110 protein-coding genes and 6 pseudogenes (1 of these 116 cut by a window edge) are annotated in these 115,343 nt (G+C 36.2%); 32 read left to right on the plus strand and 84 right to left on the minus strand.

All coding sequences use genetic code 11. The features are described 5' to 3' along the window. Positions 1 to 135 precede the first annotated feature (135 nt). From hemQ to B2C77_RS19005, 4 genes are all read left to right on the plus strand, one after another. A complete protein-coding gene (gene hemQ / locus B2C77_RS18990; protein ID WP_077706478.1) occupies positions 136 to 882 on the plus strand; it encodes a hydrogen peroxide-dependent heme synthase in 747 nt (248 codons plus the stop codon). Positions 883 to 1,083: 201 nt separating this feature from the next. Further along, entirely contained in the window at positions 1,084 to 1,509 is a 426-nt protein-coding gene (locus B2C77_RS18995) for a cell wall hydrolase (RefSeq protein WP_077706479.1), read from the plus strand. Positions 1,510 to 1,605: 96 nt separating this feature from the next. After that, the gene (gene gerQ, locus B2C77_RS19000; protein WP_077706481.1) at positions 1,606 to 2,070 is read left to right on the plus strand and encodes a spore coat protein GerQ; all 465 of its coding nucleotides are present in this window, start codon (positions 1,606 to 1,608) and stop codon (positions 2,068 to 2,070) included. 371 nt (positions 2,071 to 2,441) lie between these two features. Next, entirely contained in the window at positions 2,442 to 2,699 is a 258-nt protein-coding gene (locus B2C77_RS19005; protein WP_077706483.1) for a hypothetical protein, read from the plus strand. Between the two features lie 17 nt (positions 2,700 to 2,716). On the opposite strand, the gene B2C77_RS19010 is transcribed toward B2C77_RS19005, so the two are convergent. The 3 genes from B2C77_RS19010 to B2C77_RS21800 form a co-directional block, all read right to left on the minus strand. Next, positions 2,717 to 3,085: a DUF423 domain-containing protein gene (locus tag B2C77_RS19010; protein WP_077706485.1), complete on the minus strand. Its 369-nt coding sequence runs from the start codon at positions 3,083 to 3,085 to the stop codon at positions 2,717 to 2,719. Positions 3,086 to 3,130: 45 nt separating this feature from the next. After that, positions 3,131 to 3,439 carry a YwdI family protein gene (locus B2C77_RS19015; protein WP_077706487.1) on the minus strand — a complete coding sequence of 103 codons (309 nt, stop codon included), beginning with the start codon at positions 3,437 to 3,439 and terminating at the stop codon, positions 3,131 to 3,133. A 560-nt stretch (positions 3,440 to 3,999) separates the two neighbouring features. Then, the gene (locus B2C77_RS21800; protein ID WP_162985956.1) at positions 4,000 to 4,137 is read right to left on the minus strand and encodes a hypothetical protein; all 138 of its coding nucleotides are present in this window, start codon (positions 4,135 to 4,137) and stop codon (positions 4,000 to 4,002) included. 327 nt (positions 4,138 to 4,464) lie between these two features. Between B2C77_RS21800 and B2C77_RS19020 the strand changes: the two genes are divergently transcribed. After that, positions 4,465 to 5,825, plus strand: a protein-coding gene (locus tag B2C77_RS19020; protein ID WP_101933566.1) for an IS3 family transposase whose coding sequence is annotated in 2 segments (ribosomal slippage) — positions 4,465 to 4,921 and positions 4,921 to 5,825 — 1,362 coding nt in all. Because the reading frame shifts where the segments join, the coding sequence is not laid out codon by codon here. Positions 5,826 to 5,975: 150 nt separating this feature from the next. On the opposite strand, the pseudogene tnpA reads toward B2C77_RS19020, so the two are convergent. The 3 genes and pseudogenes from tnpA to B2C77_RS19035 all read right to left on the minus strand — a co-directional run bounded on the left by tnpA (position 5,976) and on the right by B2C77_RS19035 (position 8,621). Then, positions 5,976 to 6,446 (minus strand): annotated as a pseudogene (tnpA, locus tag B2C77_RS19025) (IS200/IS605 family transposase). 214 nt (positions 6,447 to 6,660) lie between these two features. After that, on the minus strand, positions 6,661 to 6,960 hold the full coding sequence (locus B2C77_RS19030; RefSeq protein ID WP_077706488.1) for a phasin family protein: 300 nt from the start codon (positions 6,958 to 6,960) through the stop codon (positions 6,661 to 6,663). Between the two features lie 14 nt (positions 6,961 to 6,974). Next, the gene (locus B2C77_RS19035; RefSeq protein WP_077706489.1) at positions 6,975 to 8,621 is read right to left on the minus strand and encodes an ABC1 kinase family protein; all 1,647 of its coding nucleotides are present in this window, start codon (positions 8,619 to 8,621) and stop codon (positions 6,975 to 6,977) included. Positions 8,622 to 8,887: 266 nt separating this feature from the next. Between B2C77_RS19035 and B2C77_RS19040 the strand changes: the two genes are divergently transcribed. After that, a complete protein-coding gene (locus tag B2C77_RS19040; RefSeq protein WP_077706490.1) occupies positions 8,888 to 10,237 on the plus strand; it encodes a YjiH family protein in 1,350 nt (449 codons plus the stop codon). Positions 10,238 to 10,742: 505 nt separating this feature from the next. Here B2C77_RS19040 and B2C77_RS19045 read toward each other — a convergent pair. Beyond that, positions 10,743 to 11,744 carry an acyltransferase family protein gene (locus B2C77_RS19045; protein ID WP_077706491.1) on the minus strand — a complete coding sequence of 334 codons (1,002 nt, stop codon included), beginning with the start codon at positions 11,742 to 11,744 and terminating at the stop codon, positions 10,743 to 10,745. 180 nt (positions 11,745 to 11,924) lie between these two features. Here B2C77_RS19045 and B2C77_RS19050 point away from each other — a divergent pair, with 180 nt between their 5' ends. Beyond that, the gene (locus tag B2C77_RS19050) at positions 11,925 to 13,040 is read left to right on the plus strand and encodes an IS4 family transposase (RefSeq protein ID WP_077703069.1); all 1,116 of its coding nucleotides are present in this window, start codon (positions 11,925 to 11,927) and stop codon (positions 13,038 to 13,040) included. Between the two features lie 820 nt (positions 13,041 to 13,860). Here B2C77_RS19050 and B2C77_RS19055 read toward each other — a convergent pair. Then, positions 13,861 to 17,196 (minus strand): GH36-type glycosyl hydrolase domain-containing protein, encoded by a 3,336-nt coding sequence (locus B2C77_RS19055; RefSeq protein ID WP_438272969.1) that lies wholly within the window; start codon positions 17,194 to 17,196, stop codon positions 13,861 to 13,863. Between the two features lie 3 nt (positions 17,197 to 17,199). Then, on the minus strand, positions 17,200 to 19,380 hold the full coding sequence (gene bglX / locus B2C77_RS19060) for a beta-glucosidase BglX (protein WP_077706492.1): 2,181 nt from the start codon (positions 19,378 to 19,380) through the stop codon (positions 17,200 to 17,202). Positions 19,381 to 19,733: 353 nt separating this feature from the next. Between bglX and B2C77_RS19065 the strand changes: the two genes are divergently transcribed. From B2C77_RS19065 to B2C77_RS19080, 4 genes are all read left to right on the plus strand, one after another. Beyond that, positions 19,734 to 20,972, plus strand: coding sequence for a sugar ABC transporter substrate-binding protein (locus tag B2C77_RS19065; RefSeq protein WP_176087370.1), 1,239 nt, complete (start codon positions 19,734 to 19,736; stop codon positions 20,970 to 20,972). Between the two features lie 203 nt (positions 20,973 to 21,175). Continuing rightward, positions 21,176 to 22,066: a carbohydrate ABC transporter permease gene (locus B2C77_RS19070; RefSeq protein ID WP_141130768.1), complete on the plus strand. Its 891-nt coding sequence runs from the start codon at positions 21,176 to 21,178 to the stop codon at positions 22,064 to 22,066. Positions 22,067 to 22,146: 80 nt separating this feature from the next. Next, positions 22,147 to 22,923, plus strand: a complete 777-nt coding sequence (locus B2C77_RS19075; RefSeq protein ID WP_077706978.1) for a carbohydrate ABC transporter permease — start codon at positions 22,147 to 22,149, stop codon at positions 22,921 to 22,923. Between the two features lie 234 nt (positions 22,924 to 23,157). Then, complete coding sequence (locus tag B2C77_RS19080) at positions 23,158 to 24,156, plus strand: LacI family DNA-binding transcriptional regulator (protein WP_077706494.1); 999 nt, start codon at positions 23,158 to 23,160, stop codon at positions 24,154 to 24,156. A gap of 354 nt (positions 24,157 to 24,510) precedes the next feature. On the opposite strand, the gene B2C77_RS19085 is transcribed toward B2C77_RS19080, so the two are convergent. Further along, a complete protein-coding gene (locus B2C77_RS19085; protein WP_077706495.1) occupies positions 24,511 to 25,029 on the minus strand; it encodes a hypothetical protein in 519 nt (172 codons plus the stop codon). 226 nt (positions 25,030 to 25,255) lie between these two features. Between B2C77_RS19085 and B2C77_RS19090 the strand changes: the two genes are divergently transcribed. Continuing rightward, entirely contained in the window at positions 25,256 to 25,687 is a 432-nt protein-coding gene (locus tag B2C77_RS19090; RefSeq protein ID WP_176087371.1) for a PaaI family thioesterase, read from the plus strand. Positions 25,688 to 25,716: 29 nt separating this feature from the next. Next, the gene (locus tag B2C77_RS19095) at positions 25,717 to 26,157 is read left to right on the plus strand and encodes a GNAT family N-acetyltransferase (protein WP_077706496.1); all 441 of its coding nucleotides are present in this window, start codon (positions 25,717 to 25,719) and stop codon (positions 26,155 to 26,157) included. A 228-nt stretch (positions 26,158 to 26,385) separates the two neighbouring features. Here the strand turns inward: B2C77_RS19095 and B2C77_RS19100 are convergent, their stop codons facing one another. The 3 genes from B2C77_RS19100 to B2C77_RS19110 form a co-directional block, all read right to left on the minus strand. Next, positions 26,386 to 27,042, minus strand: coding sequence for a TetR/AcrR family transcriptional regulator (locus B2C77_RS19100; protein WP_077706497.1), 657 nt, complete (start codon positions 27,040 to 27,042; stop codon positions 26,386 to 26,388). Positions 27,043 to 27,104: 62 nt separating this feature from the next. Continuing rightward, a complete protein-coding gene (locus B2C77_RS19105; protein ID WP_077706498.1) occupies positions 27,105 to 28,157 on the minus strand; it encodes an ABC transporter permease in 1,053 nt (350 codons plus the stop codon). A 1-nt stretch (position 28,158) separates the two neighbouring features. Further along, positions 28,159 to 28,878: an ABC transporter ATP-binding protein gene (locus B2C77_RS19110; RefSeq protein WP_077706499.1), complete on the minus strand. Its 720-nt coding sequence runs from the start codon at positions 28,876 to 28,878 to the stop codon at positions 28,159 to 28,161. A gap of 453 nt (positions 28,879 to 29,331) precedes the next feature. Here B2C77_RS19110 and B2C77_RS19115 point away from each other — a divergent pair, with 453 nt between their 5' ends. Beyond that, positions 29,332 to 30,105: an acetoin reductase gene (locus tag B2C77_RS19115; protein ID WP_077706500.1), complete on the plus strand. Its 774-nt coding sequence runs from the start codon at positions 29,332 to 29,334 to the stop codon at positions 30,103 to 30,105. Between the two features lie 264 nt (positions 30,106 to 30,369). Here B2C77_RS19115 and B2C77_RS19120 read toward each other — a convergent pair whose 3' ends face one another. The 6 genes and pseudogenes from B2C77_RS19120 to B2C77_RS19150 form a co-directional block, all read right to left on the minus strand. Then, on the minus strand, positions 30,370 to 31,113 hold the full coding sequence (locus B2C77_RS19120) for an ABC transporter permease (protein ID WP_077706501.1): 744 nt from the start codon (positions 31,111 to 31,113) through the stop codon (positions 30,370 to 30,372). Continuing rightward, positions 31,100 to 31,837: an ABC transporter ATP-binding protein gene (locus B2C77_RS19125; RefSeq protein WP_438272970.1), complete on the minus strand. Its 738-nt coding sequence runs from the start codon at positions 31,835 to 31,837 to the stop codon at positions 31,100 to 31,102. The genes B2C77_RS19120 and B2C77_RS19125 overlap by 14 nt, the downstream gene beginning before the upstream one ends. A gap of 76 nt (positions 31,838 to 31,913) precedes the next feature. Beyond that, positions 31,914 to 32,657, minus strand: coding sequence for a MerR family transcriptional regulator (locus B2C77_RS19130; protein WP_077706502.1), 744 nt, complete (start codon positions 32,655 to 32,657; stop codon positions 31,914 to 31,916). 174 nt (positions 32,658 to 32,831) lie between these two features. After that, the gene (locus B2C77_RS19135) at positions 32,832 to 33,827 is read right to left on the minus strand and encodes a zinc-dependent alcohol dehydrogenase family protein (protein WP_077706503.1); all 996 of its coding nucleotides are present in this window, start codon (positions 33,825 to 33,827) and stop codon (positions 32,832 to 32,834) included. A gap of 732 nt (positions 33,828 to 34,559) precedes the next feature. Continuing rightward, positions 34,560 to 34,923 (minus strand): annotated as a pseudogene (locus B2C77_RS22570) (MFS transporter); the annotation flags it as partial. A gap of 33 nt (positions 34,924 to 34,956) precedes the next feature. Further along, complete coding sequence (locus tag B2C77_RS19150; RefSeq protein WP_077706504.1) at positions 34,957 to 36,093, minus strand: MFS transporter; 1,137 nt, start codon at positions 36,091 to 36,093, stop codon at positions 34,957 to 34,959. A gap of 223 nt (positions 36,094 to 36,316) precedes the next feature. Between B2C77_RS19150 and B2C77_RS19155 the strand changes: the two genes are divergently transcribed. Then, complete coding sequence (locus B2C77_RS19155; protein WP_077706505.1) at positions 36,317 to 37,174, plus strand: LysR family transcriptional regulator; 858 nt, start codon at positions 36,317 to 36,319, stop codon at positions 37,172 to 37,174. A gap of 295 nt (positions 37,175 to 37,469) precedes the next feature. On the opposite strand, the gene rlmD is transcribed toward B2C77_RS19155, so the two are convergent. Both rlmD and B2C77_RS19165 read right to left on the minus strand, forming a co-directional pair. Continuing rightward, the gene (gene rlmD / locus B2C77_RS19160) at positions 37,470 to 38,858 is read right to left on the minus strand and encodes a 23S rRNA (uracil(1939)-C(5))-methyltransferase RlmD (protein WP_077706506.1); all 1,389 of its coding nucleotides are present in this window, start codon (positions 38,856 to 38,858) and stop codon (positions 37,470 to 37,472) included. 478 nt (positions 38,859 to 39,336) lie between these two features. Next, the gene (locus B2C77_RS19165) at positions 39,337 to 39,969 is read right to left on the minus strand and encodes a LysE family transporter (RefSeq protein WP_077706507.1); all 633 of its coding nucleotides are present in this window, start codon (positions 39,967 to 39,969) and stop codon (positions 39,337 to 39,339) included. Positions 39,970 to 40,249: 280 nt separating this feature from the next. Here B2C77_RS19165 and B2C77_RS19170 point away from each other — a divergent pair. Then, positions 40,250 to 40,723, plus strand: a pseudogene (locus B2C77_RS19170) (GNAT family N-acetyltransferase). A 250-nt stretch (positions 40,724 to 40,973) separates the two neighbouring features. Here B2C77_RS19170 and B2C77_RS22205 read toward each other — a convergent pair. The 9 genes from B2C77_RS22205 to B2C77_RS22215 form a co-directional block, all read right to left on the minus strand. Then, positions 40,974 to 41,504, minus strand: coding sequence for a hypothetical protein (locus B2C77_RS22205; RefSeq protein WP_254844005.1), 531 nt, complete (start codon positions 41,502 to 41,504; stop codon positions 40,974 to 40,976). 36 nt (positions 41,505 to 41,540) lie between these two features. Next, complete coding sequence (locus B2C77_RS22210) at positions 41,541 to 41,936, minus strand: HD domain-containing protein (protein WP_254844006.1); 396 nt, start codon at positions 41,934 to 41,936, stop codon at positions 41,541 to 41,543. A 58-nt stretch (positions 41,937 to 41,994) separates the two neighbouring features. After that, a complete protein-coding gene (locus tag B2C77_RS19180; RefSeq protein ID WP_077706509.1) occupies positions 41,995 to 42,408 on the minus strand; it encodes a GNAT family N-acetyltransferase in 414 nt (137 codons plus the stop codon). Positions 42,409 to 42,684: 276 nt separating this feature from the next. Continuing rightward, positions 42,685 to 43,227, minus strand: a complete 543-nt coding sequence (locus B2C77_RS19185) for a GNAT family N-acetyltransferase (protein WP_367112732.1) — start codon at positions 43,225 to 43,227, stop codon at positions 42,685 to 42,687. A 16-nt stretch (positions 43,228 to 43,243) separates the two neighbouring features. Beyond that, positions 43,244 to 43,642 carry an aminoglycoside phosphotransferase/kinase family protein gene (locus B2C77_RS19190; RefSeq protein ID WP_077706510.1) on the minus strand — a complete coding sequence of 133 codons (399 nt, stop codon included), beginning with the start codon at positions 43,640 to 43,642 and terminating at the stop codon, positions 43,244 to 43,246. Further along, the gene (locus B2C77_RS19195) at positions 43,639 to 44,610 is read right to left on the minus strand and encodes an IS30 family transposase (RefSeq protein WP_077702006.1); all 972 of its coding nucleotides are present in this window, start codon (positions 44,608 to 44,610) and stop codon (positions 43,639 to 43,641) included. Before B2C77_RS19195 ends, B2C77_RS19190 begins: the two co-directional genes overlap by 4 nt. A gap of 87 nt (positions 44,611 to 44,697) precedes the next feature. Continuing rightward, on the minus strand, positions 44,698 to 45,288 hold the full coding sequence (locus tag B2C77_RS19200; RefSeq protein WP_367946664.1) for a phosphotransferase: 591 nt from the start codon (positions 45,286 to 45,288) through the stop codon (positions 44,698 to 44,700). 609 nt (positions 45,289 to 45,897) lie between these two features. Further along, positions 45,898 to 46,443 carry an SUKH-4 family immunity protein gene (locus B2C77_RS19205; protein ID WP_077706512.1) on the minus strand — a complete coding sequence of 182 codons (546 nt, stop codon included), beginning with the start codon at positions 46,441 to 46,443 and terminating at the stop codon, positions 45,898 to 45,900. Positions 46,444 to 46,447: 4 nt separating this feature from the next. After that, positions 46,448 to 48,211 carry a hypothetical protein gene (locus tag B2C77_RS22215; protein ID WP_254844007.1) on the minus strand — a complete coding sequence of 588 codons (1,764 nt, stop codon included), beginning with the start codon at positions 48,209 to 48,211 and terminating at the stop codon, positions 46,448 to 46,450. Between the two features lie 525 nt (positions 48,212 to 48,736). Between B2C77_RS22215 and B2C77_RS19215 the strand changes: the two genes are divergently transcribed. Continuing rightward, positions 48,737 to 50,224: a CapA family protein gene (locus tag B2C77_RS19215; protein ID WP_077706513.1), complete on the plus strand. Its 1,488-nt coding sequence runs from the start codon at positions 48,737 to 48,739 to the stop codon at positions 50,222 to 50,224. Positions 50,225 to 50,544: 320 nt separating this feature from the next. Here B2C77_RS19215 and bioD read toward each other — a convergent pair whose 3' ends face one another. The 8 genes from bioD to B2C77_RS19260 all read right to left on the minus strand — a co-directional run bounded on the left by bioD (position 50,545) and on the right by B2C77_RS19260 (position 58,521). Beyond that, complete coding sequence (gene bioD / locus B2C77_RS19225; RefSeq protein WP_077706515.1) at positions 50,545 to 51,252, minus strand: dethiobiotin synthase; 708 nt, start codon at positions 51,250 to 51,252, stop codon at positions 50,545 to 50,547. Next, on the minus strand, positions 51,249 to 52,421 hold the full coding sequence (gene bioF, locus B2C77_RS19230; protein WP_438272980.1) for an 8-amino-7-oxononanoate synthase: 1,173 nt from the start codon (positions 52,419 to 52,421) through the stop codon (positions 51,249 to 51,251). The genes bioD and bioF overlap by 4 nt, the downstream gene beginning before the upstream one ends. Beyond that, positions 52,411 to 53,757, minus strand: coding sequence for an adenosylmethionine--8-amino-7-oxononanoate transaminase (gene bioA, locus B2C77_RS19235; protein WP_077706516.1), 1,347 nt, complete (start codon positions 53,755 to 53,757; stop codon positions 52,411 to 52,413). The genes bioF and bioA overlap by 11 nt, the downstream gene beginning before the upstream one ends. Before the next feature lie 3 nt (positions 53,758 to 53,760). Then, on the minus strand, positions 53,761 to 54,546 hold the full coding sequence (gene bioW / locus B2C77_RS19240; protein ID WP_141130770.1) for a 6-carboxyhexanoate--CoA ligase: 786 nt from the start codon (positions 54,544 to 54,546) through the stop codon (positions 53,761 to 53,763). A 282-nt stretch (positions 54,547 to 54,828) separates the two neighbouring features. Beyond that, a complete protein-coding gene (locus B2C77_RS19245) occupies positions 54,829 to 55,698 on the minus strand; it encodes a hypothetical protein (RefSeq protein WP_141130771.1) in 870 nt (289 codons plus the stop codon). A 13-nt stretch (positions 55,699 to 55,711) separates the two neighbouring features. After that, on the minus strand, positions 55,712 to 56,395 hold the full coding sequence (locus tag B2C77_RS19250; protein WP_141130772.1) for a carboxypeptidase-like regulatory domain-containing protein: 684 nt from the start codon (positions 56,393 to 56,395) through the stop codon (positions 55,712 to 55,714). A gap of 11 nt (positions 56,396 to 56,406) precedes the next feature. Continuing rightward, positions 56,407 to 57,066, minus strand: coding sequence for a pre-peptidase C-terminal domain-containing protein (locus tag B2C77_RS19255; protein WP_077706518.1), 660 nt, complete (start codon positions 57,064 to 57,066; stop codon positions 56,407 to 56,409). Positions 57,067 to 57,612: 546 nt separating this feature from the next. Then, positions 57,613 to 58,521 carry a DNA-3-methyladenine glycosylase family protein gene (locus B2C77_RS19260; protein WP_077706519.1) on the minus strand — a complete coding sequence of 303 codons (909 nt, stop codon included), beginning with the start codon at positions 58,519 to 58,521 and terminating at the stop codon, positions 57,613 to 57,615. A gap of 139 nt (positions 58,522 to 58,660) precedes the next feature. Here B2C77_RS19260 and B2C77_RS19265 point away from each other — a divergent pair, with 139 nt between their 5' ends. Together B2C77_RS19265 and B2C77_RS19270 are read left to right on the plus strand one after the other, a co-directional pair. Then, positions 58,661 to 59,227, plus strand: a complete 567-nt coding sequence (locus B2C77_RS19265) for a bifunctional transcriptional activator/DNA repair enzyme AdaA (protein WP_077706520.1) — start codon at positions 58,661 to 58,663, stop codon at positions 59,225 to 59,227. 80 nt (positions 59,228 to 59,307) lie between these two features. Continuing rightward, the gene (locus B2C77_RS19270) at positions 59,308 to 59,808 is read left to right on the plus strand and encodes a methylated-DNA--[protein]-cysteine S-methyltransferase (RefSeq protein ID WP_077706521.1); all 501 of its coding nucleotides are present in this window, start codon (positions 59,308 to 59,310) and stop codon (positions 59,806 to 59,808) included. 145 nt (positions 59,809 to 59,953) lie between these two features. Here B2C77_RS19270 and B2C77_RS19275 read toward each other — a convergent pair whose 3' ends face one another. The 4 genes from B2C77_RS19275 to B2C77_RS22580 form a co-directional block, all read right to left on the minus strand. Then, positions 59,954 to 60,709, minus strand: a complete 756-nt coding sequence (locus B2C77_RS19275) for a class I SAM-dependent methyltransferase (protein WP_077706985.1) — start codon at positions 60,707 to 60,709, stop codon at positions 59,954 to 59,956. A gap of 171 nt (positions 60,710 to 60,880) precedes the next feature. Beyond that, entirely contained in the window at positions 60,881 to 61,723 is an 843-nt protein-coding gene (locus tag B2C77_RS19280) for a PP2C family serine/threonine-protein phosphatase (RefSeq protein WP_077706522.1), read from the minus strand. A 313-nt stretch (positions 61,724 to 62,036) separates the two neighbouring features. Then, positions 62,037 to 62,324 carry a histidine phosphatase family protein gene (locus B2C77_RS22575; protein WP_335726972.1) on the minus strand — a complete coding sequence of 96 codons (288 nt, stop codon included), beginning with the start codon at positions 62,322 to 62,324 and terminating at the stop codon, positions 62,037 to 62,039. Continuing rightward, positions 62,312 to 62,602, minus strand: a complete 291-nt coding sequence (locus tag B2C77_RS22580; protein WP_335726973.1) for a histidine phosphatase family protein — start codon at positions 62,600 to 62,602, stop codon at positions 62,312 to 62,314. Before B2C77_RS22580 ends, B2C77_RS22575 begins: the two co-directional genes overlap by 13 nt. 166 nt (positions 62,603 to 62,768) lie before the next feature. Between B2C77_RS22580 and B2C77_RS19290 the strand changes: the two genes are divergently transcribed. After that, positions 62,769 to 64,339 (plus strand): IS3 family transposase gene (locus tag B2C77_RS19290; RefSeq protein ID WP_141130719.1). Its coding sequence is split into 2 segments (ribosomal slippage): positions 62,769 to 63,432 and positions 63,432 to 64,339, totalling 1,572 coding nucleotides; the frame shifts between segments, so codons are not numbered across the junction. A gap of 66 nt (positions 64,340 to 64,405) precedes the next feature. Here the strand turns inward: B2C77_RS19290 and B2C77_RS21810 are convergent. From B2C77_RS21810 to B2C77_RS19310, 7 genes and pseudogenes are all read right to left on the minus strand, one after another. After that, entirely contained in the window at positions 64,406 to 64,567 is a 162-nt protein-coding gene (locus tag B2C77_RS21810; RefSeq protein ID WP_170861792.1) for a hypothetical protein, read from the minus strand. Between the two features lie 80 nt (positions 64,568 to 64,647). After that, a pseudogene (locus B2C77_RS22225) lies at positions 64,648 to 64,797 on the minus strand (amino acid permease); the annotation flags it as partial. A gap of 280 nt (positions 64,798 to 65,077) precedes the next feature. Then, on the minus strand, positions 65,078 to 65,206 hold the full coding sequence (locus tag B2C77_RS22585; protein WP_367946653.1) for a putative holin-like toxin: 129 nt from the start codon (positions 65,204 to 65,206) through the stop codon (positions 65,078 to 65,080). Between the two features lie 132 nt (positions 65,207 to 65,338). After that, positions 65,339 to 65,764: a helix-turn-helix transcriptional regulator gene (locus B2C77_RS19295; RefSeq protein WP_237342802.1), complete on the minus strand. Its 426-nt coding sequence runs from the start codon at positions 65,762 to 65,764 to the stop codon at positions 65,339 to 65,341. 121 nt (positions 65,765 to 65,885) lie between these two features. Then, positions 65,886 to 66,743: an AraC family transcriptional regulator gene (locus B2C77_RS19300; RefSeq protein WP_237342803.1), complete on the minus strand. Its 858-nt coding sequence runs from the start codon at positions 66,741 to 66,743 to the stop codon at positions 65,886 to 65,888. A gap of 224 nt (positions 66,744 to 66,967) precedes the next feature. Continuing rightward, positions 66,968 to 67,348 (minus strand): TIR domain-containing protein, encoded by a 381-nt coding sequence (locus tag B2C77_RS19305; RefSeq protein ID WP_077706523.1) that lies wholly within the window; start codon positions 67,346 to 67,348, stop codon positions 66,968 to 66,970. A gap of 208 nt (positions 67,349 to 67,556) precedes the next feature. Next, positions 67,557 to 68,450: a LysR family transcriptional regulator gene (locus B2C77_RS19310; protein WP_254844009.1), complete on the minus strand. Its 894-nt coding sequence runs from the start codon at positions 68,448 to 68,450 to the stop codon at positions 67,557 to 67,559. 61 nt (positions 68,451 to 68,511) lie between these two features. Here B2C77_RS19310 and B2C77_RS19315 point away from each other — a divergent pair, with 61 nt between their 5' ends. Then, positions 68,512 to 69,003 carry a hypothetical protein gene (locus B2C77_RS19315; protein ID WP_141130773.1) on the plus strand — a complete coding sequence of 164 codons (492 nt, stop codon included), beginning with the start codon at positions 68,512 to 68,514 and terminating at the stop codon, positions 69,001 to 69,003. Positions 69,004 to 69,362: 359 nt separating this feature from the next. Here the strand turns inward: B2C77_RS19315 and B2C77_RS19320 are convergent, their stop codons facing one another. The 5 genes from B2C77_RS19320 to B2C77_RS19340 form a co-directional block, all read right to left on the minus strand. Further along, a complete protein-coding gene (locus B2C77_RS19320) occupies positions 69,363 to 69,944 on the minus strand; it encodes a DUF4256 domain-containing protein (RefSeq protein WP_077706526.1) in 582 nt (193 codons plus the stop codon). A gap of 23 nt (positions 69,945 to 69,967) precedes the next feature. Next, positions 69,968 to 71,008: a DUF1835 domain-containing protein gene (locus tag B2C77_RS19325; RefSeq protein ID WP_077706527.1), complete on the minus strand. Its 1,041-nt coding sequence runs from the start codon at positions 71,006 to 71,008 to the stop codon at positions 69,968 to 69,970. 207 nt (positions 71,009 to 71,215) lie between these two features. Continuing rightward, positions 71,216 to 72,004 (minus strand): DUF817 domain-containing protein, encoded by a 789-nt coding sequence (locus B2C77_RS19330; protein WP_176087406.1) that lies wholly within the window; start codon positions 72,002 to 72,004, stop codon positions 71,216 to 71,218. 695 nt (positions 72,005 to 72,699) lie between these two features. Continuing rightward, entirely contained in the window at positions 72,700 to 73,188 is a 489-nt protein-coding gene (locus tag B2C77_RS19335; protein WP_077706529.1) for a DinB family protein, read from the minus strand. Positions 73,189 to 73,571: 383 nt separating this feature from the next. Then, positions 73,572 to 74,120 carry a short-chain dehydrogenase gene (locus B2C77_RS19340; protein ID WP_077706530.1) on the minus strand — a complete coding sequence of 183 codons (549 nt, stop codon included), beginning with the start codon at positions 74,118 to 74,120 and terminating at the stop codon, positions 73,572 to 73,574. 52 nt (positions 74,121 to 74,172) lie between these two features. Between B2C77_RS19340 and B2C77_RS19345 the strand changes: the two genes are divergently transcribed. Then, the gene (locus B2C77_RS19345) at positions 74,173 to 74,589 is read left to right on the plus strand and encodes a hypothetical protein (RefSeq protein ID WP_077706531.1); all 417 of its coding nucleotides are present in this window, start codon (positions 74,173 to 74,175) and stop codon (positions 74,587 to 74,589) included. Beyond that, the gene (locus B2C77_RS19350) at positions 74,574 to 75,002 is read left to right on the plus strand and encodes a helix-turn-helix transcriptional regulator (RefSeq protein WP_077706532.1); all 429 of its coding nucleotides are present in this window, start codon (positions 74,574 to 74,576) and stop codon (positions 75,000 to 75,002) included. Before B2C77_RS19345 ends, B2C77_RS19350 begins: the two co-directional genes overlap by 16 nt. A 305-nt stretch (positions 75,003 to 75,307) precedes the next feature. Here the strand turns inward: B2C77_RS19350 and B2C77_RS22590 are convergent, their stop codons facing one another. The 3 genes and pseudogenes from B2C77_RS22590 to B2C77_RS19360 form a co-directional block, all read right to left on the minus strand. Beyond that, positions 75,308 to 75,700 (minus strand): hypothetical protein, encoded by a 393-nt coding sequence (locus B2C77_RS22590; protein ID WP_367946654.1) that lies wholly within the window; start codon positions 75,698 to 75,700, stop codon positions 75,308 to 75,310. Beyond that, complete coding sequence (locus B2C77_RS22595; protein WP_367112745.1) at positions 75,687 to 76,187, minus strand: MFS transporter; 501 nt, start codon at positions 76,185 to 76,187, stop codon at positions 75,687 to 75,689. The genes B2C77_RS22590 and B2C77_RS22595 overlap by 14 nt, the downstream gene beginning before the upstream one ends. 267 nt (positions 76,188 to 76,454) lie before the next feature. Beyond that, positions 76,455 to 76,706, minus strand: a pseudogene (locus tag B2C77_RS19360) (dockerin type I domain-containing protein); the annotation flags it as partial. A gap of 215 nt (positions 76,707 to 76,921) precedes the next feature. Between B2C77_RS19360 and B2C77_RS19365 the strand changes: the two are divergent. Further along, positions 76,922 to 78,151 (plus strand): IS4 family transposase, encoded by a 1,230-nt coding sequence (locus B2C77_RS19365; RefSeq protein WP_077706534.1) that lies wholly within the window; start codon positions 76,922 to 76,924, stop codon positions 78,149 to 78,151. 145 nt (positions 78,152 to 78,296) lie between these two features. On the opposite strand, the gene B2C77_RS19370 is transcribed toward B2C77_RS19365, so the two are convergent. Beyond that, positions 78,297 to 79,157 (minus strand): metallophosphoesterase, encoded by an 861-nt coding sequence (locus B2C77_RS19370; protein WP_077706535.1) that lies wholly within the window; start codon positions 79,155 to 79,157, stop codon positions 78,297 to 78,299. Between B2C77_RS19370 and B2C77_RS19375 the strand changes: the two genes are divergently transcribed. Continuing rightward, the gene (locus B2C77_RS19375; protein WP_077706536.1) at positions 79,112 to 79,483 is read left to right on the plus strand and encodes a DeoR/GlpR family DNA-binding transcription regulator; all 372 of its coding nucleotides are present in this window, start codon (positions 79,112 to 79,114) and stop codon (positions 79,481 to 79,483) included. The genes B2C77_RS19370 and B2C77_RS19375 overlap by 46 nt on opposite strands. Positions 79,484 to 79,608: 125 nt before the next feature. Here B2C77_RS19375 and B2C77_RS19380 read toward each other — a convergent pair whose 3' ends face one another. From B2C77_RS19380 to B2C77_RS19400, 5 genes are all read right to left on the minus strand, one after another. Next, the gene (locus B2C77_RS19380) at positions 79,609 to 80,067 is read right to left on the minus strand and encodes a DUF7878 domain-containing protein (protein WP_077706537.1); all 459 of its coding nucleotides are present in this window, start codon (positions 80,065 to 80,067) and stop codon (positions 79,609 to 79,611) included. Positions 80,068 to 80,199: 132 nt separating this feature from the next. Continuing rightward, on the minus strand, positions 80,200 to 80,505 hold the full coding sequence (locus B2C77_RS19385) for an RNHCP domain-containing protein (protein ID WP_077706538.1): 306 nt from the start codon (positions 80,503 to 80,505) through the stop codon (positions 80,200 to 80,202). A gap of 404 nt (positions 80,506 to 80,909) precedes the next feature. Further along, positions 80,910 to 81,230: a hypothetical protein gene (locus B2C77_RS19390; RefSeq protein WP_077706539.1), complete on the minus strand. Its 321-nt coding sequence runs from the start codon at positions 81,228 to 81,230 to the stop codon at positions 80,910 to 80,912. A gap of 32 nt (positions 81,231 to 81,262) precedes the next feature. Then, complete coding sequence (locus tag B2C77_RS19395; protein WP_077706540.1) at positions 81,263 to 82,660, minus strand: Tle-like phospholipase domain-containing protein; 1,398 nt, start codon at positions 82,658 to 82,660, stop codon at positions 81,263 to 81,265. Positions 82,661 to 82,885: 225 nt separating this feature from the next. Then, positions 82,886 to 84,073, minus strand: coding sequence for an IS256 family transposase (locus B2C77_RS19400; protein ID WP_077701816.1), 1,188 nt, complete (start codon positions 84,071 to 84,073; stop codon positions 82,886 to 82,888). A 192-nt stretch (positions 84,074 to 84,265) separates the two neighbouring features. On the opposite strand from B2C77_RS19400, the gene B2C77_RS19405 reads away from it, so the two are divergent. After that, positions 84,266 to 84,544 carry a DUF1433 domain-containing protein gene (locus B2C77_RS19405; protein WP_176087372.1) on the plus strand — a complete coding sequence of 93 codons (279 nt, stop codon included), beginning with the start codon at positions 84,266 to 84,268 and terminating at the stop codon, positions 84,542 to 84,544. A gap of 34 nt (positions 84,545 to 84,578) precedes the next feature. After that, a complete protein-coding gene (locus B2C77_RS19410) occupies positions 84,579 to 84,902 on the plus strand; it encodes a DUF1433 domain-containing protein (protein ID WP_077706542.1) in 324 nt (107 codons plus the stop codon). Here the strand turns inward: B2C77_RS19410 and B2C77_RS19415 are convergent. The 4 genes from B2C77_RS19415 to B2C77_RS19430 all read right to left on the minus strand — a co-directional run bounded on the left by B2C77_RS19415 (position 84,859) and on the right by B2C77_RS19430 (position 88,445). Continuing rightward, positions 84,859 to 85,527 (minus strand): zinc-ribbon domain-containing protein, encoded by a 669-nt coding sequence (locus tag B2C77_RS19415; protein WP_077706543.1) that lies wholly within the window; start codon positions 85,525 to 85,527, stop codon positions 84,859 to 84,861. The two genes, B2C77_RS19410 and B2C77_RS19415, sit on opposite strands and share 44 nt — an antisense overlap. A gap of 4 nt (positions 85,528 to 85,531) precedes the next feature. Then, the gene (locus B2C77_RS22650; protein WP_438272971.1) at positions 85,532 to 85,900 is read right to left on the minus strand and encodes a zinc-ribbon domain-containing protein; all 369 of its coding nucleotides are present in this window, start codon (positions 85,898 to 85,900) and stop codon (positions 85,532 to 85,534) included. Between the two features lie 1,179 nt (positions 85,901 to 87,079). Further along, positions 87,080 to 87,469, minus strand: coding sequence for a hypothetical protein (locus B2C77_RS19425; RefSeq protein ID WP_077706545.1), 390 nt, complete (start codon positions 87,467 to 87,469; stop codon positions 87,080 to 87,082). Then, a complete protein-coding gene (locus B2C77_RS19430; RefSeq protein WP_077706546.1) occupies positions 87,459 to 88,445 on the minus strand; it encodes a P-loop NTPase family protein in 987 nt (328 codons plus the stop codon). Before B2C77_RS19430 ends, B2C77_RS19425 begins: the two co-directional genes overlap by 11 nt. A gap of 279 nt (positions 88,446 to 88,724) precedes the next feature. On the opposite strand from B2C77_RS19430, the pseudogene B2C77_RS19435 reads away from it, so the two are divergent. Next, positions 88,725 to 89,126: pseudogene (locus tag B2C77_RS19435) on the plus strand (transposase); the annotation flags it as partial. A 1,270-nt stretch (positions 89,127 to 90,396) separates the two neighbouring features. Here the strand turns inward: B2C77_RS19435 and B2C77_RS19445 are convergent. After that, positions 90,397 to 90,951, minus strand: coding sequence for a recombinase family protein (locus tag B2C77_RS19445; RefSeq protein ID WP_077706548.1), 555 nt, complete (start codon positions 90,949 to 90,951; stop codon positions 90,397 to 90,399). 280 nt (positions 90,952 to 91,231) lie between these two features. On the opposite strand from B2C77_RS19445, the gene B2C77_RS19450 reads away from it, so the two are divergent. The 4 genes from B2C77_RS19450 to B2C77_RS19465 are packed head-to-tail and all read left to right on the plus strand — an operon-like array spanning position 91,232 to position 95,097. Next, positions 91,232 to 91,819: a TetR/AcrR family transcriptional regulator gene (locus B2C77_RS19450; RefSeq protein ID WP_176087373.1), complete on the plus strand. Its 588-nt coding sequence runs from the start codon at positions 91,232 to 91,234 to the stop codon at positions 91,817 to 91,819. Positions 91,820 to 91,875: 56 nt separating this feature from the next. After that, complete coding sequence (locus tag B2C77_RS19455) at positions 91,876 to 92,814, plus strand: ABC transporter ATP-binding protein (protein WP_077706550.1); 939 nt, start codon at positions 91,876 to 91,878, stop codon at positions 92,812 to 92,814. Positions 92,815 to 92,829: 15 nt separating this feature from the next. Then, positions 92,830 to 93,960: an ABC transporter permease gene (locus B2C77_RS19460; protein ID WP_077706551.1), complete on the plus strand. Its 1,131-nt coding sequence runs from the start codon at positions 92,830 to 92,832 to the stop codon at positions 93,958 to 93,960. Between the two features lie 27 nt (positions 93,961 to 93,987). Beyond that, the gene (locus tag B2C77_RS19465; protein ID WP_077706552.1) at positions 93,988 to 95,097 is read left to right on the plus strand and encodes an ABC transporter permease; all 1,110 of its coding nucleotides are present in this window, start codon (positions 93,988 to 93,990) and stop codon (positions 95,095 to 95,097) included. 343 nt (positions 95,098 to 95,440) lie between these two features. On the opposite strand, the gene B2C77_RS19470 is transcribed toward B2C77_RS19465, so the two are convergent. The 16 genes from B2C77_RS19470 to B2C77_RS19550 all read right to left on the minus strand — a co-directional run. Then, positions 95,441 to 96,973, minus strand: coding sequence for a Tn7-like element transposition protein TnsE (locus B2C77_RS19470; RefSeq protein ID WP_077706553.1), 1,533 nt, complete (start codon positions 96,971 to 96,973; stop codon positions 95,441 to 95,443). After that, positions 96,954 to 98,822: a TnsD family Tn7-like transposition protein gene (locus B2C77_RS19475; protein ID WP_077706554.1), complete on the minus strand. Its 1,869-nt coding sequence runs from the start codon at positions 98,820 to 98,822 to the stop codon at positions 96,954 to 96,956. The genes B2C77_RS19470 and B2C77_RS19475 overlap by 20 nt, the downstream gene beginning before the upstream one ends. Before the next feature lie 12 nt (positions 98,823 to 98,834). Then, positions 98,835 to 100,520, minus strand: coding sequence for an ATP-binding protein (locus B2C77_RS19480; protein WP_077706555.1), 1,686 nt, complete (start codon positions 100,518 to 100,520; stop codon positions 98,835 to 98,837). After that, a complete protein-coding gene (locus tag B2C77_RS19485; RefSeq protein ID WP_077706556.1) occupies positions 100,498 to 102,654 on the minus strand; it encodes a TnsB C-terminal domain-containing protein in 2,157 nt (718 codons plus the stop codon). Before B2C77_RS19485 ends, B2C77_RS19480 begins: the two co-directional genes overlap by 23 nt. Beyond that, positions 102,651 to 103,490 (minus strand): TnsA endonuclease C-terminal domain-containing protein, encoded by an 840-nt coding sequence (locus B2C77_RS19490; protein ID WP_077706557.1) that lies wholly within the window; start codon positions 103,488 to 103,490, stop codon positions 102,651 to 102,653. Before B2C77_RS19490 ends, B2C77_RS19485 begins: the two co-directional genes overlap by 4 nt. Positions 103,491 to 103,642: 152 nt before the next feature. Further along, positions 103,643 to 105,445 (minus strand): glutamine--fructose-6-phosphate transaminase (isomerizing), encoded by a 1,803-nt coding sequence (gene glmS / locus B2C77_RS19495; RefSeq protein ID WP_077706558.1) that lies wholly within the window; start codon positions 105,443 to 105,445, stop codon positions 103,643 to 103,645. A 642-nt stretch (positions 105,446 to 106,087) separates the two neighbouring features. Beyond that, positions 106,088 to 106,633 (minus strand): DUF2812 domain-containing protein, encoded by a 546-nt coding sequence (locus B2C77_RS19505; RefSeq protein WP_176087374.1) that lies wholly within the window; start codon positions 106,631 to 106,633, stop codon positions 106,088 to 106,090. 442 nt (positions 106,634 to 107,075) lie between these two features. Beyond that, the gene (locus B2C77_RS19510) at positions 107,076 to 107,264 is read right to left on the minus strand and encodes a hypothetical protein (protein WP_077706561.1); all 189 of its coding nucleotides are present in this window, start codon (positions 107,262 to 107,264) and stop codon (positions 107,076 to 107,078) included. Positions 107,265 to 107,558: 294 nt separating this feature from the next. Further along, positions 107,559 to 108,971, minus strand: coding sequence for a PTS galactitol transporter subunit IIC (locus tag B2C77_RS19515; protein ID WP_077706562.1), 1,413 nt, complete (start codon positions 108,969 to 108,971; stop codon positions 107,559 to 107,561). Positions 108,972 to 108,998: 27 nt separating this feature from the next. Next, entirely contained in the window at positions 108,999 to 109,301 is a 303-nt protein-coding gene (locus B2C77_RS19520) for a PTS fructose transporter subunit IIB (protein WP_077706563.1), read from the minus strand. 15 nt (positions 109,302 to 109,316) lie between these two features. Further along, on the minus strand, positions 109,317 to 109,793 hold the full coding sequence (locus B2C77_RS19525; RefSeq protein WP_176087375.1) for a PTS sugar transporter subunit IIA: 477 nt from the start codon (positions 109,791 to 109,793) through the stop codon (positions 109,317 to 109,319). Between the two features lie 38 nt (positions 109,794 to 109,831). Beyond that, positions 109,832 to 110,347, minus strand: coding sequence for a galactose-6-phosphate isomerase subunit LacB (gene lacB / locus B2C77_RS19530; protein WP_077706564.1), 516 nt, complete (start codon positions 110,345 to 110,347; stop codon positions 109,832 to 109,834). Positions 110,348 to 110,357: 10 nt separating this feature from the next. Beyond that, positions 110,358 to 110,786, minus strand: coding sequence for a galactose-6-phosphate isomerase subunit LacA (gene lacA, locus B2C77_RS19535; RefSeq protein ID WP_077706565.1), 429 nt, complete (start codon positions 110,784 to 110,786; stop codon positions 110,358 to 110,360). Between the two features lie 26 nt (positions 110,787 to 110,812). Continuing rightward, a complete protein-coding gene (locus B2C77_RS19540; RefSeq protein ID WP_077706566.1) occupies positions 110,813 to 111,571 on the minus strand; it encodes a DeoR/GlpR family DNA-binding transcription regulator in 759 nt (252 codons plus the stop codon). 600 nt (positions 111,572 to 112,171) lie between these two features. Next, the gene (locus B2C77_RS19545; RefSeq protein WP_077706567.1) at positions 112,172 to 113,968 is read right to left on the minus strand and encodes a S9 family peptidase; all 1,797 of its coding nucleotides are present in this window, start codon (positions 113,966 to 113,968) and stop codon (positions 112,172 to 112,174) included. A 799-nt stretch (positions 113,969 to 114,767) separates the two neighbouring features. Next, positions 114,768 to 115,343 carry the 3' portion of an ABC transporter ATP-binding protein gene (locus B2C77_RS19550; protein ID WP_077706568.1) on the minus strand. It continues 84 nt past the right edge of the window, so the window shows 576 of its 660 coding nt (coding positions 85-660); its start codon lies off the right edge, out of view — the gene reads right to left on this strand; it ends in the stop codon at positions 114,768 to 114,770.

A 115,343-nucleotide genomic window follows, 5' to 3' on the forward strand; every position in this document is an offset into this window, starting at 1 on the left:
GCCAAGCCAAGTCTTTAGGCGAAATATATATGAAAAAACCGCCTGCAAGTCTCATAGTAGATGGTGGTTATCCAAATTTAAGTCATGGCGGTTTTTTGTACTTAAACTTATCGTATCAATAAAGGGGAGATTACAATGGTAGAAGCAGTAGAAACGATGGATGGATGGTATAGTTTGCATGATTTTCGCACTGTCGATTGGACTTCATGGAAGCTTGCAAGTGAAGAAGAGAGGCAAGAAGCAATTCATAGTTTACAGCAAATGCTTACTAAATGGGAAGAAGTAGAAGCAGCTAAAAACGGAAGCCATGCCCTTTACAATATTGTTGGTCAAAAAGCTGATTTGATGTTCATGTTTTTGCGCCCAACTACGAACGAGTTAGCAGCTATTGAAAATGAATTGAATAAATCAAAGATGGGAGCATTTTTAATCCCTGCTCATTCTTATTTTTCCATAGTAGAACTATCTAAATACCGCCCTTATAAAGAGGAGCATCCAGAATTAATTCCAGAAATAGCTCAGCGGTTAAAACCAATTCTTCCAAAATGGGAGCATGTTTGCTTTTATCCTATGGATCGCCGCCGTCACGGAGATGAAAACTGGTATACATTAGAAAAAGATGTACGCGGTAAATTATTATATGAACACAGTATGACAGGTCGTAAATATGCCGGTAAAGTATCACAAATCATCACTGGTTCCATTGGACTTGATGATTGGGAATGGGGCGTAACATTATTCGCTCACGATCCATTACAATTCAAAAAAATTGTTTATGAAATGCGATTTGATGAAGTTAGCTCGAGATATGGAGAGTTTGGAGAATTCTTTGTAGGTAACTATTTAGCGAAAGAACAGCTTCCTGCCTTCTTTAAAATATAAAACAACTTGGTGCCTTTACACGTTGGCTTCGTCCCATGTGTAAAGGCTTTTTTTCACTATAAAATCTCGTATAAGTAAAACTAGTGCTTTCGCCTTTAGATCTTGGCGACAGGCGAAGTTTTTCTAAAACAAATCATAACTATGTTCCTTGTAGCATACATATGATAATGCACCGAGATTGGACAGAAATGGGGATTGCTCATGTCACTAGTGGCTCATACTGATAAAGATATTGAATTATTAGCAAGATTAATGCGAGCAGAAGCAGAAGGTGATGGTGAGTTAGGAATGTTAATGGTAGGAAATACAGGCATAAACAGAGTCATCGCCGATTGCTTAGACTTTACAAATATACGTAACATTCGAAACATGGTATACCAAAGCCCCGGAGGTTTTGAAGCTACACAAAGAGGATATTTTTACCAAAGAGCAAGAGAATCAGAAAAACGCCTAGCACGTAGAGTTATCCAGGGAGAACGACAGCATCCAGCTTCTAACTCTCTATGGTTTTTTCGGCCAGAAGGGAGTTGCCCAGCACAATGGTTTGGACAGTGGAACGTTGGACGGTACAAATCGCATTGCTTTTTTGCCCCAACCGCTTCAGAATGTCCGACCGTTTATCGTTAATAAGGAGGAGGAATGAAAAATAGCAACTGTTTTATTTGAGAAGATATTTCTTCGTGCTTTAAACTTAAACCCTATTCAGTTTTAAGGAGGAGTTTCATGAGTGAAAACCAAACAAACCCGCAAATGAATACGTATCCGTATTATCCGTATTATTACCCAGCAACGTCACAAGCCTATTATCCAATCTATCCAATGCGGCAACCTTCTCATCAGTCCTATGCACCGTCTCAACAGCCCTATCCAACAACAAGTGGTTTTAACCAAAACCAAGGCATGCTACCAGAACAAGAATCCTATATTGAAAATATTTTACGATTAAATCGTGGTAAAGAAGCAACGGTATATATGACATTTGAAAATAACGACCAATGGAATGCCAAAGTATTCCGTGGCATTATTGAAGCAGCCGGTCGTGATCATATTGTTATAAGTGACCCACAATCTGGGAAACGCTACTTATTGTTAATGGTATATTTAGATTACGTTACATTTGATGAAGAACTGAATTATGCCTATCCATTTGGCGAAACTTCGGGCAATGTTTCCTATCCACCTCGGTAGTACCATTGGAACTTTGACAAAGGCGCAAGCGCCCGTTTAGCACGTAGCGACTGGGACGTCAACCGAGATAAAGGATTGCGGTGAGGCTACGCACCGATGATGACTTATCGTAGGGCAATTTCGTGAAATCATCTAGTTGTTGGGCGCTGGAGCCGGACGTCGCTAATCGGTTATTTCTTTATACACAAGCACCTCACTTTAATACTTTCTTATCTTAAAAATAAGGGATGGCACATACTCAATTCCTCTATGCCATCCCTTATTGCCATCGTATATGCAACATCTGGCTAAGTTAGTAAAAGTCATGACGACTAATTTACTATACTGTAAAATTTTTTACTTTCTATAGTACAAAAAGAGAGGCGAGCACCATGAAACAACCTTACGAAAAATTCATGATAGTAGAGCTGTTAGCTTTAGGTGCTGCCAGTCTTTTTACTTTTATTGCTTTAATCAAAGGCTACACGATTGTAATTATATTAGGTTTGCTCTTGGTTGCAGGAAGTCTTATCGCTGACAGCCTCGTGCAATGGCATTTATACCGCTCCATCCCTTCCCACACAATAAAACAAGCCGTACGTGCGTTACTCGTGTTTATCTTCACGTTGCTTTTCCTACTACGGCTGTAAACAGAGAAGCCATATATTTATACATATCTTGCAATAAATGTACCTAGTAGAATCCAGCCAATTAAAAATGCTACGCCTCCTATAGGAGTAATCATCGCAAAGGTTTTGATACCCGTTGTAGAGTAAATGTACAGACTGCCTGAAAATAATAAAATGCCAATAAAAAACAGCCAACCTGCCCAAGTCACTCCAACACTATGTACTTTCATCATTAATATGCCTGTTACAAATAATGCCATCGTATGGAACATTTGATAATTTACCGCTTTTTCCCATGTAGCTATTGCACTTTTAGATATTTTCCCTTCTAATCCATGTGCACCAAATGCTCCTAAAGCAACAGCTAAAAACCCATTAATAGCGCCTAAAATTAAAAATAGTTTCATGTTCTCCCTCTTTTCTTATGAAGTTAGAGAAGCAAGTACTATGGCTTAAAAATCAAACAATGAATCCCCATTTGCTTCTTCGTGATCTATCTTTGCTTGTGGATTTACCTCTTTTTGTTGGTTAATTTTTGCTGCCCCCTTTTCTCCAAGCATCATTTTTATTTCTGCTGCAGAAAATTGCGTTGAATCTTGTGCTTGCGTCATCGATTTTTCTTGCTCATCAAGCAACAAATCGCATAATAAACGAATATGACGAACATGTTGCCGTAAAACAAGCTCGTTATCCACGTTATTGTTTGCAACATGTAATTCCTCTAACATTTTATTGATTATAGTCGTATTGGTTACAGCCATACCAAGTTCTCCTAACATTTATTTTGTACCTTCATTATAAATTGAGTTCATACTAAAAACAATTAGCCTGTCTGCATTTATCAAGTTTTTCTTGACATAGTTAATAACGCCTCTATCTTTCAGCCATTATGTATACGGTTTGATTCGAAAAACTTAGCTTTTTTCGCCAATTACTGTGGCAGAAGAACGCCGTCGTTTTGCTTATACGATAAAAGAACAACGGCTCGGGGCGCCCGGTTAGCAACGTAGCGAGTGGAACGAATCAACTAAAGTTTTAGGAATCATGCTCCTGCAACAGGAGTATGCCGGCGCCCTCCGGCAAGCCCGTCTTTAGTCGGCCTTCCTATTTAGAACGAACCGATGATGACTTATCGTAAGGCGATTTCGTGAAGTCGCTTAGTTGCTGGGCGTTGGAGCCGGACGTGGCTAAATAACTTAGTTAGTTTATCCACAGCTGCAAAATCCTAGACAAATAAAAAGTCCTGATCATGGCAGGACCTCGCTTCTTTTTCTAATCTATTTTTACCCTATCAACTCGGAAATCTCTACACCTTCTATCATCATGCATTTAACGTTTTTTTTGGCTTTTCCTCCAAATAACGATTATACATCCACTGCAAAAACAATAATTCATTTTCAAGCAGTCTCCTGCCTAATCTGCTCTCCGTAGTTTTACACAATTGCAAAAAGGTTTCCATGCGTATCGAGAATCCTCCTATCGAGTTGATATTTCTTCCATTGTAACGTGCTTTTCATAGAAGCGCAATAACTTTTTAGTTAATAGGCAGAATTTACAGATAAATACCCAATTTGACAAATTAGATTCTCGTTTTACCGACACGATTCTTATAAGATATACGCCAAGTAGACAAGAAGTATGATAAACACCCATATACCGTCTACAAAATGTATAATGAAACTTCCATTCATAAGGGCCGTAGTTAACCCCAATCAAAACCACCAGTGTGAATGAACTGCACCCCAATTTTTAGACACAACTCTAATAAATGGAGGTGCAGTTTTTTATGGCTAAATTCACCAATGTTGAAAAAATACAAGCAGTCATTCGCTATCAAAGTGGTGCAGAAGGCGTAAAGTCAATGGCTAAATCCATAGGAGTTGACCATTCAGTCCTCTTAAATTGGATTAAACAATATGAATATCACGGAGAAAAAGCTTTTGAAAAATGCTATACATCTTACACATTGCAGTATAAACTAGATGTACTTAATTATATGAACGAACAAGGGACATCTATCCGGGAAACAGCAGCGATCTTTAATATTTCTACACATTCCACGCTTTTACAATGGAAAAAGCAATTGGAAGCAGAAGGAATAGATGCCCTAGAACCAAAGAAAAAGGGGCGTCCATCCATGAAAAAAAGTTCTGATCATACATCTAAAAAGCAAAAGCCGGATGAAGGGACTCCGGAAGCATTACAAGCAGAAATAGATCGTTTACGCATGGAGAATGCCTATTTAAAAAAGTTGAATGCCTTAGTTCAAAACAAGGAGAAATTACCAAACAGGACAAAGCGCAAGTAGTCTATGAACTAAGGCATGAATTCCCTGTGAAGGCACTTCTGCAGCTGGCAGAGATTCCACGTAGCACGTACTACTATATAGTAAGTAAATTCGGACTTCCGGATAAAGATGTGGAGTTGAAAAAGCTGATTCAAGCTATCTACGATGAGCATCAAGGACGTTATGGATACCGCCGTATCCGGGACGAGCTATGGAATCGAGGGCATAAGGTAAACCATAAAAAAGTCCAACGCATCATGAAAGAATTAGGTTTAAAAAGCCTAGTTCGAATGAAAAAATATCGCTCTTACAAAGGAAAGGTTGGCAATATCGCACCAAATATTTTAGATCGGAACTTTAATGCCGAAAAGCCAAATCAAAAATGGGTAACGGATATTACAGAGTTTAAATTATTTGGGGAGAAACTCTATCTTTCACCTATACTGGATTTATATAATGGGGAAATCATTGCCTATACAATCGACTCTAGACCTACTTATTCACTTGTATCGGAAATGTTGGAGAAATCATTTAAACGGTTATCAGAGGAAGATGCACTGCTTATTCATTCGGACCAAGGCTGGCATTATCAAATGAAACAATATCAGCACGCCTTGAGAGAAAGATTGATTACGCAAAGTATGTCACGTAAAGGCAACTGTTATGATAATGCCGTTATTGAAAACTTCTTTGGCATTATGAAATCAGAATTTCTTTATTTAAATGAATTCGAAAGTATAGAGCATTTTAAGCAAGAGCTAGAAAAATATATAGAATACTATAACAACAAACGAATCAAGGCAAAACTAAAAGGCCTGAGCCCGGTACAATACCGAATTCAGACTTTAATAGCTGCTTAGTAAAATTATCTGTCTAACTTTATGGGGTCACTTCAGAACTGGTGGTTTGCTCTGCGGCTGGAAAACTGTGTTGCCGGCCTCGGCCTAAAAGGCCCACTGAATGGTTTTCCCTTCTGCACCACACTCACTCGCTGATTCTAAAAGAATCTCTTATTTCTTTTTATTTTTCTTCCCGGTGAACGGATCAAATTCTTCAAATAAAGTTAACTGATCACTCATGTAGTCCTCTTTAAGCTGATTTCGTATATATTCTTGGATTTGATTTTTATTTCTTCCCACCGTATCTACAAAGTAGCCTCGACACCAGAACTTTCGATTTCCATATCTATACTTTAAGTTGGCGTGACGGTCAAAGATCATTAAACTACTTTTCCCTTTTAAGTAACCCATGAATTGAGATACACTCAGTTTTGGTGGTATACTCACCAACATATGGATGTGGTCCCTGCATGCATTTGCTTCGTGTATTTCAACATCTTTTCTGTCGCAGAGTTCTCTGATTATTTTTCCTATACTTTTTTTTTATTTTCCATAGATAATTTGCCTTCTATATTTTGGTGCAAAAACTAAATGATACTTACATCTCCACTGCGTATGTGCTAAACTATTCTTGTCCTTCATTGGACATGCCTCCTTCTGTGGTGAGATTTGGTGGTCGGGAAACCAACCTTATCTTACCATGAAGAGAGGCTTTTTTTGACACCACGCTAGAAGCTTTCTGGAACCCCCGGCATAGCCAGGGGTTTTCTAAGACCATAAAAAAATTTTATTTTCCAATAGTGTAAAATAAAAATAGAAAAGGAAGCAAACCACAATTAGTCTACTCCCTCTTGGATTATTGATTTTCTATTTTGTTTTCAAGCTCTGCTACACGATTACGAAGTTCTTCTACTTCTTCTTTTGTCGCTATTCCAATGTCATTCGCAAGCTTTTGTGTTTGCTCATTTTGCCGTGCTTGCCATTCACCTTTTTTAGCTTCTCCTTTATCCACAAACTGCTGTAACAAAGTTTTTGCTTGTTCCTGTGTAAGTTCATTTTTTTCTACTAATTGTTTCATTTTCGATTCAAATTTTTCCTTACTAGTCACTGCTGCACCTAACCCAAGTAAAAACCCTTTTTTTAATAAGTCATTCATGAAGTCCACCTCCTTTAATTTGACGATTGAATCATCTTATAATGCTTCCTTAATATGATTAGCAATAAAATAGTTAAAACAGCTGTACTGCATAGTGTGATGATTGCAGTGAGCTGATATTGGAAATAAAAAGCTCCTACCGAACCGCCCAAACTAAGCAGCAAAAACATAACAATTAATACTTCTATCCAAATAAAGTACTGATGCTTTAAGCGACGCTGATGTTTTTGTTTATCCCACTGTCTATTCTTCGTTCCGCTTTCCAACCATTCCAAAACGGCTTGCGGATAAGAAAGAATTGGTTTGATCGTGTCTTTCGCATATTGCTTATATAATGTTTCGGCAACTTTTTTGCCATCAAGCCATTCTTTCACTGCTGGCTCTGCCCATTTCTGAAAGTTAATTTCCGGGTAGATGGCTATTAAAATTCCAATAATAATGGAGATAGCTCTACCTAAGTAGGCATATTCTGCAGATAACTGGATAGGTTGATCGTGAATAACCAAACGAATATCTTCTTTAATTTGCTCCATAATATGAGCATCTTGTATATCTATTGTACCACTTTGATACATTTCTATCGTCTCTTGAATTGCTCGTTTTAATTTATTGTGATCAGCATTTGGTAAAATAAAGCCCATTTCATCTAGCGTTTCAATAACGCGATCGTAATTATCCATTACAATGCTTTGGATAAGTTGTTTAAAATGTTGACTGTCCTGTTGTCTTACTTCCCCTACCATACCAAAATCAATAATGACAATCCTTCCGTCTGGCTGCACTAATATGTTTCCTGCGTGCGGATCGGCATGGAATTTACCTGTCGTCAAAAATTGTTCCAAATAAAAATTGAATAGAACTCTTGCTACATGTTTTGTATCAATTTGGTGGCGCTGCATATAATTAATATCTGTAACTTTCGCGCCTTCTACCCATTCCATAACGAGGACTCGTTTGGTACATAATTCATCTACATAAAATGGAATATGTAACGAAGTGTTTTCCTCAAACCTTTCTTTAAAATAGTTCGCATTTGCTAATTCAAGGTCAAAATGCAGTTCTCGATTCATAACGGTTACAAGCTCTCGGTATAACGATGGCAAGTCTGTTTTTTTTCCAAAAGAGGTTAGTGTAGATATGAGCCAAAATACGATTCGCAGTGCTTTAAAATCCTTATGAAATACCTCTTTAATCCGATAGCGCTGCACTTTAATGGCAACCTCTGTATCACTACCTTTTAACTTAGCTCGATATACTTCTCCAATGGATGCTGACGCAATAGATGGTGTTTGAATCTCTTCTATGTGCGTTTCAATTGCTACTCCCCATTCTTCTTCCATAATCTCTCTAGCATAAGAGTATGGCATCGCAGGTACTCGATCGACAAGTCCACTAAGCTCCTTAATAAAAGCATCAGGCATAAAATCCGTTCTTGTACTTAGAAACTGCCCGACTTTAATTAATACACCACCGAGCAAGATCGCCTTCTCCCGGTATTCTTGCGCCAATTTTGTAATTAGAAGATTCCACTTAGCAAACGTTTCGTCATCCCATATGCGGTGTTTAAAATGAAACATATAAATTTTTGCAATAAATTTTAACGTCATCAACACCATTACTGTGGAACGATATCCCAAATTATACTTTAACCGTTTATGCATTTAAACACCTCATTAATATGTACCCTTTTTCATCCTTTGAAAAACGTGGCTTCTTGCTTTTTTCCATACGTAAGTAACACTTAAAATCACATTTTTTCCTATAATATAAATAAAAACGATACGTACATGTTTCATTATATCTAACTGATAATAAAACGTACATTTTTGCAAATAAAACATAAATATTCATTTCTTTTGTAGTTTATCATTGGATAATCATACATTTTATCTTATAATAATAAGAAACAAGAATCGTGGAGGATTTTATGAAAAACAATAGCTATTCTATATTTGATCATATTAAATTTATTATACCATCTCTTATTGGTGTTTTTTTATTTATGTCACCAATAAAAACAGAAGATGGATTAACTATTCCAATCGCTATCCTTGCTGGGAAAGTTCAATCCTTATTAGCCGATCAGTTATCTGGCATTATGATGGCTATTATCGTGCTCACAGCAATTATAACTATCATCGTTCGCCTGTTAGGCAAAGAAAAGCTTGATAGAACGCCATTTTTTCAGCAGCTCTTTTACGTAAATATGTTCTGGACGATTACAAGGGTAGTAGCTGCTATTTTTGCTGTTATGGTATTTTTCCAATTAGGACCTGAATTTATCCATAGTGCCAATACAGGGCAAATGTTATTAGGTGATTTATTACATGTATTATTTGCTGTCTTTTTATTCGCTGGCTTGTTTTTACCGTTACTTATGAATTTTGGTTTGCTTGAATTGTTTGGAACACTTATGACAAAGATCATGCGCCCGTTATTCCGACTACCTGGTCGTGCGTCCATCGATTCCCTCGCTTCTTGGGTAGGCGATGGTACAATCGGTGTATTAATCACAAGTAAACAGTATGAAAACGGCTATTACACCAAAAGAGAGGCCGCTGTTATCGGAACAACATTTTCCGTTGTCTCGATTACTTTTTCTTTAGTTATTATTGCTGAGGTAGGGCTTAAGCATATGTTTCTACCGTTTTACGGTACAGTTTTAGCTGCAGGAGTTGTTGCTGCATTAATTATGCCACGAATTCCTCCGCTTTCTAGAAAACCAGATACGTATATAAATAAAGATGCAGAAGGTATCTCTGAACAAATTCCAGCAGGTGAACATATTTTATCTTTTAGCTATAAAAAGGCGTTAGACCGCGCCAAACAGGAAAAAAGTGTGTTTAAAGTCTTTAAAGAAGGCGGACAAAATATTTTAGACATGTGGATGGGAGTCGCCCCAGTTGTGATGGCATTTGGATTAATTGCCCTCATTATCGCGGAAACAACACCTATTTTTCAATGGCTAGGTATGCCATTTGTACCTTTCATGGAACTGTTACAAATTCCGTATGCCAAAGAAGCGTCAGAAACAATCTTAATTGGCTTTGCAGATATGTTTTTACCATCCATTTTAGCTTCTACTATCGAGGCAGAGATCACCCGGTTCATCATTGCCGCCCTTTCTGTCACCCAGTTAATTTATATGTCAGAGGTAGGCGGATTATTAATTGGATCTAAAGTACCCGTATCCTTTAAAGATTTAGTCATTATCTTTTTACTGCGTACAATCATTACCTTGCCTGTCATCACTATCATAGCTCATCTTATATTTTAAAAACCTTTCATAGAGTGAACAAAGGCGCAATCGCCCGGTTAGCAACGTAGTGACTGAAACGAATCAACGAAAGTTTTAGGAATCATGCTCCTGCAACAGGAGTATGCCGGCGCCCTCCGGCAAGCCCGTCTTTAGTCGGCCTTCCTATTTAGAACGAACCGATGATGACTTATTGTAAGGCGATTCGTGAAGTCGCCTAGTTGCTGGGCGCTGGAGCCGGACGTGGCTAAATAACTTAGTAAGTTTATCCACAGCTGCAAAATTTTATAACTTCCTAGACAAGAACAAAACAGCCAAGCTACCGGATAGCTTGGCTGTTTCTTATTACTATAAACTTTTAAACGCTTATACTTTCCTAATAGTATAAGAAAAAATTTACTGCTTTGACTTTTCGTAGCAAACCCTGTTCTTACAGTAGCTTATATAAATAACACTTCCGAGTTAAACTCGCTTTCCATCTACTCGCTTAAGGAATGGACTTTGACGTTCAGCAAAATTGGCTACTTTATTTCTCTTGTACCGTTTTATGATACATTTTTTTCATTATCGAAGCCTTCCCTTCAACAAGCGGTTGCCATATTCCAAGTATTGGTCGGCTAGATAATACGAGTACAAGCAGCATAGATAAAGCAGCAAGTCCTAGAAAATCAAATACTCCATCTACCTTAAACAACTCCGCCTGACGAAAGTACTGGATGAAAAAGCCGTGTAGTAAATATACATAAAGTGTGCGTGTTCCTAGAATGGTCCATGTAAAATGCTGGACTGGTACCCATGATAGCACGCTTATAACCATGAAAGCTGCAGATACATAAACTAAGAGTCTTGCCAGCCCACCGTATTCTACAAGCCCCAAATCGCCATACGATTTAGAAGCAAGCAACCAACCAGAATTAAAGTCTGGTAAGTAATAGATAGCTACCGCAATGCAAACCATGACCACAAGCGAAACAGCTTGCACCGCTTTTTGCTTAACGAGCATCACTTGCTTTTCCGTTAATAAATAGCCAACTAAGAAAAACGGAAAGAAAACAAAAGTTCGAGATAGACTAAACATATGGCCAATTTCACTAAAATACCCGACGACTAGGCCGAGAAAGATCGCAATCGAAACACTTAAAAATGGCGGTAACTTTTTAAACCAATATAATAACATATGCCAGCAAAATAGGCTGAATAAAAACCACAATGCCCAATGCGGACTAAATAAGTCCGTTTGCCAGCCTGATTTATCAATGACATAATAGTAGCCCGTATATAGTAGTTGAAAAATGAGATATGGCAATAATAATTTTTTCATCAATTGCACGATATAACTGAATGATCCTGAACCTTTTGCAAAATAGCCTGCCAATAATATAAATGCAGGCATGTGAAATGTATAGATCCACATATAAAGTGTATGAATGTATGGAGAATCACCTGTAAAAGGTTGTATCATATGTCCAAAAACAACTAAAAAGATCAAAATGACTTTTGCATTATCAAAAAAAGCGTTTCTTTCCATTGATCTCCATCCTTTTCGATAAATTTATTTTATATTTCGTCACTAGCATTGCATTAATTAAACCTGATGATTCAAAATACTAAAAATGTTCAATAATTACGTGTTCATGATACAAAAAAATCCTTTACAATGGAAGTACAGGTGGTTCCTGTCCAAATCCAAAAGTAAAGGATAATCCGTATGAACAAGAATACACTAAAATCATCATTTGGTAAGTGGGTTTCACCTATAAATACGAAAAAACTATTTGAACAAGTAGAAGAAAATAAACAAGATTACTACACAAAAAAGCTAACAACTGCAGGGTATATAAAGCTCATGTTACTTGCCCAACTGCAAGGATTCGAGAGCTTGGAAGAAATGAGCGATGCCCTAATAGATGATGGACTTCAGAAAGCACTGGGGTTTGAATCGATTAGTACATCTCAGCTATCAAGGAAGAATAATGAAATGAATCCAATGATCCTTTCCCATTTATTCTTGGACCTTGTTTACAAAATAAAAGGTATCCAATTTAAAAACGGGAAATACATGCCATTGAAAATCATTGATTCTAGCACGCTTCCATTAAACTTAACGAATCATAAGTGGGCAAAGTTCCGTAAAACAAAAGCAGGAGTTAAGCTACATTTACGACTTATATTTATGAATAAAGATACCGTCTATCCTGAAAAAGCAGTGATTACAACAGCCAAAGAACATGACAGAAATCAACTGGAAGTTCTCGTAGACGACAAAGAAGCCATGTATGTGTTTGACCGTGGATACGTTGATTATGAACGATTTGATCGAATGACAGATGAAGGCTATTTTTTCGTATCAAGACTGAAGAAAAACGCCATCACTCGTGAAGTAGAATCATTTTCTATACCTAAAGATTCTACGGTTTTATCCGACAAGATGGTTTACATCGGTTCGACGCAAAATCGTACAGAGAATGTATTCCGCCTACTTGAAGTAGTGGATACAAAGGGAAACATTCTACGATTAATTACTAACCGTTTCGATCTAAATTCCGAAGAGATTAGTGAAATTTACCGTCAACGGTGGGCCATAGAGCTATTTTTCAAATGGCTCAAACAGCATGTAGAGATCAAACACTTTTATGGCATGAGCGAAACTGCCATTCAAAATCAAATCTTCCTTGCGCTCATTGCTTACTGTTTACATGTACTTATCCAGTTAGAGATGAGGAGTAAGAAGTCCTTACTCCGAATTAGCCGCTGGTTAAATAAAGCGCTGTGGAAACCTGCGTACATCTGGATTCGCAGATTTGACGATAGATCTATTCCGTAAATACATACAGTGTCGCTGTTGCTAATAGTTTAATTGTATAATTTTTCTAAATGGACAGACCACCTTTGTTTAGCCTTTGTCTTTTTGGCAAAAAATCCTGCAAAGATGTTTACTGAATTTTCAAACCAGATTTATGCAATGCTAGTGATATTTCGTAAGTAGAAAATTTAAGGCGACAATAGCTTTCATATATATCCATACTTTAAAATGTCGCTATTTTATTTCCTAACTCTTTACATCCTATTTAGACCCTGCTTGTATATGATGCACTATTTACTTTACCCGTTTTGAACGCCATTTTCATATAAAAACGCTTGATTTCATACACTTGTTAGCCTTTTGTAAACGGTTTGAAAAATATTCATTTAAATGTAATAGAAACGTTAAAAGAAGTAACCCTATAGATTTCTTCTTTCTACTATTTTTATGTATGACTTCCTATTAAGTAGCTGACTTCACTAACTACGAGCGAAGGCGTTTTCTTATATTTTCCAAATTACTTATACTATAAAACTAAAATTCTATTGTGGAACAAAGAGCCCAAGCGACCATTTTGCAACGTAGTGACTGGACGAATCAACGAAAGATTTAGGACTCATGCCACTAAAGCAGGGGTATGCCGACGCACGAAGACATACCCGTTTTTAGTCGGTCTTCCTCTTAGGACACGAACAAATGATGACTTAGCGTAGGGCGATCTCATAAAGTCGCCTCGTTGCTGGGCGCGGAATGTAGCTTATTCGGTTATGTTGTTATACATAAGCCACTACATTTATACTTTCTTATCTTGCAAAAAAAAGACAAGGCATGCGCCTCGTCTTTACAAATAAACTTCAATATTATTTTCTCCAGCTTGTAAATGTTTTTCCAACTCTGCAGTTTTTATCACCATACCGCCTTCGCGATAAGGATTATCTGTTAATTGCGTAAAATGAACGTTTTTACCATTTACAACGACCTGCTTTTTACCTTCTTTAAGATGATAATGATATGTTATTGGCTTGCTATCATATTGAAATGCGAATTCCAATTGATCCAACTCATCCGGTATCACAGGATCAATCACAAGATCTCCTTGCTGATAGCGGATGCCTAGGGCATTAGAAATTAATTGATTGATATATATTCCTGGTCCGCTCGAATAGATGCGCCATCCCGCTTTCACTGGAACATTGCCAGTACGTAGCTGATCAAAGTTCTCCTGCGCTTCATAGCGTGTAGCAAATTTGCCATCCGAGCTGCTAAAATACGCATTACTCTGGCGTATCTCTGCATGAGGGACTTCGTTTTGAATTAAAATTGGATTAATGACAGACAAGCCTTTCCACACTTCATTTTCATAACCAAGCTTAGCCATTGCTTCGACAAACCGAATATGCGCATGCACATAATGTAAGCCTATTTCTCGACCAAAATTTGCCGCTTGCTCAGCTCGTTTGAAATGTGTACTAACGCCACCTTTATAGTTAGCAGGGCGATTCATTAACCGAACGCCGTCTGGGAAATATAACTTGTCTTTTATTAACCGATAATGCTTTTCCGCCTGCTCTTTGGTAAACAGCTCGCTAATAATACTGCGCTGCATTGGTAATAACCGATACTGAATACCAGTTTTTTCATCAGATGGGTGAAGCATATATTCTATCTGATCCGGATTCTCCATATACACAAATCCTGGAACAACACTTGCTGATAAAATATATTGATTAAAATCAGCTTTCACCCCCGCAGCAAGCTCTTGCATCTGTAATGCTTCCTGTTCATCATAGCTAACTAACACTTGAGCCAACTTCTGTAACACCTGATACGTTAATGCAACGGTCCAGCTGGAAGACATATATTTCTTCAAATTCTCATTCGCAGGTTGCAACGTATCATCCCAGTCTCCATCATCATATAGAGATAAATACGTATCTTGAGCAAAATGATTTTTCATATAATTAATTTCTTTTTGTACATGTTCCATAATCGTAGCTTTCCTTGCTGTCAACTTGAAAGTAGTACGATCTGTATAAGGAACAACTTCCTCTAGGATGCCATAATCCCCTGTAGCCTCCAAATAATCGGCAACTACTTTTAACGGCCAAACAATAATATCACCATGGCTGTCTTCCTGCTGAATATGTTGATACTTATCAAACATAAACCATTGTGGCCAGTTGCCTTGATCTTCGTACTGATGAGAGAAAACGATTTTAATGATGTCACGTACCACTTGATAATTTTGCGTTGCCATAAAATATTCCGTTGGTCCTTGACACACATCACGAGTACCCCAAGCAGCTCCGCCAAATTGTTCCAAACCATGCGGCGATGAAAAATGTACGAGCATGTTGTGCGTATACCACCAAGCCAACGCATTTATTTTCTCCAAATCCCTCGTAGATGAACCGGAAGATGTAAGTTTAAATCCTTTGTTCACATGCCGGTAATACGCACGATAACGCTCGATTTCTCCTGGAATATCTAACAACTGAACAAGCTGTTCTTGCTTGTATAACGAACCTTTTACGTTTAATTTCCATTCTGCTGTAGGACTCATAGACAAGACTAAAAGTGATGCAGATAGTGGGGAAATATTTGTTGCTAGCTGTCGCTCATCCCCCACCGTCAACTCTGTACCTGTAACGTGCATAAAATAATTTAAATCAGGATAAACAGTCGCGCTATCCGATTTAGAATCAGCCGTACAAACAACGGTATTTCCATTATGTTTGATATGAAAAGGAACTTCATATTCATTATTATTCATAGTTAATTGATTCGTAACTATAAATCTATACGCTTTCCCGTTTTCTGACCTTACATGTAGCTGAAGCACTGCATCATCTACCTTAATAAGATTGGTAATGACAATTACATCATCCAAAAATTTATAATACCATCTAGCATAGTTAAAACCGATTTCAAATAGAGAAGGCATGGTTAATAAATGATACGTTTCATCAATTTGAATATAAATTCTCTGCCCTGAAGTTTTCATAATATTTAACGGGTTTCGTGCATTTGTCAGCATTTTGTTCATAGATGAATTACCAATAACAAGCTGCGAATTAAAAATGCCATACATATACGACGTCGTTGCCATCGTATCGTCTCTCACCCGGTCATTATGTCCACTCATAATAATATGTCCATGTGGTCGTTCGATCAGCTCTTCCTTTTGCTTGAGAACTACATGCTCATACGTATCCGTAAAAAAGGAAAGCAATGTCGATTCATTATATTCCTCCAACTGCCGATTTGGAAAATAAGTGTTTAATTCTGCTATTGTCATTTCCAACGCGGTAAGTGGCGCACCTATACTGGGCACTAAACGTACCCTCTCTACGGGGGCATGATCCCTTTTACTTCTGCTTAATTCTTTCCACGCTTTTTGAATCTCTTCCTTAAATTCCAACTCCCGAACAGCAGTGGAATGATTTTCTTTAAACAAACCGTAAAATACGAACCGCTGCTTTCCATTTAAAGCAAGCTTCTCTGATTGTAATGCAGTATAGGCGAATTCATATTGATAGTTTTCATTTGCCAAACTAGGTTTCGTTAAAACCTCAGCTTGATTTGTCGTTTTATACGATAAACCAAAAAATTGAAAGCCATCTGTAGAGTAGCCAATAATTTTACCTAAAGCACCCTGTTGCATATATGGGAATCCGCTTGCTTGCGGTTGATTTTGTCTAGAGCAAACGACATACCCCTGTTCGTTATCTTGGAAAATAGCATGATCCATATATTGCGACATATAAGCTTCATTTGAGCGCACCGCTCCTTTATCAGCCAAACCTAAGTCTTGCCCATAAATAAGATCGACCTCGACATCTTTCCCATCTAACAAAACATCCCAAAACCAAACACCTGCACCTGTTAAATAGAAAGTAACTTCATAGTTTACTTCTTCAAAGCTACCTTGCCACTTCACGTGATCCTCTGCAACGAAAATCTCGCTGTTCGATTGAACACCCAATAACGGTGCGGTTACTATTCTCCCTTGACGATAAATGCGTAAATAAATATTATTTAACGCTCCATCGATCGGGTTCGACAACAGCTGATTGATCATTGTATTCTTATGAGCAATTTCGTAAATGTCGCCGCTTTGGAGAAATGTAAACGTAATATCTTGCGCTTTTATCTGAAATTTGTCTCCTGTTGTCAAAGCTTATTCTCCTTTCGTCTTGTGTAAATTGAACGATAGTGCCATGACATCTTGGCTATTTGCTCCAACACACAAATCAAATCTTCCTTCATCACTATGATAGGAAAGATCGGCATGGTGATAACGAAGCTGTTCTTCTGTCAACGTAAACATAACGACTCTTTCTTCACCCGGCTGTAAAGAGATCTTTTGAAATCCTTTTAATTCTTTAAGCGGACGCACCACTTCGCCGACTAAATCACGAATATAGAGTTGGATCACTTCTTCACCAGCAACATCACCTGCATTTGTTACCTTGACCTTAACCGTTATTGGTTTATCTGGTGTCATCAAATCGGAAGAAAGCTCTAGATCACTATATTTAAAGTGGGTATAGCTTAACCCGTAGCCAAATGGAAACAAAGCCTCATTCGGACAGTCCAAATATTGTGATACATATCGTTCTTGAGCATTGATAGCACCTTGAGGGCGCCCTGTATTATAGCTGTTATAGTATACAGGAATTTGTCCTACATTATACGGGAACGACATCGTAAGCTTTCCAGACGGATTGACATCGCCAAAGAGAATGTCTGCAATCGCTGTACCACCCTCTGTTCCTGGATACCATGCTTCAAGCACTGCGTCCACTTGATCAACTACCCCATGTAAATCGAGCGGTCTGCCATTAAATAACACAGCAACAGTTGGTTTACCCAACTTAGCTACCGCTGCTACTAAATGTAGTTGCGCTTGTGGCAATTGTATATTTGTTCTTGAACCGGCCTCACCGCTCATTTCAGAGCTTTCTCCTAAAGCTAGAACAACAACATCCGATTGCTTAGCAAGTTCTATTGCTTTAGAAAGATCCTGTTCACAATGATTATTCACTCCACAACCGTTCGCTACATATAACTGAGAAGCAGGTAGCTGATTTCGCATCCCTACATCTAATGTTATTGCTTCATTCCTATCTCCCAACCATGACCAAGGGCCAAGAATATCGTTGCTATTAGCAAACGGACCAAGAAGTGCCATTTTTTGCGTTTTAGCAAGCGGCAACACATCTTGCTCATTTTTTAACAGCACACAAGATTTAGCGGCAATGTCACGTGCTGCCTGTCGATGCGCAGAGCACATAACAACTTCTGCTTCTCTTTTTTCATCTGCACCTCGATATGGATCATCGAACAATCCTAATTCGTCTTTTAACTCTAAAATTCGTATCACCGCTTCATTTAGAAGTTCCACATCCATTTCATTTGTTTCTATGAGCTGTTGCAGGTAATTTGCATAACATCCAGTCATCATCTCTATATCTACACCTGCTGTAATGGCCTTCATAGCTGCTTCTTTTTCATCTGCTGCCACACCATGCGGAATTAATTCTTTCACAGCGCCCCAATCAGAGATAACGACACCGTCAAAATTCCATTCCTCACGTAAAAGGTCACGCATTAATGATTTGTTTGCACTTGCCGGAATTCCATCAACCGTATTAAAGGCTGTCATCACTAATTTGCTACCTGCCTCAAGGGCTGCTTTAAAAGCTGGGAGATACGATTCGCGTAATTCTCTTTCTGACATGTTTACCGTATTATAATCCCTGCCTCCTTCAGCTGCACCATAACCAGCAAAATGCTTCACACAGGAAGCAACGCTTTCGTGGTCATGCTTTAAATCAGAACCTTGAAACCCACGAATCTGCGCTTTTGCAAACGCACTATTTAAATAGGAATCTTCACCTGTAGACTCCATGACTCTTCCCCAGCGTGGGTCACGTACTAAATCAACCATCGGTGCAAAGGTTACATGCACACCGCTAACGGCTGCTTCTTTAGCAGCAATTGTTGCACTTTTTTCAGCAAGTTCTAAATCCCAAGAAGAACCGATGGCTAATGGAACTGGAAAAATGGTCTTATAACCATGAATAATATCGGACATAATAAGCAAGGGAATGCGTAATCTGCTATCCTGTAAATATCGCTCTTGGATCGACCTCGTTTCCTTGGCACCCGATGCACCTAAAACGGACCCTATATGTTGCAGCATGTTATCAGGTATATGCATTTCTTTCATCGGTCCAGTTATTTGCCCCTCATCAGAAGCCCCTTTAAAAAACGGGGTGGCTAATTGGATAACTTGTCCGATTTTTTCATCTAAAGTCATTTTGCTGACTAAATCTTTTATTTGATTTACTTTCATTGTTACCCCTCCTTATTAGAAAAACTTGGCTTTTCGCCAAGTCTTATGGCGAATGGCATAGTTTTTCTTATACTATAAACCTTTAAACTTTTATACTTTCCTATAGTATAAACAAAAAACCGCTTTAATCGAAACGTTTCAATGATGTTTATATTTTGGATTATAAGTGTTTTATTACCTATAGTCAAACAACATCAAGATAAAATCAAGAACAAACCATTGATTTGTTAACATTTATTGAATGTAAAACAAAAAAAGTAAGCAAATATGAAAAAAACAGTTGAAAGCGACTTCAAATTTTATTATAATCAGTTTATCGAAACGTTTCAATAAAATAAAGGAGTGTTTCTATTATGAGAAAATGGTTGGTATTAACTTTTATCCTAGCTTTACTAGCATTAAGCGCTTGCGGAAACGAGGAAGCTGCTAAAGAAGACAGTGGAAATAAAGACGGTGAAATTACCGTTTGGGCAATGGGTGAGGAAGGTAAGCTGTTAAAGCAACTGACAGATAAATTTGAAAAAGACAATGAAGGAATTAAAGTAGATGTACAAGCTATTCCTTGGGATAGCGCCCACGATAAACTATTAACTGCAGTAGCTTCTGGAAATGGTCCAGATATCCTGCAATTAGGTACTACTTGGGTGCCAGAATTTGCTGAAGCAGGAGCGTTATTAGATTTAACGGAATATATGGAAGAGCATCCAGAATTCGCAGCAGAAAATTATTTTGATGGTGCCGCAGAAATCATGCAGTATGATGACCAAATCGTTGGTATTCCATGGTATGTAGACACTCGCGTACTATATTACCGCACCGATATATTAGAAGAAGCAGGTTATGATAAAGCTCCGGAAACTTGGGAGGAATTACAAGACGCAGCAAAGAAACTAGCAGACCGTGGTGAAGGTCAATATGGAATAGATATTGACCAAAATGATCAAATTATGCCATTTATCTTCGCTTGGCAAAATGGTTATGAGGCAAACTTGGAAGAAAGCAAATTAAATTTTGACACACCAGAATTTTTAGGTGCTATGGAGTATTATACAAGCTTCTTTAAAGAAAGATCCAGCCAAGTAGAGCAAGGCGAGGATATTGTCCAAGCATTTGCAAATGGGAAAAAACCAATGTTCTTCAGCGGCCCTTGGATGGTAAATATTATCAATGAACAAGCTCCAGACATAGAGGGAAAATGGGCGCCAGCTGTTATGCCAGGTAACGAAACAAACGCTTCTAGTATGGGGGGAGCAACATTATCTATCTTCCATAATTCAGAAAATGTAGAGAATGCCTTGAAATTCCTTTCCTATATGAATGAAACAGAAACACAACTTGAATGGTTAGATATATCTAATACACTACCTTCTAAGCTAGAAAGCTGGGAAGATCCAATATTACAAGATGATCCAATGTATAGCGTATTTGGCGAGCAATTGAAAGAAGCAAAAGCAGGACTTCAAACAGAACAGTTTGAACGCATCGCCCAAGAATTACTTAGCGCGTTAGAACGCGTCAATGCAGGCGGGGCGGATTTAGAGAAAGAAATAGAGCAATTTAACAAAACTGCGCAAGATCTATTAGAAGAATAATTTCTCCCAATATAAGGTGATAAGGTGCAGTAGACCCACTCAAAAATTGGAAGATGGGAGCTGAACAAGTGTAAGTGGGGAATGAAATAATCCCCCACTACTTAAAGGTTCACTTTATGATAAAGAAGCATATAAGGCGATATCCAGCGACCTTATATGCTTCCACCAAAATACGTTTCATTACGATAGGTGGTTTAAGAAAAATGTTTAAACAAAAATTCCGTAATCGACATCCCTACATGTTCATTGCACCTGCAGTTACTTTATTAATTATTTTCAGTATTATTCCGATTACGATCGCTTTTTTTATTAGCTTTACAGATCTCGATTTAAAAGGATTAGCAAATTGGTCAAACATCAGTTGGATCGGCTTTGATAACTATCAAAACCTATTTGCTGATGATACTTTTATCAAATCTATTTTCAACACGTTATTTTATGTTGTCATTGGCGTTCCGCTCGTCATTATTTGTTCATTAGGTATTGCACTCATGCTGAACTACGGAAGCAATAAACTGTTTTCTATGTTCCGATCGGTATACTACATGCCATCTATAACGAATATTATTGCCGTCGCCGTCATTTGGGGCTATTTATACAACACAGAGTATGGTTTATTTAATTATATTCTATCTTTACTTTCTGTAGAAAATATACCTTGGCTTCAAGAGCCTACCATTGCTAAAATTTCGCTTATTATCCTCGCAGTTTGGAAAGGTATTGGCATTAATATGATTATTTTTCTCGCTGCCCTGCAAGGAATACCTAGAGCTTATTATGAAGCAGCGAAAATGGATGGCGCCAACCGCATTCAGACATTCTTTAATGTGACGTTACCTTTATTGAGATATGCAACCTTTTTCGTAACTGTAACGACGTTAATTGGCTGGATGCAGTTTTTCGAAGAGCCTTACGTGATGACACAAGGCGGACCACTAGACGGAACACTATCTATTGCATTGTTTATTTATCAAGAGGGCTTTCAATTTAGTGAGTTTGGTTATGCTGCTGCGGGTTCTTTCGTATTGTTTATCATGATTATTATCATTACTTTAATTCAATTTAAACTTCGAAAATCCGATACAGAATATTAACCTTATGAAATGAGGGATTTATCTTGGCTTCTATACATTCAACAAAAGGGAAAACAGAAAAAACCCTTATCACCGTGCTTATGATTATTGGCGGAATTTTAGTATCCATTCCATTCATTTGGATGATAACAAGTGCCTTTAAACCTGAGAGTGAAGCATTGCGCATTCCACCAACTATATTACCGGAAGATCCAACGCTGGATAATTTTAAGCACCTATTTACAGAATTAAATTTCTTAGTCTATTTACGAAATACATTAATTATCGTCGCTTTTTCGTTTGTCGGCTTATTGTTTAACGGCATGGCAGGATACGGTTTTGCTAAGTTTGCATTTAAAGGCAGGGAAAAAATATTCTATCTTGTTCTAGCAACTATGATGATCCCAGGCCAAGTAACGATGATACCTGTTTACTTATTACTTAATGGAATGGGCCTCACCAACACGTTACCGGGTATTATTTTGCCAGGTCTAGTCGCAGCATTTAGCATTTTCTTATTCCGACAGTTTATGAGCACGATACCAACGGATTTAATTGAAGCTGCACGTTTAGACGGAGCGGGAGAATTTTATATTTTTTTCCGGCTTATTATTCCTATTGCTAAACCTATTTTTGCCGTACAAGGAATTCTTGCATTTATCGGCGCATGGAACAGTTTCTTATGGCCTTTAATTATCGCGAATGACGAGAGCCTCTATACGCTTTCTGTAGGTTTATCTTTATTACAAGGCCAGTATGGCAATAATTTTGCTTTACAAATGGCAGGAGCAGCCTTTATGGTTGTACCAATTATTATCATCTTTGCTTTCTTTCAAAAATACATTGTGGAAGGTTTTACCATGTCCGGTATTAAATAATAAAACACTAGTGATGTTCAAGTGTAGCAAAGCAACTTGAAACGTTTTACAGTTATAAGAGGATAAACTAGGCTATATCACTCTTCTTCACATGAGCTATCTAAACGCCGAAATTAACTACAGAACCGTTTGGACGACCACATTTTTGAATAGATAGTGCTAACGACATCAATCTAAGATACAATAATAGAAGCATGGAATCGTTTTTATGTTTTTAATGGAGGAAGTGTATGCATGGCAACAATAAAAGATGTAGCAAAGCTTGCTGGAGTTGCAGTATCTACTGCTTCTTATGCGTTAAACAATAGCGATAAAGTAAGCCAAACTACAAAAGAAAAAGTAGCAGCAGCGGCAAAGTCATTAAACTATAGAAAGAATGGCTTAGCTTCTGATTTAAAAAGGACAAATACAAATACGATCGCGTTAATTTTGAGCGATTTGTCAGGTCCTTATTACTCAGAGTTAATTCAAGGCGTGCAAGATGTAACTACTGCAAACGGCTTTGACTTAATTGCCTGCAGCTCTATCGGTGGGGCAGATTCTACGGCGGTAAAATTTTTACAAGAAAAACGGGTAGATGGGGCGATTATACTTGCACATAATATTAGCGACGAGGTAACCGTGCAATCCGCTCGTAAAGGATTTCCGCTTGTTGTATTGGATAGAAATTTAGATAGTAGCTTTATTTATAATATTGAAGTTGATAATATCCATGGCGGATATTTAGCAACAGAGCATTTAATCCAACATGACCATAGCGAAATTGCATATGTGAGCGGTCCTTACAACTCGCACGATAATCAACTTCGCTTCCAAGGGTACTTGGATGCTTTAAAAGATTACAACATCCCTTATAAGTCCAAATGGAAAATCATCGGTGACTTCACTCGAGAAAGCGGGTATCGCGCAACCAAGATGCTCATTGCACAACGTCAATTACCACATGCTATTTTTTATGCCAATGACGAAATGGCTATAGGTGGATTAGAAGCGTTAAGAGAAAATGATATTTCTGTCCCTAATGACTTATCCGTTATTGGATTTGACGACATTCAACTAGCCGAATATGTCTCTCCTCCGCTTTCAACAATAAAACAACCAAAATATGAAGCAGGTTCGTTAGCCGTTCATGTTATTTTTCAAGTATTAGCAGGAGAAAAAGTCGACCATCAATACACATTATCAACCGAATTAGTAAAGCGGCAATCTGTAATGCAGAGGACTATCTCCTGAAAATTCTACCAAACAGCATACAAATGAAACGTAATAACTACAGGCAATTATTTTTGATGTGGGGGGCTCTCCCCCATTCTTCTATTACGCGTTGTTTGATATAAAGTGAATCTTCAATCAGTGAGGGTTTCTTTCATCCCCCACTGATTGTTAGTACGGCAAGGGTATGTCCTAAAGACCTCTTACGAAAAAGGGGATTTAGGTGCTGTTATCTCCCACTTAGACTTGTTCAGCCACATCTCTTATTCTTAAAGTGGGAGCCTTACAGCACCTTATATACGGGATAAACTAGTATAGTTACATCCATTCAAATACACACAAACGGCGCCACCGCACTATATTCAACTTAATAACCTAAACAAGTGATCCAAATTGATGAAAACCTATGATGATTAACATAAAAATGATCACTGTTATGGCTGGATGGTTCCACATTTTTTTGCCTTCACTAGCAGTTTCCCGTATTCCCCACAAAATGAATACAATGGTCCATAAAAACAGCATAAACATAATCCGAATCAAGGGATCTTGATATTCTTGCATGATCATTTCTCCCAACATCGATCCCATCATGCCACCCATCACACCAGATAAAGCGCCATCTAACACAGCCCATATACTGACAGGAATACCCACCAAGCATCCAAGCACCATCCCAATCAGCACCGCAATAACAGTGGACTGAAATAAATTGCCACTTAAGAGTATACCAACAATAACCCCAATGGCAATGCCCGCACTCATCCCAATAGCCATCGCAACCATCATTCCAGTCATGTGTGATATGTTGTTTCGATACATAACCGTAATAACAAGCACAAACGCAGACAAACTAATAATCGTTATTAACATAAGCAATAATGCTATTGTCATACCATTTACCCCTTTACTCGTCCTACTTTCAATATATGTCCATTGTTTCTAATCATTCATTTCATGATAAAAAAAGCGCAAATTCTTCCTTATAATCATTATCTGTATTTTCTTGACATATTCGAGCCTCACCATTACGATTAGTTTAATCATTATTTTCTAAATATTTAATAATAAATATTCCATTAACTGTAATTGGGTAGATATTTTTTAGGAGGAAACATAGTTGAAAAATCACGATGAATACCTTTATATAGGAAGACAATTACTAGATGCGCAACCATTTAGCAAATTTGTAGGCGCCAAACTAACTACATTTAATGAAGGGGAAGCTGTGCTAGAAATACCAATAAAAGAAAATCTACTACAGCAAAATGGCTTTGTCCACGGTGGTGTTTTAAGCTATGCTGCTGATAATGCATTAACTTTTACAGGAGGATCTGTTTTGGGCCCACATGTATTAACGTCCGAATACAAGATTAATTATGTACGTCCAGCTATTGGAGAAAGTTTAATTGCTACCGGCTTAGTAGTGTATGCCGGAAAACGTCAAGCCGTATGTCGTTGTGATGTGGAAGTAATCAAGAACGGCGAAAAGAAACTTTGCGCCACTGCTCAAGGAACCATTGTAACCTTTGACCCTTCATTAAAAATTTAACTACCATATAATAGATTGGAGAAAAGATAATGCGTATTACCCAACCAACCATCAAAGAATTAAAGAGTGAGCAAGAGTGGATAGAAGCTTTTCCAATTATGAAACAATTAAGAACACATTTAAATACGCATTCCTTTATAGAACTAGTCTCACAAGCGGTGGAAGAGAATGATTACCAACTTTTTGCTTTATATGATGAAAATCGCATCGTGGCTGTTTGTGGGTTTATGCCAACGATTACGTTATACAACGGTAAATCCATATGGGTCTGTGACTTAGTTACTGACTCCAGCTTACGTTCAAAAGGATACGGGAAAACCCTCTTAAACTATGTTGAACATTGGGCAAAAAAGCAAAACTATGACGTTGTTTCTCTTTCTTCTGGATTACAACGTGCGTCAGCACATCAATTTTACGAAGAAAAAATGGAGTATGGTAAAACGAGTTATGTCTTCGTTAAAAAACTATAAACTTTAGAAAAACTTCGATTGTCACCAAATCTTATGGCAGAAGCCTTAGTTTTGCTTATACTATAAACCCCAAAAAATCAAATCCTATGCTTTCCTATAGTACAAATAAACTCGGCAATGTCTATACTAAAGGTTGCCGATTTTTACATGCTTCTGTTCGAATAAAAGTGCATTTCTAACCTATAACAAAAAGAATATCATGTGTTCACCTAAGACCGCAGAAACAGTCTAATGGTCATTTTGACGTATGCCATCCATAATGAATTGGATTAGTTGCTCCACTTCGTATTCATGAATCCTATCTACATCTACAATAACAAAACGCGAGATGATAAATCCCCCTAAAACAGAAAGCAGTATATTGACGACATCATCTGTTGGAATATTTTTCAGTTCCTGCTTCGTTTTAAACGTTTCAATCGCCTTTCTAAAACGATAACGAATTTCATTAGCCAAATAAGGTAACAACTCTTTCTTTAAGGATTCATTGTATATGATCTCTTTCATAACCACTTGTAAAATTTGTTTATTCTCAGAAAAGAACTGAATTCTATTATAAAGAAACGCACGTAAAAATTCTTCAAACGTCGTTGTTTCTGCTGGCAGGACTTCAGCAAATACTTCTTCTGCCATGCCAGGAAGGGATGATTTGAAGAATGGCAAGATGACAGAACGCAATACATTCTCTTTCGTTCCATAATGCTTAAAAATAAGACCTTCTGCAACCCCTGCTTGTTTGGCAATTTCATTTGTAGACGTGTTCGCATACCCTTTTTCAGCAAATAATTGAATTGCTGTCTCTATAATCTTTTGTTGCTTTTCTGTCTGTTTTTTAGAACGTTTCGCCTCTGCAATCATGGAATCCAATAAGTTGTTGTACGTCAAATTACTTCCGTCCTTTCTATACAAAATACGTCCCTAATATTTACTTCATAGAAAATACATTGTTACAATTTTCGGTATTTCTTTAATCCAATTAAATTCAAGATAATGAGTACGAATGCAAATAACAGTAACACATACAAATCCCCAGTTATATCAGCTAGCCCTAAGCCTTCATACATTACGCTCTGTAACGCATCTCCAGCGTAATAAAGCGGCATTAATTTTGCTAATACTTGTAGCCAATCTGCCATGCCTTCCAGTGGAATAATCCCCGAAAAGAAAATTTGTGGAATCACAACGATTGGAATAAACTGCATCATTTGAAACTCCGATTCAGCAAAGGCAGATAGTAAGATGCCTAAAGATAAGGCAACTAAAGCTAACATCAAATTGATGAGAAGCACATTCCAAATCGAGCCGATTAAAACCATTTGAAGTACATTCACAGCAAAGAAAACTACAATAATCGTTTGCAATAAAGCAAATATGCCAAAACCGATTAAATATGCAGCAACAATTTCCCCTCTTTTAACAGGAGAAGCCATTAATCGTTCTAATGTTCCAGTCGTTCGTTCCTTCAATAAACCAATACCCGAAATAAGGAACACGAAGAAAAACACAAAAAAGCCGATAAATAACGGACCTAACCGATCAAAAAACACGGTATCTTCATTTCCATAGACATATGAAATGGCAACTGTATTGTCCTCTTGGTTTAAACTTTTTTGCATCTGATCAGGAATTTGCATCTTACTTGTTATTTGCTTTATGTTCATTTCAAGCGTTCGCGAAATCGTTGGATCACTATTTAATAGCGTAAGTTGCTGTTTTTCATCATCCATTTTTAAAAATCCGTCCAATTCATCGTCAACTACTGTAGCATGGGCATTTTTAACATTTGTATATTTCTGCACCTCTATATTTTTTGCTTCTAACTTATTAATAAAACTATCATCTGCACCCTCTATACCTAAAAGCGGATCTACTTGTTCGCTGTTAAATAACAAATGCATGAGGGTCAATATGAATAGAGGGGCAACCAATAATAATGCTAATGTTCGTTTATCTCGAAACATCTGCTTAAAAATACGTCGCACAATCGCCTTTATCCTCATACTACATTCGCCCCGCTTTCAAAAACACGTCATCTAAATTATTTGCACTATAATTCTTTTTTAATGCATATGGAGAACCTGTTGTAATAATGGCTCCCTCCCTAATCATTGCAATACAATCACATTTTTCCGCTTCATCCATGACATGCGTTGTCACGATAATGGTCTTTCCTTCTTCGTTTTTTAGGCGTAACAATTCATTCCAAATGCTAAGCCGTAATGCAGGATCAATGCCAACAGTTGGTTCATCTAAAATAAGAACATCAGGATTTTGAATGAAGGCAATAGCAAGCGATAGTCGGCGTTTCATCCCACCAGAATAGGTAGAGACTTTTTTGGACAAATCTTTTTCTAGATTCACCAAATCCGCCACATACTTTATCCTTTCTTTCAGCTGCTGGGTTTTCAATTGATAAAGCGAACCAAAAAATTGCAAGTTTTCTCTTCCTGTTAACTCAAAGTACAAGGCATCCGATTGCGCCATATAACCAATTCTTTGCATTAAAGACAAGTTCGGCATAGATTGTCCGAGCACATGAATCTCCCCTTGATCGGGAACTTCCATTCCAACCACCATTTTGACTAAGGTTGTCTTACCAGCTCCTGAAGGTCCAATTAAACCATAGACACTCCCTTCCCCTATCATCAAATCTACCTGTCGTAGCACGTTATTTTTCCGATAACGCTTACTAACATTTTTAACTGACACCGCATGTTGCAATGGTATCTCCACCTTTTTATAAAGTGATTACTTACTCACTATAATTTAATCAAAACTCACACAAAGTGTCAATGCAATTCCTATCTGCTTTCCTTCCTCTTAGAAAGACTTGGCTTGTCGCCAAGTCTTATGGCAAAAACCTTTGTTTTTATTATACTATAAATCAAAACATCTTATACTCCCTCTATATACTAACGTTTTCTTTCCTATAGTGATAAAAAGCTACTACTAAAAACGCTATAATTAAAGAATAGCTGCTAGCATACCTTTTTTCATCTCCAACGAAGACCACTTTCTTCCTTGTTTTATTTACACATGCTTAAAAACCCCCTAGCCAAAACTGCTATATGTTTATAGTTTTGTCACATTTTGTCGTTTTTTATCAATACGAGGCTATAACTGAGTGGTATAATAGGAATTGGATATAAAAGTTCATTTTTGGGAGGCTTTATAATGGAAAAAGTAGCCGTAGTTACAGGATCCGCAGAAGGCTTAGGAAAAGGGATTGCTCATCGTTTATGTAAAGATGGGTTTAAAGTAGTCGTTCATGACATTAATGAACCAATGCTAAACCAAACAGTAAAAGAGTTTAAAGAAGAAGGTTTTGACGTCCATGGCGTTGTTGGTAATGTTGCCAAACGAGAAGACCAGTTTAATGTAGTGAAAGAAACAGTAGCACATTTCGGTCGTTTAGATGTATTCATAAATAACGCTGGCGTTGACGCAATTACACCTTTCTTACAAGTTGAAGAAGAAGAGCTAAATCGCTCATTCCAAATCAATGTAAATGGTACTGTATTCGGTACACAAGCTGCTGCCGAACAATTTATAAAACAGGAAACAAAAGGGAAAGTAATTAACGCATGTAGCATTGCTGGCCATGAATCATATGAAATGCTAAGTACTTATTCCGCTACAAAGCATGCTGTAAGATCTTTTACCCATTCATCAGCCAAAGAGTTAGCTAAACACCAAATCACAGTGAATGCATACTGCCCTGGTATAGCAAAAACAAGAATGTGGGATAGAATTGATGAAGAAATGGTAAAACATAGCGATAACTTAAAACCAGGTGAAGCTTTTGAACAATATTCTTCTGCTATCGCTTTACAACGTTATCAAACTCCAGAAGATGTTGCTAACTTAGTTTCATTCCTAGCTTCCGATGATGCAGATTACATTACAGGTCAAACGATTCTAACGGATGGTGGCCTTGTTTATAGATAAACAAATAAACGGCATAGCTGACACACCCCCAATTGTTCATTTCAGCTAGATCGATATTGTTTTCTCATTATGTTGCTTTCATAATAATCTGCCGGAAAATGACCGGCAGATTTTGTTTTTATTCATTAATCTATTTATATTGGATTTAACTGCTAGAAGAACTTCCAAACGTGAATAATAAACGTACCGATTCTTCTTTTACAGAATCACTCCACTAATATCCCAAAGTAAACGTTTCCGGACAAAATGATATGATCACATGCATTATTCCCACTTAAAAAATTTGATAGAAAGCACTGTACATATTACTGCAACAATCGCCATTACCATGATTGGAAGTAATACATGGTCCATTTCCATTCCAAGAGAGGCCGCTTTTATTAGCTTAATACCCTGCGTCATCGGCATTATATCAGCCACTCTTTGAAGTGCCTCTGGCATAACTTCATAAGGCAATGTTGCACCCGAAAAAATAAGCATAGGAAAATACAATAAAATGGCTAATACACTAGCTGTTTTTGTATTAGGTGCGAGACCACCAACCATCATGCCGATACTAAAAATAGATAGCATAACTAAAAAATAACCACCCAAAAAATAAAACCACGATCCTACCAATTGGAAATTGAAAAATAATACGGCAACAAGATAAAGAAGCAGAAGTGACGCGACGGCATATAATGCATAAATGACTAATTGTACGAACAGAATCATCACAGGTGTAACGGGGGTTACTTTAAAACGTTTCAGTATTTTTTTACTGCGGTATTCAGATATTACTAATGGAAGACCCATGACTCCACCAGCCAAAATGGAAATGGTAACAAGCGCTCCAAAGGACTGCTGTAAAAAAGTATAATCTGCTCCATGAAAAGCAGGGTTGTCTTCATAGATAATACCTAGGATGACTAACACGATTAGCGGCATACAAATAGCAAAAATGAACATATCCATTCCTCTTAGCGAAAGTTTTAATTCTGTTTTAAGCATAGTTCTAAAGGTACTCATTTCCCATTTCCTCCTCTGTATACCATAAATAAGTATCTTCAAATTTATCAAAAGGACTTGAAGCTATAGCGTCTTCAACTGTTCCATGAAACACCATCTGCCCTTTCCTCAAAATGCAAATGCCATCACAGAGATTTTCCACTTCATCCATAAAATGTGAGGTTAAGAAAATGGTTAGCCCCTTTTTCTTTAAACTAGTAAGAATTTTCCATACATCTCGTCTTGCTCTTTCATCAAGCCCAGTTGTTAATTCATCCAAAAAAACAACTTCTGGTTGAGGGATAAGAGCAAGAACAATGAATAGCCTTTGACGCTGCCCTCCCGAAAGCTTGCTAACAAGATTTTTACGCTTATCAAAAATACCAAATTGCTCCAATAATTTTTTATAATTATCCGTTTTCTTATAAAAAGATTGCGTTACTTCGCATAATTCTTGGACTGTTATTTTTTCTTGATAATGTGCTTCCTGAAATTGCACCCCTACTCTTTGAAACAATTGTTTTCTTTCTTTCCATGGGTTTTTCCCTAAAATAGTAACTCTTCCACTATCTGCTTTTTTGGTACCTAGCATACATTCAATCGTTGTGCTTTTTCCCGCACCATTTGCACCAAGTAAGCCAAATACCGCTCCCCTTTTTATGGAAAGACTCAAATTTTTTATTACTGGTAGCCCATTAAAAGACTTCGATAGGTGCTCCACACGAATAACGTCTTGCATAGACATTTTGACATCTCCTCCTTATTTTATTGTCGAATAAAAGAATAACACCAGCGAGAAGGCTGGTGTTAAAGTGTAGGGTTTAACAAAATCTATTTTTCATATATTGCAGTTGATTAATCATGATTTGCGCGTTGCTTTCAGCTTTGTTCAATGAGTCTATTAACTTATCGCATACTGAAATAATATCTTCCTGATTCGTAGGCGTATTAAGTACTTTTTTTAAATTTGTATTAGGATTTAAAGACACGGCATGGAGCATGCGTAAAATGGACTCAAGAGAATAATTTGCACATCGAAGAGAGCGAATAATTTTCAACTGCCGAATATCTTCATCTCTATAAATGCGATAACCGTTTTTCTTACGTTTCACAGATAGGAGACCATTCATCTCCCAATTTCTAAGTGTATCCATAGAAATATGAAGATATTCAGAAACCTCTTTTCGTTTCATATGCCGTTTGTTTTGGGTTGGTTCACCGTATAGAAGCCTTTTCACAATGCGTATAGCTTCTTCTGCATTATTTCGTTCTTCTTGTAATTGTTCTATGTATTCCTGGGTAAGCTGAAGAGCCTTATCATAATCACCTAACGCTGCTGTCTTGACCATCTTGACCATTTTTTTCCTTAGTCCATTTTGTAACACTTCGATTTGGAAGGCTCGTCGGGCAAGTCTGAATTGTTCTACGTGATGATCCGTAAAAATACGATAGCCATTTACTTGACGTTTAGGTTTTGGAATAAGACCTAAATCTTCATATAGTCGTACTGTATTAGGATGAATTCCAATTAATTCAGCAATTTGCGAGGTTTTATACGTATACATAGTTTATTACCCCCATACTATTACCGTAACATGGATGGAAAGTCTGGTGTTATAATGGAGAGTTAGATGAAATTTATTCTCTAGCTTCAACGATAGTTGTGTTCATCTAATCTTGATACGATGGGCAATAACACTAATACACACCATCACCAGTTGAACTGATGGTTTTGTTTATTAATTTATTAAAATAACCTTCCCCATATTGGGTTGAGCTGTTTCAGCACATTGCACAGCTTCTTTAACCTCAAATAAAGGATAAGTTGCCGCATGCTTCATCAAAGTTACTTTTCCTTCGACGATGAATTGAATTATTTGTTTGAAGGCTTTTTGCCAATCATGTGTAGAAACTTGCTTATTCCAATGTCTTAAATGAAATAAACGCGCATTAACCTTTACTTGTGTCGAAATCAACTTCCAATCAACAGGAACTCCTGATAACAAACCAAGTGTTAAAAAATCACCATCAGGTTGTACACACAAAGCTAGCTCTGTTCCAGAAAAGCCTCCTACAGCATCAATTGCAGCTGCTACACCATTTCCATTGGTGATCTCCATCACATTATGATAGATGGATTTCGTTGTATTTGTCGAATGAATTACATGCGCAGCGCCTAATCGTTGTAGCTCCTTTTTATGATGATCATTTCGTAATACTGCAATCATCTCAATGCCGATTAACCTAGATAATTGTGCCATAATCCTACCAATAGAAGAACCAGCTGCATTAACAAGTAGCACGTCCCCTTCTTTTAAGCGTAATACTTCTGTACAAATCACCCAGGCTGTTATCGGGTTTATATATAACTGACAGGCTATATAATTAGGAATAGCATCAGGAATTGGAACCACATACTCCTTTTTTGTTTGCACAAATTCCTGCCAAGTTCCTTCTCCACGTAAAGGAAGGACTCGCATGCCGACAAGCTGTTTAGAAACCGCTTCACCAACTTCTTCAATGATGCCAACACCTTCATATCCAGGAATATTAGGCAAAGAAATACGATGTGCATAAGATCCTCTAATAGGAATAAGATCAGAAGGATTGATTGGACGTGCTAGCATTCGAACGAGCACCTCATCGGCTGCTGGTGGCGATAAATATTGGTTTCCAACTTGTAACACTCTAGTTGGTGCTCCAAACTCACAGAATTTCACACATGTAGCTTGCAAACTTACCCCCCTCGCTTATCTATTACCGTTTTGTTAATTTAATCGAAAGTTCAAATGAACGACACCTTATTGGAAATCTATTTCTTTTTTCAACTCTATGCTGTTTTATTTCTTTTCCAGGCTTTTGGTTAGCCAAATTGCTATTTGTCCTAATCACTTCAACTTCTGAGCTAACAACCTCCTTTGGTTCCTTATCTACTTCATATTATATAGCCAATAGGAACACAATACACTTGTAATATCAGAAATAATACCATACTTTTCATTAATTTATTTTCAACAATGTACTATTGCTTTTCTAAAATTAATTTATAGGTAAACAGTTTTTATGGAAATTCGCATATCATATAGTATCAAATTCTGTTTTAAAAGACATGCCTCCTCTGACCTTCACCTCTTTGGCAAAGTACGCAACTTCAGTATGTAACTTCGGATTAATCTCTTTCCAACCACTTAAAAACTTTGACCTTATTTTCCTTCATATTGCTTATCTAGGGTGAAGAGTTTATTTTCTTCTGGTGTAAGATCTGGAAATGTGATCTCCTTTACTGGTCTTTGTTTCTTTTTGTTGTAAATATTGATTGCCTCATTCTTCAATATACGTTTACAAAAACATGAAATGCACAGCGAACTTGCCACTTGGTACGACCTGGTTCTATCATGTATTTCCTCTCTTTTCGCAACTGTAAAGGTGGGTAAAAATATCGGAGAATATTTTTTTAATCAGTAAAGTCAATGGTGCTTCATAACATCTTTATTAAGATAGAAAGAATATCTGATAAAAATAAGTGCTATTATAACGAATAATCCACCAATCCAGCTTAAATTCACTATATTCGTATATTAAATAATGATTCCTCCTAATGCAGAGCACAGCATCAATCCCTTATTCATTAATGCGGTATGAAAACGGAGTACTGTTTGTGGTTTTAGTTAAATCAGATAAAACTGCTTTGCTGGTGTCGTTGACCAAGTTGCTACTCCCCAAAAAGCGAGTGTGACAAATACCCCTATGCCCATTACTGTGTAAATGCTAGTACAAACAAAGAGATATTTGAACACATACACTTAACGATATTGTTCGGTTAGGTCCCCATTCTTAAAATCGAATTTAAATATACTTCATTTCTTAATTTAAACTTTTAACACTATAAAACTGTAGAAGGATAGAAAACACCATAGATATAACAGCAAAATATATTAATGATATAGCACCGAAACCAAATGCTAGAACTCCCCCTCCTAAAGTAGCACCTACTGAACTACCCAAATAATTAAGCGAACTATTTAAAGCTACTGCCGAACTTCCATTATTCGGTTGGTAAGACATTAAAATATGCTGTTGCGGTGCCTGAGAGGCCCAACCCATTGCTCCCCAAACAAAAAATGGCAAATATCTTAATAGAGGTAGATTGATCATTAATGGAATACAAGTAATAGACAAGGTTAAGATTAATAAAATTATCGTAACTAATGTTTTCGGCTTTTTAAAATAATCAATTAAATATCCAATAATTAAACTTCCAAATAACCCACCAAACCCCCATGCCCAAAGATACATCATCAAATTACCTGTTCCTGTAAATTCTTTTATTAATGGTGAAAGATATGTATATAATCCTAGGCTAGAGATACTAGCAAAAAAAGTTATACATACTGTTACCGTTACTTTTTTATCGAGAAACATTTTTAAACGTTCAAAAAGAGCAGGTGGTGTGGGTGTTTCAATAGATGGTAAATATACAAGTATGCCAAACATTGCGACAACTCCAATGAGTACTAATAACCATATTGATGCTTGCCAACTTAACATGTCAAAAACATATAGACCTAAGGGAACACCTAACACTATACCTATACTCATCCCACCTAATGTCAAACCTATAGCTCTACCCTTTTTCTCAATCGAAACAAGTTCTGAAGCAGCTGATATTGCCAATGGAGAAAATAATCCCGCCGCTGCCCCTGCAATAGCCCTTGATACTAAAAGAATAGTAAAAGTCGGAGCGATTGCCGTGATGATATTTGCAATAGTAAAAACTAGCATGGAATATAACAATATCTTTTTTACTGACTTTCCGGCAAATAGAGATGCAAATACTGGTGCCGATAAAGCGTAAAACAATGTAAATATACTAACAGCTAACCCAACTTGTGATACATCTTTATGATACGTTTCACTGATTCCTGGAATTATCCCAGCAACAATATAAGCATCAAAACCCAAAGCAAACATACCAAATGATAATATTAAGACCTTCTTCATAAACTAGTCCTCCCAAACAGTTAACTAATGACAATTAAAAGCTTATTATGAGCTGCCTTGGTTGAAGGTAGATTACAAACCATCATAATGCGTAACCACTCATAACAATATGTTATAATAGAAACATATTCTATTAAGTACTGTAGCAAATATATTAACGATTTAGAAGAATATTTATTTCATAAGGTTATAACAAATAGTTATCACATATGGAGTTGGTACAATGAATTTAGATTGGCTGCAAAGTTTTACGGAGGCTGCAAAACAAAAGAGTTTTTCTAAAGCTGCAAGCATAAATAATATTTCCCAACCAGCTTTGAGTAAACATATTAAAAATCTAGAGATTAACTTAAACGTTAGACTATTTCATAGAACTCCAACTGGTATTACACTAACGGAAGCCGGGGAGCTTTTTTACAATAGAATTATGCCTATCATTGCAGAATTAACATTAATTCGTACAGATCTGCAAGCATTTTGTCGAAATAATCCTATTGTAATAGGTAGTTTGCCAAGCATAGCTACTTACTATTTACCGTTAAGAATAAAAGACTTCAAATTTATGGAGAGACCAGTTTCATTAATGCTTCAAAATACTTCCCATGAACTATTACAGTCTTTAAAGGAAGAGAGACTCGATGCAGTTTTTATAGAAGCAGAACATATCGATGAGTCATTATGGAGCAGCGAATTGTTTACAGAACAATACTATGCATTGTTTCCTTTAGATCATGAGTATAAATCTAAAAATAACGTTAAGCTTATCGAATTGTGTGGAGAACCATTAATTACTCATCAAGCCCCTTGTGATGTAAGGAGCCATATTGTACGTCAAATGGAATTAATTGGCTACCAGCCAAATATAGTAAGCGAAGTGTCTTTCGGTGATTTTATTTATGGTTCTGTGGCTACGGGAACAGGGATAACAATAATACCGGAATTATTGGCAAAAAACATCAATCATCTCAATGTTTTTTCTTTACCAATTGTTGATTTCGGAAGAACAAGAACGATATCTTTAGTAAGTAAAAATGAAAAACTCGGACCGATACTATATCAGTATATTAAAAACACGGACTAAACTATCACACATTTTTATCTTTTTAACCAAAAATTGCATAATAAAGCAGGGGAACATTTTGAAAGCTCCCCTGCTTATAAACGTATAACTTTTTAACTACAATCCTTCAAAAGATATTAAGTGATAATAGCCTATACATCTCAAATGCAACTATCTAAAGAAACAGTTTACCAAACTTCAAATCGGAAAAACTATATTCGCAGTTCATTAACTGGACACAAGTTAGACTACTGTTTCTATTTTTTCACCTTCTCCTACACAAAATGCTTGAGAAAGTATTTAAAATGAAGCATTTCTATATAGTTTCTCTTTGTAGCAACGCCACACACTCCACATGATACGTTTGTGGAAACAAATCAACAGGCTGAACCACCTCTAGTTGATAGCCAAATGGGACAAACTCTTTTATATCTGAAACAAGTGTTCTTGGATTACAAGATACATAGACAATGCGCTTTGGCTTTGAACGCGCAATCCGACGCATGACTTTTCCGCCCGCTCCTGACCGAGGTGGATCGAGTAGCAATACATCAGGATTACCAAATGTTTCAAGCATCTTTCTAGGACCGTGGCGAGCATCTTTAGCTAAGAATAATGTATTATGAACACCATTGTCAGAGGCATTCCGTTTTGCCGATGCAATGGAGGATTCTACGATTTCTATTCCAGCAAGTTGTGAAACACGACTTGCAAACGGTAAAGAAAAGGTACCAACACCACAGAACAAGTCAATCATTTTATCTGTTGCTTGAGGTTGAGCCATTTCTAGTGCTAATTCTACTAATTTTTCCGCTTGTTTCGGATTTGTTTGAAAGAATGTATCATACCACAATCGATAGCGATAACCAGCCAATTCATCGTAAATAAAATCTCGCCCTGCAAGAACATGGACTTGCTGCGCTTGTACTTTATCAGCAATATCTCGATTTTCCAACCAAAGTAAGCTTGTTACAGACGGAAATTTATCCTTTATGCGTTCCTTAAGATCCGACAAAGCAGAGGATTCAACTGGGCTTTCTGTTGCGAATAGAGCGAGCATCATTTCTCCAGTTGCTTGGGAATGACGCACCATGAGATGACGGAGCAGCCCTTCTTTCGTTTCTTTATCATAGCCTGACAACCTGTGTGCTTGAGCCCACTTAGCTACTTCCGTCGTTGCATTCACCATTTCCTGACTGGCAATGAAGCATGTTTCTAAAGGAATAATATTTTGATAATTGCCCTTTTCATGTAAACCAAGCTCGCCTGCTTTATTAAATGTAAATTCCATTTTATTTCGGTAATACCAAGCTTCATCTGCACCAATAGTTGATTGTACGACATTTGAATCAAAGTGTTGCTCTTCTAATAATTGTTTTACTTGGGAAGTTTTTTCCTTTAATTGAGTTGCATATGATATATGCTGCCAAGAACAGCCACCGCATTTACCAAAATGAAGACATGCTGGCTCGATGCGTTCTGGATGGGCTTCGATAATTTGATCTGGCTTGGCAACTCTATTTCGATACGGAGGCACAAGTGTCGCTTGCACCCTTTCTCCAGGAAGTGTGTAGGGAATGGTGATGTGTTGTTTCTTCCGTTTACCTTGTTTGTTTTCACGTTGAATAACCGCTCTTCCAGAACCTTTTGCATCAAACTGCGTTATTTCCATTATAAAAGTATTATCATTATATTTGTACGCCATTTATTTCCTCCTTGTATGCTCGAAATCTATTGTTTTTTTATAATTCTGATAAATATCCTCAACTTAATAGTTTCATACATATATCCATACACTATTTTTTTGCTAGTCATCTATTCCTTTAAGCATCTAAGGTAAATCTTATCATTACTACATACTATCCCTTATAAAACGAGCCATTTAGATGTAACCAATGCATACTTGCAATCCTTGAAATAAGGATCTTACAACGCCTTCTATTTGGAATAAATGGCGTCATCTTTTCTAGAAGCAAATATGCTAAGCATTATCATATAATCATTTATTCATGAACGCAACTATTACGTTAACCATGAAAAATTAAGCAATTAGATCCTTTCTGGTGAAAGTTATTTTTCTTTTAAAAGAGCAAATTAACCAAAACAAAAACTGACCGCCATTGATCAGTTTTTTTGCAAACACCCTATAGGTTGAACACTTTCTATATAGACTATAACCTTTGTTACAATACATTTTGTACATTCACATAAAACTCGTAGAGAAAATAACAACCAAAACCGAATAACATAACGCCTGCAACCACGGATGTCCATTTAATCATCGCTCTGCTCATCACTTTACGGGTAATGGAAACCACAGATAACAAGCCAACATCATGCAAAAGAATCCCTGTTAATATACCTAAAGCAGAAATAATAAAGCTAGCCTGTCCCGATTGAGAGTAAGAATCCGCTAAAACGACTCCGAATATGGAAACCCAAAAAACTAAATTTCCTGGCGAAACAGCCACTAGCAATCCATTTCGATACGTTTTTGCTAAAGAGCGATTTACCTTCCCTCCTGCCATTGTAATATCCTTATCCGCATTTTTAATGGAGTCGTAAGCAAGCATAAATAAAAACACTGCGCCAATCACCCATAAAGGTAGTTGTACATAAGGCAATGATAATATTTGCGCAAGACCAAAGTATAACGCCAGAATCAGCAACGCATCAATTGTCATTCCACCAAAGCCAACAGCCCACCCATGGAAAAAGCCATTTTTCAAGCCTTGTTTCGTCATTTCTACAGTAATCGCCCCAACAGGCAAAGCAATGGAAAAGCCCACTAAAATAAATTTTAAATACCATTCCATGAGTCTAATCCCCCTCTCTTGCAAACGCTTGATAGAATTGAATGAAAAATCTAGCTCTCTATAAATTGTTATGTTATAGTTTATCATAAATTTTCGAAAGATTCTGTTTGAAACAATTCATTTTTCATCTTTAAATAAATCTATTACGTAAAACGGCATTTACAGAGCTGCTATCATTCTTCTTATCCTCAATAAAAACAGTTCCGAATAGCTTTTAAGCGTGTGATACAATATGGGAAAAACATAAAATGAAAGGGGGAAGGGAATCATGCATGCAAGCATACATATTCGTTTTGTTAACAGTTCCGACTTCTATTCGCTAGCACCACTCATTAATGAATGGTGAGGAGGAAGGGATATGGCAGCTATGTTACCGAAGCTATTTTTCGATCACTTTACAAATACAAGCTTTGTTGCAGAAATAGAGGGGGAGATTGTAGGCTTTCTTATTGGATTCCTCTCTCCGTCTAAAGCGAATGAAGCATACATTCATTTCATCGGTGTTCATCCTCAATATAGAAACCAACAAATTGGGAAATTATTATATAAGCGCTTTTTTACGGTGGCTAAACAACATAACCGTCAAATTGTCCGCTGTGTAACTTCGCCTGTCAATAAAACTTCGATTGCTTATCATAAGAAAATGGGTTTTTACATTGAGGAAGGAAATAAACAGATCGACGGTGTTGAAGTTACGACTACTTATGATGGAAAAGGTCAAGATAGAGTTTGCTTTGTAAAACAGTTGCGCTAATATCTGTCAAGAAGATGGTAATAAGGGCAGAGGGTAGCTAAGTTTAAGTTTCTTTGAAGAAAAGAGTTTTTTGCTTACGATGTCGCTGTTATCGTTTTCTGCCCTGCATAAACTTAGTTAACATCTCTGGCAAGCGGTAAGGATTCATTGACCTCTCCCACCACTTTTCTAGCTAAACTATTTCATACAAACGTTTGTTTAATTAGACCCATTGTCACTTTTTTTAATACTCCTCCCCGCCTCATTAAGCTCATAAAGGAATACTTACCTCGTATTCTTTTTTTAATTGCTCCAAACGGTTTAATATTGCTTTTCCTTCTACGGTTTCAGCTAAAGCCCTTCCGTTTGCAATAGGGCTTTTTTGATACACCTTTCTAACGCCACAACGGATACCTTGTTCTGATGTGGCTTGATGTACATGAATTTGCTCAGGATGGTATAAAATAGTATGGATAATAGCTCGCACTTTCGGATTTTGTGAGGACTTTAATATAGCAATGACATCTGCATCCGTTTGTTTAGCGAACGCTTCCTTACTTCCCCCACCATTGTTCCACAAAATCAAAATAGCTTCTGCTAGCAACCGATCTACTGCTAATAATAGGGGCGAAAGAAATAGTTCATGATCTCGAATAATTAATCGAAGTAATTGAAGACCCGTTTGTTTATCTGTTTCTACACCTCGGTCTGAACAATGAATTCGCTTTAATACTTCACTGGGTAATTCTTCCATTCCGCCACTCATGTACGTATCTCGTAAAAAACTATCTAAATGATCCAAACCTAAAACCTCCCTTGTCCCTGTTAAAGGAGAAGGTTAACGAAGATATTGCACAACATCTTCAGGCTGTAAATAAGCATTATGGAGAATGGAAGCAATTTCCCCGTCTTGTATGTATGCTTCTGTTAAAGCATGATGATTGTAGTCTAATAGTTTTTCGACCGTATGGGAAAATGGTAAATGACCAATATCGTGTAAAATGGTTGCTGCCCTTAAGACATCATGATTTGGAAAATAAAGGGCCGCCAGCTTCCACACTCCCACTGTATGTTCATATCTGCTATGCACAACAGGTGATACAAAGGCACCACCACCGAAGTGTGCAAGATACTTCAACCTTCTAACATAACTTGTTTGAAAAAGTTGCTTTTCCCAAGCATAGAACTCCACTTCCTTATATAATGGTTCTGATAGGACAGAATCATATTCCACCTTCATTCCTCCTGTCTCTTTAAAAATTTAACGCATTTCATTGGTATTGTAATGCGAACTATGCATGCAATTTGGCAAAGGCTACTAAACTGCCCTTATCACACGATTTGAATCCATGTTTCTCATAAAAAGCTCTTACATCAGGTTCATCAATTGTCAGAAGGACTTTTTGGCGTACATCTCGATATTTATCCAACACACGCTGCATTAATGCAGATCCGACCCCTTGATCTTGGTACGCTTCGTTTACTAAAATATCCTGAATATAAATAATCGTATAGCCATCCCCAACGACGCGAATAAGACCTATTAAATGATTATTGTCCCATGCTGTTATCACAGTTAATGAATGTGCTATCGCTTGCATTAAGTTAGGAACATCATCTGTATATGCTGTCCATTTTACATTGTCATACAAAGCCGTAATTTGCTCTTGATCATTACAGCTATTTTCTAAATATTGAATTGCCATTATAAATCCCCACCTATTCTTTGAAAATGAAGTCTGCCCTTCGTTGAAAACATAAAAAAAAGCAATCCACTTGTATTAGCAATATAAAAGTAGATTGCTTTTGTTATTTACATGCCTTGACTTACTATACAATTCTTTCAAACGAGCAATATAATTTTTACCAACATTATACATTAAATTTATAAATTTGCAAATTGAAAGTCATTTTAAATATTATTTTAGAATGTTCCTCAACATATCTTATACGAACTTAAGAAAGAGTACGCAAAACCTCATTTAGCTTTCTTGTGCTGGCATATATTCATGTTGCAGCATGGCCATATGGATTATATCATGCCAATTTCCATTTCGATACAGCGCTTGTCTACTTACCCCTTCTTGTTTGAATCCTAATTTACGATATAATTGAATTGCTCTTTCATTAAACGAAAATACGCGCAACGATACACGATGAAAATTTAATTCTAAGAATGCATAATCAAGCAATAATTTCAGTGCTTCTTTACCAACACCCCTTCCCCAATAATCTTTTTCACCAATATCAATAATACATTCTGCGTTTCGATTTTTTTGATCTATATTAATCAATGATGTAATACCTATCGCTTTATCCGTTTCTTTATCTTCTATAATATAGCTTTTAGAACTGGTTGAATGTAGAATAACGCCTTCAACAAAAGCTTTTGTTTCGGATAACGCATACGAGTCTAAGGCTGGATTGGTAAAAAACATAACATCCATATCATTTCTCCAAGCGTGATATAACTCCACATCTTCTATATGCATTTTTCTTAATTTAACTTGTTTGGAAACGAACAAAAGAATTCCTCCTTTTTCAAGGGATTGGTAAGCGAAAATCGATGACGGGGGTATCCTTTTCTATTTTCGATTGTAAGCGGTTCAAGTATTGCTTTATTTTAACATCGCTTTGTTGTTCGTTTGTCAGATAGGTTGATAGATACAGATAGGAATAGAGCTGCCTATAGTGCAAAAAGAAAGGAATTCTTAACAGCCAATCAGATTGAAGTTGATTTTCCGTTTCATATCCCCTTAAGAATGAGCGAATAAATGTAGACACAAAATCCTTTTTTCTCCTGTCATCCACGACTTGCATAGCATGATAGAAGACAACCGCAATATCATATACAAACCAATGATATGTGGAATCGCCAAAATCGAATAAAACCAGCTCGTTTTGATACAAGTAAAAGTTTTTATGATTTTGATTTGTCAAATTAAGCGAGACAACATGCTTTTATCAAAATCCTGACCGACATAATCTATGAAACACTCCATTGGTGTTTTGTATTTCAATGATTTCCTTGGTATGTTATTCCGTCGGAGTGCAACCTCAGAAATATACTCTTGTGACACAGGATTAAAGTCCATTTCTTTTGGTAGCCCATTCTTTCTCAGAAGACCGTTGGAATGCTCATTTAGCCCCCTTTGGGATGGCGTTCCAGGATCTGCAAAATAAATATCAACATCTTGTTCATTGCTGATGGATTTCCAATTGGAAAACTCTTTCCCGCAGTCAAAGATAATGGACTTAAATAAGTGTTTTGGTAATCGCTCAAACCATTGATTGAGCGATGTTTCAATATTGGTTGCCTGTCTACCAGCTGGTTTAATTGCGATGATGCATTTTGTTAAACGCTCAACAAGCGTGATAACAGCGCTCTTGTGATGACGTCCCACAATGGTATCTCCTTCTAGATGACCAAATTCTTTCTTGTAATTTGGGTGATCGTGATCACGATCAAGGATGGTGCGGCGAAATTTTTGTTTTCCTCTTCTTTCCTGGTGACCATTTGGTTTGCGTTTGCCTTGCATAGGTAAATCATTTTGGTTAAATTCGCCTGATGAAAACTTTCGATAAAGCGTGCGCATGCTGCAGGAGATAGTCTTTTCGTTTCGTCCGATTATTACATCAGGCGTCCAGCCATCGCGGACTTTTTCATGAATATAGGCTTTTTCGTTAGGTGTTAATTGAATCTTTTTACGACCACATGTCGCTTTATTCGCTTGATATTGTAGATAAACGTCTATCGCAGTAAGTCCTTCTTTCAGTTGTCTAATAACACGATAAACAGCTTCATGGCCACGCTTTAATTTATTGGCAATTTTTCGACCAGAAAGGCCGAATTCATGATATTCCTCTATGAATACCAGTTCTGTTTTGGTAAGATGGGTGTAGGACATGTCAGATACACTCTCCTTAACTTTGGTTGGTTATTCGTTGAGTATATCATGACATGTCTTTTTTGGTGTCTCGCTTAATTTTACAATCTAGGGATGTAAATCATGATGGATCATCCCGTACCCATTTGTATTCTTAGGCAGCTTGTTCAGTTTACAAATGAAATTTTCCCATTTCTGCTTTATCAACTCGTTATTATGAATGACATCTGTAAAAAGTGTATCTTTATCCCAAGCTTTTCTTATTATGTTTGGATCTTTTGGTTGATAGAATTTGGATAGACGATGTATGTTCCCCAACGTCTTTCCCCAGGTATAGAAAAGGCTTGCATTCCATTCTTTATGATTAGAAACATTCACAAATTCCCCTTTTGCCTTTTCAAAACCGACTACATAACATGCTTCGTCCTTATTGAATACTACTTCCATAAGCTTATTATTTATGGAAGCAATAGGAACCGTTACATTCATTCCAGATTCAGATAGATAGATGATCCAGTCTAACTCTGATGCAATCGAATCCCTTTTATACATGGAACTGGGATAATACTTTATAATCAATGACACTTTATCGCTATTTGCTGCAAAAACATTGTTCGAGAACCCACCAATTAACTTTAAGTCTGATTCGTTTACCCCAAATAAGCTTGCCCCTTTGCGTAAATGTCTCCGATTAATAATATAATTCGCCCCCTTTTATAATTTAACGAATTATAAGAGAAGAAGTTTCATAATTGTTTTACTGATGAACAATAAATAAAACCTTGCAGAATGTACTAGAATATAAAAAAGCCTATGGATTGTTGCTAGAGTCTTTGAAGTAATTACGTAATAAAAATATGCAATAGAAAGTGTGAATAAGCTATCGAAAGCGAAAGCATTTAGCTAAATATGTAACACTAAAATGTAGTAGCAACGAAGCCTTGATACTTCCTCTAGAAGTCTATTACCAGCACTAATAGACTCATCATCATCTGAGTGTTGGATTAGACCATAATTTTACTTAACATTCCTTTTTCTATAGAATTGATGTGTTATCATCAGGTGTAACTCTCGAGCTAAGCCTGTAGTAGCGCAGAAGCAAATTGTATTTGCCCCCTTATTACATAAGCGTTCGTTCGTTAGTTAGTTATCAAGTTATCTCTTGAATAATTCAAGTAAATTCATAAATTTAACAGTAAAAAACACCTACAAGTCAAAAACAAGAAAAGTAATACCTATTCTTAGTTAGTAGGTGTTTTTTGTCCATTTTATTTTATTTTATTGTAACAAATTCATCATTATTAGTCGTTATTCAAATAGATTTTCCCACTCAACATACCAAAAAAATCCTGGTTGCATACATTTAATATCTACTCTCTCTAATTCGTTTTTTAACCAATTAATCACTACTTCTGGTATATCGTTATCAATAAAGGCATCCTCACCTTTAACCTCTATTGCTTTATCAATCATGTTTACATAAGTTAATAGACACTCAGCAAATTGATTTAGAGAAGTATTAACAAATATTTCTTTATAATTGTCTCCATTATTGAGTAACACTATATTTTCTTCTTTCTCAGTTATACATATTAAATCCCCTGCACTAGTTGTCCCCAAGAGCCAATACTTCTTAAACTCTTCTGGCATATTGAATATATTGGTAATAGGTATGAATTGTGGTGAAGTAAACTCCAAATATGGAGGTGGAGTTTCAGGTAAACCTCCTATAGACAGAAATCTTTTTACTTCATCCGAAAATCCTGAATTCATTAAATCTTGGTTATTAAATTTAATTAACGGACCATTACTAATAACATCCCATTTATCACTAAATTCTTCTGGTGTTATCATTTTATCACCTTCCCGAATCTTTTATAAAGGTATCTAATCTACTAGCAATTTCATCATCTACCCCAGTAACACCCCACTCCTTTTCCACATTATGGATACCACCATATCCCGGATGCAAACTTTTTGGAAGGGCTACTGCTTGCCCACCTTCTCCAATATGATGGTGCCGCATTGGTTCTTGTAGGTATTCCTTATATTGTGGAAAGTGATTTAAAAACTGCTCATCTACCTTGGGTACACGCCCCCTCTTTATCAGAGACGTATTTTCTACACTCCAAAACTCAGGTTTACTTTTCAGTAGTGAATTAAAGAATTTTTTTGCATTTCTTTCCCACCCAGCAGCGTTAGTTCCTGAACGAGCTTTACCTTTAAAATTCATTTCAACTACAAGCCTTGGGTCTACCAAATACTCTTTGTTGTACAATGTAAGGTCTCTGCCTCTATATCCTCTAACTTTATCATATTTACCATCGTTACTCCATTTATGGAGAGTAAGAGTCTCATAATTATTAACCTTATCCTTAACCTCTACTCTTTCCCCTCCACCATTCTTCATATTAACCAATTGGGGATTGACGTGGTCCTCAAGAGCTTTATCTCTTAGTATAAAGTTTGCGCCACCAGTTGAAAGGGCATAGTCTTTACCAAAAGTGAACTTCTCTGTCACTTTAGCCATTCCAGCTTTAGCTGCATCAACCTTTTTCCGATAATAGTTACCGCTAAAAGGCTTACTATCCAATAATTTCGGCGTTCTTCTCGCTGCGCCTAGTTTTGCAACTCCTGATGCTCCTTTGACAGCCAAACTACCTGGTATTAAGGCAGGAATGGTCGCACCAGTAACGTACATAACTCCTTCACTTTCCGCAGTATCTGTGAAAGCTTGGGCAGTTGATTCTACTGCACGCATAGGGTCTTGTAAGAATTGTAACGCAGCTTGTGTGTAGGCATCAACTGTTTCATCTGCACTATCTTTTAACCAAGATGGCTCCACGGGATCAGGAACAATACCAGACACGGCAACAACACCTGCATCCTTAACTACGGTTAGCAGTCCCGTAACCATGCCCGCAATGCTGTTTACTATCCCTTTTTCAAAATCATCGACAGCTTTGTTAACACTACTGACAACATCCATGACACCTTCAAAGAAATTGGTATATTTCCTTTTTACGTTACCGGCCAAATTATTGTATTCATCATCTGCATTTTCAAATCTTTTTACTTTGGAATTATATAAATCCCATAACTCGTCCATATTACGTTCCAGCTTTTTTCTCGTTGCTTCAATGCTCGTTTGGATTCGCTCCATATGGCGTCGGTTGAACTCACTTGCTTCTTTTTCCGCATCCGTTGGGTCATCAAACATACCGAAAAATGAAGAAGGTTGCTGATAGCTTTTGTTTAATGCCTTAAACAGATTATTAGTTATACCGCCCTCTATTTGCTTTAAATTCGCCCAAATATCATTACGATCCACACGCATCATCGTATTTCTTGAAATGGGGGAAATAAATCTTGTAGTGTCTGTTACATAATTTTCAAACAGGGATAAAAGGTCATTGATCTGTGTTTCATAATTTGCAATTTTTTCTTTCGAGGTGCTAATGTTCTGATCCCATGCTTCAACACTTTTTCCCTCATTTGTTTGCACAAAGTTACTCACTTTATCAAGTGAATCGTCCATTTTTTCTAAAGCACACTTATATGTCCGAAGTTCTCCAATAATATCATCTAAAACCCCATAATTAATTTGTAAGTCACGCTTCACAAACTATCCCCCTTCTCCCTATACTTTTAATCCCCTTGCTTTTAAGACATTTCAGTTTTCTTCCTCTATATAAATCTTAATGGTAAAATAACCCATACACCATGCGTCTTTTTTCCTTGTTTTTACATAGGTTATTTTTACTATTAAAAACTGAAAAACACCATTATCTGTAACTAGTTTCAGTTATAGTTACAAGAGATAGTGTTATTAATAAGAAAACACAAAGGATGCGCTCCCTTCATTTTATCCACGCATCGACTATGCCCTCAAAAAGCAAACGGTTAGGACTTAAGATAAATGAAAACAACGGAACTATCATGCTACATTCTGTTTTTCTATTTTACTTTACGATAAGATGTGATCGTGCATCATGACGAAGAATAAGGTAAAATAGCACTAGGAATAACGACCTCCTTTACATAGGTAATATTTTTTTTGATAAAATTCAATCATCTACGTTTAAAACTAGTAATCTAGTTTTATATAAAAAACATACTAAATATTCTAGTTAATAGGAGGTAAAAGATGAATAGAAAAAGAAGGCGAAGAAAATTAAAGAAGAGAGCATGGGTGCTCCTTGCCGTCATATTGCTTGGTATAGGCACTATCATTTTCTCCATTACAGGAGGAGATAGTTCGCCATCAGAGGCAAAAAAAGAAGCAGAACAGAATCCGCCCATGCTAACAAAAGACTCCGTGAAAGAACTAACCAAGCAAGCAGAGGACGTTTTAAAGCAAGTAGCATCATCAGGCGGTTCACCGGAAGCAATAGATGAACTAAGCCAGTTTATTAAACAATCCGAGCAAACCAAAGTGAATGATGAAGTGTTAGAAGATTATTGGCAACAACTAACAATCTGCTTGAAAGCGATTGCTTCCTATCAAGAACCAAAAACAGAGGAAAAAGCATTAGGAAAAGTATATCCGGCATACTTAACTGCATTAGAAAAACTAAAAGAAGCCCATCCGTCCTTAGACATGGAAGAAATTAATCCATACCATTGGTTTTATGCTGCAGCTGCCAATTATGAACAAGGACAACAGAAAGAAGGGCAAATAACGCTGAGCATGGTAGGAGATACTTCTTTCGGTACTTATCCTGAAGCTCCTGACCATTTACAATTTGATACGGTTTTTGAAAAGAATAATGGCGACAACCAATACGTTTTTAAAAACAGCCTGCCTTGGTTTCACTCCGATGATTATACCGTGATCAATGCAGAAAGTGCTTTTACGACAGAAGCGGAGGCACAAGATAAAAAGTGGCGTATAAAAAGTCATCCTACCTATGCAGCTTTTTTGCCAGCTAGCGGCGTTGAAGCAGCGAATCTAGCAAACAACCATACAATGGATTATTTTGAAGCTGGATATGAAGATACGTTGGAAGCTTTTAAGAAGCATGATGTTGCTGTGTTTAATGAAGATATGCCACTTACTAAAAACATCAACGGTATGGAAACAGTATTTCTAGGCTACGATTATCGATATAGAAAGTCCACGGACTCATACTTACAACATATTATTCAAGACGTGCAAACATATAAAAAAGAAGATAATTTAGTCATTGTGAACATGCATTGGGGAATTGAATATATGGAAATACCTGCTGCCTATCAAACAAAATTTGGACATGCCATCATTGATGCAGGAGCAGATATTATTATTGGTCACCACCCCCATCGTTTACAAAGCGTTGAAAAATACAATGGAAAATATATCATTTACAGCATGGGAGATTATGCTTTTGGTGCTGATCCAACATTAAAATCTAGACAGACAGCGATTTTCCGGCTTACGTTTGCCAAAGAAAATAATGCTGTTATCACAAAAGGACTACGCATTGTTCCAACGTTAGAAAATTCCAATGATAGCGAAACAGAAAATAATTACCAACCACTTCCGGTATTTGGAAAAGATGCAAAGGACATTGTTGACGAGTTGGTTAGAATTAGCAGCATTATTCCAAATGGTGTTACGGAATATGATTATTTTGATCCATTTCTGGACATGTAAATAGCAACATACAGCGATAAAGCGTTTAGGACATATGATTGGGGTTACGCTAGTTCAAGCAAAGTCAAATTATAAGACTCCTTCGAGAACCACGAAGACAAAGAAAGCGATCTTTGCTTTCTGAGGAAGCTGATATAGCTAGCAAGAAAGCAACATATTTTGAGGCAGCAATTTTTCCAACGAAGGATGATCACCAAACTTTTGTGGTGGCATCCTTCGTTTTAAGACTTAAATTTCAGGTTTTCCTATTGTGTGTAAATAAGCCAAACAAGTATATTTTATTGGACTCTTATATCGCACCTTTTTCTATGGAGCATAGATTACACAGGACTAATTTCCATTAAACGGCGTAGCAATACTTCGATATCTAAAGATGTATCAACCATATGTTGCACATCACGTTCTGTAAGTTTTTTCAACTTAGGAGTCACTCCTAGAACAGGAACCCCACACATATCTTCCATAAGCTTTGGATTGGTTATCTCATCTATATTAGGCTGATTACTCTTCCCATTTATCACAATTCCTACAATTGGTATCCCTACCTGTTTTGCATAGTAAACCGTTAAATAAGTATGATTTACCGTTCCAAGATTTGGTCTAGCCACAATAAGAATGGGAAGCTTTAAAGCAATTGCTAAATCACTAACTAAAAAGTCCTTTCCTAAAGGTACGGAAATACCTCCTGCCCCTTCCACGATAAAAAAATCGTGTCTATCTTTTATTTTTTTCCAATGGTCTAACACAGCTTGCATACAAATTTCTTTATCTTCCAGTTGTGCTGCCACAGATGGTGCGAGAGGTTGACTAAATTCATATGGCGTAATTTCCGCATGAGTTAAAGATGTTTGCGACATATGTTTTAACAAACTCGTATCACTATTTGCATGATTACGTGAAATCCCACTTAATAACGGCTTAAATACCCCAACATCCAGTTTCTTTTCCTTTAAAGTTGCTGCAATTCCGCTAGCTATAACTGTTTTGCCAACATCGGTATCAGTTCCGGTTATAAATATCCCTTTCATCTAAGGGCTCCCCACTTTTTTCCAATTATATAAAACGCATGTAATACATCATCTATCTCTTGCATAGAATGACTTGCGGTTACAGTAAGTCGAATACGGCTTTCTCCATTAGGCACTGTTGGCGGACGAATTGCCGGCGCATAGATTCCTTTTTCCTCTAACTCTTTCGCGAATTCAAGCGCTAATTGTTGCTCACCTATAATGACAGGAATAATTGCTGTATGATCTCCTTTCACAGCGTATCCCATATCATTTAATCCTTCCTTCAGCTTTCTAATATTGTAGTGAAGATGCTCACGCCTATTTGCATCCTGCTCTATCAGCTCTATTGCTGTATATGTAGCTGCACAAATGGCAGGAGAAAGTGCAGTTTGAAAAATAAACGTCCTAGCATGGTTTTTTAAGAAATCCACCAATATACTAGAGCCAGCAACAAATCCACCTTCCGTCCCAATTGCTTTACTACATGTGCCAATTACTACATCTGGCATGATACCAAAATACGCACTTGTCCCTCTTCCGCTTTGCCCTAGCACCCCAGTTGCATGGGCGTCATCGACAATAACATATGCGTGATAATGATCTGCAAGCTCCATCATGCGATCAAGGGGTGAAATCGAACCATCCATGCTAAAAACGCCGTCCGTTACAATAAATCGCTGTTTGTATTTTGTGGTAGCAGCTAATTTTCTTTCCAAATCTTCCATGTCCACATGGCGGTAAATACACGTTTTGGCTTTGGATAAACGACAACCATCTATGATACTAGCATGATTATATTGATCACTTAAGATAACGTCCTCTGCTTCAGCTAAGGCAGATAAAACACCTATATTCGCTAAATAACCGCTAGAAAATAATCGTGCAGCCTCTGTTTGTTTAAATGTTGCTATCTTTTTTTCCAACTTCTCATGCCAATACGTATTACCCGTCGTTAGTCTTGAACCACTACTCCCAACACCAAACTGTTGCAATGCCTCCATCGTTGCATGAATTAACCGCTTATCATTTGCCAGACCTAAATAATCATTAGATGAGAAAATTATTTTCTTTTCTCCATCTACTATCCTTGCCGATTGCGATGCTGCTTCCATCGTTCGAAGCGTTCGATACAACGCATTTTCTTGCATTTCTTTCACTCTGTTATGCAACTTGTCGTCAAACGACAACATGGCTCACCTCATGAATCGCAGCTTTCATAATGCCAACCATTGCTTCTATTTCTTCTACGGTAGTAGCGAGCGGTGGCATAAAAACGATGGTATTTCCAATTGGTCTTGTCAACATACCCAGATCCCTCATTTTTAAAGATACGAGGTAACCGACTCTTTTTTCAGGAGGAAATGGCTCCCTTGTCTCCTGATTAGCCACGAGTTCTATCCCGCACATAAAGCCAAGCTGCCTCACATCGCCTACCGTTGGAAGTGCATACAGTTGCTGAAGAATTTCCCCCATCTCTTTTGCTTTAGTGGCTACACTTTCAACGATTTGCTCTTCCTTAAATAATGTTATATTTTCGAGGGCAACTGCACATCCAAGCTGGTTTCCTGTATACGAATGCCCATGGAAAAAAGTCTTCATTTGATTATAATCGTCATAAAAAGCTTGATAAATATCCTCTGTCGTTAGCGTTGCAGCAATTGGTAAATAACCTCCTGTTATACCTTTTCCAACCGCCATAAAATCTGGTTGAACTTGTTCGTGTTCACAAGCAAACATTTTCCCTGTCCGTCCAAAACCTGTCGCGACTTCATCTACAATCATGAGGATATTATATTGATCGCAAAGCTCTCGTACGCCTGTTAAAAATCCATCTGGCATTACAATCATCCCAGATGCTCCTTGAACCATAGACTCGATCGAAAGCGCCGCAATTTCTGCATGTTTTTCCATAAGTAACTGCTCTAATGCATACAAACATGTATCACGGCATTGTATAGGGTCACCACTTGAAGAACGATACACATAGGGGGTTGGCGCTTTATAGCTTTCAAACATTAACGGCCCATAAATATGATGAAAAAGTTCGATCGAACCAACGCTCACAGCGCCAATAGTATCGCCATGGTAACCATTTTGCATGGCAATAAACTTCTGCTTTTCTGGCCTGCCGATATTCATCCAATATTGAAAAGCCATTTTAAGCGCGATTTCCATCGCCGTAGCGCCACTGTCTGAATAAAAAACTCTCGTTAGATTTTCAGGGCTGACTTTAACCAGCTCTTCTGCTAATTCTGTTGCAGGCACATTGGTCATTCCTAAAAGGGTAGAATGAGCAATTTTCTCAAGTTGTTGTTTAATTGCCTCATCTAATTTCTGCTTGCGATGACCATGTACATTTAACCAAACGGAAGAAAAACCGTCGTAATATTCCTTGCCATAGATGTCTTTCACCTTTACTCCTTTCCCTTCCTCAATAATTAAAGGGTCAAGATCATAATCCTTCATTTGTGTAAATGGTAGCCATAAATGCTTTTTACTTTTTTCTATTAGTTCTTGTTGCAATGCTTATCCCTCCCATGTAATCAATACTGGTTGATTTTCCAAATAATTTATGTATGAGCGTATGTCCTTCTGCCCGTCCACAAAGAAAATTCTACAACCCCTTTCATCTCCGTACGCTTTTATATTTTCAATACGCTGATAACCCATTTTTCTACTAGCAACGTAACCTGTCGTATAATCGGGATCATCTGACCAGCATAGTTCTGCAATAGTAGCAGGATGATTATTTACTTTCGCAGCTAGCGCAAGCGCTTCTCTTATTCTAGAATTAGCGGAAACATGATGATAACGTACCCATTTTTCAAAATCATTGCCCCGCCAATCTAATCTAGACACCCGAACTCCTTTTTCTTCTCGATCATCCAAGCGTTTACCTGAATGGGCATCTATTAAAACAGCTCCTCGCATAGACGAATATTGCGAAACAGTTTTAACGGCGCGGTCTATCACTTTTTTAGGGAGCCCTATTATTTCTAACAGTTGAAAAGCAACTGTTTTTCCTTCTTTTAAAAAGGTGTCTCTTTCTCTCACAAATCTTTCTACATTCGTCCATCTTTCTAAAGGTTGCACATATGTTACTGACTCAGGAATACTTTCTAATTGAATTTGCATAAAATCTGGTCTTCCCTTGCAATGCGTTAGTCCCTTTTCTAATAAATACATGGCAACTTGTTGAATATTAGAAAAACGAGCAATCCGCTCTCCGCCAGAAATATGTGTCCCCCCTTGTTCGTGACTACCGCCTTGAGCTGCCCTCATTCGTAAGTTATATAATTTATCCACTACTATTTCACCTCCCTATTTGTTAACCAATTTAATTTTAGGTTTACAATTAAATTGTATGCTCCCCTTTTCCAACTGTCAATAGGTTAAGAGAAACTTGGATTTTGACAAATCTTTATGAAAATCGATCGTTTTTCTATTCGAAAACTGTAGATTAAAACAAAAACTTTCACCAATTATTGATGGCGAAAGCAGTCACTTTTGCTTATACGATAGTCCCGAAACAGGATACTTTGCTATAATATAAAAAGAAGAAAAGTCTTTTTTAAAACCTCTCGTTTATTATTTCTATATCTTCATATCAACATTATAATGTGTGTTGGAAGAAAGCCTATAGGCGCTGAACGCTTCAAATTGGTTTACAAAATTATTCCAATTTTCTTTTAACATACGGATGGTATCATCTACCTTCATTTCGGAAAACTCATTCCACGATTCCCCAAATTGATTCTTTTGTATTTGCTTATATCCCTTCATCACCTCTTCATATTTATGCTGAAAGGAGATAACGTTTGATTTTAAAAATAAATGACTATACAGATTTTGCTCGTTTTGAACAAAGTGTTTTCCCTCCTGGATGTTGTTTATAGCATCCAACATTCGATCAGCAATATTTCTATACGGACCTTTCTTTTCCTTATGCTGGTTATATATAATCTCATATGTTTCCAATGATTTATTAACCGTCTGCTCGAGCTTAGCACTTGTATAGTCTTGCACAACTGCAAGAAACTCATTTTTCACAGAGGAATGTGGTATATTCTTAGCTATAAGATTTAACTTTTCCTTAGTTTGAAGATGGTACATACTTTCTATATCACTCGTCCATCCCTTAGAAAAATAATCATCATTTTGTCGCAATGCCTCTTTTACTAAATTGGTTAAATAATCCTTTTCAACCTTAGATATCCCTTCTAGATTTTCAAAAAACGAAGAAAAGTATTTATCGAATTCTGTACTTTTGCTTTGCTCTGTTTTTATCTTATTAATGGTTAATTTTTGATTAGGTATTCTTATCGTATCTACTACATCTGAAAGTAATTGTTTTTCCAATTTAATACTTGATGCATTCTTAATAGTAGTCTCACGAGGGACAGTATTTTTGAATAAATTACTCTGAAATAAGCTTTTATGAAAAGAAACATGATTTTTCAGCATACAATACCTCCTTTTAATGCGGGCGATACATGGAATAAGCAAAATGGTAGAGAGAATTTTCATTTGAATCTAATATATTACCATTAGATAGAAAAACTATAGGTATAATATCGAAATAGTGATGACTTGCAGGAGCAGTGTATGCATACTTTCCTGCAGCCTCTTGAATAGACGGAATTTCGATTATAAAATTACCATTACGATCTGTAGTACTAGATTCCATATAGACTTTATCGTTTCGCACAGCCACTATACGAGCTTCAACATTGGCATTTGGTACAGTAATACCATTTTCATCAAATAATTGACCTTTAACATTGATGAAATTTTTAATACGATATTTATACCCGTATCCATAATCAATATATCCCTCTACATTATCATCTGTACTGATATTTGATATCACAACTGACGTTCCCTCTTTAGCCTTTTCTCTTATATCTAGTGTGTATTTTTGATCAGCATCATATTCAAGTGATGTAGATTGAACTCTTAACAAATATGTACCTGCTGGAAACACTATTGAATAATTTGTATTATCGCCAAGACCTGCGAGGGCATTTAGTTCGGGATCAAATATATCAAGTTGATAATTAGCTGAGGAAGGATTATTTAAATTAACAGTAAACGTTTTTTCTTCATCAACTTGAAAAATTATCCAATCCATGTCATAACCATTATCTATTGTTTGTCTCAAATAGACATTATTTAAATTAGCTGATGCTTGATAAATATTGTCATCTGGTTCGTTCTGATCATGAGATGGGGAGTGTTGTACAATAAGGCAAACGGTGAATTTGGATCTGCACCAGAAACAGAATTAACCGCAATGTAATAAATACCTCCCTCAGTTAATTTACTCAATTGCTCATTTTTTCCACCCCCATAGCTCGAAGTAACTACTTCTTCTAAAGTCATTGTCTCTTCATTTAATTTAAAGAGGTGTAAATCATAATCAATAGATGTAGATTGAACTGTCTGCATTACAACCGTCAACTTCCCTGCCATACTATTTTCAAAGCGATACCACTTTTGCTGGCCTTCTTCTGTTATATAATCTTTATATACACCCTCAATATCAATAGCAGCTGCATTATTAGGAGAATCATTGGTAGCTTGATCAGATACTTTAGTAGGCTTAACTTCATTCTTTTTAACTCCTACACTTTTCTCTAACACCGATCTTGTGTTACCTTGTATTTTAATCATTTCCTCCGGTGACTCAAAATTTATAATTGTATTCTTCTCTAATGAGTTCTGAAGTTGAACTTTTGAAAAGTCTAATGTTTCACTGGCATTGACATAGTTAAAGAAACCAAAAACTGGAACGAGAAATGCTATAAGTAATGAAACTATAAATTTCTTCATCCTCTCTTCCCCTTTAAATTATATCGAACTTTTTTGAAATTTATTTAGTTATTTTCGCAATAATCTTTTTTTTGAAATATAGTTTACTTTCTCACCCCAGAAAAAAGGCACCCAACTAGATGGAAAAAATTCTACAACTTTACCGCGTGCATGTCGCAAGGATCACCTCCCAGCAAGTGGTTGATTCCTTCGACAGCGCACTCATTGTTTCGTAGCCCATGAGTGCGACCTGAAGAACCTTTTGCGAAAGTAAATACTCTATTGCCCTTTTCGTCTTATTACATTCACACCTTCCCTTTTACCGTAAACATCGGTAATAAAATGTTGCATGATTCCTTAAATTCCAATTGATTTTCTATATAAGGATGATGGCTGCTTTTCAACTTATGGACGATAGCATTGTTAAAACTCCATTTGGTAAGCAATAACGCTGACCTATTCAGTATCTACTATTTCAACGTAATATTCAATTTCTGCCCTTCAACTTGATCGTAACAGTTATATTTGTTGTAGCAATTGCCTCTCATAACGTATTCCCCCTACCCATTATTGATAAATCGATCTCCATAAATAAAATGTAGCGTAGGCTTGCCAATTTGCCCAATTAGTCCCTATTTCGCGTACATATTCTTTAGTTGGCTTTTGTTTTAATCCTACCACCTGTTTGATTGCATTTTGCAATCCTACGTCAGCAATTGGAAAAGCATTAGGAACACGCAAACATCGCATTAATACATAATGGGCTGTCCAAGAACCAATCCCTCTATATGCTGTCAGCATTTTTTCTGCTTCCTCTAAACTATTTGTAGCAAGTAATTTCTCCTTAGATATTTCGTTACAAACGATAGCACGTGCCATATCAATAATGTATTCACTTTTTCGTTTAGATAGCTGTAATGAAGTTAATTCGGACACAGATATATTTGCAATCACTTCCGGGGTTGGAAACAACCAAAACAATCTCTCATTCCATTGAACAGATGTCCCATATCGTTCTACTATCCTTCTTTTTAACTTATAAGCAAAGGAAAGGTTAATTTGTTGCCCGATAATTGCCCAACTTATTGCTTCAAAGAAATTCGGAATTCCTATTAGCCGCAGTCCATAATGAGTTTGGACAAGGCTCTTTAAATAAGGATCCTTCAAGGCGATTTTGTAAAAACCAGCTAGATTTGTATTTACATCGAACCATTCACTTACAAAGGTCGTAATTTTATCGCGATATGCTTCAGAAAAAGCGCAAGAGCTTTTCACAACTTTAACCAGCAATCCTCCACTCGTTGCTTCACGCAACACCATTAAAAAAACCACATCATCTATCTTTATTGCTTTTATAATTTCATTTTTCACCACTTGATACATGCATTCATGGTTTGCATTAGCTAAATAATGTAGATTTTCTTGAAATTGAAACACTTCAGGAACCGCAATACTCCATTCTTTTTCTACTAACATTGCAATCACTCCCTTTACTTTAGTTGTATCATACCTTTCACTCTAAAAGTTTCACTATCTTGCCACGATGTTTCTCATCCATTCATCTATTTGCTTAAAACCGTTATAATAAAAAGCATAAGGAAACGAGGTGAAACACATGACAAGTTCACTATCAGAAGAGCAATGGCACGCTATTATAACAAACGACGCTGCTTTTGATGCTGTCTTTCTATACGGTGTTCGCTCAACGGGTATATTTTGTCGCCCCTCTTGTAAATCACCAAATCCTAAAAAAGAATTTATTCGTATCTTTCAAAATTCCCAGCAAGCGTTGACAGAAGGTTACCGTCCCTGTAAACGTTGCAAGCCATGTGACGAACATATGCCTGATGAGGAATGGGTTTTGCAAATAAAACAGTTTATTGATACGCATTACGCTGAGCCATTGACATTAGCTCGATTAGCGAAACATTGTCATGGAAGCCCTTATTATTTGCAACGAACATTTAAGAAAATGATGAAAATATCACCAAATGATTATATACAGCAAATACGCATTTCTCATGCAAAAAAACAGTTAATACAAACAGATAAATCCATTGCTGAAATAGGTATGAAAGTTGGTTTACCTAACACGCCTTACTTCATTACGCTATTTAAACAATACACCGGGAAAACACCCAAACAATTTCGATCAGCGTTTAAAACAAATGGATTAAACTAAAATTTTGACTTGCTTCCCAACGGAAAAATAACGAGCTTCACGAAAAATTTTAACCACATCTATATTGGAGGAGAGTTGTAATGACCGTTTATTGGACAACTTGTAAACATGACACATGGGAATTTTATGCAGCTGCAACGGAAAAAGGATTGTGTTACCTAGGCCCGCGTCATTTAGCAAAAAATGAAATGGAGGTGTTTTTACAGAAGCAATTACCTAATGAGAGGATGGAGGAAAACGATCAGCCATTAATTCCCTATATAGCTGAACTACAAGAATATTTAAACGGGAACAGGAGGAACTTCGAACTTAAACTCGACCTTTATGGCACCCCTTTTCAGCAACAAGTTTGGCAAGCATTACAACAGATTCCGTTTGGACAAACAGTCACGTACTCTGATATTGCCAAATCTATCGAAAAACCAAAGGCAGTACGTGCTGTTGGAACAGCGATTGGAGCAAATCCGATTTTCATCATCGTTCCTTGCCATCGAGTTATTGGAAAAGATGGTGCCCTTACAGGATTTCGCGGAGGTTTAGATATGAAAGAGCGGCTGTTATTATTTGAGAAAAAGGTGTAGAAACATAATAACTGCATCATGTTATTTTTTTCTAAAAAGAACTTGGGTATGTAATTGCATAACTTGGCTTATCATTAAGCTTCCGTTTTTCCTTAGGAAGATTTAAATTCTTCTTTTCTGAAAGCAAACTCCCTTTTATAGTGCCCTACTTTTTCAACTTAAAGACAATAAAATCAGCACAGCGAAAATTCTCTTCAAAAGAAGGATATTTTTTTAACATTTCTTGAGATGGTTTTGGTTCTATTATTTTTTCTAATTCAAAACCAATTCCAAGTAAAGTATTCATATACGTCGTCAAAGTCCGATGGAATAGCAACACTTTCTCATCAACACCCAATCTTTGCTTATATACCCCTTCGTAAAAATATTGATCGACATCCCAGTGTAATTTGTTCCCACGGTGATCCTTATCCCATACACTTGCTGGCGTGACAAAGCATGGATGTAAAATAGAGAAAATAAAGGTGCCTCCATCAACTAATAAGCAATACATCTCGTGAAACGCTTTTTCAATATTTGCAAGGTCTTGCATCACCATGTTTAAAACAATAATATCAAAACTAGCATTTGTTAAAAAATGCAAATCCTCGCAATTTCCGTGGTGATATTCAATCGGTAATTCAACCGGTGTTCTATGTTTCGCCAACTCTAGCATTTTTGTGGAATAGTCTACAGCTGTTACTTTTGCTTTTGATTTTGCTAACAGTCTGCTAAAATAGCCTTCCCCACACCCAGCATCTAAAATCTTTTTGTTATTAACTGGTCCCAATAAAGAGAATAAAGTCGGGTTTAAAAACACTTCTTTATGTAAATCACCTTGTTCAGAATGATTTTCCGCATAAGATTTGGCAAAGCTATCCCATCTATTAATTGCTTCTTCGGCACCAATGTTCTTTTTCAACACACTTCCCCCCCCTCATTCATTTCACCTAAACTGGTACATCCTTTGCACATTATCGTGTAGTCAACTAGCTTGACTTTAGAAAAACTTGGTTTGTCGCCAAGTCTTATGGCGAATGGCGTAGTTTTTCTTATACTATAAACCTATAGACTTTTATGCTTTCCTATAGTGTTAAAAAGTAATCCATACCCCGGTTTTATCATCTGACATTTTAAATCTTGGATATCTTACACATTCCGGGTCATTAGCCTCAAGCTCGATTAAATCATTTGCATATGCTTGTAATCCTTTAGAAAGGATCTTGCTAATCATTACCTCCCAATAACAATCCTGTTCAGATACGCATTCTTTTGGAAGAAAAAACCCATCGGTAACCATCACAAGATGCTTTAATCCGTTTCTGTTTATTTTCCCAAATTCAATAAAATCGACTGCATCATTTTCGCCATTTAACACACCATAGCCAGCAAAAGTATTGCTTCTTTGTCTAATGGAGATTAATACGTCTTCTACACCCTCCCTCAAATCTTTTTGTTTATGTATTCCTTTATCAATAAGCTCTTTCCACTTATTTATGGCAACTCCTTCTAAAAACTCTGTTTGCGCTCGTGTTAGCACTCTTACAAATCCACTATCATAAACGGCAAAAATCATACAGTCGCCTGTTTGAATAAAGTCTATCCTATTTGGAGAAATCTTTACTAAAGCTAGTGCTGTCCCCCATAATTGTTCTTTTTTTGATGTGTCAATCGAATATTCTTTCATTTTAGTCTGTAGTTGCATGTTTATCTTTGCAAAATCATCCAGAAAGCTATCGCAATGTTGAAGTGATTCATAATAATTCTTCACTAGGTTAGAGGCAATATAACCGCCTGTTTCGTTCTCCTGAGTAAAAAAAGGTATGATAGAGGAAGCGCCATCCGCTACCCCATAGACTGAAATATTATCATTGATGATGACGGCATCTTCATTACATTCACTGACACCTTTACAAGTCACTGTTTCTATTTTCATTCTAAAATCTCCCTGTGAACAATATTTACAATCACTTTTTATACATTTTTTGTCGTCTATCGTTTTTTCCAACAGAACAATTTATTAAACCTTTTTGTTCATTGAACGCACTTCTTTTAAAAGTAGTGCTAAAATAACATGTAAATCAAATGCATAGTGCTCATGATTTTTCCCCATGTATTTCCGAACAAATATGAGATTACCAATTTCTATATCTGCGTTGACTTCTTCCGTACATTCTCTTTTTAATGCTAGATGAAGGTTCTCTCCATATTTTTGCCCGCCACCAGGTAAAATATAATACTATCCACCCTTATCTATTATCCCATAAACGTGTATAACGAGTAGCCTGATCTGAAATGTTTAATTCATACACATCAGGATTACTTAATTCTTTCCATTGCTCAAATCCAAAACTTTGATCATAATAATGCAGTAATAAAGAGATAATCCCGCCATGCGCAACAATAACTGTATGTGTAGCATGACTTTCCACAATATCCTCGACTACTGATATAATGCGGTTCATTGCTTCATTACTCGTTTCTCCGCCTTCATACTTTAAATCAAGTTTATGGTAGGTCGCTTTCAGTTTATCCATCCAATCTGAAAAAAGGTAGAACTCAGTACACGTTCCGTTAAACGTTCTTCTTGTTCAATTTCTAAATTCTTAATGTCTGCAAATGGCTTTATCGATTGAATCGCTCGTAAAAATGGACTCGAAATAATTCGATCAACCTTTCGTTCTGATACAAAGCCAGCTAATTCTTTCGCTTGCAACCACCCTCTTTCTGTAAGTGGTGCGTCAGCTGCTTGCCCTTCCGCTTCACAATGCCTAATAACGTAAATTGTTTTATCCATTTTATCGCCTCTATTCATTTTTATTTTCCACCTCATCATAACATTTATTTTCAGATATATCTTATGATGCAAAATATTAAATAAATCGGAAACAAAATAAGCCCACATCAGCGATGATATGCTCCCAATATGGTAGACAGAGAAATAATAAAAACTCTTTACTACGATATTGGGGGCATTTTCTATGTCTAAAAGAAGAAGTAAACATACGTTAGATGAAAGAATCGAGGCGGTATTACGTGTGATTGAGGGGATGGCGTCTGTCAGTACGATTGCTAAAGAATACGCTGTTGACCGTACTACGATTAACTCATGGGTGCGTAAATACGAAGCAGATGGGGTGGATGGTTTAAAGGAAGCGAGGACATGGAAGAAGTATTCCGGCGAACTGAAAAGGGAAGCTGTTGAATTTTATCTAAATGGAGAAGGCAGTCTGAGAATGACTTGTGAGAAGTTTAATATTTCATCTAATTCGGTTTTACGTCAATGGATAAACCAGTATACTAGTGGGAAAGAGATAAAATCTACTAGTAAAGGAAGAGAAACCATGACAAAAGGGCGTAAAACCACACTTCAAGAACGCATTGAAATTGTGCAATATACGATTGCGAACGAGCACAATTATCATGAGGCGGCTAAAAAGTATAACGTTTCTTATCAACAAGTATATAGCTGGCTGCGTAAATATGAAAAAGATGGGAAACAGGGTCTTCAGGATCGTCGTGGAAAAACACTAGAAACAAAGGCTAGCTTTACCGAAGAGGAGAAATTACAACTTCGTATTAAAGAATTGGAACACCGTAATCAGTATTTAGAGGCGGAGAATGGCTTATTAAAAAAGTTGAAGGAAATCGAAAGGGGGATGGGACAGCGCGACTAGGTAAACATCTAGCTAAATTTCAAGCGATTCATGACTATCACAAGGAGACAACAATACCCATTCTATTACTCTGTGAAATTTTAGATGTATCCCGATCTGGATACTATAAATGGTTGAAACATGAACCTACAGAAGGACAAAGGGAAAATGAGTGGCTCATGAAAAAAGTGAAAGAGGAATTCAGAAAGTATAACGGTAACTTCGGCTATCGTCGAATAACTATGGTGATCAATCGCAAATATAAGAAACAATATGACGAGAAAAGAATTAGACGCTTAATGATTCAAATGGGCTTAAAATCGCATATTCGTCGCTCGAATGGCTATTCCACAAAGACAAGCTATATCAATATTGAAGAAAACATTTTGAATCGTGAATTTACTGCGGAGAATCCGAATGAGAAGTGGGTAACGGATATTACGCATCTGACGTATGGCTTTGGTAACAAGGCTTATTTAAGTGCTATTAAAGATCTTTATGACGGTTCGATTGTCGCCTATCAGGTTGGGCGCTATAATGACAATCCTTTGGTTATGAACACGCTAAAAGAAGCTATAAAGGCAAATCCCGATGCAGCCCCTTTAATTCACAGCGATCGTGGTTCACAATACACATCAAAGGAATATCGTTATCTTACGGCAGAAGCTGGGATGAAACGCAGTATGTCACGTGTAGGTAATTGTATTGATAACGCACCAATTGAAAGCTTCTTTGGTCATTTTAAATGTGAAATCTATGACTTAAAGAATTACAAGAACTTTGAGGAGCTAGAAAAAGATATTGATAAGTATATTACATTTTATAATGAGGAACGATACCAAAAGAGATTAAACAGCCTAGCACCATTAGAATACCGGCGCCAGGCTGTGGCATAATTTTTTATTTTTTAACTGTCTACTTGACAGGGCGCAGATCAGCGATTCTATTAGCAATAATTCTTATCACTCTATAGCTAAGTGTCGTTGCTTTTGTGGATTATGGATCTCCAACCACTTCTCAGCTTCTCTTATCATCCATGAACCCATATCTTCTAAAAAATCAACTATTTCATAAGGATTTTCTACTGGATGAATAGCGTAGGTAAGAGCTTGTTTCGTCTGCATCTCTTTCTCAGGATAATACGTAGAAAATAATTGATAAGCTGGAAATAAATCTCTTGTATATTTGTTTTCTATCTACGGTTTTGACCTACAGCAGCCGTAACAAAATAGAACCAGCCTATTATGTTGCCAAAATGATATCCAAAAGGGCGCCTCACAAATTTTGCTGCATCACCTGCCTCTGAATATTCACGTACCAAACATGCGAAAGTATAAGCTAAAGGCAAACTGATGAAACTCCCCATTAACCAAGATAAATTTATGCAGGCGCTGTAACCGTTGTCATAACTATCAATAAATACTTGCCATTTAAAAATCCTAAACAAGGCAGCAAGCTAATGGTTTGAATTTTGATTATTTATGGTATAATAAGGGTAACAACATACAATAATAAAATGACCGCCAGCGTGTCAGCGCTGACGATCTGATGCAATAGCATGATTCCCTGCAAGGGGGATTGGCTGTATAGGTTTAAAATAAGCACCCACAGGAGCCGTTAACTCAATGGGGGGCTTATTTTTTTTGGTCAAATGACAGCATAGCTACAATCAGCACTCCGAAGTTCAATGCAATCATCAGTGCTTCGAATACTGTCATTGGCACCACCTCCTTTCTATCGGAGATGAATGCCAACCCGCCCATGAGTTTATCAAACTATTGTTCTTCTATTATATCATTTCATCCAAATTCTCGCCTCCCTCAAACTAGAAACAGTATGACGGAGAATTTATTCAACCAATGTTTTTAATAATTCGCAATATGTCACCCTTTCTACTATTTATACTTCTTTGCTTTTAAACATTCCACTTGAAATTGCTTTGGTGTACAACCATTACAACGTTGAAATGCTTTATAAAAGCTGGATGTACTCTGATACCCTACTTGAAAACCAATTTCTATTCCATTTAAATTTGCAGTCTGAAGCAATTGTCTTGCATGGTTAATTCTAACTTTTTCTAAGTAGGTACGTGGTGTATAGCCAGTATGGTGCTTAAAAACCCTATTTAAATGAAACTTGCTAACCCCCACTTCCAAAGCTATGTCTTGGAGGTAATAGGTTTTCCAATAATCATTTTCAATTATTTCTTTCGTATCTTCTACAATGGAGCGAACAGGATCATAGAATCTGAACGGCACTGAACCTAATACAGCAACAACATATAAAGCGACTCCTTCGTATAACCCAATCGTCCGCTTCACATAAATCGCCTCCCCTTATTAATCACTTTAGCAATTAAAAAGAGGAGGTTCTTCGCTTTTTTTGCTATTTAATTTTTGTCATATCAAAACAATCATTTAATAAGCCATTAAACAGTTGGCTTTACTTTATTGGTACCCATACCTCACTGTAGTGATCCTCTGAATAAGGATCATCATCAGTTGAATATACTTCCATTTCTGGTCCACCAGCATGCTCATATCCAGTTGAAGGAAACCATTCAGAAAAGATTCTCTCCCATGTTTTTTGCATTGCTTCTGGCATGGCTCCATAGACAGGAAAAACAGCCCAAGTCGCAGCAGGAATTTTTCTTATCTCCCAATCAGAAGGAACTTGATCCATGTTCTTTTCTGTACAAATTAGATAAGTTACATTTTCTTGTTGTTTATCAAAGTCCATACAAATTCCAAGGATTCCTAGAGAACCACAACTCTTTGCAAGCTCGTTAGTAAATCCATTGGCATTTGACTCGTCCCAGAAGGCTGGTATCTTTTGATGATTCTCTCCACCAATAATCGTCGTACGAATACTTTTTCCTACAACCTCAAAAGCATCTTTTTTCACCATTCTGTAATCCATTTCTACATCACCCTTCAATTGAATTTGAAAAGAGAGTTTGGGATAAGCTTTCAAAGGATGGACATTTTTCCTAGCGTTTATTGGACTGACACCATGGATTCGTCGAAAAGCTTTTGTAAAAGATTCTGGAGTCTCATATCCATATTTCAGCGCAACATCAATTACTCTTGCTTTCGAATTAATCAGCTCCTGGGTAGCCACAGTAATTCGGCGATTACGGATATACGCATTCAGGGTGTACCCAGTTAACATGTGGAACATTCGCTGAAAATGAAACTTAGACATACAAGCCACTGAAGCAATCTCATCCATATGAAGATTACTTGATAAATTACGTTCGATAAATTCTATACTGTCCAACATCCTTTGTAGTTCTTTCACCTAGCATTCTCCCTCCTCGACATTCATTGTAATGAAATGGATTCATTCCTTCCTGTTCATCTGTGCTTTATATTGACAGAGTGATAGTCTACCTAAGGTAAGCAGTAGGGTTTTGGGTTTTCTTTCATCCCCGCTAATTGTTGTAGTCCTAAAGTTTCTGGACGAATGAGGGAATTAAGTGCTCTGACCGCCACTGAACCTTGCCTGCAACAACGTTCATAAGTTTATCCCAACACCATACTTACTAATTCATCCAACGTTCCAAAGCATTTCTTCACTTCAGGTAAATGATAGAATGTGCTTGTTGTAGCAGAATTATTGACTTCTTTATTTGGTGAATAAAGAAAGATTTTTTTCCTACGTCCTAATGCTATTCCCATTTCAATATGACTTCCTTTTCCTGCAGGAAGTAAGACGATAATAACATCCGCTGCAATTACTGCATCTTTTTGTTTTTGACCTATACATTTTAAAGCTTCAATTGTCGAAGCCCTGTCATTTTTTGTCCAGTCATATGTTAGTACATGGCCTTCCTTTATGAATAAACCACGAATATAACGTACACTTTCTATATTTTTAAAACTTGAAGCAATATAAAAATTCACTAGTCCCCCCCTTTTTTCTCTTCTCTGTTATACGTATCAATAATGTAACCCCTTTGAGATGGAGATTTATTTTTTATCCATTGATAATCATTTCTGTAATTTCTAACTTTTCTTTTTATAATAACATATTAGAAAGGATGAGTTTTCTATGATCAACAAATTAACTGGTTTTAAATTTAAAAAATATCGGCAACACTCCCACCAATAATTACTTACCTTCGTTGAATTGTAAGCTATCTAAAAATTTTCGATAAGCATTATTTATAAAAGTATCCTTTCTTCGTATAAACACTGTTTTTACGGTTGCATATCTATCTGGGAGTTTATGAATACGTAGCTTGCCATCTGTTTGGTGTTGGCTAACTAGTGATTCGGTGATAACAGCAATTCCTAAACCAGCTTTTACACAACCAATAATTGCCTCTAATGTCCCAAACTCCATCATTTTCATAGGAACCATTCCCTCATCACGAAGCCACAGTTCCAACCGTTTTCTGTGAATACAATGAGGACGGGTTAGAAGTGTCCGTTTCTGCAAATTCGTTATAGAATGTAATGATTCTGGCTGACTATCTGTTATAACAACAAGTTCTTCCTCCATGATTGGTATTTGGATAAGATGAGGATGTTTAACAGGTCCCACTACAAACGCCCCATCTAGTTTAAAATCAAGTACATCGTTAATAAGCTCTTCTGTTGCACCAATAGTTAATGATAATTCTACCTGAGGATATTTTTTATTATAAGAAGCAAAAACAGATGGTAATCTAACGGATGCTGTTGTCTCATTTGCACCTATGGAAATGGGACCACGAGGTTTTTCAGAATCTTGAATTGCCTTTTTTGTCTCTTCCATTAGACGCAAAATTTGGTCTGTATAAGATAAGAGTTGTTTCCCCTTTGAAGTTAATGAAACTCCTCGAGGATGTCTGTAGAATAGTTCTGTTTGTAGTTCTGCTTCTAATTTTTTGACTACCCTCGTTATGTTAGACTGAGCATAATTCAATTGTTCAGCCACCCTTGTGATACTGCCTTCATGAGCTAAAGTTTTGAAAATAAATAATTCCTTCACATCCACTAAGCATGCTCCTTTAGACATCATTTTAAATGATTGATTTAATCTTATTTAATCATTTTTAATACAAAGCTAAAAGTATTATGATATGAGTGAAGAACATTTTCTTTCAAAAATTATTTTAGGGAAGGAATGCATGTATTTGATACCTGTACATCGATTAAAAGCAAGAATAACAGAGGAAGAGCATGATCTATTAACTAAAGAGCAGCGTACTTTGTGGGAAATCGCTCTAGAGAACTTGGAAATGCAGTCAAATAGTTTAAAAGAGAATGACAGTTCGAAAAGAGCTAGTGAAACGTTAACAACATGCATTCTTCACGAATGGGAAAAAAAGAGAAATAAGTTAAATGAATTAGAAGATGTATATAAAAAATGCAATGAAGCAATAGATCTTTGGAAGCGCCTAAAAAAACAAATAGATCAACTGCCTCTAGATCAATCTCAAAAGGATTATTGGCTAAAGCAGGAAAAAAAGAAAGCAGAATTATTGGGTCATACGAAGCGAGCATGTCTATGGGAGGAAATAGAAAATTTTATAAACAGCATGGAAAACCTTCACAAGCTACTAAAGTTTTAATTCAAGAACAATATCGTAAAGTAAATTTTTATTCAATAGGAGTTCTCCCTTTCCCCCTACTAAGTATATAGCACCTCAAAAGGAAGAACCACTAGTCATATAACCAAATTGAGGAATTAGATATCATTATTTTCATTAAAGGATTAACGTTTGCAGTGGTTGGTTACAACCATTTATATTTGGGCTTATAGCACGATTTCGTAAGTATAATGAAATAATATGACATAGTGAATTTGATCTTATTTACCGTTTATACTATTTAATCTTCAATATGGAAATACTGTGTTCTACGTTTCGTTATTTAGAAATAAGTAATCCCTTTCATCTATCACCTTTGGATAATACACTATTTTTAATGGTTAAACCTGTAACGATCCACGAAAGCCTCTAGAACTATAGTAAGAAGAAGCTCCATTATGATACACAAAAACATGCCCGAAACGAAAATCACAGAAAAGAGCTCCACCAAGGTTTCTAATGTCAGGAGGGGTGGCAATCCAACTCGACGTTTTCCTATCAAAATCGCCAAGTTTCTGCAAGGCTCGATACTGGTCTTCTGTTAAAAGTTCAATGCCCATAGCGGTAGCCATATCAACGGCATTATTTTCTGGTTTATGTTTTTTTCTGGACTCCAGCGCTTCACGATCATAACAAACACTTCTGCGGCCCTTAGGACTTTCCACAGCACAATCATAGAAAGTATACGTATCTGTCTCTTTATCATACCCAACCACATCTGGTTCACCGCCTGTTTGTTCCATTTCATGAAGGGACCTCATTTTTTCAGCATTTGCTTCCAGTTTTTCTTGCACTTTAGCCCATTCAAGCTCTTTATGGCGGTTCCTATTTTTCTCAAAACGAGCTTGCAATACGTTAAGTAATTCTTCCTTTTGTTCTAATGATAAATCCTTCTTACCGTTGATTTCACTATTCTTTGTCATGTTAATTCCCACCCACTTGTATATTACTTGAGCCGTACACTATAATACCTCATTGCTTTCGGAACACCTTTAATTTCAAAAATACCTTTTAAAATCAATTGTCGTACTCTATACTCAAAAAAGGAATCACCGATAGATTGATTTAAATGCCCCATTACTTCCCCAATAAGTCGTGCAGAATGTATGAAGTCGTTATATCCCCTCTCTTTGTGTAGCTGTTTAGCTTTATTTATAATGTAGTTATCATAATACGTTTCCTCTACATTTATTATTTCTCGCTTTTCCCATATCCTTAGGCATTCCTTCATAGTAGATAATGCTTGCCATTCTTCTACAAATTCTTCAAGTTGATGTTGACTTACTGGAGCTTGTTTTCTACTTTCTTCATATATCATTACTAATTTTTCAGGTAAAATTTCTCCCGTATGTAATGGGAAACATTCATTATTTGGGACATTAAATTGATCTTTATACTTCTTGCTCGCGTTTAATATAAAAATGTCATTGATTTTATCTTTTAATAGAAAGAGAACATATCGCAAAGCGGTTTGTTCATGGGCATTTTCACCAGTCCATATCATTATTGGAGTGGTTTTTGGAATAGCTTTCATCATAGATACAGTGTGGTTAAAAATATAGTTGTATTCATCTATGTATTCGTCATCAAGATTGATATGATTTTTTAACCATTCATATCTATAATTAAGCCCCTCCTCTTTATGTAATTGCCAGATGGGACCAACCTCTAACATATCCGAAAAACGAATGATTCTCTCCTCTTCTTGGTAATTCAATTCTTTTAAAGCTTGTTTTAAAGAGCCAGACGTAGAGTCACCAAAAACAATATGTACTGCACGATAACCTTTATGACTTTTTATATCCAATTGATTTTCTTTATATTCTAGAAAGGAATGATAGGTTCTTTCTAGATCCTTCACTAACTGGCTTTTTGTATATTGATCTGTTTTCTCGTGGGCTTCCATGCTCATAAACATAGATAGTAAAAGATCATGCATTTCCTCTTCCGTCGTATTTTTAAGCAGTCTTTTTATTTCATGAATCAAATAATCACTCCTTTATATATATTTTTCCATAAAACCCAATTGTATTCTTTTTCCTGTTCATTTCTTCGTCTCTTAATACACATATACCCTAGATTTGAAGCTAGCTTAAACATAAACCATAAAAGTCAACTTCATTTTTTCCCTGGTACTTAATTTACCATAAAATTAACGGAATCAGCTCAGTACAAAAAGCAAACGTATAGCAAATTAATAATGTTCTGTACTGATGCCTTGTTGATTTTTTTCTTTCACTTGCTTTAATGTTGCTACGATAAGAAAGCTAACAATTACCAATAAGACCCATGAGCTTACCTTACCTAAATGAACCAGACTCCATGCATCCGTTTGATTCGGATATTCCCAAGCGCCAAATAATGTGACAATATTTTCAGCAATCCATATAAAAAATCCAATAAGAATAAAAGAAAATACGAGTGGCATACGATATTTGATTCCGCCGACTTCATATGTAACCCAAGCTCGCCAAAAAACAATAATGACAAGTGCTGCTAACCACCAACGAACATCGATCCAGAAATGATGCGTGAAAAAATTTAAATAAATTGCAGTTGCAAGAGGGACAACTACTAAAAACGGGGGCCAATTGACCAATTTTATGTCCAATCTCCTCCAAGCCTGACAGAGATAACTTGCTACACTTGCATACATGAATCCACTATACAATGGAACACCAAAAACTTTAAAATACCCTTCTTCTGGATACGTCCAAGACCCCATGTTTACTTTAAATATCTCAAGGGCAAGCCCAATGAGGTGAAAGACGGTAATCACCTTCAACTCATCTCGTGTTTCTAATCCAGAACGAACCATGATCCACTGCATGAGGAGACAGATAATAAGCAGCCAGTCATATCGTGGTAGAAATGGTAAAGTTACCATTTGTGTAAGCGCCAATGAAGCAAAAATAACGACTGGAAATAGACAAGATAAAGCTTGTTCCCAACCAAAACGAACGAGCTGTTTCAATCCGCTTATACTTTGCGCCAATATGGTTTTTTTCTGGGAATTTCTTTGACTGCCGAAATTCATGATCTCTCCCCTTTTACAAGCCTATTCATGTCAAAATTAAAAGCACATTTTTTTCCAAACAAAGGAATGTCCTTGCTTGCCTACTTTTCTTCTAATTCTTGATCCATTTCCGCTGCAACATGTCCCATTTCAGGTACTAGGAAAATACACAACACAAGGATTGGAAATAAATCCTATAAACGTCGCCTTCTTCATAAAAACCACCTCATTGATTTGTTAGTTGTTGATTTTAACATATTATTTATTGTAATTCAATAAATAATATTCTTTTTTTGATACATACTTCATGATAATCATTTTCAAGCGTAAGGGTAAAGGAGTAGTGAAGTAGGACAATTCTATAAGCTTATGAAGCAAAATTTTTAGAGAGATCAGCATTAGTGAAACTTGACTTGACGTCAATGCTTGATGACAAAAAAACGCTACCGTCTTTTCTTATAAAACAAATAAGCGTCGCCATCACTGACCACGCCTCTTGCAAAATATTTTCATTTCCATAGGATGACTTCAAGTTTTTAAAAATCGACATAGATATCACAAATATCTTCCTTGCTTTTTCAAAGTAACCATTCTAAATCATAGCTATTTTCAAAATAGTCTTTTTGTAAATGATTTCATCGGCTAACATTTTAAGCTAACCTCTATACATAAAGGTCGAACATATTTACATCATAACCAAGCTGTTTCATGTAATTAAAGAATTGACCTCGATGATGGAACAGGTGGGAAACCTCTTCAACTAACCAGTGTGCTTGAATCTCAGCTTTTTCAAGATAAAAGGGCTTTGTTTTTTTTGTCAAAAAATCTTCTTCAGACAAAGAAAGCATATAATCCTTATAATCTTTAAAACCTTTATTCATTCCTTCAATCATAACATCAGCAGATTCCATATTATTATACTTCGCTTCTAATTTTTCGATTGTTTCTTGATCCTTCTCCAACCATAGATGAAGATCAACTTCTGGTATAGAAATAATATGTTGAGCGAGCTCTTTAAGACTTCGCATATTGTCAGATGGCTTATACTCCCAATCCTCCGCTTGTACCTTTTTCAGCAAACCTTCCATGGATCTTATACCAATTGCAAGTTCAGACAATAATTCATTTCTTAAAATATCTACAGCGTTCATTCCTCTCATCACCTTTTCATTTAATTTGTTTATTCTGTCATGGAATAATGACAGATTACGACATCAACAATGCATTTTTGTTAACTATTCACCACATAGCTTCACTTGAAGTAGACAATTTTCACTACAACCCACGGAAAACCTTTGTTTCCAAGAGGCTTAATGCTGACAACCCTCCCTCTAAAGATCAGATGATTCTGATTTCTTTGTTATCTATGACATCTTACGCATAGAAGATTTGTTTGGTTTCCTCTATCTTGTTTCTCCATGCAACCTTCTCATTAAATTAGACGCTACATAAACATGGTAACATACGTTCGGTTGAAAAGCACGTATAAACATGCACTTGCCAAAAATTGAGGTACTTTTTTTATCCTCACTGTTTAAGGCCGCTTCTCCCAAGGCTCAAGCTGACCGATAGTTGTTATCCTGTTTTTATTTTTAATTGCTTTTATAACGCCATTAGAAATCTCCTTATTTGTTAACCACCTTGATTGATTCCCTTCTATTACAAACCCCAGGCGAATTTGATAGTATACACAACTACCGGGTAATTTTACTTCTCGCTTCATTGCTTTCAAATTTGAGTTGCTCCCTAAAACATGAAATAATTGCCACTCCTTTCTATTATCAGAAATTTGGTCAGTTACTACTTTCAACGCCTTAGGAGCATCTGAGTGAATCCATGCTACGACAAGTTCCAACTCTCCGTTTTCGCTTATTGTTGAATTCACGCGTTCCTGTAATCCCTCATTATCCTTATAATCAACCAATATAGATGTTATGTTATTGTTTAATTCTGTCTCTTCCAACAGTCTCTGCATGCGTTCAGGATTCCTTGCAATAATGGACGCATGATAGTCATTCTTTATTAACCATAGGGATACCCCTGATAACATACCTGTCCCACCAATAATTAATGCATGCTTCATTTATTTTCCTCCTCATGATACAATTCATTATATTATTAAAGAAGGTGATGACATGGCTCCATCAAAGATAATACGAGGAATTGACAAAGGAACTTTTTTATTAAAAAGAGACTTTAGCCAAGAAAGCAACTGGCGAGCTGACCACTGCTATAAGTTTATTTACTCTTTAGATGGAATGATAAATTATCAAACGAACAGAAACCAAATAAACTTTAATCATCATCAATATATTCTATTTAACCCACAAGATGAACATAAACAATTGGCAGTAGAAGGCAAAAAATTTCTAATTGAATTAAATCCTACTTTCCTTAATCACGTATCAAAATCTCTTGGTTTTGTGGTGCAAAACGATATTCAATTTGCTCTAAATGTACAGAAAAGCCCACAAATATCCAACTGGGTCAAATTTGTACTAGATTATATAGTTATTGAAAAAATGACCCGCATGCAGTGGAATTATTTTTAGAGCATAGCTTCTCACAACTCGCATTAATTTTACTAAAAAACGCTGTTGGTACACATACACAGGATATACATGTAAATTCTTACAAAATAATTAGTCCGCAAATATATGCTACAATATGCGCTTTAAAAGAAAGTTATCCCTATTCTTGGAATCTAGATCAAATGGCAGAAATAGCTAATTTAAATAAGTATCAATTTGCCCATTTTTTCAAAGAAATTATCGGGATTTCCCCATACTCTTGGTTACAACTGTATCGAATCATTCGAAGTCAGGAAATGCTAATAAAAACAGATAAAACAACCTTACAAATTGCTATGGACTGTGGTTTTTCATCTATTACTGTTTACAATCAATTATTTAAACGATTATATGGCATAACTCCTGGTGTTTTTCGAGAACGGATGAATAAATAAATGACTGCAGAGCAAATCATCATGAGCCCACAAATTATAAATAAAATTCTTGTAGACAAAAATAAGGAAAGCATTCCGAATATGCCAAGTGAAACTGCATTTGAAAAATAGAGAAGAAATGCATTGAAGCTGAAGCCTCTCCCTAGCTTTTCTGTTGGAAGATAGGTTTGTAACAAATATACTCTTACTAGACTAGATATAGGTAAACCAATGGCTGCGACTAATACACCCATAAAATAGAAGGACATGGTGTAGGAAAATCCCAATATAAGAATTCCTATACCCCAAATCAATGACCCAAACAATTACATTTTCATGCTTAATTCTTTCCAAAAGAATGGGATAAGCAGATTAACAACAATAACAATTGCGCCATACCACCCCAAAAGTATACTGTACCATTCTTCTCCACTCGAAGTTGTTTCTATAAGTTGTAATAACAAACCGACTTCCCAAACCCATGTATTGAAAAACACCATAATGACAGTCACTTCAAATAATGTTCGAATGGTTGTTTGTTTGCTCACCCAAATGGAAAAACCTCTTATGGAGACAAAAACATCTCTCATCGTTCTTTGGCTTAAGCTTTTATTGACTAATCGTTTATCGGCTAATTGAATTCTATAAATAAGAATAACGCTTACAACATATGTTATAGCATCAAATGTAAAAAAATGTATAACTTCAACTGTATTCAATAAATAGTATACTACCAAAAGGTCCTAATACAGTAACCCCTCTGGTAACTGTATCAAGCAAACTGTTCACCGACGTTCTTTCCACTTCTTTTGTAATTATTGGTAAAATCGCTCTATGAGCAGGATTAAAAAAGCACCCTAAGCAATGAATGAGAAAACTACCTATAACCAAATGCCAATAGCTTAGGAGATCTAACTGATGGATAAAAACTAGCAATAATATTACAGGTATTCTGATAAGATCAATACATATTAACAGCTTTTTCTTATCTACCCAATCCGCAATTACTCCCCCTATAAGACCAAATATAAGGTAAGGAGCTACTTGCGAAATTGCTACAATTGTTGTATAAACACTTGATGCTGTCATCTCATAAGCTAAAAACATAAAAGCTAAACCAGAGATAACATTGCCTAAATTTGAAACAGCAGCTCCTAATAAGTAAAAAATAACATTGCTATTGTTTTTCATCACTTCTAAATACATGCCAAATCACCTCTTTCTAGAGTGTAATCTCGTTTCGAGGTGATTTCTTCTATGATATTGCGAACTAAGTAAAAATATGGGTCGTCTATTTAACCCGCTAAGGAAATATACTGGCTGGTGAGCCTCCTCGTGATGGCGCACTGTGAGGTCTCACCGATGCCTTTAATCCCGCAGGAGTGTACGTAAATAATTTCTGCTAAATACTAAACTGTTTGCCTTTAGAGCATACAGTTTAAGCCCAACCTCTTCTAACCATTTATTTCAAAATTAATCTAATAAATCACTTAAACCTACCTCATCTAGAATATCCTCAAGCGTTCTGCCACCTTGCTTTTCTCTTGGAACTGGAGCATTCTCTGCATTTTCATTTACACGTAAATAATTATCAACAATTATTTTCATATCCTTTGCATCAATACTTCCATCTTGGTTAATATCTGCTTTTTTCGGTCCCTTTCCTGGTTTATTAATATGATTCTTTAAAAAGAAAGCATCTTTCATATCAACCACGTTGTCGCCATTTACATCACCAACAAATTCTTTTGGAAGTTCATCATCATAAACATTTAGATTTAAACACTAGCGTTGCATAAACTTTTTATAAAGTAGTCAAGAAAAAACAACTTGTGTCAATACTAAGAATAATAGGAATTATCAATACAAAAACGCATAAAAAAACCTTATAATTAGGGTATGGTAGTCCTGTCCAAATCCCAAATTATAAGGAGTCTCTCATGGACAATCATACCATAAAAATGGTATTCAAGGAATACATTCATCCATTAGATACAAAAGTTATTCAAAAAATGATTGATATGGAAGGGGTAGACAAGTATGTGAAAAAGCTAGATACCATTGCCTATATTCGCTTATTTATTTACGCACAACTTAAAAAATCAGAAAATCTTGCAGTAATCAGTCAGTCTGTTTCACGCAAAAAAACGGTGCAGCGATTAGTAGGTATAGACAGTATCAGTAAGTCACAACTCTCGCGTAAGAATAGACAAATCCCACATGAAATACCAGAAGCTATTCTTCGTCATCTCATTCAAAAGGTACAGTATACACTAGGACCTGTGAAAGCAGGAAAGGCATTGCTTCAGCTGCATTTGATTGATTCATCGACTATTTCCATGTGTCTTAGTGGCTATGAATGGGCTGATTTTCGAGAAACAAAAGCCGGGATTAAAATGCACACTTCAATTAGGTTGTGCAATGATACGCTCTCGCTAGATAAGATGATTCTAACGCCAGCCCGACCAGCGGATGAGACACAGCTGGATGAATTAATTGTTTATCAGTTAGATGTGCTTCATGTATTCGATCGCGGGTACTTCAACTTTGCGAAGTTCGATGCCTATTCGGAAAAAGGAATAAAATTTGCAACGCGTATCAAAGCCAATACAGTGGTACACGTCGTGGAAGAGTTACTCGTGGATCCATCTTCTCCCATCACACGCCATGCCATGGTGACAATCGGAAACATGAAACATCCATTACAATTGATAGAGACAACAGATAGTAATGGCAAGCCTATTCGGATTGTGTGTAACGACGCCAAGCGCAGTGCGCAAGAAATCAGCGATATCTACCGAAACCGCTGGAAAATAGAGTTGTTTTTCAAATGGATCAAGCAACACTTGGTCATTACAACATTATATGGTAGGAGTGAAAATGCCGTTTATAATCAAGTCTATCTTGCAATGATTACCTTTTGCCTGATCATCCTAATGAAAAATAAAATAGGTTTCAAAGGAACCTTGCTGGAAATGTTGCGTTGGATAAAGGATGGTTACGATCAATCCATGGCAACCTTTATTTTGAAAGTACGTAAAGAACCAGAGCGAGAGTCCAGTGGACGACGAAAGTGGGACAATGAGCGAATTTTTGCAGAGACCCTAGCACAATATGAGACAGGAGACGTGTTACACTTAGATGATTTAACATACGATCCATTCGTTTAAAAGTATATACTATTCAAAAAATGGATGAAGGGCTACCTCTCATGCCTGTTGTCTTTTTTTCATTGTGTACAAATAACATATATCAGAAAATTCTGTTACCTATGTCTCAAATGGAAAATTAACGCTTGACTTGAAGCATTACTTTTTATGCAACGCTAGTGAGATTTAAAGTAAATTGGTTATCCTCACGAAATAACTTATCCTTCTTCACAGAGTACCAATTCACTTCCACATCATTACTACCTTCTTTAAAGGTCAACAGCATAACCATTCCTATGTCTAATGGCTGCATAAACTGAGCATCTACCAGAACTTGTTTAATAGAGTTACCATGATCACCCTGGTCTTCTCTAACAACTAAATCCTCGCTACCAATATGTCCAGCTGTTACTAAGATAATATTTTCATGCTTTCTTACAAACTTATCCCAAACTTGGTCACCGTTATTTGCATCAGAAATATATTTCCCTGGGTTATCCATATGGTCAAGGCTATGATGCTCTCCGTTATGATACAAATACGAATGGGTGTTTACAATAATTTTTTTCTCTGCATTATCTTCTGCTAATTGATTAGCCCAAGCCAGCACCTCATCTCGCGGACCGTACTCCAGATTAATCACCATATACTCCACTCCATCTATATCAAAGTAAGAGTACGTATTCTCCATCTCTCCTTCGATGAATGCTCCACCAAACGAGTTTGCTTTAGAATACGCTTCATATGGAAAATATTGATTGTAGTATGTTGTAGTACGGTTGTATTGATTGTTGTAATCATGATTACCAGGCACAAAAACGTAAGGAACAATGCCATCTAAGTAAGACATACCTTCTTCCACTGTCTGCCATTCCTTTATACTTCCTGGGTTATTAACTAAATCTCCTACATGCATCACAAATTCCATGTTTAATTCGTCTGCATTTTCTTTAAACCAAGTCATATAATCCTTAAACTCATTTGGGAAACGCTGAACAAAATTCTGAGTGTCAGGAATTACAGCTATGGAATAACGGGAAACAGTGTGAGGAGGTCCTAGCTGCCTTTAATATTGATATTGCATTTATAACAGTAAATGCCTTATCCTATGAACACGGTTTAACGGATTTTAGAGTGCATGAAGTCGGTGTTATCAAAACCATTCTTTCGCGAACCAAATATAAAGTAGTCGTGGCAGATTCATCTAAGTTTGAAACTTCTTCTTATATTAATATTTGTTCATTAAAAGATATTGATCTCATCGTTACAGATAACTCTATACCATCACATATAGCAGAAAAATATAATAATCATAATATACGAGTTCTTTTTCAAAGTGAAGGGACTAGATAGAGATAGGACCATTAGGCATTAAAAGAATCATTTTACACTCTCACTCTTATTAAATTTTGCAAAATAAATAAAGGTAAAGGACTCCTCTCTCTACCTTTATTTATTCATCTGTTTCAGTATAATCGCTAAATGGTATATGTAAAATACTTCAATTTTATATTATAATACTCCTCCATATCCTCCCTCAAACGGCTCTCCAGAGTTAATAATTCATGAACAATATAATGTAAATCAAATACATTATCAATGTCCGCTTCTGACCAAATAGATTCCAATCTAGCTTTATTAGAGAAAGGAAGCACTGAAAGTATTGCACCTTCTTCCTCATCGTGTTCAATTGTATAATAATGGAATTCAGGTATATAGTCCTTCGTTATCCTTTCTTGCCATTTATACAAAGACTTATAAAATTCTAGGATCGGAAGTTCTGCCTCAAAGTATAATGTGTTATTAATTTTTATTGAAAACATAGCATCTACTGCTAAAACAGCTGGAACATCACTTCTATCCTTATTGGAGATAATACATTTATCACTTACAAAATGGTATTCAAAATGGAAATTATTATCGATAATAATTTCCATTTATCTAGACCCCTTTCATTTAACCGCCTTTTGAATTGTTTACATTTTCGCTTTTGAAAACCAACGATAAATAGCCAACTTTTAAAACAAGCGTTCTAATAACAAGCATTAGAACGCTCTCTCTTTTGAGCTTTATTTTAGTTGTAACTGATACATAAGTTGAATAATATTATCTTCTTGTACGGTATCTGTTGCTACCTTGTTCTTTTGTGTTTTCTTGCATTTCACACATTGATGTAATATCTGATGTCCTTTTTTCGCAGAGTAATCTAGGACTATTGGTTTCATTAGCCCTTTACATTCACTTAAACGATCACCAGGGTTATTGTCCAAATGTTCGGAATATAAACAGTAAGGGTAACTACCATTTGTTAATCGTATAACTTCAGCACCACATTTTTCACATTGAAAAGAGGTATTCTCTCGTTTTCTAGTCATTCGCTTTCCTCCAAGATGAATTTTCACCTATGGAGAAAAGGGTTGCGTTTGTTTTTCTGCGTGTAGCAGTTCCAGGCTTTGAATAAGAGAGACCTATTCACCGTTTTATATTTTAAAGCCGGCAAATGTTTTATGTAATTCATGATAGAGCATCAAAAGGATCATCACTCTTAGATTTTTCCGTTTTCAAAAGGTCAATACAACGGTTTATAGCATTATTTAGAGAATGTGTAACCCTCACTATCGACTTACAACCATTTTTAAAATGACTAGGACTAATAGCTCGTTTGCTTAATCCATAGAAACTCAACATTCCACCATTGGTATTGCAGTAATTTAAAAACTGTGTCCACAAAAACCGTACGTATTATTACATACACAGTTAATATTACACTCCATCCCCACTACCAAAACCAAGATTTCAGCTTTATATTTTCATAGATATCTCTGTACATGAGATTAATTTCCATAAGTTTAACTTGGTTCTTTTCGAATCGTTGTAAAAGTGCTTTATTAGCTTTCCCATCAAAGTTATGTTCTAGTTTATTTATGATACCTCGATGCTTTTCCGAAAGCGGTTGAATCGCATAACAATGGGTAAGGTACTGCTTGAAGAATTCCACATTTGGTTCTAAATCATTTCTTATTTGTTTCTTTAACTCCTCTTCTTGCCTATTCGTTTCTAAATAATTTTGCCACCAGTCAGTAATATCCTTATCTTTCATCAACCCACCTCTTCTCTGCTTCAAAAATTGCATTATTTAAGTTGTAACCATTGAGCAAGTAATTGATCCATATGGGTAAAGTCCTTGCTCATTTTATCCATATTATAAGCAATGTCTCCTGTATCCAATTGGGATTTTTGAAGTTTGGTCAATAATTCTTCAAATTCACCGATATCCAATAACATGGGCAATCCTCCTGGACCAACACCTGTTAGATGACGGAAGATTTCCTCTACATGAGAAGCATTTAACTTATCATACTTGCCAAAACCGACAGCATTCATGTATTTACGCTTCAACTCTATCATCGTTGTTATATAGTCATCGAGAAAATGTGTCAATGCCTTTCTTGTGGCTGCAATTTGTTCCTCACTTTCCTTCATCTCAATAACATAACCATCCATTAAACTGGACTGGATACGAATATGAAAGTCAGAAACACCACTATTTTTCAAAACTAGGGGAGACATCGTTAATTGATCTTGTATTTTTTCATCGTATAATAGCCGAGGCAAGAAATAGCCTTTCTCATCATACATACTATTGTCCATATAATTCTTAATGCCGTGGCTACTTAATCCCCAGCCTCCTTCTGCCGGATTACCCATATAGTAAACAGAACCTATCGAATCTTTATAGAATGTTCCTACAGCATCATCCGGGTAGGTGTAAGAAATGACATTATCCTTAAACTCACCACTTAATGCTCGCTTTTGATTTTCTTCAGATAATAAATCAAAGACATCCGCCGCAGCGAAGGTAATAGCATTCGAATCATATTCCACAGCATAATATTGAGCAAGTCCACCGCCTAATGAGTGACCAACAAAGGTAATATTATTAGCTCCATATCTTTTCACATATTTATTTACAACATGATCCGCTTCGGTAAATTGATTTTTATTGGTATACGTGATGGTTTGATCGTTGGGGTTTAACTTAGCCTTACCAGTAGCGAGAGCTGCATCTTGAGAGGGTCTTGCTGTATAGGGTGTTTTTCCATATTCTTTTTTGCTATAATTGGAATCACCAAGGACGATTCCTTCTACATCTTCTTGAACATCCTTTGCGAATTCGGAAAAGTCCGTGTCTTTCGTTTCATAAATCAGATTACCATCTTTTAGTTTCGCCCCTCCCCCAGCTCCGGCTAGACGGGCATCTTGAGATGGTGAACCAACATACTTTTGTTCCACTTGTTTTGTCGTTGTCTTTGGAGGTTCTGTTCCACGAAAACTGATAACAACTTCCTCTGTGTCGGGGTTCTGTAGAACATAGCCATGTAGGCCGGTGTCTTTATCTTTGATGGTTTCGATATTTTTCCAAGTAGATATTTTCCCATTTCCTAACTCTACATAAATTTCAGAACGATTATCTTTATAAGTTCTTTCCGAAAGTCTACTTGCTATTTTATCATTAATGTTATTAGTCAATTTTATCACTCCTGCTATAAGTAATGGGAGTGTCAATAATTTTGTGTAAATGACACTAAGCCCTTTTGTAAGAATTAAGCTAGTTATTTATTATAAACGACCTTGCAGGTCGGACTGTGACTTTCTTCTTCAGTTACTAACCCCATAGCTGGTTCTCACCAAGGGTCAAGCGTATTTGGCTTGATGCTTGGTGAGAACCAGCTAAACTTCCAAAACTGAAGAAGATTAAGTTTCGATAGCTTCAAACATTTTAAGTAGTTCTGGTTTAGCTTTTTCAAACCCTCTATGACATCGCATACTATGTTTTTCAATATAATGATGGAATTGCGTGACTAAATAACGTTTGAGCGATTCCTCATTCGGAAATTGCTCTTTGGCTTTGATATGGCGTTTGATTTGCTTATTAAAAGACTCTATTAAATTCGTGGAGTAAATACTTCTTCGAATAGAAGCCGGAAAATCAAAAAACGTTAGGAGTTGTTCATGCCCCATCACATTTTTAATGACAGATGGATAAAGCTTTTGCCATTTCTCCCGAAATTGTTCGAGTTGAGATTCAGCTTCAGTACGATTTTCAGCTTGATATACCTTTTTAAAGTCATTAGAGATGTCTTCACGATCGCTGACGCGTACTTTTTTAGAAATATTTCGAGAAACATGTACGCAGCAAACCTGATGTTTCGCTTTAGAGTAAACACGATGAATCGAATCGGTCATTCCTTTAAGCCCATCAGAGACAAACAACAGAACGTTTTTAACGCCTCGTTCACGAAGGGACGAAAGCATCTCTTCCCAAACGTGAGCTGATTCCGTTGGGGCAATCGTATAATCCAAAACTTCCTTTGTGCCATCTTCGGTAATGCCAATCGATATATAGACAGCTTCTTTTTGGACAGTATCGCGTCTAATTGGAATATGCGTAGCATCTAAATAGACACAAACATAGCGCTCGTTGAGCCTTCGGCTGTGGAACGCTTCTAAATCCTCTGATACACGCTGAGTGATATTGGAAATGGTCTGTTTCGTATAGTGATGGCCGTACATTCGCTCAATAAGTTGAACGATTTCGTCTGTCGTGATGCCTTTTTGATACATATGAATGATATAACTTTCAAGAGTATCATTCGTGCGATTATAAGAGCCCAGAGTTTGTTGCTTAAATTCACCGTTACGATCGCGTGGAATATCAATATTTAATTCCCCATATTCCGTTTTAATTGAACGAGGGTAAGTGCCATTACGTGAATTGCCAGAATTAAAACCTTTTCGATCATAAGGTTCATAATCTAAGAAAGCTGTCAATTCATTTTTGAGTAATTGATTGACTGCTGACTCAAGATGTTGGCGAAAAACTTCTTGGATATCCTGTTTTTGGACTAGAGCTTCAATTAAATCTGTAGTAACATGGTTCATAGGGAAGACCTCTTTTCTGTGAATTTTGTCGGCTAACTTAATTCTACAAAAAGGGTCTTCCTTTTTCTATGTTCTAAAAATCATTTACACAAAATATTTTATACTCTCTAAGTAATAATCAAAGGAGGTTATCTTATCAAAAAAGTATTTTTTTTATCAATTGTTTTTATTATACTATTAGGAGGTTGCAATGTGAACTCTAATAACGAAACCTATGATGATACAACAAAAGAAAAAGCTACAGAAGCCGTTAAGCAGTATTTAAAAAATAATTTTGAGGGAATCGAATCCGTTAAGATCGATAATATCTACCAAAGTCCAATGGGAGGATTGACCGTTGATGGCAATGTTAATGAAGGAGTTGCTGACTTTTCAGCAGGGGTTGAAAATGATTATACTGTAGGAAGTATAGGGTTGAGTGAAGGGTTCCCCGAAAGGAAGGAAGAATGTAAAGAACGATCGTGTAAATAATAAAAAGGAGGTATTCAGCATGTGAAAATATCTTATGTTTTTTATAGTTACCACTATAGTTCTTACTGGATGTAATGTGAACTCATCCAATAATAATTATGATGACAAGACGGTTAGCAAAGCTAAGGAAAAAGTAGAAAGCTATCTACGTCATAACTATGAGGATATAAAATCAGTGGAGTTTAAAGATGACATGAGTGACCCTATGGGTGGTTTGATGATTCGTGGTACAGTCAATGGAAAAGCTGATTTTTCTGCTAGTGTTGACCCAAAAGAATTTAAAGTAAATAGCATGGGGGAAAAAGAAGGATTTCCTAAAGTAAAAGAAGAGTGCAAAGAAGAGGTTTGTGATTATTAAATAGGACGGTATTCAGCATAGTAAAATCAAACCATTTAGTTTGAATCAAACCTCGCCCCTCTACCCGACTATAAACATAAGCAAGATAACTATGGCTTTTCTTACATTTCCAAAATACTTTATCATGAGATCCTTTTGTCACATCGGCAGGTGTTAGGTCTCCATTCTGATTGTAGTCCCATTCACTTGCAAGATGCGGATGTGTAGTAGAAAGACAGTTAGTAAGATTGACCCTTTTACCTGCACAATAAGGGCATCCCTCACCGCCACCAGTTCTCTCATTAATCATCTTATCGTATGTTGATCCACACGTTTGACAATCCCAATACACAAGTTGATTAGAAAAAGGTAAATATGTAACGGGAGAGTTAGAGTCGTTCTTCTCATAGTTCCATTCTTTTGAGATTTCAGGAAACAATAATTCCAAGTTATACTCTTCTGTTGCTACTTTCCATGACAAACCTCCATAACCTTGGGCTTTACTGCCAATTTGAGCTAAAGTTACTTGCTTTTGTTCACAGATAAACCATGCCTTGAAATTTGAATATTGCCTGAAATGTTCGGGTCTTAACGGATAGTTTTCCTCATAGTCCCATATGGTTTCTATTTCTGGACACTTTTCCAATAGATTACTTTTTTCTATAATAGGTGGAATTTGAGCAAGTATAGGGATATTGACAATAACCTTTTTCTACTAATAATCGACTCTTTTCCTTATCAATCACTATTCTTTCCCTATGGGTATGTCCCCCATCATATTCAATAATAAGGTTCAGTGAAGGGATGAAAACATCTACGGATTTATACGTTCCAATTCCCTCTATTTGAGCATTTAATTCTGCATCAGTAAAAGGTTGTTTAATATAAAAATATATTGCCAGTTCTGGAAAGCTAACATTATATCTTTCATGGCATTTTGGACATCCAGTATTCTTTATTGCCCTACTTTTTGCTTGTGTTTCCCAAACATGCTCACATTCTTTGCACCTCCTAAACAATGATCTTATCTGAACCAGATCTTACATTGACTAAGGTGTTCTCATTATTTTCTTATGGATGCCATTCTTCAATTAAATCAGGTCGTTCTTCTGCAATGAAACCTCTTGTGTTCTTCATTTTTCTCTCCATGTATCTTGATAACAATTTATTAATTCAAGAATACCACTATTGTCTTATTTCGTCTTACTTCCCATCATTACTTTCTCCTACTATATATCCCTGCTAAAATGTCGGTATCCAAAGCCACTCCCCCTCAACCCCTTATTCCCCAAGGCTTCCACCCTCTTATCTCGATTTTTTCTTCCCTCCATTATGTTATTAATTTCTTCCCCAAAAGCCCCATTTTCGCCTTCTTTTTTCCACTATGGGTTGTATCGAATATTCGGATAATGTTAAATAGATCTTCCCTGAACGAGAACAGAAATAAGAAAAAAACATGAGAAAAGAGAACTGAAATGCCTCTTATTTCATCACTCTCTTTCTTCTTTCCCGTGTTCTTTCGAAATGTATAGAAAGCGATATGAAAACCACCTGAATCCCTATTGGACAAGGAATTGAAGAGATACTGAACAAAACAAAAAGACTGAATCCGTATTGGACCCAGCCCTAATTTTATATTGTTTTTTGTAGAAAAAGCGATTGAGTACATATTGTTCGCCTGCTCTTTTTCTTCTCTCTTCCTTCCGCTCCGGATACCAACTTTTTAGCAGTAGGTACCGACTTTTTAGCAGAGGGAAGTGGATTTTAGCAGGGCGATACATCATGTAGGTTTATAAAAAAGTTCAATCAAAAATTATGCATAAACAGCGATAAAACAATCAACATTATTTTTTGTTTTATAAAAAAGATTGATCAAAATCAAGTTCGATTAATGCATTCTTAACCAAGCTTTATTTAAAACGGTGCATCTTTTTTATAAATTACTTTTATTTCAAGTCCTTAATTTTAGATTTGTAACAAGGTTTGACCAAAAATACCACAAGCCAACTTCACGGTAAAAAAAAGAATCCATTTCGAAAAAAAAATGATCAAAACGGATTCTTTTGCAGCAGGTTTATGTTTCGGTTATTATAAAAATTTGTTATTTTCTCTTATGTTGCTCCACAATCGCTCCCTATAGTAGACCTATAAAATACTCCCGTCGAACAAGAAGCCTTATAAACTTGTTGAAATATTTTTCACCCTAAAGCAATCTTGGAATTGTTAAGCTCTGGTTCAACCCTTTTCTTATCATTTGTTAATCTAATTATTTTTTTAAAATTATCCTCTGATTGCTTAATTTCATCATTCAAATGTTCGATTATATCACTAGCAACTTCGGAGAATAAATTACTCTTTTCATATCTTAACTGAAATTCAATCAACCTTTCTTCAGAAATAATGTACTCAAAAACTTTATCGTAGAAACATTTGATATCATTAACATCACTATTGCTTAATTCTATTTTTATTTTATCTAAATCTTCTACCATAAGATTTACTACCTCATTTTCTTGATCCATAAACTCCTCAACTTCAACAATCATTACTATTGTTTCTAACTCAATATTAGTTTCACTAGACTCCATATATATTTCTCCTTTTCCCAAACATTTCTTCGCTTCCTTCTAAATGGACTAAAGCTTTCTCTTTCCAAATCAATTCATCTCTTTCTTCTATGCCAATAAGCTTGTTCGTATATAGATTCCCCCAATAATAAATATTAGTTGAATTAATTTTATAATCGCAATATATAGTTTGACTAGGTAATGTATTTATTGCGATATTAGAATTATGCGTTGATACAATGATGGTTTTTCCTTTATCTCTTAGCTCTTTAAGTTTAGGAATGATGTAATCTGTTATATACTTTTGACCTAGACCTCGTTCAATCTCATCAAACAAATAACAATCATAATTTTCATCTTCTAGTAAGCCACTTATTGTGATAATCGCTTTTTCACCTTCTGATGGAAGATAGTCTTCATTACCGTTGATTTTTACTACGCTTTTTTTCTTAATAATTTCATTAGAAAACGCTCCTGGAGAAACCATTCTCTCTTCAAAATCAAAGTAATCATTTACCCCTTTAAAATTATTTACACCAAAACTATGGATTTTTTCTATAATACTTCTATTTCTTTTGATTTTATCTCTATCGAATATCTTTCTCTCATTATAGGTCTCACCAGGTTGCAAAACCTCTATACTTGTTACCAAATAAGTGTTTCCTTTATTTGGTATATACCCTAGTTTGTTAGTTTTTTTATGTTGCACCTCTTTTAATTTTATTTTTAAGTCACTATTTACTTCTATCCTTTTTAATCGATTTGAAACTAACCCCGCGAAACCAATGTTATTAGGCTTGGACACTTTGCCTGTCTTTTTTTGCACTGAATTTTTTATAGTTGTTAAAAATGAGTCACCGTTTTCGCTAATGAACGTTTTCTTATAATCTTCCACTGCTAAATCTATAAGATCATCTTTTAAATAATTCAATTGCTCATTAAGCAAATGCTTTTCTACTTGCTCATCTTTTCTAATATAATCGTTAATGTCTTTCACATCACTAATTTTTGCAATCTCTTCTTCAAGATTTAATGAAATTAATTCAAATGTATTTGTATCACTATTGTTAAACTTAGAATCAGTTTTTTTAATTTTTTCCGCCTTCTTATTGGCGCTACTATTATTATAATACTTTTTAAAATGCGTTATAAAGTCCGAGAGTGTAAAATATTTTGTGTAAATAGAAATACCAATTAAACAAGTTCATAGAAAAAGGAAGACCCTTTTTGTAGAATAAAGTTAGCACACAAAATTCACAGAAAAGAGGTCTTCCCTATGAACCATCTTACTACAGATTTAATTGAAGCACTAGCAAAAAAACAAGATATTGAAGAAGTTTTTCGCCGTCATCTAGAAGAAGCTATTAACCAATTACTAAAGCATGAATTAACTGTATTTCTGGATTACGAACCGTATGAACGCAAGGGAGTTCATTCAGGTAACTCTCGTAATGGGTTTTATGACCGTACTTTTAAGACGGAGTACGGTGAGCTACAACTTCGTATACCAAGGGATAGGAACGGAGAATTTCAACAACAAACAGTGGCTCCATATAAGCGTTCTAATGACACGCTGGAACAGTTTGTTATTCACCTTTATGAAAAGGGAATCACAACAGATGAAATCGCACATCTAATCGAACGAATGTACGGACATCATTACACCAAACAGACCGTANAAGTCCGGTTGGACAGCCTCATTATAATTTATTATAAATTCAAAGTTATTCTCTATAGCCTTTAAAATTCTTTCGCTTATTATGACGGATTTTTTATAGTTGTCTATAATCTCACCATACTGATCATTGTATTCCTTGCCTTCGTGTAAAAAAGTACTCAAGCCTTTATTCTTTAAATATGGGTATATATATTTTTTTAATAATATTGTTTTCCCAGATCCTTTTTCTCCAAAGATAACGTTTATATCTTCATAAATCTTTATATCATTATTAAGTTTTTCCTCATCCACCTTAACAGGTATTGAATGCGTAAACGTGTCCTGCAAATAGGTATTTATAAAAACATTTGTGTTGCTAGCTAATTCATAAAACATCTTAAATGAGCTTATTCTGAATTTAATGTCGGGTATCTCTGATTCGCTATATTCACTCCAATCTTTTACATCACTACCGATTAGTGATAATTCATTGTGTGCATTTATTACACCCATTGTTTGCAATTTCCCTGCTTCTAAAATAATTAAATAATCCTCAAGATCACTTGATAGTTTGTTTTTTGCTTCCACATTTAGTGAGCGTTTTTTATCTTTATCAAGAAAATGAGGTATAACTATTATATCTTCAGGGTTGAAGTTTTGAACACTATGTATAAAATCATTATATTCAAGATAATAAGTGTCATAATCTCTGTCAGGCTCATTATCAAATATTTCTAGGAACTTTTTTCTTTTTTGGGGTTCACAAATTGCAATTATATGGTACTGTTCATCCCTGTACTTTACATCCAATTCAATGCCAGGGAATACTACTAAGTATGGGTCTTCATTGATAATTTCTTCATAAGCTTTCATATCAAAATGATTATGATTTGTAATCGCACATATCCCTACATCATTTTCTCTCATCTTTTTTATAAAATCATTTGTCCCAATAGTCCTTTTAGGTCCGTCACCTTGCTTACATTTCTTTGTATGTAAATGTAAATCTATTTTCATTCTTATACTCCTTTTCTAAAAGGTCTGGTTATATTTGTTCATTCTTATCTGGTGGAAACTGTTAATTATAGTTTAGCAGTTACACTGCCCACTTGAGGAAGTTAGTCAAATGTAAAATCAAGCAAATTTGTACAACAAGTATACCATTTTTGATTCCAAAATCAGCATTTTTTAGCTTTAATTATCCAAAAGGAATTAAGTGGTAAACAGTCTACCATCCAGTGTTAAAGACTACGTCACGGATGGTATCTTTTTTTGGCTGTAAATCAAAAACTCACCTTTTAGAAAGGTATCGATAAAAAGTAGCCCTACTAATACCAACTGCATCCAATATTTCCTGGATATTATATTCTTTACTATCATACATCCGAAATGCTATACCCAATTTGGATTGATCTTTTTTTGGTCTCCCTCCTTTTCTTCCTCTAGATCTTGCAGCATCCAGTCCAGATTTTGTTCGTTCCGAAATAATATCACGTTCAAACTGTGCCAACCCACTAAAGATTGTAAAAACAAGTTTTCCCATAGCCGTGGTGGTATCAATGTTTTCATTAATTGAAACGAAATTAATTCCTTTTTCCTGAAAATCATTAATGAGATCCACCAGATGTTTTGTACTCCGACCTATTCGGTCAAGTTTATAAACAACTACTGTATCATCCTCACGTAAATAAGTCAGCATTTCTGTAAAGGCTGGTCTGTCCTTTTTTGTTCCTGTGATTTTCTCAGAGTAGATATTCTTTTTTTCAACACCATATTGTTGCAATGCATCAAATTGCATATATAAATTTTGGTCTTTAGTACTCACTCTTGCATATCCAAATAACATATTTTATAACTCCCTTGAAAACTCTTACTCTTATATTATCAAAATCATTAAACGATGTACATATTGACACTTTGTTTTTGATACGGCTTTTGAAACTAGAGGGGCGCTGTTATGTCGCTAAAATACTTTGAAGTTATTTTCAAGTAATGGCAGTATCAAAAACGTTCGTTTTTGATATAGTTTGAACATGGTTTGACAGAATAAACTTGACAATAAATACTTAATAAAATAATATTAAGTAAGCACTTAGTAAAGTTATAAAATTGAAATGAGGAATAAGATGAAACAATCAGAGCGATCAGCACAAAGTAGGGGAAAATTAATTGATACAGCGTTGGAGTTATTTTCTTCAAAAGGCTATACTGGTACGACGGTTAAAGATATAGCCAAAGAAGCCGGTGTAACCGATGGTCTCATCTATCATTACTTCTCATCAAAAGAAGAACTTTTACATGCAGTCTTGGCGGAACATAATTTCTTAGAAGAGGTACGACAGATACTTCAATCTCACGATGAACTTCCAGTTGACCAGAAACTTTATAAATTGGGTAAAAGATTATTAGAATTGATGGTTAATAAATCCTCGTTAATTAAGTTGGTTTTTGGTGAGTCACAAAGAAATGAAATGATGGCAGAAAAACTGGAAAATCTGATTAGTGGGGGCGTTACAGCACTTGGTGGTTTTTTGGATAAAAGAGCGAAGAACGGGGAAATTAAGGATATTGACCAACTGTCGCTTGCCAGACATTTTATAGGATCGTTATTCCTTTACTTCATGACTTATGGAAAATCACGTACAGAAAAAGAGCATAAGTTATATTTAGAAACGGTGGTTCAGGCGTTATGTGAAGGTATCAAAACAAATTGATACTTTTTCTTCGCTATAAAACTTAGTAAGCACTTAATAAATGGGAGGTATTATGCATGGTTGCTATTGAGACGAAAGAACTTGAACAGGCCTATAAAAACAAAGGAGGGACATTTTATGCGTTAAAGGATTTAAACCTTAATATCAACAAAGGAAAAGTGTTTTGTTTGTTAGGACCAAATGGTTCTGGCAAAACAACAACGATAAATTTAATTAATGGACTTAATCGGCCAACTGCAGGAAATGTTAAGGTCCTTGGACTTGACCCGATAAAAGATATGAAAAAGGTTAGACGTTTGATTTCGGTTGTACCGCAAGAAACAGCTCTTTATAATGACCTTTCTGCTAGAGAAAATTTGCTATTCCATGCACAATACTATGGGCTGGAAAAAAGCAAGTGGCATAAGTATTCAGATGAAGTATTAGATCTTGTAGGGTTGACAAAAAGGCAATATGACCGGGTTGGAACGTACTCGGGTGGAATGCAACGACGTTTATCCCTTGCACGAGCTTTAATAACGGAGCCTGAAATTATACTTCTTGACGAGCCAACATTGGGGGTTGATGTGCAATCTAGAAATTCAATCTGGAATCATATACGAGAATTCGTTTCTGAGGGAAAAACGGTGCTCTTGACAACAAATAACATGGAAGAGGCGGAGTATCTGGCTGATGAAATTATGATTATCGATCACGGAGAAGAAGTTGTGCATGGAACACCGCAATCATTAAAGGAAAAAATTCACCAGAATCTGTTGGTATTTCGATTTGACTCAGGGCAATCTGCGCAAACAGCCTATGAGTATTTGCATGCTTATTATGAAACGAAAGTAGATCAAATGACTGTTCAAGTTACGATACCTGACAAAGACTCTCATTTTGACATTATGAAACGGGTCGAACCACTTTCTGATGTTATGGGAAGTTTTGAAATGCGGGAGCCAACTTTGAATGACGTATTTTTACACTTTACTGGAAGACAGTTAAGAAATTAAGGGGAGGTGATTAATATGTTGACAGCTATCCGATCAATTGTTGCAAAGGACTTGAAAATCTCTATTCGTAATCCAGTTATGCTTGTATTAAGCATTATTGTTCCGGTTGTGTTCATTTTTTTGTATTCGCTTGTAGCACAAGTTTCCTTTACAAATCCAATTGCTATTGCAAACAATTCCGATGGGCAATACAGTGATCAACTCGTTGATAGGATGAAGGAAATGAAGTCGGTTGATGGCCCTTATTTTGAAGTACTTACGACAGATCCCGAGAAGGCTCATGAAAAGTATAATGGTGGGGACGTTGCTGGGGTAATAGAAATTCCGGAGTCATTTGATGAGAGCTTAGATAAAGGGAAGACGCCGGAAGTCAATTTGCGTGTTCGAAACATGAATGCCGATACAACCAAAAACTTAGAACTTCGTCTATCACATGCGGTGTATCTTTTTCAGGAGGATCTTGCTCCAGACCAAAGTATTGATGTAGTTAACAGTTATTCAAAGTTCGACCAGGACGTCTCTTTTAAATGGTATACCGGTGTTGGTTTATTAGTATTCGCTGTTTTGTATGCCTCTATGGTCAATACTGGAATGCTGCTGACTAGAGAATGGGAAGATCGGACGGCCAAGGAACTGATTTTGACACCATCGAACTTTTCATCATTAATTTTAGGCAAATGGACGACATCGTTCATTCAAACATTGATATCAACACTATTAGTTTTAGTTGTTTTGATATTTATGCTTGATTTTCCACTAACACGTATCAATATAACGTTTGTCTTTTGGTTATTTATTTTATTTTTGCTTGGTGCATCTATTGGAGCCTTAGCAGCATCAACGATTAAGAAAACATTACCGATTATCACATTGTCTGCACTTATTGGCATATCGGTATACTTGATTTCTGGTAATGAATCATCTATTCGTGGATTTGCTTACGGAGGTTTCGTTGAACCTTTATGGAAGGTCGCAACTTATATTCCAGTTACAGATATCACTAACCAACTTCGATTGATAATTATTACTGGAGGTAGTTCGTTTAATATCATAAGTTTACTCCTAACAATAGGTCTAATTCTGGCGTTTGGAATAGCATCTGTTTTTATGTTGCGTAAAGGTTTGCGTATTTCTGGTGGACAATAAAATCAAAAGGCAGAAGGAGGGATAAGAATGGGAATGAAAGTGTGGCTTTATGCTGTTATTGCTGTATTTAAGCGGAATTTAAAATTATTAATACGACAGAAACAATTACTTGTGACACCATTTATATTACCCATTGTTGTGTTAATTTTAGTATCCACCATCATGGGGGGCAGTGATAGTTGGGCGATTGGTTTAATTGATGAATCTGATACCGATACTTCACATGAGCTTATAAATAGTCTTGAGGGTATCCATTCGGAAATAGAACCTTACTTTGACGTTATAGAAACAGATCCCGATAAAGCACATAATGCTGTGAAGGGCGGAAGGCTTCACATGGCTATCACTATCCCTGAGGATTTTGAGAAGACGAACAAAGTTTATACGGAAACCTATAATATTAATACAGATATGATGAAAAACGTTAAACTTAGGTTAGAACATGGATTATTAAAGGAAATGGATAATCGTGGTGATTTAAAAATAGAAACAAACCTGCAGACCGAGAAACCTTATGCTGTACCACGTTCTGCCTTTTTTGCAGGTAGTGCCTTTTTGTTATCACTCATGTTGAGTGCCACGATTGTTGCTGCTAATCTCTTTAGTTTTGATCGGGAAAATCGAACGCGTAAGGAGATTTTATTAACACCTGTGAATGTTCATTCAACTGGATATGGTATTATGCTTGCGTCAGTGACGGTTGCTATACTAACTTCAATACCAACTTTATTATTAGGTGTCTTTGCCTTTCAGTTGGATTTGCATCATCTGACACAAATTTATTTGATCATGATCCCATTTATGTTCATGTGCGCTACAGCGGGCATGGTTGTGGCACATTTCTTAAAACGATTCCATATTATCCAGCCTATTATCATCATTACATTTATTGGGACGTTTTTTGCAACAGGTGGGTTCGCAGGTGTATCTATGCTTCCTCCAATAGCACGTGGATTTTCCACCTTCTGGCCGTTTTCTTATATATTTGAGTGGCTAAATCCACTTCTTCATGGATTTAGCAGTCATTTAAGTTCAATGCAATACTTGCTGTTAGTACTTGCAGGTATCTTGGGCATATTACTGGTACCACTCATATATAGACGCGAGCTAAAGGGGAATATCAGCGGAGGACAGTAGTAGAAGAGAAAATTTATAGCACAAGTATAGATTATTTAAAAGCCATCTTCTAGCATAAGATGGCTTTTAATTATTAGACTATTAATAAATTATCATTAATACCGCACGGGATTCTTTCACTTTATCGAAAATCTATACTTGGCTATCTGTATTATGCCGACAATTTTTTATGTGTGAAATAAAAGACTACGATTGATCTTTTACACCACAAGTATTTCCTTTCGGATATACTTATACTTATTTGTTAAAAAATAACTACATTCATGATGAATGTAGTAGGGATAAACATATCTTTCGAGTTAATCATGATAAGAAGAGTTGAAGTGTTCAAAGATAATTCCATTTATAGCAGTTTATTAAAAAGAATCTTAGCTCTATGGTGAATCCCTTTAGAACTATGTCTTGCTTTCATTACATCTACACCTTGACTTGAAATACCTTCCAACGATTTGCTTGTCCACACACCACTATCGTTCACAAGATTCACAAATAATCGATCATATATAGATTTCCACCCTTGGATTACAGCTGACGACAAAATCAACATTGATAAAGAACGTTTTTCTCGCTCAACTTCTATAATATTAAACAATTTTCCCTTTACCATTAATACCTCAGCAATTGCATATCTTCTTTTTTTAACGCCGTCGCTAAGCTTTGTAAACTTTCGTTCTCCCAATCCCTCTGGCAGCACATCAGTAAATGCTCGTATTGCTTTTATTTCCGGATATTGCTCCAATACTTTCAGGATATTAATAAAGTCTAGCAACTCTCCTTGAGCCTGTATTTCATGCAGCATTTGATGTTCCAAACCCCTTACCAGTTCTTGCCCACCACTATCTGCTGTAGATCGAATAGAATCATTTTCAACATAGTACTTCTTTGTATTTTCATCTTCATCCAAACGTTGCTTTGTAGAGCCGCGTTTAATCCGTTTCACTTTTGGAAATGAGGTATATTCATGTTTTAACTGATTCATCTGTACAAAATCAAAATCCTCCGTTGATCCATTTACTTGCTCATCTAATGTGAAACCTTCCTCGCCATCCTTTTTATTTAAAGAACGGTATGTATACTTCTTTGCTTCCTCCGACTTCTCTTTATCTTGTATTTCTGGATGTGAAATGGAGATATTTTCATAAGGTATATACTTGTTTTTCACATTAACGATTTGTAATACCGTTAAGGTACCCTTATTTTCTTTTACACGGGCAGTTATAGTGATTGGTTGTGTAAAGGTCCACTTAAATCCCAATGTTTGTTCCTCCAGCCATGTAAAAGCAATATTTTCATAGACTTGTCGTAAATCACGATTCGTTAATAACCACACCAATTGATAAATAAACGCTTTTTGGGTGTATTTCAAATCATATAGCGATGAAAAACTAAGATGAATTTTATTTGATTCGTATGTTTCCGTGAAAAACTGAGGAAATGAATTCGACTCAAACAAGCGATATAAAAGAAAACCATTTGGCGCTAATATACTTCGCAGCACTTCAATGGCTGGCAGAATAACATTCTTGCCGTCAAAGGAGAATGTGAAACTGCGTGATGTTGCAGGATCATCGCTTCCTTGGATTTTCCAAGGTCTCTCGTAATACTTTACTCCATCCGGATAAATTGTAATATCTAACTCCGTTATCCCTAGTGGTGGTTGACTTGAGGTAATTATTCCATCACCATAAGAATGCTGGATTGCCAAACAAGGCAACGTTCCCCAGTCTAATAGTATTTTCTGCGTGACTGCGCTTGAACGAAAGTATGCATAAAGCATTATTTTGTTGTCGTAACGAAAGGGATCGCCAATCCAAATTAGCCTTACATTTTCTTCTTTATTAAATGGCCATTTAATTTTAACCTGTTGTGTGCTCATATTTATCCACTTCCCGTTTCTTATGTATATACCTTTCTAAATCTGGTTTGATTTCATGGAAATGATGTGATTTAACAGCACTCTTGCGTTGCACTTTCCATAACCTTATAGGTTCTTTCTTCTCTAACATTTGATCAATAATTTTACAACAACGTCTGATTTGGAATTGCTTCGTCGTTTCTATGACTTTATTTAGAAACTGTCTAGTTTCTGGTAGCTTATCAAGGTGTTTTTCCAAGTTCGATAATATTCCAAGTCGTGTTCCAACAATCGAAGTGGTGATTCGAACAGGCTTATCCAATATCATAAGTTCTTTGTAAAGCCTTTTGACTTTCAAACAATATTCATGATCACGAGCTTCCCAATCAACAGTTACTTTCGTTTTTTTCTTCGTGTGAGTGATGGGCAAATATTTAAACAACCATTCTTTGTCATGGCGATACAAGAAGGTATATTCTCTTTGAAAACGCTCCCTAATTTGTGTTCTTGAATCATTAGGATATTGCTGTATTCCTTCAAGCAATTGTTGCCTGTACTGCTGTAACATTGGGGAGCTCACTTTACTTTCACTTTTTTCATTTTGCCTATCGATGAACAAATACTTTTTCACTGTCTTAGAATCAACTCCAAGCGTTTGTGCTATCGCTCTTATGCTTAGATTCCCATTGTTTGCTAAAGATTGTAATTTTGTTTCCCACGTGTCGCCAAACGCTTTTACACGACCAATGTGATATTTATCTTCATTGGATTTATCAGGGCCTTTTCTGGCATAAATAAAGCCACAAGAACATTCAAACGTAGCAATCGGGGCAGTTGATTTAAAATCCCTTGTAATCGTTACATGATGAATTAGAAGTTGCCTATAATGATCAGCAGCTTTATTCAAGCATGGCCACGGACCTTTACCAAAGGGACCTACATCCTCTCCAACATGCAAAAGCTCCTCTACATCCTTATCTAAATAGTACAGAAAGAATAGATGGCGCAAAGGATGCACATGACGCTTTTCGTTTCGGGTTAATATCTTTAACCAATTGTATTCATCTTCCTCGATTAACTCCGAATCGTATTTTTCCAAGAACCCTTTTGGAAACTTTGCCTGGAATGTATTAAATAACTCTTTTTGCCTTATTTGATTTGATATAGTGATTAAATTCTTTTCCCTCAATAGCAATCGATACTTTTTAAAGATCTCCTCACGCGAGAATGCTTCTATACCAACATCCAATAGTTGATATGCCATTCTTGCTAGCTTTACTTGAATTTCTAAATAAACAGGGTACTCCATTTTCTGTAACTGAGAAAAATCCATTCTTTTTGCCTCAAAACGAATAAATTCAATTCGACTTTGTGTTTTAAAATCAACTGGATATTTTTTTAATTGCCCCGAATGATGTGCGCACAAATCGATACCTTGCAATTGGTGTTCCCGGTGTATGTATGGTTCACCGTATTTATCAATATCAGTCTGAGCACATTGCGAGCAATAGTATAATCTATCCTTCTTACAAATACCTCCTGCAACCATACCTAACCTTGTATAAAGACCTTTGCCATCACCTTGAACGTCGTTCATGATCTCATGCTGTCGCTGCTTAGAAAGAAAAGGAGCATAGAATGGATAAATGGTATGTTTCGCTAACAGATTCTCTACTGAATAATGATTGCCAATTTGCTTGGCCAAAGCATAAAAATGACTACCAATCTCTACACTCGGTATCACAGAACGGCTTTGAAATACTTCTTCCAATGTATCTTTGTAATCAATATTCCCACTATAAAAGTGATATCTTGCAATCGCAGAATACATGAGTTCGTTTTTATAAGGATCCGTAAAAAACGGCAGCACAGAAATCAGCTCCTAATAAAATTCTTCCATTGGATTTTTTATATATCCATTTTCTTTGAGCAATTCATATGGATGCTGTTTAGCAGCCAATGCTTTTTCTCTCAATAAAAGTAATGGAGTAACTATAGAATTTGAGCTTTTTGATTTTACCTTTTGATCTTTCTTCTTTTCATTCAATTCCATTGCTTTCTTCATTACTTCTACCTTTAGTACATTGTAATCCTCATCAATTACATTTTTCTGAACGATTGCTGTGACAATTTTTTTCAAATCGGACTGTTTAATAGCATCAAAAACCCCAAAAGATGCTACTTCTACCGTTAAACTTTCAATAGTGTCTTCTCTTTTGAATGCTAGTGTTTTCTCCCGTTCTTTAAACATGCTTTGAATGCGTCCATTCAAGTCAAAGTCTCTTTTTTGATTCAGAAGAACATCATCTAAATTAATCATGATATCCTCATACCTCATCATTTCATGAATGTTTTGATTCCTAACTGCTTTTAACATCGGTTGAATCATTTGGAGGTCCTGTTTCGCAGTACGTTTAATTGTGTTTGCTGTTAACTTCTCCTCATCTTCAAATAACGCCCTCTCCTGAGCAAGGATAAATAAATTAACAGCAACCGCCGTAATGCCCTGACATTCTTCATAGAATACATTTTTCATTTCCTCAGTTAAGGTTACTTCATGTTTCAAACATTGAAAGCCCCATAATGTTTCGGCGAAAAAGTCCCATTCTCCACTATCCTTATCCATCCGGTCCCATATGATTGAACCCTCACTGGCAGCCCTTCTGGCCTGTCTAAAGTTTCCACTAAATAACTTTTGTGCTTTCGAAGTACCAATCAAAACGGTTGGAATCCCGACCGTATTAGACAACGTGACAAAAAAGTTTAACATCTCTTCCTGATCATTCTTTGCGTGTAGTAAATGTTGGATTTCATCAATGACCAAAACGCCAATGCCATACATGCTCGCCAGTGAAGTCATATGCAAAAGCATCGTTGATGTTACTCGGTTTAAATAGCCGAACTTCTCCAAATAACGAGTCCCCAATAAATCATCAATAGATTTAAAAAAGCTCTTACATAAAGTTGATAGACTCCCATCATACGGACAGTCAATTTTCAGCCAAACAATCTGGGTTCGGTTAAATGGAGTACCGCCATATTCGTCATGTTTGATAATTTGCGGATACATCAGCAACAACCGTTCGATCGCTGTTGTTTTTCCAATACCTGAGATACCAATGATTGAAAGGCTATCTGCCGTTGAGCGAATATGATTCAACCGATCATCCATTAGTTTGATAGATGGTTCTTCTTCAGAACGAACTTCATTCAATACTCGTAGTCTTTCAAAGTATGATTTACTTAAGGGATTTCGAGCTAAATATCCTCTTCTAATTAATGCAGACAATCTTCTCTCTACTAAAAAATGAACAGGTAAGGGCTGCACAAAATTTTTCACTCTCTTAATTGTGTGATACCGAATGTTTGGAGAAAACTTTCTATCAGCCTTTGTAATTCTTGGTTTCACCATAAATCGATCAATCACAACTTCTTCATTAAAAATGGATGGTAATGCTTCAATAAATGGGTTATTTGCATATTCTTCAAGCTCTTGATCTTTATAGTTTGCCTTTTCTACCTCACCCTTCAAGACGACAATGTTCTCATTCTCTCTCAAAATCTTCATCTCTTTTCTTCCTTAGTTTTTCAAGTATGCGAGATTCATAGGAGTTTGATTGTGCGTTTTTTTCGTGTAAATGTTCATGAACATTAATCACATCAGCAGGCTTTGTATTGTCCTCTTCTGCTAAATCAAATTGTTCTGATTCTCTATTGATTTCCTTTTCAAAGGCCTTATTATTCTGAATACCCTTCAACTTTTGTGCATTACTTTGCCCATTGTACTTCACTTTATCTTTTTCACTTTTTGCCTTTTTAATTACGCTGTTAATCACTTCATCCAAGTTAATAGCAAGTTGACTTTGAGAGTTTTTTTCCATATCTGTTAGTTCTTTAAACAACTGCTGTTGAAAAATGATTTCTTCTAAGAAATCATCTTTATGTTGCTGACTAGGCTCTAATAAAGTACAACTATCAAATCCTTTTCCGTCATCATGTGGAATGTAAATCCTATTCATGTTTCTTGGATCATAGACAATATTAATGCTTTGATTTCTAAGCTTTAAATACCATTGCTCTTCTAATGCCTTTTTTGAACCATAGAGTAGGTTCTTAAATTTAATACCTGCTCTTGAAACCGTCGCTTTCCCTTGCGGTAATACATTCAGACGAAAGACCCCTTTATCGACTGTTCTTAATCTTCCCTTTTTATTAGCTATCCCCCAGTTCCACAAATTAATTGGTGAAGGAGTTAAATTTGCAGCTATCATTTCTTTTTCCATAGGATATTTATCAACTATTTTAAAATTATGATGAAGCACCATCTGAATAAAAATATGGGTGAACTCTTTTAAATTCAATGTGGCATGTAATCGGTAGTCTATATCTCCCCGCTCACGAAATTCCTTTTGGATTGCTCCAGGTGTCTTTTGTTTGATCTTCCCATTTATCGTGCGAAACTTACGCTCAACAATCCCTTTTAAATCGCCGCGATAAGCAGAAGTATTTTCAATTTTGATGTTTATATTATTGATAAGATTCCCAACCGAATAACCTTCAAACTCACCTCTATCGGCAATAATAATTTCTGGCACATGATAAGCAGGCCATTGATTCTCTGTAATGGTAATATCGTATTGTTTACAAAAGTCAACTTTATTACTAACCATGTTATCGAGTGCCATCATGGCTCCTATCCATGATGGACCTTCCAAACCAACATACACCCCTGTGATTAACCGGGAATACACATCAATAACGGCATATATGACTGGTCTTCCTATTACACGGTTACGATCAAAAGAGCTAACTACATAAACATCTGCAATTGTTGCATCAACTTGAAATCTTGTTCCTGGTCCATTGGTCTCTTGTTTGGAATTACTTAAAATCGGGCGATTTTTAAGTTCAAATTCTTTTGTTCCTTTTCTAAACTGAATATCTTTCTTTGGATCTTCAACCTTTTTAAACCAATAATAAAATTGGTGATACGTAGGAACCCTAGTTTGGTCCCATAATTTATATTTAAGAACCCCATCTTCTTTGTATTTATCGGAATAAAACTTTTTCAAAAGAGCATTATAGACTTCTCTAAGAGAATACTGTTTCGAAGTTCTATAGTATTTATTGATGACAAATTCAAATTGACTCCTAATGTCCTTCGTTATATTAACCCCTACTTGGGAGTCCCCTTGAAAAGTAACATTTCTTGGTCTACCTACTTTTGCATCAGTTAGTCTTTTTTCTTTTCCTTTTCCTCCCGACTTATCATAGTCCGGAATCAAGGCATTCTTATGCATTCCCCGTTGCCAAAAACGGCTCAATACTTGTTTGACCTTGTATTGACTTATTCCACATTCAGATGCAATTTTTTTAATAATTCTTTCGCGACCTTGTTTTTTTAGTAGCCCTTCTTTATTGGGGAAGAAATGTGATTCGATTATTTCCCAATCTTTATTTCTTTTTTTTATTTGTATATCTGTTAAATCCTCCTCCATAACACCCCTTGCATATGGATCGCTAATTAAGAGCATTCTATGCTGTTCTTTTTCCGTTTCAATATTTTTCAATAACTCTTTTTTAGGCATGGAGGAGATAGCATCAATATCGACCCAATAAAGATGGTCCTCTTCTAGCTCGATAATTCTAATGCGCCTGTTTTCATCATCAACATTTTGATATACCTGATTGATCATGATCATATCATTCTCACCTTCTCGATCACGTCATTTGGAATATTTGAAATCCCTATAATTTCGTCTGCGTTCAATTCGTTGTGTAAATCTATAGCAATAATTTTATTCGCAATTAAATAATAAAAAAGACTCAGACCACTTCCACTCGGCAATCTCATATCACTTTCAAACTCGTTCGCTATGGTACGCAACGTCCTGGTTTGACTGATTAAACGATTGGCAAACTCAAGTATTAAATCTTCGAGGACATTTCCCGGTATCTGTTGAAATGCATCAATTTGCGTGATGTCCTTGTATGTATGAACATAACTAATGTTCCTAGCAAAAATCTTATCTATTTCCTTTTCCGATACCATACCCCAATCTATTTCAGATCGTCTCCAGTACTCATGTTCAATTTCTAACCTCTGAACAATACGTTCATCAAATAAATCATCCTTGCTTTTTATTGTTCTTGCGACATCATAAACTTTATTATTTTTCCTAACCGTTACAAGAAACTTCGTAGTCATAACAATGTATTCTCCTGTGCTAGGATCTTTAGGATGATTAATTCCTAGCTCATTCGCAATTAAAATTGTGTCCTCTATAGGCAATAAAGGAAAGTGCTCCCTTATATCAATAACTAAATCAGAATATTCCAACATATAAAAGTAATTTCGTTCCATATCAGATAAAAATTCATGTTGTCTATTCGTTTTTATGCCTTTTAATCTAGTCGAGCGTCCTTTAGAAGAGACATTTTGAATGGTTAACCAAGGTATATATTCTGAACCTCTCCCACTTCCCCGTCCTTCTTGAATCCATTTTTCTATTTTAGATGTTCGTTTTCTTTTGGCCATTAAAAACACCCCTTAAGATAAGAATATCTTAAGGGGTGTTACGGTGCAACTTTTTTATAAACAGTGCAACTTTGTTTTAAACGGTGGATCTTTTTTATAAACAGTGCAACTTTGTTTTAAACCTACACATCACTTCAAATCCCAACTTCGCCCTACTCCACAGTCACACTTTTTGCCAAGTTACGAGGTTTATCAACATCGCAATCACGATGTAATGCAGCGTAGTAAGACAATAGTTGTAATGGCACAACACTAGCAAGTGGTGTGAGCAATTCATGAACATGCGGGATGACAAATGCATCCGTATCTCGCTCTAGCCCCTTCATACTAATAACCATATCATTCGCTCCACGTGCTACTACTTCCTGCACATTGCCACGAATGGAGTAATTCACATTTTCCTGAGTGGCCAATGCAATAACTGGAGTTCCTTCTTCAATTAAAGCAATCGTTCCATGCTTTAATTCTCCACCAGCAAAGCCTTCAGCCTGGATATAGGAGATTTCTTTTAGCTTAAGAGCTGCTTCTAAGCACACGTGGTAATCTACGCTTCGACCGATAAAAAATGCGTTGCGAGCTGTATGCAAATACTTCCGTGCCAAATCTTCTATCGCTTCTTTTTGATCGGTTAGCACTTCCATTGCATTAGCAACGATCGCTAGCTCCTGCATTGGATCAAAATCCAACGGTAATCCCTTTGTTTTTGCAGTGTCGACTGCTAATATAGCCAATACGGCAATTTGCGCTGTATAAGCTTTGGTAGAAGCTACCGCAATTTCTGGACCTGCATATAAGTTTAACGTATAATCTGCTTCACGAGAAAGGGTGGATCCAGGCACATTCGTAATCGTTAATGCTGGATGTCCCATTTCTTTAATTTTTACTAATACAGCACGACTGTCTGCTGTTTCTCCACTTTGGGAGATAAAAATAAACAACGGTTTTTCTGACAATAATGGCATGTTATATGAAAATTCACTGGCAATATGAACTTCGACTGGAACGTTGGCAAGTTTTTCGATAAATTCCTTTCCAACTAACCCAGCATGATAACTTGTTCCTGCTGCAATAATATAAATACGATCACAGCTGTTCATAGCCTGACGAATGTTCTGATCTAGTTTAAGTTCATTATTTTCTGTTTGATATTCGCGAATAATTTTACGCATAACAAACGGCTGCTCATCGATTTCCTTTAACATGAAGTGAGGGTACGTCCCTTTTTCAATATCATTGGCATCGATTTGAGCTGTATATGGTTCACGCATAATGGAATTTCCATCAAGATCATGAATTTCAATATATTCACGATGAACGAGCACTACTTCCTGATCATGAATTTCGACATACTGATCCGTTGCTTTTAATGTTGCCATGGCGTCACTTGCAACAACATTAAATCCGTTACCTAATCCAACTAACAAAGGACTCTTATTTTTAGCAACATACAGCGTATCTTTGTTCTCATGATCAATCATACCGATCGCATAGGACCCCTTTAATAGACGCATTGCTTTACGAAAAGCTGCTGCTGTATTGTTTGTTTCTGCGAACAGCTTTTCAATCAGTTGCACAATGACTTCTGTATCTGTTTCACTAACAAAACGCACGTTCCCAAGATAGTTCTCTTTTAATTCTTGGTAATTTTCGATAACGCCATTATGAACAAGGGTAAATCTGCCAGACACGCTTTGATGCGGATGTGCATTCTCTTCGCTTGGCACACCATGAGTCGCCCAGCGCGTATGACCGATTCCCATCGTTGCACGTAATGAGCTATCTATGCTTTCTCTTAATTTTGCAATTCGACCTTTTACTTTCACAACTTGAACACCTGTGTCATTTAAAGTTGCAATACCTGCTGAATCATAACCTCTGTATTCAAGCTTTTCAAGACCATTTAGTAAAACTTCTTTCGTATCATCCTGGCCGATATATCCTACAATTCCACACATCGTTGTAGTCCTCCTTGTAAAAAAGGGGCAGGACAAACGATCCAAATAAAATATACTTTATAGGGGCGTTGTACTGCCCCTTTCTCGTGATTGTTTTTGTAACATCTTGCCGTTTCCCTTTGGCCAACAAGTTGCCTCGTTGTTTTAAGGAAGAGCGTGACAATTGAGATGTACAATCGGGAGGCACCCGCCGAACATTCGATAACCTCCAACCTCGTCAACTATGCTTTCTCCCGTTCGATTGCATAGTCCTGGCGCTTTAGAAAAACGGTTTTACTTTAATGCTCCTTTCTATATTTGAATCAATTTAAAACTAAATCTTTAAGCGAAAGCTCCCATTGTTATACTACAAGCTACTTTCCTTATACTATAAACCTTTAAACTTTTATACTTTTATAGTACAAAAAAGGGTTCACCACATTTTAACCTTGATTTGTATTTTTAGTCAATCATTTTTTTATTAAAGCTGTATAGAGGAGCCTGATCCCTGACAATAGATAAAACAATGATTTGATTATAAATATATTATGAAAAAAATATTCAAACGTGAAAAACCAGCAGTGGATTGAAAAAACGAGACAAACATTATTTTGTCATCGTTATCAGTATTGCATCCATCATAATGTGCAATATAATGTTGGCTTACCAAAAATGTTTATTGGATTGGTAGAGGCGTATAGTGGAAAATATGCCAATAATAGTTAAACCAATACTAATTACAAGGAGTGTGTGCCATACAAAAACAGGGGAAAAAGTAAGGGTGTTCCCATGATAAAATACAATAATTCCACTCATAATAACAAACAGTAGCAAGGTAAGAAGCACGTACATGGTTAATGCAGCAAAAAAATAGAATAAATTGCGATTGCGCTTAATAATTTCTCGACGGACAGGATAATTATGGATGTCTTTTGTTTTCTGTTGATTAGTAAAAATATACCAACGTCCTCGTTGACAACATTCTCCCCATCCACTTTGCTGTAATAATAGAGGCAGCTTATGGTTTTGCTGTTTATGATAAGCAATATGATAGTGAATCGCCTGAGGTTGGTTGCCTGCTTCGAAGATAAACAAACGGTAAAGAGGCTTTATGTCCACCAATTGCTCTCCTTGCAAAGCTTTTGCCTGAAGCCATTTTTCTGTCTTTTTTACATTATAACTCCAAAATGGCTTCCACACTGTTTTCACTCTCCATGACCTCCTTGCATATTGTACGGCAATTAACTACCTTCGTTTAATCATATGTTTTCATCTTAGAAATATGATGTTACTTTCACTTCACAAACACGGTTTTCATTGTAAAAACAGAAGGAAAAATAGTGCTAAACCCTTATGCTAGATCTACCATTTTCTTATCCTTTAAAGTGAATCTTAAATCAGTTAAATTTAAGTGGCGATTTAAGTACTGTTATCTCCTCTTAAACTTGCCAGCTTGTATCTTCCAACAACTTATTTACGTGATACACGTTTTGTGTCAAAAATTACCCTTGTAGATAAGATGCATTTCCCCAATTAACCGCGGCTAGTAAAATACCATCCATACTGCTTTTAAAATGCAAAAAATATCAGCCAATTTCCTGACTGATATTTCACCATCTAAAGGAACACATCTTTGTTTCTATCTAAACTTTTAATATCTTTCCACTTTTTTCTTCATTCGTTTGTAATACAAGCTAGACTGTATAAAAAAAGCAGTAAACTGAATAATGATAATTCCAAAAACTAGTAATTTAAATGTATCCCCATTATATAAAGCGAAATCCCTAAATATATAGACATATACTAAAATAGCGGGTATTAAAAATGCTAAATGTGTCATTGTAACTCTTCTTGCGTGTTTTAATTTATGACCTTCATCGTAATACAGTTGCAAATAAAAATAAGGAGATAATTAAGAGCCTAACTCCATAATTATCTCCTACATATTCATGCATGACACTAACAAGCATTTCTTTGGTGTTTTAACAACACATATTGAATAAGCTTATTAAGTTTACAGTGTAAAAAATTTGACAACTCTCTCTTCCTTGTTTAGAATAACTTATCTAACTTAATAGTTAGCACCTATACACAGCCTTTTAAAAGTCGAATCCTTTTTATTATAAGACTATTATTAGGCTGCTTTTTTTTCATCTTTATATTCTTTATTACGTTTCTTCATCTGTTTTACATACCAAACAAATAAGCTCAAATATGCTGCAATTGTTCCCAACGCTGTTAACACTGGTATTAATTCGAAACCATTAGCAGCTTTCCCTATTAATATAGCAATAAATTTTTCAACTGGCCCCTCCAGTGTAGAATGTGTAATGAGTGCTCCACTTTCAATTCCAGAAGGCATGGCTCCAACAGATGTTGCAACGTCTGTTACAAATGGCGCTATTACTGTCCCTGACCAAAGAAAGACGGGAATCATAATGGTACCTATTAAAATCATTCGGATAATTTTCCCTCGACAAACAACTAACAAAGCCGGAGTTAAACCAATTGCAATAATACCTCCTAAAGGAAGAATACCATTACCAGGTAAAATGAGAGCAATAAATAGCATAATTGGAGCTAAGACATTAGCTGCTGCCCACATTTCAGGACGAGCTGCTAGGAACGGCCAATCAATACCAATATTAAAAGTCCGACCTTGTAAACGCTTACTCATAAAGGTTGTAATTCCTTGAGAAATTGGCTCCATCGCAGCTATAAACCATGTGCCGACTATAGAAAATAATTCAAGAGCTGTACCACCAATAAAAGCTAATGCGAAGATAGTTGTGACGGATTGTTGCCCTAACAAACCAACAAAAGCCCCTAAGTAAATACCAATAGCAAATTTACTTCCCCAGAAACCTATCTTTTCATTCAACCACGCTGCGTCAAAATCGTATTTATCAAGAAATGGCATTACCTTTTCAAAGAATTTATCAAATAGCATAATTAAAGGGTTTAGCAAAAAGTTTAAATGTGTCGTTGTCGTTGGATTCGATTCAGGCATGTCCAGTAAATCATTAAATGTTGGCTTCATTAAATCAGCGTTGATAAATTTCATAACTCCTAACATGATAACTAATAGAGTAGCAATAAAAAGATTATTAGAATAAAACATAACTAGCAGACCCGTTATCGATAAATGCCAAAAGTTAAAAATATCTACATCAAGTGTGTCCGTTTTATTCAAAACTAATAATACAAGATTGACAATAACTAAAATCATTAAGAAAAATAACGTATATGCCGATCCCCAAGTAATGGTAGCAAGCGGAGCCCAGCCTACATCAGTGATAGTTAATTCGATGCCGGTAGACTTTACAAAATCCTGCAAGGCAGGTGCAAAATTACTAGTCAATAAATCAATAACTGCCCCAATACCCGTTAATGCGATTGCTAATTTAAGACCGCCTTCAAGCGCTTTACTCACTTTAACTCTCATTAATACCGCAAGCAAAGTAAGTAATATAAACATCATTGGTGCTGCACCTAAATCAATAATAGGCTGAAATATTGAGTTTGCAAATTTAATAATTGCTTCCATTCTTCACACACCTTTCAAGAAATAAGTTTATTTCTTTATTTTTTTGATAGCGCTTACTAATTCTTCGAAAACTGGTTCCGCCATAGCAGGTATGCGGTAGAGAATAGGCCCGGCCTCTATTGTAGGAATATTTATATCAAAGCTAAATTTAATCTTAGAAATTGGAGTGAAAATATCATACTGATCCATCATCTCCTTGTTAATATCCTTTACTACTACAGCATCTACCTTGACATCATAACCTCTTTTTTTCATTTCTTCCTCAATTGCTGTTTTAATCTGATGACTTGAGTTAATACCCGCTCCACACGCCGCTAAAATTTTAATCATTTTACACCTCTCCTTTTAAAATTTATTGGTTAAAAAGTTATAAATGGGTTCGGCTGAATTTAATGTATCTAGATTCTTAACATTCTCTTTATTTGTCAAAAAAGCCATTAAATTAGATAATACATTGGTTTGATTTTGTTTTTTATTATTAATAATAAAAAACAAATAAGTAACACTTACATCTACTTCTGGACTAATCATATTTTTAAAGGTTACTTCATTATTTAATTTCACAAAAACAATGGATTGCGATCTACAATATTCTGGTTCTGTATGGGGGATAGCAACATTTGACAATCCTTTTTCAACAGGAGAAAGGTCTAGTCCTGTTGGATATTCCTTTTCTCTACTTTTAATAGCCTCTATAAAGCTTTCTTTAACAAGTCCTTTTTCCATTAAAATATTCCCTATTTCATCAAAAACTTCATCTTGTGTTTGTGCGTCACTAAATAAAATGAGATCCTTTTCGAAAAGAGAACAACATACACTCATTTTTCTCACCACCATCTATAAACAAGATTGTTTTCTGTTTAATCTTGATACGCTCCCTGCTCCCATTTGTCAATAAATTCATCAAAGTAATGGTCATTATTCAATTGTTCCTCATTACCTACAAGGCGATCTATTTTTTTTATCACTTCCTCTTCTTCAGGTGTTGCTTTGTATTTAGTTTTAATAAATGCATCTACTATATCTTCCATTAACCCTATACCTGTAATTCTCCCTCCCATCGCAATAATATTTGCATGTAAGTTTTCTTTGGCATATCGGGCAGCCTCTACATCTCTAACCAAAGCAGCACGAGCACCCTGTACTTTATTGGCACTGACTGAAATCCCTACGCCAGTCCCACAAATAACAATTCCTAAATCAGCTGCGCCAAGAACAACTTTTTCAGCTGTCTTTTTACCATAGATCGGATAATGTGTACGTTCTTTGTCATGGGTTCCATTATCAATAACTTCGTGACCACTTTCCGCTAAATACTTCACAAAATGATCTTTTACTTCTGTAACAATATGGTCGCATCCTATAGAAATTCTCATTATTCCACCCCTAACACATTTTATTTAGCATATCCACTCGAATTTGATGCCTTCCACCTTCATAATCTGAAGCTAAAAATGTTTCAACTATTCTTTCGGCCAACCTATTTCCCACAATGCCCGCTCCAATTGTAATCATATTTGTATTATTATGAGCTCTTGTCATTTTTGCAGAGTGTTCGTCAAATACATTTGCACATATAATACCTTTACATTTATTTGCAATCATAAATGGACCAACTCCATATTCATCAAACATCACTCCTTGGCTACCATCATGTTTTTGAATAAACTCAGTCAAATCAATAGTTACATCATAAAAATCGTTCATTTTTTTGGGAGTTATATCCTCAACGTCGTACCCTAAATACACAAGGCGCTGCTTAATAAATTCTTTAAGCTCAAATCCTTTAACATCACTACCCATTACTACTTTCATTTTTAAAACCTCCCATTTTATCGTTTTTACATAATCATGTTGCACTTATTTTGATAATAATTTTTAAACTGGGGAGACAATTTACGATCAGTAACAATCCCGTCTATCGCATCAATGTGGCACAATACCTGAAAAGCTTCTACACCAAATTTAGAGCTGTCTGCCAAAATATAATTCTCATCAGAATTTTTCAATATTATTTGTTGGACAACACCTTCCTCCTCTTCTGCAGTAGTTATATGGTCATTTTTTATCCCATTTGTACCGATAAAGACTTTTTGGACTTTTATATCTTGTATCCACTTTCGTGTGAAATATCCAATAAAAGTTCCCGTACGTTCACGTAATCTACCACCTATTAAAATAAGGTCATACCTTGCATCGTCCTTAAACCGATTAAACACCGAGATAGAATTGGTAATTATTTTTGCTGCATTAACGTTTATATAATCATAAATGTATTCCGTTGTGGTTCCTGCACCAATGAACAAAACATCGTTTTCTTCAATTAATTCTGCTGCTTTTTTCGCTATATGCTTTTTCTCATCTATATGAAGCGCTTGTTTTTGCAAATGGGATAATTCAGTATAATGCGTCTTTTTCTGGACCCTTCTTTTTGCTCCCCCATGCACTCTTTCTATTAAACCCATTTCCTCCAGCTCCATTAAATCACGTCGAATGGTCATTTCAGCTACACTTAATAAATTGGAGGCTTCAGCTACCTTCAGAAATCCTTTCTCATCTATTAAATTCAATATTTGCTTTTGTCGATTTTCTTTCAACATATCCAGCCTCCTGTTCTTTTATGTTTGAATTGTTCTATAATGTTAGTATAGTATATGAAAGCGTTTCATTCAATCTTATTCCTAGTTTGTTCAAACATAATTCATAATTGAATTCACAGCCATTATAATGTAAATCAAGAAATAAATTGCCTTTAATACTTAGTTACAACCTTAGAAGGATTGCAGATTTTTATATGTTCGTTAAAGAATGGTTATTGTTCGAACAAAACAAACATTTTCGATCTTTTCATTGCTATAAAGTTATTAAAAATCTAGCACTCAAATTTACTCATGAATGGGAGCTTGTTTAGCCAGGTTATCATTCATATTCTAACTTACAGCATCATAGCTGATTTTAAAATCCATTATTTTTTGCATGGCATACTTTTCTTTAAATACTTTCATAATAGAGAAGATAGTCTGCTAAATGAAAACATAACGTTTCCATTAAAATAACGAAGAGCGCAGATTCCCATCTACGCTCTTCGTGTATTCCAAATATAAGGTAGTGTAAGACGCCCATTTTCATCATTAGAAGACGTCAGTCAGGGGATAAAACCATAAAGCGAAGACCCACTCTGATTAAAACTCCCCTTCATGCTAGCTATCTCTGTGCTGATCTAAAAAGTCAAGCATACGTTGATACACTTTAATTTCGTTCTCTTTTTTAGAAAAGCCATGTCCTTCATCTTCAAGTACAAGATAGTCAACATCACGACCTTTTTCCTTCAATTTAGCGACAATTTGGTCCGATTCTGCTTTTACAACTCGAGGATCTTTCGCACCTTGGATGACGAGCATTGGCTTTGTCATACCTTCTAAGTACGTTACAGGGGAATCCGTAATGAATCGTTCTTTGTCTCGTTCTGGATCGCCAAGCCAACGGTCCATCATTGGTTTCCAATGCGGAGGCACCGAGTTTACAAATGTAAATAAGTCAGACGGTCCAAAAATATCTACAACAGCTTTAAAGTACTCAGGATGGCGACCATGCAATAGTAGCGCCATATAACCACCGTAGCTTCCACCAACTAAAAATAATTTTTCTTTCGTAGTAATGTCGTTATCAAATAACCACTTTATTCCTTCCAAACAATCAAGACGCGGTCCCTCTCCCCAGTCTTGTTCAACCATCTTTACAAATGATGCTCCGTATCCAGTACTTCCTCGGAAATTAGGGGCAAATATCGAATAACCACGATTTAGCAGTGCTTGAAACATGGAACGGAATTCTTTTCGTTCTGCTGCTTGTGGTCCACCATGCGGCCAAAAAATAGTATAGCCATTATCATAGTGGGCGTGAGCTTTAAATAATAATGCTTCGATTTCCATTCCATCATAGGACCGGTACGTCACAACCTCAGGCACAACCATCTCTTCACTGGCAACGCCGAGAACACGATTATTCGTTAGCATCGTCCAACTTCCACCCTCGTATGTACACCGATAAATATTTGCCGGTGATGTCGCCGCTCTACCTAACACATAAAGATTGCCTGACTTCGCAACTACCAATTGATCGATCGTGTCTGTTGGTGCATCTATCGTAAGCAGCTCTTTTTTTATAAGATCAAATTGATATAGCTTATCCGTCACCCCTTTTTCTGTTACGAAATAAAAGCATTGTTTTTCCTTGTTCCATTTTAGGAAATTAATACTTTCTTCTTCAACGGCTATAACTTTAGAAAATGTTCTGCTATTCACATCGAACTTGGCTAAATACGTATATTCATCCTCATAATCGGTTAAAAAGAAAATCGTCGTTTCGTCTACAAATACTGGATCCATGACAACATGTACTTTCTCCGTGTCAGAAGTTAACGGGATCTGTTCTGTGCCCACTTTTACAAATCCTATAACATATGTGTTGGCATACGTCTGTGTAAAAACAAAGGCCTTTTCTTCTTCAGAAACAGCTTCTAAAAAAGTTGGGCCTACTTCGCCCACATGAAGCAAGGTATCTTTTTCCTCCTTCAAATGGCGAACACGCGTATTTAAAAATGATGCATTTCCTTCCGATGTCATATAATAAATACGCTCACCGTCATCACTCAAGTGCGCAAAAAAGTACTTTTCTTCCGGGTCTCCAGTAACAAGCGGCTGTGGCAGCCCTCCTTCTGGTGGTATAGCATAAATATGATGATTTTCATCACCATCCTGATCAAACCCTGCTAGTACATAACGATTTTCCGGATCACATTTTAGAAAGCTACACGATTCTTCGCGATGAGCAAATAAATATGGGAACGTATTTGGCAAGTCCATTGCCCACACGTTCATTTTTCCATTTAAATTGGTGCTGAATAGGACCCTTTTTTCATTAGGAGTTACAGTAAAATTAGTGATGGCAAACGTGCGAGAGAACTGTTCCACAGTAGGTTTCGGAAATGGTATCATTTTATTTTCTTCCCTTCATTTAAGTTAGATTTAGTAGAATGCAAATGAGAATAAGGTTAGAAAACCTTGGCTTAACGCCTTTCCTTTATGGAGAAAACGGTAGTTTTGCTTATGCTATGCATCTTAGAATCTTCTAATTTTCTATACCACAAAAGGCCTCCCCTAACTTATGACTTATGAGCATGACGTAAAAGCAATTGAAAAGAAATTGCACTTTGAATTATTACATAGTGGAAGCACTTTATTTCCACCTTCATTAATATATGTCTCTATGATTCGCTGAAAATGCTATTATTTTTAGACTAGTTTCAAAATTAATCTATGTCAAGTTTTTATACGTTTCATGTTACCATCCAGGAAGTAAGAAAAGATCGGATGTTCACCAATTTTAGCGAAAAACACCATCGTTTGGCATAAACTATAAATTCATAGTACTCGATACGTTTAAATGTATAATACAATTTAATGAATCTGTATGTGCTAATTAGAAGGGAACGATTTTATGGGAAGAAATAGAAATGATAACGAGAAAGATCTATTTGATAGAGCATTTATTGGTAGTCCTGCTTTTATGATCGTACTAGTAATAATAGGCAGTATGACCTTTAATTACTTTAAATAAACACACTTTGTAAGTAAATCACACGTAATGCCGCCTCGATTCTTTCATCTAACGTATGTTTACTTCTTCTTTTAGACATAGAAAATGCCCCCAATATCGTAGTAAAGAGTTTTTATTATTTCTCTGTCTACCATAGTGGGAGCATATCATGCAACGGGATGGGTACCTCCCTAGTCGTTAACCCAATTCCACTTTTCCATCGCGAATAGTAATGATTCTGTCAGCATAGCCTAAAACGCGCTCATCATGCGTTACCATTACACCCGCTTTATTGCCCTCTTTCACCTCATTAGCGAGTAGCTTGACGACTTCCTGTCCGCGACTAGAGTCGAGGCTTGCTGTCGGCTCGTCCGCCAATATAAGTTTCGGATCATTCACTAATGCTCTAGCAATAGCTACTCGCTGCCTTTCCCCACCAGAAAGCTCATTCGGATAATGATGAATACGGTGCTCTAAACCAACATGAGCAAGTATGTCTGTTTTTTGCTGCTTCGATTTATGAGCAAGGGCAGAAATAACATTTAATTGATCCTTCACTTTTAAATATGGAAGTAAATGAGCGGCTTGAAAAATAAACCCGATTTTTTCCAACCTGCGCTTCGTTACTTCTTTCTTAGATAGCGTTACAATATTTTCCCCATCCAGTAAAACTTTGCCGCTAGTAGGTGATAATAATGCGCCTGCAATAGATAACAGCGTACTTTTTCCTGATCCTGAAGGACCAACGACTGCTACAAATTCTCCAGCCTGCAC

The organism is Virgibacillus dokdonensis (assembly GCF_900166595.1).
GTDB lineage: Bacteria > Bacillota > Bacilli > Bacillales > Amphibacillaceae > Virgibacillus > Virgibacillus dokdonensis.

What these genes read in the sequence shown, in the direction of transcription:
- B2C77_RS19155 (WP_077706505.1), top strand. Translation starts at nt 36,317, where the DNA reads ATGAATTTAGATTGGCTGCAAAGTTTTACGGAGGCTGCAAAACAAAAG.
- B2C77_RS19050 (WP_077703069.1), top strand. Translation starts at nt 11,925, where the DNA reads ATGAACAAGAATACACTAAAATCATCATTTGGTAAGTGGGTTTCACCT.
- gerQ (WP_077706481.1), top strand. Translation starts at nt 1,606, where the DNA reads ATGAGTGAAAACCAAACAAACCCGCAAATGAATACGTATCCGTATTAT.
- B2C77_RS19400 (WP_077701816.1), bottom strand. Translation starts at nt 84,073, where the DNA reads ATGAACCATGTTACTACAGATTTAATTGAAGCTCTAGTCCAAAAACAG.
- B2C77_RS19005 (WP_077706483.1), top strand. Translation starts at nt 2,442, where the DNA reads ATGAAACAACCTTACGAAAAATTCATGATAGTAGAGCTGTTAGCTTTA.
- B2C77_RS19035 (WP_077706489.1), bottom strand. Translation starts at nt 8,621, where the DNA reads ATGCATAAACGGTTAAAGTATAATTTGGGATATCGTTCCACAGTAATG.
- B2C77_RS19455 (WP_077706550.1), top strand. Translation starts at nt 91,876, where the DNA reads ATGGTTGCTATTGAGACGAAAGAACTTGAACAGGCCTATAAAAACAAA.
- B2C77_RS19480 (WP_077706555.1), bottom strand. Translation starts at nt 100,520, where the DNA reads ATGAAGATTTTGAGAGAGAATGAGAACATTGTCGTCTTGAAGGGTGAG.
- B2C77_RS19460 (WP_077706551.1), top strand. Translation starts at nt 92,830, where the DNA reads ATGTTGACAGCTATCCGATCAATTGTTGCAAAGGACTTGAAAATCTCT.
- B2C77_RS19320 (WP_077706526.1), bottom strand. Translation starts at nt 69,944, where the DNA reads ATGACAAAGAATAGTGAAATCAACGGTAAGAAGGATTTATCATTAGAA.
- B2C77_RS19165 (WP_077706507.1), bottom strand. Translation starts at nt 39,969, where the DNA reads ATGGAATGGTATTTAAAATTTATTTTAGTGGGCTTTTCCATTGCTTTG.
- B2C77_RS19310 (WP_254844009.1), bottom strand. Translation starts at nt 68,450, where the DNA reads ATGATGTCTAAAGGAGCATGCTTAGTGGATGTGAAGGAATTATTTATT.
- bglX (WP_077706492.1), bottom strand. Translation starts at nt 19,380, where the DNA reads ATGAAAGTAAATCAAATAAAAGATTTAGTCAGCAAAATGACTTTAGAT.
- B2C77_RS21800 (WP_162985956.1), bottom strand. Translation starts at nt 4,137, where the DNA reads ATGGAAACCTTTTTGCAATTGTGTAAAACTACGGAGAGCAGATTAGGC.
- B2C77_RS21810 (WP_170861792.1), bottom strand. Translation starts at nt 64,567, where the DNA reads ATGCAGACGAAACAAGCTCTTACCTACGCTATTCATCCAGTAGAAAAT.
- B2C77_RS19115 (WP_077706500.1), top strand. Translation starts at nt 29,332, where the DNA reads ATGGAAAAAGTAGCCGTAGTTACAGGATCCGCAGAAGGCTTAGGAAAA.
- B2C77_RS19040 (WP_077706490.1), top strand. Translation starts at nt 8,888, where the DNA reads ATGAAAAACAATAGCTATTCTATATTTGATCATATTAAATTTATTATA.
- B2C77_RS19525 (WP_176087375.1), bottom strand. Translation starts at nt 109,793, where the DNA reads ATGAGTGTATGTTGTTCTCTTTTCGAAAAGGATCTCATTTTATTTAGT.
- B2C77_RS22595 (WP_367112745.1), bottom strand. Translation starts at nt 76,187, where the DNA reads ATGTATTTAGAAGTGATGAAAAACAATAGCAATGTTATTTTTTACTTA.
- B2C77_RS19380 (WP_077706537.1), bottom strand. Translation starts at nt 80,067, where the DNA reads ATGGAAATTATTATCGATAATAATTTCCATTTTGAATACCATTTTGTA.
- B2C77_RS19515 (WP_077706562.1), bottom strand. Translation starts at nt 108,971, where the DNA reads ATGGAAGCAATTATTAAATTTGCAAACTCAATATTTCAGCCTATTATT.
- B2C77_RS19465 (WP_077706552.1), top strand. Translation starts at nt 93,988, where the DNA reads ATGGGAATGAAAGTGTGGCTTTATGCTGTTATTGCTGTATTTAAGCGG.
- B2C77_RS19255 (WP_077706518.1), bottom strand. Translation starts at nt 57,066, where the DNA reads ATGAAGAAATTTATAGTTTCATTACTTATAGCATTTCTCGTTCCAGTT.
- B2C77_RS19540 (WP_077706566.1), bottom strand. Translation starts at nt 111,571, where the DNA reads ATGTTGAAAGAAAATCGACAAAAGCAAATATTGAATTTAATAGATGAG.
- B2C77_RS19425 (WP_077706545.1), bottom strand. Translation starts at nt 87,469, where the DNA reads ATGGAGTCTAGTGAAACTAATATTGAGTTAGAAACAATAGTAATGATT.
- B2C77_RS19180 (WP_077706509.1), bottom strand. Translation starts at nt 42,408, where the DNA reads ATGGCAATTCAATATTTAGAAAATAGCTGTAATGATCAAGAGCAAATT.
- rlmD (WP_077706506.1), bottom strand. Translation starts at nt 38,858, where the DNA reads ATGGCGTACAAATATAATGATAATACTTTTATAATGGAAATAACGCAG.
- glmS (WP_077706558.1), bottom strand. Translation starts at nt 105,445, where the DNA reads ATGTGTGGAATTGTAGGATATATCGGCCAGGATGATACGAAAGAAGTT.
- B2C77_RS19410 (WP_077706542.1), top strand. Translation starts at nt 84,579, where the DNA reads ATGTTTTTTATAGTTACCACTATAGTTCTTACTGGATGTAATGTGAAC.
- B2C77_RS19445 (WP_077706548.1), bottom strand. Translation starts at nt 90,951, where the DNA reads ATGTTATTTGGATATGCAAGAGTGAGTACTAAAGACCAAAATTTATAT.
- B2C77_RS19265 (WP_077706520.1), top strand. Translation starts at nt 58,661, where the DNA reads ATGACAAGTTCACTATCAGAAGAGCAATGGCACGCTATTATAACAAAC.
- B2C77_RS19520 (WP_077706563.1), bottom strand. Translation starts at nt 109,301, where the DNA reads ATGATTAAAATTTTAGCGGCGTGTGGAGCGGGTATTAACTCAAGTCAT.
- B2C77_RS19095 (WP_077706496.1), top strand. Translation starts at nt 25,717, where the DNA reads ATGCGTATTACCCAACCAACCATCAAAGAATTAAAGAGTGAGCAAGAG.
- B2C77_RS19315 (WP_141130773.1), top strand. Translation starts at nt 68,512, where the DNA reads ATGAGTGAAGAACATTTTCTTTCAAAAATTATTTTAGGGAAGGAATGC.
- B2C77_RS19485 (WP_077706556.1), bottom strand. Translation starts at nt 102,654, where the DNA reads ATGATCATGATCAATCAGGTATATCAAAATGTTGATGATGAAAACAGG.
- B2C77_RS19080 (WP_077706494.1), top strand. Translation starts at nt 23,158, where the DNA reads ATGGCAACAATAAAAGATGTAGCAAAGCTTGCTGGAGTTGCAGTATCT.
- B2C77_RS18995 (WP_077706479.1), top strand. Translation starts at nt 1,084, where the DNA reads ATGTCACTAGTGGCTCATACTGATAAAGATATTGAATTATTAGCAAGA.
- B2C77_RS19390 (WP_077706539.1), bottom strand. Translation starts at nt 81,230, where the DNA reads ATGAAAGATAAGGATATTACTGACTGGTGGCAAAATTATTTAGAAACG.
- B2C77_RS19195 (WP_077702006.1), bottom strand. Translation starts at nt 44,610, where the DNA reads ATGTCCTACACCCATCTTACCAAAACAGAACTGGTATTCATAGAGGAA.
- B2C77_RS19470 (WP_077706553.1), bottom strand. Translation starts at nt 96,973, where the DNA reads ATGAGCACACAACAGGTTAAAATTAAATGGCCATTTAATAAAGAAGAA.
- B2C77_RS19030 (WP_077706488.1), bottom strand. Translation starts at nt 6,960, where the DNA reads ATGAATGACTTATTAAAAAAAGGGTTTTTACTTGGGTTAGGTGCAGCA.
- B2C77_RS19015 (WP_077706487.1), bottom strand. Translation starts at nt 3,439, where the DNA reads ATGGCTGTAACCAATACGACTATAATCAATAAAATGTTAGAGGAATTA.
- B2C77_RS19340 (WP_077706530.1), bottom strand. Translation starts at nt 74,120, where the DNA reads ATGAAGCATGCATTAATTATTGGTGGGACAGGTATGTTATCAGGGGTA.
- hemQ (WP_077706478.1), top strand. Translation starts at nt 136, where the DNA reads ATGGTAGAAGCAGTAGAAACGATGGATGGATGGTATAGTTTGCATGAT.
- lacA (WP_077706565.1), bottom strand. Translation starts at nt 110,786, where the DNA reads ATGAAAGTAGTAATGGGTAGTGATGTTAAAGGATTTGAGCTTAAAGAA.
- B2C77_RS19130 (WP_077706502.1), bottom strand. Translation starts at nt 32,657, where the DNA reads ATGTATACGTATAAAACCTCGCAAATTGCTGAATTAATTGGAATTCAT.
- B2C77_RS19270 (WP_077706521.1), top strand. Translation starts at nt 59,308, where the DNA reads ATGACCGTTTATTGGACAACTTGTAAACATGACACATGGGAATTTTAT.
- B2C77_RS19215 (WP_077706513.1), top strand. Translation starts at nt 48,737, where the DNA reads ATGAATAGAAAAAGAAGGCGAAGAAAATTAAAGAAGAGAGCATGGGTG.
- B2C77_RS19045 (WP_077706491.1), bottom strand. Translation starts at nt 11,744, where the DNA reads ATGGAAAGAAACGCTTTTTTTGATAATGCAAAAGTCATTTTGATCTTT.
- B2C77_RS19085 (WP_077706495.1), bottom strand. Translation starts at nt 25,029, where the DNA reads ATGACAATAGCATTATTGCTTATGTTAATAACGATTATTAGTTTGTCT.
- B2C77_RS19385 (WP_077706538.1), bottom strand. Translation starts at nt 80,505, where the DNA reads ATGACTAGAAAACGAGAGAATACCTCTTTTCAATGTGAAAAATGTGGT.
- B2C77_RS19205 (WP_077706512.1), bottom strand. Translation starts at nt 46,443, where the DNA reads ATGATAACACCAGAAGAATTTAGTGATAAATGGGATGTTATTAGTAAT.
- B2C77_RS19510 (WP_077706561.1), bottom strand. Translation starts at nt 107,264, where the DNA reads ATGACACATTTAGCATTTTTAATACCCGCTATTTTAGTATATGTCTAT.
- B2C77_RS19075 (WP_077706978.1), top strand. Translation starts at nt 22,147, where the DNA reads ATGATTATTGGCGGAATTTTAGTATCCATTCCATTCATTTGGATGATA.
- B2C77_RS19345 (WP_077706531.1), top strand. Translation starts at nt 74,173, where the DNA reads ATGGCTCCATCAAAGATAATACGAGGAATTGACAAAGGAACTTTTTTA.
- bioD (WP_077706515.1), bottom strand. Translation starts at nt 51,252, where the DNA reads ATGAAAGGGATATTTATAACCGGAACTGATACCGATGTTGGCAAAACA.
- B2C77_RS19365 (WP_077706534.1), top strand. Translation starts at nt 76,922, where the DNA reads ATGGACAATCATACCATAAAAATGGTATTCAAGGAATACATTCATCCA.
- B2C77_RS22585 (WP_367946653.1), bottom strand. Translation starts at nt 65,206, where the DNA reads ATGGGCGGGTTGGCATTCATCTCCGATAGAAAGGAGGTGGTGCCAATG.
- B2C77_RS19335 (WP_077706529.1), bottom strand. Translation starts at nt 73,188, where the DNA reads ATGAACGCTGTAGATATTTTAAGAAATGAATTATTGTCTGAACTTGCA.
- B2C77_RS19280 (WP_077706522.1), bottom strand. Translation starts at nt 61,723, where the DNA reads ATGAAAATAGAAACAGTGACTTGTAAAGGTGTCAGTGAATGTAATGAA.
- lacB (WP_077706564.1), bottom strand. Translation starts at nt 110,347, where the DNA reads ATGAGAATTTCTATAGGATGCGACCATATTGTTACAGAAGTAAAAGAT.
- B2C77_RS22575 (WP_335726972.1), bottom strand. Translation starts at nt 62,324, where the DNA reads ATGGATAAACTGAAAGCGACCTACCATAAACTTGATTTAAAGTATGAA.
- B2C77_RS19260 (WP_077706519.1), bottom strand. Translation starts at nt 58,521, where the DNA reads ATGTTAGTAGAAAAAGAATGGAGTATTGCGGTTCCTGAAGTGTTTCAA.
- B2C77_RS19125 (WP_438272970.1), bottom strand. Translation starts at nt 31,837, where the DNA reads ATGTCTATGCAAGACGTTATTCGTGTGGAGCACCTATCGAAGTCTTTT.
- B2C77_RS19490 (WP_077706557.1), bottom strand. Translation starts at nt 103,490, where the DNA reads ATGGCCAAAAGAAAACGAACATCTAAAATAGAAAAATGGATTCAAGAA.
- B2C77_RS19150 (WP_077706504.1), bottom strand. Translation starts at nt 36,093, where the DNA reads ATGAAGAAGGTCTTAATATTATCATTTGGTATGTTTGCTTTGGGTTTT.
- B2C77_RS19070 (WP_141130768.1), top strand. Translation starts at nt 21,176, where the DNA reads ATGTTTAAACAAAAATTCCGTAATCGACATCCCTACATGTTCATTGCA.
- B2C77_RS19545 (WP_077706567.1), bottom strand. Translation starts at nt 113,968, where the DNA reads ATGATACCATTTCCGAAACCTACTGTGGAACAGTTCTCTCGCACGTTT.
- B2C77_RS19120 (WP_077706501.1), bottom strand. Translation starts at nt 31,113, where the DNA reads ATGAGTACCTTTAGAACTATGCTTAAAACAGAATTAAAACTTTCGCTA.
- B2C77_RS19105 (WP_077706498.1), bottom strand. Translation starts at nt 28,157, where the DNA reads ATGAGGATAAAGGCGATTGTGCGACGTATTTTTAAGCAGATGTTTCGA.
- B2C77_RS22580 (WP_335726973.1), bottom strand. Translation starts at nt 62,602, where the DNA reads ATGAATAGAGGCGATAAAATGGATAAAACAATTTACGTTATTAGGCAT.
- B2C77_RS19010 (WP_077706485.1), bottom strand. Translation starts at nt 3,085, where the DNA reads ATGAAACTATTTTTAATTTTAGGCGCTATTAATGGGTTTTTAGCTGTT.
- B2C77_RS19065 (WP_176087370.1), top strand. Translation starts at nt 19,734, where the DNA reads ATGAGAAAATGGTTGGTATTAACTTTTATCCTAGCTTTACTAGCATTA.
- B2C77_RS19450 (WP_176087373.1), top strand. Translation starts at nt 91,232, where the DNA reads ATGAAACAATCAGAGCGATCAGCACAAAGTAGGGGAAAATTAATTGAT.
- B2C77_RS19245 (WP_141130771.1), bottom strand. Translation starts at nt 55,698, where the DNA reads ATGCTGAAAAATCATGTTTCTTTTCATAAAAGCTTATTTCAGAGTAAT.